Source organism: Pseudomonas sp. HR1 (assembly GCF_030175875.1).
GTDB classification, from domain to species: Bacteria; Pseudomonadota; Gammaproteobacteria; order Pseudomonadales; family Pseudomonadaceae; genus Chryseomonas; species Chryseomonas oryzihabitans.
Map to the genome: position 1 here is coordinate 998,098 of NZ_JASNRF010000001.1, position 111,961 is coordinate 1,110,058.

The 111,961-nt window shown below is 66.0% G+C and carries 107 protein-coding genes and 3 pseudogenes (2 of these 110 running past the window's edge); 64 read left to right on the plus strand and 46 right to left on the minus strand.

The window, feature by feature from the left end; genetic code table 11:
* Together trpA and trpB are read right to left on the minus strand one after the other, a co-directional pair.
* Positions 1–733: the 5' portion of a tryptophan synthase subunit alpha gene (gene trpA, locus QKY98_RS04510; protein ID WP_284670411.1), read on the minus strand. Its footprint begins 74 nt before the window's first position; only the first 733 of its 807 coding nucleotides appear in the window; the start codon lies at positions 731–733; its stop codon lies beyond the left edge, outside the window.
* Positions 730–1,938 (minus strand): tryptophan synthase subunit beta, encoded by a 1,209-nt coding sequence (gene trpB / locus QKY98_RS04515; protein WP_284670412.1) that lies wholly within the window; start codon positions 1,936–1,938, stop codon positions 730–732. Before trpB ends, trpA begins: the two co-directional genes overlap by 4 nt.
* A gap of 92 nt (positions 1,939–2,030) precedes the next feature.
* On the opposite strand from trpB, the gene QKY98_RS04520 reads away from it, so the two are divergent.
* Positions 2,031–2,927, plus strand: coding sequence for a LysR family transcriptional regulator (locus tag QKY98_RS04520; protein WP_284670413.1), 897 nt, complete (start codon positions 2,031–2,033; stop codon positions 2,925–2,927).
* A gap of 40 nt (positions 2,928–2,967) precedes the next feature.
* On the opposite strand, the gene QKY98_RS04525 is transcribed toward QKY98_RS04520, so the two are convergent.
* Positions 2,968–3,291, minus strand: coding sequence for an ElaB/YgaM/YqjD family protein (locus QKY98_RS04525; RefSeq protein ID WP_007160170.1), 324 nt, complete (start codon positions 3,289–3,291; stop codon positions 2,968–2,970).
* A 218-nt stretch (positions 3,292–3,509) separates the two neighbouring features.
* Here QKY98_RS04525 and QKY98_RS04530 point away from each other — a divergent pair, with 218 nt between their 5' ends.
* Together QKY98_RS04530 and QKY98_RS04535 are read left to right on the plus strand one after the other, a co-directional pair.
* Entirely contained in the window at positions 3,510–3,725 is a 216-nt protein-coding gene (locus QKY98_RS04530; RefSeq protein WP_007160169.1) for a dodecin, read from the plus strand.
* 43 nt (positions 3,726–3,768) lie between these two features.
* Positions 3,769–3,996 (plus strand): DUF1161 domain-containing protein, encoded by a 228-nt coding sequence (locus tag QKY98_RS04535; protein WP_108582735.1) that lies wholly within the window; start codon positions 3,769–3,771, stop codon positions 3,994–3,996.
* Positions 3,997–4,084: 88 nt separating this feature from the next.
* Here the strand turns inward: QKY98_RS04535 and hmpA are convergent, their stop codons facing one another.
* Complete coding sequence (gene hmpA / locus QKY98_RS04540) at positions 4,085–5,254, minus strand: NO-inducible flavohemoprotein (RefSeq protein WP_074583313.1); 1,170 nt, start codon at positions 5,252–5,254, stop codon at positions 4,085–4,087.
* A 131-nt stretch (positions 5,255–5,385) separates the two neighbouring features.
* Between hmpA and norR the strand changes: the two genes are divergently transcribed.
* Entirely contained in the window at positions 5,386–6,924 is a 1,539-nt protein-coding gene (gene norR, locus QKY98_RS04545; RefSeq protein ID WP_150340240.1) for a nitric oxide reductase transcriptional regulator NorR, read from the plus strand.
* A 17-nt stretch (positions 6,925–6,941) separates the two neighbouring features.
* Here norR and QKY98_RS04550 read toward each other — a convergent pair whose 3' ends face one another.
* Complete coding sequence (locus QKY98_RS04550; RefSeq protein ID WP_284670414.1) at positions 6,942–7,859, minus strand: choline ABC transporter substrate-binding protein; 918 nt, start codon at positions 7,857–7,859, stop codon at positions 6,942–6,944.
* A gap of 21 nt (positions 7,860–7,880) precedes the next feature.
* Complete coding sequence (gene betC / locus QKY98_RS04555; protein WP_284670588.1) at positions 7,881–9,380, minus strand: choline-sulfatase; 1,500 nt, start codon at positions 9,378–9,380, stop codon at positions 7,881–7,883.
* 117 nt (positions 9,381–9,497) lie between these two features.
* Between betC and QKY98_RS04560 the strand changes: the two genes are divergently transcribed.
* Positions 9,498–10,481: a choline sulfate utilization transcriptional regulator gene (locus tag QKY98_RS04560; RefSeq protein WP_042135007.1), complete on the plus strand. Its 984-nt coding sequence runs from the start codon at positions 9,498–9,500 to the stop codon at positions 10,479–10,481.
* An 8-nt stretch (positions 10,482–10,489) separates the two neighbouring features.
* On the opposite strand, the gene gloA2 is transcribed toward QKY98_RS04560, so the two are convergent.
* From gloA2 to prlC, 5 genes are all read right to left on the minus strand, one after another.
* Positions 10,490–10,879: an SMU1112c/YaeR family gloxylase I-like metalloprotein gene (gene gloA2 / locus QKY98_RS04565; RefSeq protein ID WP_027598748.1), complete on the minus strand. Its 390-nt coding sequence runs from the start codon at positions 10,877–10,879 to the stop codon at positions 10,490–10,492.
* Positions 10,879–12,045 (minus strand): lactonase family protein, encoded by a 1,167-nt coding sequence (locus tag QKY98_RS04570; RefSeq protein ID WP_027600520.1) that lies wholly within the window; start codon positions 12,043–12,045, stop codon positions 10,879–10,881. The genes gloA2 and QKY98_RS04570 overlap by 1 nt, the downstream gene beginning before the upstream one ends.
* Before the next feature lie 262 nt (positions 12,046–12,307).
* A complete protein-coding gene (locus QKY98_RS04575) occupies positions 12,308–12,766 on the minus strand; it encodes an anti-virulence regulator CigR family protein (protein WP_284670415.1) in 459 nt (152 codons plus the stop codon).
* Positions 12,767–13,133: 367 nt separating this feature from the next.
* Positions 13,134–13,406 (minus strand): YheV family putative zinc ribbon protein, encoded by a 273-nt coding sequence (locus QKY98_RS04580; protein ID WP_074583321.1) that lies wholly within the window; start codon positions 13,404–13,406, stop codon positions 13,134–13,136.
* Positions 13,403–15,499, minus strand: coding sequence for an oligopeptidase A (gene prlC, locus QKY98_RS04585; protein ID WP_169886919.1), 2,097 nt, complete (start codon positions 15,497–15,499; stop codon positions 13,403–13,405). Before prlC ends, QKY98_RS04580 begins: the two co-directional genes overlap by 4 nt.
* A 44-nt stretch (positions 15,500–15,543) precedes the next feature.
* Between prlC and QKY98_RS04590 the strand changes: the two genes are divergently transcribed.
* A complete protein-coding gene (locus QKY98_RS04590; RefSeq protein ID WP_074583324.1) occupies positions 15,544–16,095 on the plus strand; it encodes a gamma carbonic anhydrase family protein in 552 nt (183 codons plus the stop codon).
* 380 nt (positions 16,096–16,475) lie between these two features.
* Here QKY98_RS04590 and QKY98_RS04595 read toward each other — a convergent pair whose 3' ends face one another.
* On the minus strand, positions 16,476–16,826 hold the full coding sequence (locus tag QKY98_RS04595; protein WP_284670416.1) for a MerR family transcriptional regulator: 351 nt from the start codon (positions 16,824–16,826) through the stop codon (positions 16,476–16,478).
* Between the two features lie 71 nt (positions 16,827–16,897).
* On the opposite strand from QKY98_RS04595, the gene QKY98_RS04600 reads away from it, so the two are divergent.
* The gene (locus QKY98_RS04600; RefSeq protein ID WP_284670417.1) at positions 16,898–17,323 is read left to right on the plus strand and encodes a hypothetical protein; all 426 of its coding nucleotides are present in this window, start codon (positions 16,898–16,900) and stop codon (positions 17,321–17,323) included.
* Between the two features lie 244 nt (positions 17,324–17,567).
* Here QKY98_RS04600 and aroE read toward each other — a convergent pair whose 3' ends face one another.
* Complete coding sequence (gene aroE / locus QKY98_RS04605) at positions 17,568–18,383, minus strand: shikimate dehydrogenase (protein WP_027600514.1); 816 nt, start codon at positions 18,381–18,383, stop codon at positions 17,568–17,570.
* A 4-nt stretch (positions 18,384–18,387) separates the two neighbouring features.
* Positions 18,388–19,317, minus strand: a complete 930-nt coding sequence (hemF, locus tag QKY98_RS04610; RefSeq protein WP_044341233.1) for an oxygen-dependent coproporphyrinogen oxidase — start codon at positions 19,315–19,317, stop codon at positions 18,388–18,390.
* A 143-nt stretch (positions 19,318–19,460) separates the two neighbouring features.
* On the opposite strand from hemF, the gene QKY98_RS04615 reads away from it, so the two are divergent.
* The 4 genes and pseudogenes from QKY98_RS04615 to QKY98_RS23910 all read left to right on the plus strand — a co-directional run.
* Positions 19,461–20,438, plus strand: coding sequence for an NADPH:quinone reductase (locus QKY98_RS04615; RefSeq protein WP_027598738.1), 978 nt, complete (start codon positions 19,461–19,463; stop codon positions 20,436–20,438).
* Between the two features lie 157 nt (positions 20,439–20,595).
* Positions 20,596–23,079: pseudogene (locus QKY98_RS04620) on the plus strand (PAS domain S-box protein); the annotation flags it as partial.
* 201 nt (positions 23,080–23,280) lie between these two features.
* A pseudogene (locus tag QKY98_RS23905) lies at positions 23,281–23,520 on the plus strand (ATP-binding protein); the annotation flags it as partial.
* Between the two features lie 141 nt (positions 23,521–23,661).
* Positions 23,662–23,979: pseudogene (locus QKY98_RS23910) on the plus strand (response regulator); the annotation flags it as partial.
* Between the two features lies 1 nt (position 23,980).
* Here the strand turns inward: QKY98_RS23910 and tsaC are convergent.
* From tsaC to QKY98_RS04635, 3 genes are all read right to left on the minus strand, one after another.
* Positions 23,981–24,535, minus strand: a complete 555-nt coding sequence (tsaC, locus tag QKY98_RS04625; protein WP_027600512.1) for an L-threonylcarbamoyladenylate synthase type 1 TsaC — start codon at positions 24,533–24,535, stop codon at positions 23,981–23,983.
* A gap of 64 nt (positions 24,536–24,599) precedes the next feature.
* A complete protein-coding gene (dprA, locus tag QKY98_RS04630) occupies positions 24,600–25,685 on the minus strand; it encodes a DNA-processing protein DprA (protein ID WP_284670419.1) in 1,086 nt (361 codons plus the stop codon).
* Between the two features lie 50 nt (positions 25,686–25,735).
* Positions 25,736–26,767, minus strand: coding sequence for a LysM peptidoglycan-binding domain-containing protein (locus QKY98_RS04635; RefSeq protein WP_044341237.1), 1,032 nt, complete (start codon positions 26,765–26,767; stop codon positions 25,736–25,738).
* Positions 26,768–26,998: 231 nt separating this feature from the next.
* On the opposite strand from QKY98_RS04635, the gene def reads away from it, so the two are divergent.
* Genes def through QKY98_RS04655 form a run of 4 tightly spaced genes read left to right on the plus strand, consistent with a single transcriptional unit; the run spans position 26,999 to position 30,135 of the window.
* Positions 26,999–27,505, plus strand: coding sequence for a peptide deformylase (gene def, locus QKY98_RS04640; protein ID WP_007160149.1), 507 nt, complete (start codon positions 26,999–27,001; stop codon positions 27,503–27,505).
* Positions 27,506–27,563: 58 nt separating this feature from the next.
* On the plus strand, positions 27,564–28,508 hold the full coding sequence (gene fmt / locus QKY98_RS04645) for a methionyl-tRNA formyltransferase (RefSeq protein ID WP_284670420.1): 945 nt from the start codon (positions 27,564–27,566) through the stop codon (positions 28,506–28,508).
* Positions 28,505–29,806 (plus strand): 16S rRNA (cytosine(967)-C(5))-methyltransferase RsmB, encoded by a 1,302-nt coding sequence (gene rsmB, locus QKY98_RS04650; RefSeq protein WP_284670421.1) that lies wholly within the window; start codon positions 28,505–28,507, stop codon positions 29,804–29,806. Before fmt ends, rsmB begins: the two co-directional genes overlap by 4 nt.
* A gap of 11 nt (positions 29,807–29,817) precedes the next feature.
* Positions 29,818–30,135: a tetratricopeptide repeat protein gene (locus QKY98_RS04655; protein ID WP_007160146.1), complete on the plus strand. Its 318-nt coding sequence runs from the start codon at positions 29,818–29,820 to the stop codon at positions 30,133–30,135.
* Here the strand turns inward: QKY98_RS04655 and QKY98_RS04660 are convergent.
* The 3 genes from QKY98_RS04660 to QKY98_RS04670 all read right to left on the minus strand — a co-directional run bounded on the left by QKY98_RS04660 (position 30,126) and on the right by QKY98_RS04670 (position 32,132).
* Positions 30,126–30,398, minus strand: coding sequence for a PilZ domain-containing protein (locus QKY98_RS04660; protein WP_007160145.1), 273 nt, complete (start codon positions 30,396–30,398; stop codon positions 30,126–30,128). The genes QKY98_RS04655 and QKY98_RS04660 overlap by 10 nt on opposite strands.
* 171 nt (positions 30,399–30,569) lie before the next feature.
* A complete protein-coding gene (locus QKY98_RS04665) occupies positions 30,570–31,457 on the minus strand; it encodes a lysophospholipid acyltransferase (RefSeq protein WP_077171230.1) in 888 nt (295 codons plus the stop codon).
* A 90-nt stretch (positions 31,458–31,547) separates the two neighbouring features.
* On the minus strand, positions 31,548–32,132 hold the full coding sequence (locus tag QKY98_RS04670) for a DNA-3-methyladenine glycosylase I (RefSeq protein ID WP_284670422.1): 585 nt from the start codon (positions 32,130–32,132) through the stop codon (positions 31,548–31,550).
* A gap of 343 nt (positions 32,133–32,475) precedes the next feature.
* On the opposite strand from QKY98_RS04670, the gene glyQ reads away from it, so the two are divergent.
* Genes glyQ through QKY98_RS04690 form a run of 4 tightly spaced genes read left to right on the plus strand, consistent with a single transcriptional unit; the run spans position 32,476 to position 36,787 of the window.
* Positions 32,476–33,441: a glycine--tRNA ligase subunit alpha gene (gene glyQ, locus QKY98_RS04675; protein ID WP_027598728.1), complete on the plus strand. Its 966-nt coding sequence runs from the start codon at positions 32,476–32,478 to the stop codon at positions 33,439–33,441.
* Entirely contained in the window at positions 33,441–35,498 is a 2,058-nt protein-coding gene (glyS, locus tag QKY98_RS04680) for a glycine--tRNA ligase subunit beta (RefSeq protein ID WP_278388513.1), read from the plus strand. The genes glyQ and glyS overlap by 1 nt, the downstream gene beginning before the upstream one ends.
* Before the next feature lie 3 nt (positions 35,499–35,501).
* Complete coding sequence (gene gmhB / locus QKY98_RS04685; protein WP_027600506.1) at positions 35,502–36,044, plus strand: D-glycero-beta-D-manno-heptose 1,7-bisphosphate 7-phosphatase; 543 nt, start codon at positions 35,502–35,504, stop codon at positions 36,042–36,044.
* Complete coding sequence (locus tag QKY98_RS04690) at positions 36,044–36,787, plus strand: lysophospholipid acyltransferase family protein (protein ID WP_027598725.1); 744 nt, start codon at positions 36,044–36,046, stop codon at positions 36,785–36,787. The genes gmhB and QKY98_RS04690 overlap by 1 nt, the downstream gene beginning before the upstream one ends.
* Before the next feature lie 389 nt (positions 36,788–37,176).
* Here the strand turns inward: QKY98_RS04690 and gyrB are convergent, their stop codons facing one another.
* The 4 genes from gyrB to dnaA are packed head-to-tail and all read right to left on the minus strand — an operon-like array spanning position 37,177 to position 43,315.
* Positions 37,177–39,597 carry a DNA topoisomerase (ATP-hydrolyzing) subunit B gene (gene gyrB, locus QKY98_RS04695; RefSeq protein WP_284670423.1) on the minus strand — a complete coding sequence of 807 codons (2,421 nt, stop codon included), beginning with the start codon at positions 39,595–39,597 and terminating at the stop codon, positions 37,177–37,179.
* Positions 39,594–40,703 carry a DNA replication/repair protein RecF gene (gene recF, locus QKY98_RS04700; protein ID WP_007160137.1) on the minus strand — a complete coding sequence of 370 codons (1,110 nt, stop codon included), beginning with the start codon at positions 40,701–40,703 and terminating at the stop codon, positions 39,594–39,596. Before recF ends, gyrB begins: the two co-directional genes overlap by 4 nt.
* Before the next feature lie 10 nt (positions 40,704–40,713).
* Positions 40,714–41,817 carry a DNA polymerase III subunit beta gene (dnaN, locus tag QKY98_RS04705; protein WP_007160136.1) on the minus strand — a complete coding sequence of 368 codons (1,104 nt, stop codon included), beginning with the start codon at positions 41,815–41,817 and terminating at the stop codon, positions 40,714–40,716.
* Positions 41,818–41,845: 28 nt separating this feature from the next.
* The gene (gene dnaA / locus QKY98_RS04710; RefSeq protein WP_150340264.1) at positions 41,846–43,315 is read right to left on the minus strand and encodes a chromosomal replication initiator protein DnaA; all 1,470 of its coding nucleotides are present in this window, start codon (positions 43,313–43,315) and stop codon (positions 41,846–41,848) included.
* 526 nt (positions 43,316–43,841) lie between these two features.
* On the opposite strand from dnaA, the gene rpmH reads away from it, so the two are divergent.
* The 21 genes from rpmH (at position 43,842) to glmS (ending at position 63,940) form a co-directional block, all read left to right on the plus strand.
* Entirely contained in the window at positions 43,842–43,976 is a 135-nt protein-coding gene (gene rpmH, locus QKY98_RS04715; RefSeq protein WP_007160134.1) for a 50S ribosomal protein L34, read from the plus strand.
* Positions 43,977–43,988: 12 nt separating this feature from the next.
* Positions 43,989–44,390 (plus strand): ribonuclease P protein component, encoded by a 402-nt coding sequence (gene rnpA, locus QKY98_RS04720; protein WP_007160133.1) that lies wholly within the window; start codon positions 43,989–43,991, stop codon positions 44,388–44,390.
* On the plus strand, positions 44,383–44,631 hold the full coding sequence (gene yidD / locus QKY98_RS04725; protein ID WP_007160132.1) for a membrane protein insertion efficiency factor YidD: 249 nt from the start codon (positions 44,383–44,385) through the stop codon (positions 44,629–44,631). Before rnpA ends, yidD begins: the two co-directional genes overlap by 8 nt.
* Before the next feature lie 2 nt (positions 44,632–44,633).
* Positions 44,634–46,349, plus strand: coding sequence for a membrane protein insertase YidC (gene yidC, locus QKY98_RS04730; RefSeq protein WP_027598723.1), 1,716 nt, complete (start codon positions 44,634–44,636; stop codon positions 46,347–46,349).
* A gap of 63 nt (positions 46,350–46,412) precedes the next feature.
* Entirely contained in the window at positions 46,413–47,774 is a 1,362-nt protein-coding gene (gene mnmE / locus QKY98_RS04735) for a tRNA uridine-5-carboxymethylaminomethyl(34) synthesis GTPase MnmE (protein ID WP_042134974.1), read from the plus strand.
* 445 nt (positions 47,775–48,219) lie between these two features.
* Positions 48,220–50,112: a tRNA uridine-5-carboxymethylaminomethyl(34) synthesis enzyme MnmG gene (gene mnmG / locus QKY98_RS04740; RefSeq protein WP_027600505.1), complete on the plus strand. Its 1,893-nt coding sequence runs from the start codon at positions 48,220–48,222 to the stop codon at positions 50,110–50,112.
* A complete protein-coding gene (rsmG, locus tag QKY98_RS04745) occupies positions 50,112–50,756 on the plus strand; it encodes a 16S rRNA (guanine(527)-N(7))-methyltransferase RsmG (protein WP_074583345.1) in 645 nt (214 codons plus the stop codon). The genes mnmG and rsmG overlap by 1 nt, the downstream gene beginning before the upstream one ends.
* A gap of 8 nt (positions 50,757–50,764) precedes the next feature.
* Positions 50,765–51,559 carry a ParA family protein gene (locus QKY98_RS04750; RefSeq protein WP_007160127.1) on the plus strand — a complete coding sequence of 265 codons (795 nt, stop codon included), beginning with the start codon at positions 50,765–50,767 and terminating at the stop codon, positions 51,557–51,559.
* Positions 51,560–51,568: 9 nt separating this feature from the next.
* Positions 51,569–52,441, plus strand: a complete 873-nt coding sequence (locus QKY98_RS04755) for a ParB/RepB/Spo0J family partition protein (protein ID WP_027600502.1) — start codon at positions 51,569–51,571, stop codon at positions 52,439–52,441.
* A 146-nt stretch (positions 52,442–52,587) separates the two neighbouring features.
* Positions 52,588–52,992 (plus strand): F0F1 ATP synthase subunit I, encoded by a 405-nt coding sequence (locus QKY98_RS04760; RefSeq protein ID WP_037006585.1) that lies wholly within the window; start codon positions 52,588–52,590, stop codon positions 52,990–52,992.
* A gap of 16 nt (positions 52,993–53,008) precedes the next feature.
* Positions 53,009–53,872, plus strand: coding sequence for a F0F1 ATP synthase subunit A (gene atpB / locus QKY98_RS04765; protein ID WP_007160124.1), 864 nt, complete (start codon positions 53,009–53,011; stop codon positions 53,870–53,872).
* 139 nt (positions 53,873–54,011) lie between these two features.
* Positions 54,012–54,269 (plus strand): F0F1 ATP synthase subunit C, encoded by a 258-nt coding sequence (gene atpE, locus QKY98_RS04770; protein ID WP_003097235.1) that lies wholly within the window; start codon positions 54,012–54,014, stop codon positions 54,267–54,269.
* Positions 54,270–54,324: 55 nt separating this feature from the next.
* Positions 54,325–54,795, plus strand: coding sequence for a F0F1 ATP synthase subunit B (locus tag QKY98_RS04775; RefSeq protein WP_007160122.1), 471 nt, complete (start codon positions 54,325–54,327; stop codon positions 54,793–54,795).
* Between the two features lie 12 nt (positions 54,796–54,807).
* Entirely contained in the window at positions 54,808–55,344 is a 537-nt protein-coding gene (locus tag QKY98_RS04780) for a F0F1 ATP synthase subunit delta (protein ID WP_027598717.1), read from the plus strand.
* A gap of 18 nt (positions 55,345–55,362) precedes the next feature.
* Positions 55,363–56,907, plus strand: a complete 1,545-nt coding sequence (atpA, locus tag QKY98_RS04785; protein ID WP_007160120.1) for a F0F1 ATP synthase subunit alpha — start codon at positions 55,363–55,365, stop codon at positions 56,905–56,907.
* A 48-nt stretch (positions 56,908–56,955) separates the two neighbouring features.
* Positions 56,956–57,819, plus strand: coding sequence for a F0F1 ATP synthase subunit gamma (atpG, locus tag QKY98_RS04790; RefSeq protein WP_007160119.1), 864 nt, complete (start codon positions 56,956–56,958; stop codon positions 57,817–57,819).
* A gap of 30 nt (positions 57,820–57,849) precedes the next feature.
* Positions 57,850–59,226: a F0F1 ATP synthase subunit beta gene (gene atpD, locus QKY98_RS04795; RefSeq protein WP_007160118.1), complete on the plus strand. Its 1,377-nt coding sequence runs from the start codon at positions 57,850–57,852 to the stop codon at positions 59,224–59,226.
* Positions 59,227–59,264: 38 nt separating this feature from the next.
* Positions 59,265–59,690, plus strand: coding sequence for a F0F1 ATP synthase subunit epsilon (locus QKY98_RS04800; protein WP_007160117.1), 426 nt, complete (start codon positions 59,265–59,267; stop codon positions 59,688–59,690).
* Between the two features lie 154 nt (positions 59,691–59,844).
* Positions 59,845–61,212, plus strand: a complete 1,368-nt coding sequence (glmU, locus tag QKY98_RS04805) for a bifunctional UDP-N-acetylglucosamine diphosphorylase/glucosamine-1-phosphate N-acetyltransferase GlmU (protein ID WP_027598716.1) — start codon at positions 59,845–59,847, stop codon at positions 61,210–61,212.
* Positions 61,213–61,266: 54 nt separating this feature from the next.
* The gene (locus QKY98_RS04810; RefSeq protein ID WP_284670424.1) at positions 61,267–62,037 is read left to right on the plus strand and encodes a DeoR/GlpR family DNA-binding transcription regulator; all 771 of its coding nucleotides are present in this window, start codon (positions 61,267–61,269) and stop codon (positions 62,035–62,037) included.
* Positions 62,038–62,104: 67 nt separating this feature from the next.
* Positions 62,105–63,940 (plus strand): glutamine--fructose-6-phosphate transaminase (isomerizing), encoded by a 1,836-nt coding sequence (gene glmS / locus QKY98_RS04815; RefSeq protein ID WP_042134960.1) that lies wholly within the window; start codon positions 62,105–62,107, stop codon positions 63,938–63,940.
* Positions 63,941–63,958: 18 nt separating this feature from the next.
* Here the strand turns inward: glmS and QKY98_RS04820 are convergent, their stop codons facing one another.
* The gene (locus tag QKY98_RS04820; protein ID WP_223855391.1) at positions 63,959–64,294 is read right to left on the minus strand and encodes an NADH:ubiquinone oxidoreductase; all 336 of its coding nucleotides are present in this window, start codon (positions 64,292–64,294) and stop codon (positions 63,959–63,961) included.
* Positions 64,295–64,361: 67 nt separating this feature from the next.
* Between QKY98_RS04820 and QKY98_RS04825 the strand changes: the two genes are divergently transcribed.
* Together QKY98_RS04825 and QKY98_RS04830 are read left to right on the plus strand one after the other, a co-directional pair.
* Positions 64,362–65,318, plus strand: coding sequence for a CobW-like GTP-binding protein (locus QKY98_RS04825; protein ID WP_284670425.1), 957 nt, complete (start codon positions 64,362–64,364; stop codon positions 65,316–65,318).
* Between the two features lie 185 nt (positions 65,319–65,503).
* Positions 65,504–66,412, plus strand: a complete 909-nt coding sequence (locus QKY98_RS04830; protein WP_235389885.1) for an energy transducer TonB — start codon at positions 65,504–65,506, stop codon at positions 66,410–66,412.
* Between the two features lie 4 nt (positions 66,413–66,416).
* On the opposite strand, the gene ybaL is transcribed toward QKY98_RS04830, so the two are convergent.
* The 5 genes from ybaL to QKY98_RS04855 all read right to left on the minus strand — a co-directional run bounded on the left by ybaL (position 66,417) and on the right by QKY98_RS04855 (position 71,008).
* Positions 66,417–68,123, minus strand: a complete 1,707-nt coding sequence (ybaL, locus tag QKY98_RS04835) for a YbaL family putative K(+) efflux transporter (protein WP_284670426.1) — start codon at positions 68,121–68,123, stop codon at positions 66,417–66,419.
* Between the two features lie 74 nt (positions 68,124–68,197).
* Complete coding sequence (locus QKY98_RS04840) at positions 68,198–68,680, minus strand: acyl-CoA thioesterase (protein ID WP_007160109.1); 483 nt, start codon at positions 68,678–68,680, stop codon at positions 68,198–68,200.
* Positions 68,681–68,740: 60 nt separating this feature from the next.
* Entirely contained in the window at positions 68,741–69,499 is a 759-nt protein-coding gene (locus tag QKY98_RS04845; protein WP_007160108.1) for an SDR family NAD(P)-dependent oxidoreductase, read from the minus strand.
* 69 nt (positions 69,500–69,568) lie between these two features.
* Positions 69,569–69,970, minus strand: coding sequence for an SMI1/KNR4 family protein (locus QKY98_RS04850; protein ID WP_007160107.1), 402 nt, complete (start codon positions 69,968–69,970; stop codon positions 69,569–69,571).
* 180 nt (positions 69,971–70,150) lie between these two features.
* Complete coding sequence (locus QKY98_RS04855) at positions 70,151–71,008, minus strand: Tim44 domain-containing protein (protein ID WP_027600496.1); 858 nt, start codon at positions 71,006–71,008, stop codon at positions 70,151–70,153.
* A 271-nt stretch (positions 71,009–71,279) separates the two neighbouring features.
* On the opposite strand from QKY98_RS04855, the gene QKY98_RS04860 reads away from it, so the two are divergent.
* Entirely contained in the window at positions 71,280–73,040 is a 1,761-nt protein-coding gene (locus tag QKY98_RS04860; protein ID WP_027598708.1) for a cation:proton antiporter, read from the plus strand.
* A gap of 324 nt (positions 73,041–73,364) precedes the next feature.
* On the opposite strand, the gene QKY98_RS04865 is transcribed toward QKY98_RS04860, so the two are convergent.
* The 3 genes from QKY98_RS04865 to QKY98_RS04875 form a co-directional block, all read right to left on the minus strand.
* The gene (locus QKY98_RS04865) at positions 73,365–73,793 is read right to left on the minus strand and encodes an EamA family transporter (RefSeq protein WP_007160104.1); all 429 of its coding nucleotides are present in this window, start codon (positions 73,791–73,793) and stop codon (positions 73,365–73,367) included.
* 2 nt (positions 73,794–73,795) lie between these two features.
* Positions 73,796–75,964: a DNA helicase II gene (gene uvrD, locus QKY98_RS04870; RefSeq protein ID WP_144954713.1), complete on the minus strand. Its 2,169-nt coding sequence runs from the start codon at positions 75,962–75,964 to the stop codon at positions 73,796–73,798.
* Between the two features lie 133 nt (positions 75,965–76,097).
* Positions 76,098–76,616, minus strand: a complete 519-nt coding sequence (locus QKY98_RS04875) for an Hcp family type VI secretion system effector (RefSeq protein ID WP_017639168.1) — start codon at positions 76,614–76,616, stop codon at positions 76,098–76,100.
* Positions 76,617–76,956: 340 nt separating this feature from the next.
* Between QKY98_RS04875 and hexR the strand changes: the two genes are divergently transcribed.
* Positions 76,957–77,826, plus strand: coding sequence for a transcriptional regulator HexR (gene hexR, locus QKY98_RS04880; RefSeq protein WP_007160102.1), 870 nt, complete (start codon positions 76,957–76,959; stop codon positions 77,824–77,826).
* Between the two features lie 74 nt (positions 77,827–77,900).
* On the plus strand, positions 77,901–78,122 hold the full coding sequence (locus QKY98_RS04885) for a PA3496 family putative envelope integrity protein (RefSeq protein WP_074583361.1): 222 nt from the start codon (positions 77,901–77,903) through the stop codon (positions 78,120–78,122).
* On the opposite strand, the gene QKY98_RS04890 is transcribed toward QKY98_RS04885, so the two are convergent.
* The gene (locus QKY98_RS04890) at positions 78,052–79,026 is read right to left on the minus strand and encodes a LysR family transcriptional regulator (RefSeq protein WP_044341311.1); all 975 of its coding nucleotides are present in this window, start codon (positions 79,024–79,026) and stop codon (positions 78,052–78,054) included. The two genes, QKY98_RS04885 and QKY98_RS04890, sit on opposite strands and share 71 nt — an antisense overlap.
* A 138-nt stretch (positions 79,027–79,164) precedes the next feature.
* Between QKY98_RS04890 and QKY98_RS04895 the strand changes: the two genes are divergently transcribed.
* Positions 79,165–80,580 carry an acetyl-CoA carboxylase biotin carboxylase subunit gene (locus QKY98_RS04895; protein WP_027598704.1) on the plus strand — a complete coding sequence of 472 codons (1,416 nt, stop codon included), beginning with the start codon at positions 79,165–79,167 and terminating at the stop codon, positions 80,578–80,580.
* A 13-nt stretch (positions 80,581–80,593) separates the two neighbouring features.
* Positions 80,594–82,399 carry a sodium-extruding oxaloacetate decarboxylase subunit alpha gene (gene oadA / locus QKY98_RS04900; RefSeq protein WP_044341253.1) on the plus strand — a complete coding sequence of 602 codons (1,806 nt, stop codon included), beginning with the start codon at positions 80,594–80,596 and terminating at the stop codon, positions 82,397–82,399.
* A 56-nt stretch (positions 82,400–82,455) separates the two neighbouring features.
* Here oadA and QKY98_RS04905 read toward each other — a convergent pair whose 3' ends face one another.
* Both QKY98_RS04905 and QKY98_RS04910 read right to left on the minus strand, forming a co-directional pair.
* Complete coding sequence (locus QKY98_RS04905; protein ID WP_284670427.1) at positions 82,456–83,322, minus strand: SDR family NAD(P)-dependent oxidoreductase; 867 nt, start codon at positions 83,320–83,322, stop codon at positions 82,456–82,458.
* 12 nt (positions 83,323–83,334) lie between these two features.
* Positions 83,335–84,723 (minus strand): flavin-containing monooxygenase, encoded by a 1,389-nt coding sequence (locus QKY98_RS04910; RefSeq protein ID WP_051399169.1) that lies wholly within the window; start codon positions 84,721–84,723, stop codon positions 83,335–83,337.
* A 171-nt stretch (positions 84,724–84,894) separates the two neighbouring features.
* Between QKY98_RS04910 and QKY98_RS04915 the strand changes: the two genes are divergently transcribed.
* From QKY98_RS04915 to QKY98_RS04950, 8 genes are all read left to right on the plus strand, one after another.
* Positions 84,895–85,944, plus strand: a complete 1,050-nt coding sequence (locus QKY98_RS04915; RefSeq protein WP_181084730.1) for an AraC family transcriptional regulator — start codon at positions 84,895–84,897, stop codon at positions 85,942–85,944.
* 145 nt (positions 85,945–86,089) lie between these two features.
* Positions 86,090–86,221 (plus strand): hypothetical protein, encoded by a 132-nt coding sequence (locus tag QKY98_RS04920; protein WP_255211807.1) that lies wholly within the window; start codon positions 86,090–86,092, stop codon positions 86,219–86,221.
* Between the two features lie 195 nt (positions 86,222–86,416).
* Positions 86,417–87,310 carry a metal ABC transporter substrate-binding protein gene (locus tag QKY98_RS04925; RefSeq protein WP_027600488.1) on the plus strand — a complete coding sequence of 298 codons (894 nt, stop codon included), beginning with the start codon at positions 86,417–86,419 and terminating at the stop codon, positions 87,308–87,310.
* On the plus strand, positions 87,307–88,068 hold the full coding sequence (locus QKY98_RS04930) for a metal ABC transporter ATP-binding protein (RefSeq protein WP_150340284.1): 762 nt from the start codon (positions 87,307–87,309) through the stop codon (positions 88,066–88,068). The genes QKY98_RS04925 and QKY98_RS04930 overlap by 4 nt, the downstream gene beginning before the upstream one ends.
* A complete protein-coding gene (locus QKY98_RS04935; RefSeq protein ID WP_145154304.1) occupies positions 88,068–88,922 on the plus strand; it encodes a metal ABC transporter permease in 855 nt (284 codons plus the stop codon). Before QKY98_RS04930 ends, QKY98_RS04935 begins: the two co-directional genes overlap by 1 nt.
* Complete coding sequence (locus QKY98_RS04940) at positions 88,922–89,767, plus strand: metal ABC transporter permease (RefSeq protein ID WP_037006580.1); 846 nt, start codon at positions 88,922–88,924, stop codon at positions 89,765–89,767. Before QKY98_RS04935 ends, QKY98_RS04940 begins: the two co-directional genes overlap by 1 nt.
* A 66-nt stretch (positions 89,768–89,833) precedes the next feature.
* Positions 89,834–90,268: a CBS domain-containing protein gene (locus tag QKY98_RS04945; RefSeq protein ID WP_007160094.1), complete on the plus strand. Its 435-nt coding sequence runs from the start codon at positions 89,834–89,836 to the stop codon at positions 90,266–90,268.
* Positions 90,269–90,347: 79 nt separating this feature from the next.
* The gene (locus QKY98_RS04950) at positions 90,348–92,291 is read left to right on the plus strand and encodes a TonB-dependent receptor domain-containing protein (protein ID WP_284670428.1); all 1,944 of its coding nucleotides are present in this window, start codon (positions 90,348–90,350) and stop codon (positions 92,289–92,291) included.
* A gap of 266 nt (positions 92,292–92,557) precedes the next feature.
* Here the strand turns inward: QKY98_RS04950 and QKY98_RS04955 are convergent, their stop codons facing one another.
* The 5 genes from QKY98_RS04955 to QKY98_RS04975 all read right to left on the minus strand — a co-directional run bounded on the left by QKY98_RS04955 (position 92,558) and on the right by QKY98_RS04975 (position 96,465).
* A complete protein-coding gene (locus tag QKY98_RS04955) occupies positions 92,558–93,913 on the minus strand; it encodes a HAMP domain-containing sensor histidine kinase (RefSeq protein WP_284670429.1) in 1,356 nt (451 codons plus the stop codon).
* Entirely contained in the window at positions 93,910–94,638 is a 729-nt protein-coding gene (locus QKY98_RS04960; protein WP_108582214.1) for a response regulator transcription factor, read from the minus strand. Before QKY98_RS04960 ends, QKY98_RS04955 begins: the two co-directional genes overlap by 4 nt.
* A gap of 68 nt (positions 94,639–94,706) precedes the next feature.
* Positions 94,707–95,375, minus strand: a complete 669-nt coding sequence (locus tag QKY98_RS04965; protein ID WP_284670589.1) for a GNAT family N-acetyltransferase — start codon at positions 95,373–95,375, stop codon at positions 94,707–94,709.
* Positions 95,369–95,818: a GNAT family N-acetyltransferase gene (locus QKY98_RS04970; protein WP_284670430.1), complete on the minus strand. Its 450-nt coding sequence runs from the start codon at positions 95,816–95,818 to the stop codon at positions 95,369–95,371. Before QKY98_RS04970 ends, QKY98_RS04965 begins: the two co-directional genes overlap by 7 nt.
* A gap of 14 nt (positions 95,819–95,832) precedes the next feature.
* Positions 95,833–96,465: an FMN-binding negative transcriptional regulator gene (locus tag QKY98_RS04975; RefSeq protein WP_044341260.1), complete on the minus strand. Its 633-nt coding sequence runs from the start codon at positions 96,463–96,465 to the stop codon at positions 95,833–95,835.
* Positions 96,466–96,555: 90 nt separating this feature from the next.
* On the opposite strand from QKY98_RS04975, the gene pdxR reads away from it, so the two are divergent.
* The 4 genes from pdxR (at position 96,556) to QKY98_RS04995 (ending at position 102,232) form a co-directional block, all read left to right on the plus strand.
* Positions 96,556–97,974 (plus strand): MocR-like pyridoxine biosynthesis transcription factor PdxR, encoded by a 1,419-nt coding sequence (gene pdxR, locus QKY98_RS04980; RefSeq protein WP_284670431.1) that lies wholly within the window; start codon positions 96,556–96,558, stop codon positions 97,972–97,974.
* Between the two features lie 231 nt (positions 97,975–98,205).
* Positions 98,206–99,675 (plus strand): OmpA family protein, encoded by a 1,470-nt coding sequence (locus tag QKY98_RS04985; RefSeq protein ID WP_145249006.1) that lies wholly within the window; start codon positions 98,206–98,208, stop codon positions 99,673–99,675.
* Between the two features lie 15 nt (positions 99,676–99,690).
* The gene (locus tag QKY98_RS04990; RefSeq protein ID WP_284670432.1) at positions 99,691–101,397 is read left to right on the plus strand and encodes a hypothetical protein; all 1,707 of its coding nucleotides are present in this window, start codon (positions 99,691–99,693) and stop codon (positions 101,395–101,397) included.
* A gap of 1 nt (position 101,398) precedes the next feature.
* Entirely contained in the window at positions 101,399–102,232 is an 834-nt protein-coding gene (locus tag QKY98_RS04995; RefSeq protein ID WP_042134915.1) for a hypothetical protein, read from the plus strand.
* 156 nt (positions 102,233–102,388) lie between these two features.
* On the opposite strand, the gene QKY98_RS05000 is transcribed toward QKY98_RS04995, so the two are convergent.
* From QKY98_RS05000 to QKY98_RS05010, 3 genes are all read right to left on the minus strand, one after another.
* A complete protein-coding gene (locus QKY98_RS05000; protein WP_144954756.1) occupies positions 102,389–102,664 on the minus strand; it encodes a hypothetical protein in 276 nt (91 codons plus the stop codon).
* A 123-nt stretch (positions 102,665–102,787) separates the two neighbouring features.
* On the minus strand, positions 102,788–103,594 hold the full coding sequence (locus QKY98_RS05005) for an amino acid ABC transporter permease (protein WP_027600475.1): 807 nt from the start codon (positions 103,592–103,594) through the stop codon (positions 102,788–102,790).
* Positions 103,591–104,412: a transporter substrate-binding domain-containing protein gene (locus QKY98_RS05010; RefSeq protein ID WP_027598684.1), complete on the minus strand. Its 822-nt coding sequence runs from the start codon at positions 104,410–104,412 to the stop codon at positions 103,591–103,593. The genes QKY98_RS05005 and QKY98_RS05010 overlap by 4 nt, the downstream gene beginning before the upstream one ends.
* 100 nt (positions 104,413–104,512) lie before the next feature.
* On the opposite strand from QKY98_RS05010, the gene QKY98_RS05015 reads away from it, so the two are divergent.
* Positions 104,513–105,415 carry a homocysteine S-methyltransferase family protein gene (locus QKY98_RS05015; protein WP_074583390.1) on the plus strand — a complete coding sequence of 301 codons (903 nt, stop codon included), beginning with the start codon at positions 104,513–104,515 and terminating at the stop codon, positions 105,413–105,415.
* A gap of 76 nt (positions 105,416–105,491) precedes the next feature.
* Here QKY98_RS05015 and QKY98_RS05020 read toward each other — a convergent pair whose 3' ends face one another.
* Positions 105,492–106,244: an SDR family NAD(P)-dependent oxidoreductase gene (locus QKY98_RS05020; protein WP_284670433.1), complete on the minus strand. Its 753-nt coding sequence runs from the start codon at positions 106,242–106,244 to the stop codon at positions 105,492–105,494.
* A gap of 99 nt (positions 106,245–106,343) precedes the next feature.
* On the opposite strand from QKY98_RS05020, the gene QKY98_RS05025 reads away from it, so the two are divergent.
* From QKY98_RS05025 to QKY98_RS05040, 4 genes are all read left to right on the plus strand, one after another.
* A complete protein-coding gene (locus QKY98_RS05025) occupies positions 106,344–107,285 on the plus strand; it encodes a LysR family transcriptional regulator (protein WP_150340302.1) in 942 nt (313 codons plus the stop codon).
* 242 nt (positions 107,286–107,527) lie between these two features.
* Positions 107,528–108,862, plus strand: a complete 1,335-nt coding sequence (locus QKY98_RS05030; RefSeq protein ID WP_027598679.1) for a CitMHS family transporter — start codon at positions 107,528–107,530, stop codon at positions 108,860–108,862.
* Between the two features lie 116 nt (positions 108,863–108,978).
* A complete protein-coding gene (locus tag QKY98_RS05035) occupies positions 108,979–109,731 on the plus strand; it encodes a TerC family protein (protein WP_027598678.1) in 753 nt (250 codons plus the stop codon).
* Between the two features lie 164 nt (positions 109,732–109,895).
* Positions 109,896–111,566, plus strand: coding sequence for a Na/Pi cotransporter family protein (locus QKY98_RS05040; protein ID WP_027600470.1), 1,671 nt, complete (start codon positions 109,896–109,898; stop codon positions 111,564–111,566).
* Positions 111,567–111,893: 327 nt separating this feature from the next.
* Here QKY98_RS05040 and ampC read toward each other — a convergent pair whose 3' ends face one another.
* Positions 111,894–111,961 carry the 3' end of a class C beta-lactamase gene (ampC, locus tag QKY98_RS05045; protein ID WP_284670434.1) on the minus strand. It continues 1,087 nt past the right edge of the window, so 68 of the gene's 1,155 nt are visible here — the last part of the coding sequence; its start codon lies off the right edge, out of view; it ends in the stop codon at positions 111,894–111,896.

A 111,961-nucleotide genomic window follows, 5' to 3' on the forward strand; every position in this document is an offset into this window, starting at 1 on the left:
ACTCGGCCTTGGCGATCTGATCGACGAAGGCCGAGCCCACCACCACACCATCGGCGATGCGAGCGATCACCCGCGCCTGCTCGGGGGTTCGGATACCGAAGCCGACGGCCAGGGGCAGGTCGGTGAAGCGGCGCAGGCGCGCCACGGCGGCCTCGACGTGTTCGGTGGTGGCCGAGCCGGCACCGGTGACGCCAGCGACGGACACGTAGTAGACGAAGCCGGAGCTGGTGTTGAGCACCCGCGGCAAGCGGGCGTCGTCGGTGGTCGGGGTGGTCAGGCGAATGAAGTCGATGCCGGCGGCCTGGGCTGGCAGCGCCAGCTCGGCGTCGTGCTCGGGTGGCAGATCGACCACGATCAGGCCATCCACGCCCGCTTCGGCGGCTTCCGCCAGGAAGCGCTCCACGCCATAGCGATGGATGGGGTTGTAGTAGCCCATCAGCACCAGCGGCGTCTCGCCTTCCCCACGCCGGAAGTCGCGCACCATCTCCAGGGTCTTGGCCAGATTCTGACCCGCCTGCAGGGCGCGCAGGGCAGCGGCCTGGATGGCCGGGCCGTCGGCCATGGGATCGGTGAAGGGCATGCCCAGCTCGATGACGTCGGCACCGGCCGCCGGCAGGCCCTTGAGGATGGCCAGGGCGGTGTCATAGTCCGGATCGCCGGCGGTGGTGTAGGTGACCAGGGCCGCACGGCCCTCGGCCTTCAGCGCGGCGAAGCGGGTATCCAGGCGGCTCATAGCTTGTCTCCCAGGTGACTCATCACGGTCTGCATGTCCTTGTCGCCGCGGCCCGAGAGGCAGATGACCATCAGGTGGTCCTTGGGCAGGTGCGGCGCGCGCTTGAAGGCCTCGGCCAAGGCGTGAGCCGTTTCCAGCGCCGGGATGATGCCTTCCAGGCGGCAGGTCTGGTGGAAGGCCTTGAGCGCCTCGTCGTCGTTGATCGGCACGTATTCCACGCGCTTCACGTCGTGCAGGTGGGCGTGCTCCGGGCCGATGCCGGGGTAGTCCAGGCCGGCGGAAATCGAGTGGGCGTCGATGATCTGGCCATCGTCGTCCTGCAGCAGGAAGGTGCGGTTGCCGTGCAGCACCCCGGGCATCCCGCCGTTGAGGCTGGAGGCGTGCTTGGTGGTGTCGACACCGTGGCCGCCGGCTTCGACGCCGATGATGGCGACGTCAGTGTCATCGAGGAATTCGTGGAACAGGCCCATGGCGTTGGAGCCACCACCGACGCAGGCGATCAGGCTGTCGGGCAGGCGTCCTTCCTTCTCCAGGATCTGGGCGCGGGTCTCCCGACCGATCACGGCCTGGAAATCGCGGACCATGGCCGGATAGGGATGCGGACCGGCCACGGTACCGATCAGATAGAAGGTGTCGGCGACATTGGTCACCCAGTCGCGCAGCGCCTCGTTCATGGCGTCCTTGAGGGTGCCGGTACCGGAGGTGACCGGAATTACCTCGGCGCCCAGCAGCTTCATGCGGAAGACGTTGGCCTGCTGGCGGTCGATGTCGGTGCTGCCCATGTAGATGACGCAGGGCAGGCCGAACCGCGCGGCCACGGTGGCGGTGGCCACGCCGTGCATGCCGGCGCCGGTCTCGGCGATGATGCGGGTCTTGCCCATGCGCTTGGCCAGCAGGATCTGGCCGATGCAGTTGTTGATCTTGTGCGCGCCGGTGTGATTCAGCTCTTCGCGCTTGAGATAGATCTTGGCGCCGCCGAAGTGCTCGGTCAGGCGCTCGGCGAAGTACAGCGGATTGGGCCGACCGACGTAGTCGCGCTGGAAGTAGGCCAGCTGCTCGAGAAACGCCGGATCCTCCATGGCGGTCTCGTATTCGCGCTGCAGATCGAGGATCAGCGGCATCAGGGTTTCGGCGACATAGCGGCCACCGAACTGGCCGAACATGCCTTGAGCGTCGGGGCCCTGGCGATAAGCGGGCTGGGTCATGGGATTCTCCTGCGAAGATGGATCTACCTTACCTGCTTGAGTGCCGCTGATAAATCGATAAGATCGCGATGACCCGTCAGGAAATCTCACAGATGAGCGATCCCCGCGACCTGCCTCCCCTGAATGCCCTGCGCGCCTTCGAAGCCACTGCTCGTCTAGGTGGCATGAGCCGCGCAGGGGACGAGCTGCACGTGACCCATGGCGCCGTAAGTCGCCAGATCCGTGCGCTGGAGGAACAACTGGGGGTGGCGCTGTTTCGCCGCGAAGGCCGTGGTCTGGCGTTGACCGAAGCCGGTCTGCGGCTGCGCGAGGTGAGTGGCGAGGTCTTCGAGCGCCTGCGTGAGGTGTGCGCCGAACTCAAGGCCGGCAGTCGCCAGGGGCCCTTCGTGCTGGGCTGCCCGGGCAGTCTGGTGGCGCGCTGGTTCATTCCGCGGCTGGATCGCCTCAATCGCGATCTGCCGGAGTTGCGCCTGCACCTTTCGACCCGTACCGACGACACCCCGCTGGCCGCCGCTGGCCTGGACGCCAGCCTGCTGTTCACCGAGACGGCGCCGCCACAGGACGTGATGCCCTATCACCTGGCGCCTGAGCGCATCGGTCCGGTGCTGAGCCCCTATTGCCCGGCCTATCTGAGATTGCGGGACGGCGATCTGCAGGCCTTGCTGGCGGAACGCCTGCTGCACACCCTGTCACGGCCCCAGGCCTGGCCACAGTGGTTCGCCATCCAGGGCCTTGAGGCACCGGAGCTGGAGTACGGGCAGGGCTTCGAGCACCTCTATTACCTGCTGGAGGCGGCGCTGTCGGGATTGGGCGTGGCGATCGCGCCGGAGCCACTGGTGGCGGCGGATCTGAAGGCGGGCCGGCTGGTAGCGCCCTGGGGTTTTGCGGCGACCGGTGCGGAGTTGGCGCTGTGGGCGCCGGGTCGGCTGGCGGATGAACGGGTGGAACGATTGGCGGCCTGGCTCAGAAACGAGCTGGCCGAGCGCTAGCGCCCGAGGCACCCCTTGAGGATGCCTCGAACCGCCACGATCAGTGGTCGCCGCGCAGCAGCGCCCAGCCGACCAGGACGGTCACGCCGGCGGCGATGCCGACGGTGGCCCAGGGATGTTCGCGCGCCACGCCGCTGGCGGCGCGACCGTACTGACGGGTCAGGCGACGCACGTCGTCATAGACCTCTTCCAGCGAATCGCCCGAATGGTGCAGGGCTTCGCGAGCGGTGCTCTTGAAGGAATTCAGACTGCTGCGGGATTCGCGTGCAGCGTTCTTCTTCAGCGATGCCAGCGAGTCGAGCAGGCTGTTGATTTCGTTCTCGATGCTGGCGATGGACGCCTGGTAATCGGTGTTACGGGCCATGACAACCTCCTGGGATGGACGGATTCAGGAAATGTGACTACCGAGCCGTTGGAAAGTGCTGCAAAGCCGTGGGCGAGAGCCTGGGCAGTGAACTTATCGGGGCCTTTCGCGGCCTCAAATGGCAGAGGCACCCTTCCCGGCGAGTCGACCGCGACACCGGTCAACGCGTTGCCGGCTAACCGCTGCAGCGCCCGCTATTGCTGACCCAGGAGAGTTTCATGTCCGATCATCACACCTACAAGAAGCTGGAAATCGTTGGCTCTTCCACCACCAGTGTCGAGGACGCCATCAACAACGCCCTCGCCGAGACCGCCAAGTCGGTCAAGAACCTGGAATGGTTCGAGGTGGGTGAAATCCGCGGTCATATCCAGGACGCCAAGGTGGCTCATTATCAGGTCACCCTGAAGATCGGCTTCCGTATCGAAGCCAGCTGAGCAGCATTCCAGACCTCCCTCCCCCCGCAAAAGGACAGGCAAGATGCGTAGAATCGTGATCACCCTCGGTTTGTTGGCCCTGAGCGGCGGCGCCTTTGCCGCCGGCACCTCGTGCGACACGGTCAAGGCCGATATCGATGCCAAGCTGCAGGCCAAGCAAGTGGCGCACTACAGCCTCGAGGTGGTGGACAAGGGCAGTGCCAGCGCCTCCGCCAAGGTGGTGGGCAGCTGCGAAGGCGGTAGCAAGGACATCGTCTACCAGCGTCGCTAGCTCGCTGACAGCAAGGCGCTACCCACAGGTGGCGCCTGGGTTCTCGCGAAGAGACGCCCACTGCCCAACGGCAGTGGGCGTCTTTTTTTCAGAGGTCCGTGGCGGGTCCGAAGAACTCATGGCGGATCTGCTTTTCCGGCACGCCCAGCTCCAGCAGATCACGGCGCACCTGGGCCATGAACGGCTGCGGGCCGAGAAGATAGACGTCCAGGTCGCGATCCCTGGGCAGCCAACGCTGCAGGCGCGCCCGATCCAGGCGCGAGGCATAGGCCTCTTCCGCCACCGGTTCGCTGTAGCAGAAATACAGCTGCAGTTGTGGATGGTGGGCGGCCTGCTCTTCCAGCCAGTGCCCGAAGGCCTGGACCCCGACATGGCGGGTGCAATGGATCAGCTGGATCGGCCGCCCGCTCGGCAGCGCCGCCGACACCATGGGCAGCAGCGGCGTGATGCCGACGCCACCGGCGATCAGCAGCAGCGGCTTGGTCGATTCCTGCAGGACGAACTCGCCGGCCGGCGCGAAGACCTGCAGCACGGTGCCCTCATGGGCGTCGGTATGCAGGTAGCGCGAGACCACCCCACCCGGCTGATGCTTGACGCTGATGCGATAGCCACGGCCTTCGCTGGCGGCCGAGATCGAGTAGTTGCGGCGGTATTCGACCCCGTCCAGCGTCAGGCTCAACCCCAGGTACTGCCCGGGCTGGGCGATGCTGGTCGGCAGCCCGTCCACCGGCTCCAGGTAGAAGGAGCTGATCTCTTCGCTTTCCGGCTCGATCCGCGCGATGCGGAACGCCCGCCCACCACGCCAGCCACCGGGCGCCTCGGCCTGGGCGGCGTAACGCTGCTCCTCGGCACCGATCAGCAGATTGGCCAGCTGGCCATAGGCGGCGGCCCAGGCGTCGATCACCGCATCGGTGGCCACCTCGGCGCCCAGCACCTCGCGGATGCTCTGCAGCAGGGCGATGCCCACCAGCGGATAGTGGTCCGGCTGCACCTGCAGCGAGACGTGCTTGTTGACGATCTGCTCCACCAGCGGCCCCAAGGTATCCAGGCGATCGATGTAGCGGGCGTACATCAGCACCGCGCGCGCCAGCGCCCGGGCCTGGGCACCGCTGGCCTGGTGGGCACCGTTGAACAGCGGGCGGATCTCGGGGTTGTCGCCGAGCAATCTGTCGTAGAAATGCCGGGTCAGGATTTCCCCGCCGGTTTCCAGCAGGGGGACGGTGGCCTTGATGATGGCCTTTTGGTCTGATGACAGCATGGCAGGGATCTCCAAACAGGACTGCCCTGGCCGTATCACGAGTCGTGCCAACCAAAAAACTGCGCCAGATCAGGCTTTTATCCAGGGAGCTTGTCATAATGACCAGGTCCCTATGACTCGCCGAGGTCAAATTGACCCGTACCACCCTGCTCGAAGCCATGGTGCCCCTGGTGGCGGATCTGGCCCGCGACCTGCCCGATCAGCAGCGCTATGCCAGCCTGCTCGATGCCCTGCGCAAGGTCCTGCCCTTCGATGCGGTGGCCCTGTTGCGCCTGGATGGCGATGTCCTGGTTCCCCTGGCGGTAAGGGGTCTCGCGGCCGACACCCTGGGCCGGCGCTTCAAGGTCGGCGAGCACCCGCGCCTGGCGCTGCTGCTGGCAAGTCGCGCGCCGACCCGCTTCGCCGTCGATTGCGACCTGCCCGATCCCTACGATGGCCTGGTGGAGGGCGTGCAGGGCCATCTGGAGGTCCACGACTGCCTGGGCTGTCCGCTCTATGTGCAGGACCAGCTCTGGGGCCTGCTGACCCTGGATTCGCTGCAGGCGCAGAATGCCCAGCCCGAGGATCTCACCATCCTCGCCGCCTTCGCCGGGCTGGCGGCCGCCACCGTGGCCGCCGCAGAGCGCATCGGCCAGCTCTCCGCGCGCATCGTCAGCGAGCATGAGCTGACCGTGGCCTATCAGCAATCGGTGGGGCACCAGCGGCCCCGTGAACTCATCGGCCAGAGTCCGGCCAGCCTGCGCCTGCGGCAGGAGATCGAGACCGTGGCGGCCAGCGACCTGACGGTGCTCATCACCGGCGAGACCGGCGTCGGCAAGGAGCTGGTGGCCGAAGCCGTGCACGCGCGCTCCCTGCGCCAGCAGCGGCCGCTGATCAGCCTCAACTGCGCGGCCCTGCCCGAGGCCCTGGTGGAAAGCGAACTCTTCGGCCATGTGCGCGGGGCCTTTTCCGGCGCGGTGAGCGACCGCCGCGGGCGCTTCGAGCTGGCCGACGGCGGCACCCTGTTTCTCGACGAGGTCGGCGAATTGCCGCTGACGGTGCAGGCCAAGCTGCTGCGGGTGCTGCAGAGTGGCCAGTTGCAGCGGCTGGGCTCGGATCGCGATCTCAAGGTGGACGTGCGCATCATCGCCGCCACCAATCGCGACCTGGCCGAGTGCGTGCGCGCCGGGCGCTTTCGCGCCGACCTCTACCATCGCCTGAGCGTCTATCCGCTGGCCGTGCCGGCCATGCGTGAGCGCGGCCGCGACGTCCTGCTGCTGGCCGGTTTCTACCTGGAGCAGAATCGTGCCCGCCTGGGCCTGCGTGGCCTCCGGCTGACGCCCGCGGCGCAGCGCACCCTGCTGGCCTACGACTGGCCGGGCAATGTGCGCGAACTCTCCCACCTCATCAGCCGGGCCGCGCTCAAGGCCCATGCCGGCAGCGAGGAGCGCGGCGGCATCCTGACCCTGGACGGCGATCAGCTCGGCCTGCCACTGGGCCCCGCGCCCCTGCCCGAGGAGGATGCCGCCCTGCCCTCTGCCTCCCTGCGGGAGGCTACCGATGCCTTCCAGCGCCAGACCATCACCCTGGCGCTGGAACAGCACGGCCAGAACTGGACCCTGGCCGCCGCCGCCCTGGGCCTGGACCGCGCCAACCTCGCGCGCCTGGCGCGGCGGCTCGGTCTCAGGTAGCCCTCAGGCCGTAGCGTTCACAGGGCTTTCTGTACCGCCGGCAAGCCCGGCTGGCCATCGCGGGTGGTGACGCCCTGCAGCCAGGGCTCGAGCACCTGGGGATGGGCCTTGAGCCAGGCCTTGGCGGCGGTGTCGTAGCTGCCGCCCTTGTCCCGCGCGGCGCTCATGACGGCGTTCTCCATGTCCAGGGTGAATTTCATGTTGCTCAGCAGGCGGGCCGGATTGGGGCACTGCTCGGCGTAGCCCTTGCGCGTCAGGGTGTTGACCGTGCCGGCGGTGCCGAAGTACTTGTCGCCGCCGGTCAGGTATTTGATGGGGTAGTCGACGTTCATGGGGTGCGGGGTCCAGCCGAGAAAGACCACCCACTTGTCGCGCTTCACCGCGCGCCCGACCTGGGAGAGCATGGCCTGCTCGCTGGACTCCACCAGTTGCCAGCCACCCAGACCGAATTCGTTGTCCTGGATGATCTTCTGCAGCGACTGGTTGGCCGGCGCGCCGGCGCCGATGCCGTAGATCTTCTTGCCGAACTGGTCGGCATGCTTGGCCAGGTCGTCGAAGCTCTTCACCCCGCCTTCCCAGACATAGGTGGGCACCGCCAGGGTGAATTCGGTCCCGACCAGATTCTGCGCCAGCTCGGTGACCTGCCCGGTCTTCACGAACTGGTCATAGTGCGCCTGCTGCGCCGGCATCCAGTTGCCGAGGAAGGCATCCACCTGCCCGTTGCGCATGCCGCCGTAGATGATCGGCACCGCCAGGGTCTCGACCTTGCCGGTGTAGCCCAGCGCACTCAGGATCGCGCCGGTGAGGGCGTTGGTGGCGGCGATGTCGCTCCAGCCCGGATCGGCCAGGCGAACCGTTGCGCAGGCCTGGTCCTCGGCCTGGGCCGACAGGCTGACCAGGGCCAGCGTGAAGGTAGCGATGATTCCGTGTTTCATGGCCGTGCTCCTGTTAGCGGTTCAGGGTTGAGGGTAGCGGGCGCGACGCTCCAGGTCGTCGAGGTCGATGTGATTGCGCATGTACTGCTGGCTGGCATCAACGAAGGGCTGGTGATCCCAGCTGGTCCGCTCGCCCTGCTCCAGGGCCGCCGCGACGAAGCGCCGCCGCCGCTGGCTGGCCAGCACCTCGGCGTGCAGGCGCGGCAGGTCCCAGCGCTGGCGGACCTCGGCCTGGAAGCTGGCGAGCAACTCGGCGTAGTCGGCGCTGGCGGCCAGATTCTCCCGCTCCAGCGGATCGTTCTGCAGATCGAACAGCAGCGGCGGATCCAGTTCGCAGTGGATGTACTTGTAGGCGCCGCGGCGGATCATCAGCAGCGGGCTGACGGTACCCTCGGCCAGGTATTCGCCGATCACCTCGTCGTGCCCTACCCGGCCTTCGAGGTGCGGCAGCAGCGAGCGGCCATCCAGCGGCAGCTCGTCCGGCAGCTGGCCGCCGGCCAGCTCGACGAAGGTCGGCAGCAGGTCCAGGGTCGACACCGAGGCCTGCACCCGCGCCGGGGCGAAGCGACCGGGCGCATGGATCAGCAGCGGTACCCGCGCGGCCATCTCGAACCAGTGCATCTTGTACCAGAGTCCGCGCTCACCGAGCATGTCGCCGTGGTCGCCGGAAAAGACGATCACGGTGTCGTCGGCCAGACCGCATTCCTCCAGCGTCTTGAGCAGGTGGCCGACCTGGGTGTCGACGTAGCTGCAGGCACCGTAGTAGGCCTGGCGGGCGTCGCGGATCTTGGCCTCGGGCAGCGGCTTGTCCCAGAGGTCGATCACCTTGAGCAGGCGTTGGCTGTGGGGATCCTGCTCGGCCTGGGGGATGGCGCCTTGCGGCAGCGGGATGTCGACCTCGTTGTACAGGTCCCAGAATTCGCGGGGGATGGTGTAGGGATCGTGCGGATGGGTCAGGGACACGGTCAGGCAGAACGGCTGGTCATCGCCGCGACGCACGTGATCGTAGAGGTACTGGCGCGCCTTGAAGACCACCTCTTCGTCGAAATCCAGCTGGTTGGTGCGCACGCAGGGCCCGGCCTGCAGCACCGAGGACATGTTGTGGTACCAGCTCGGGCGCTCGTCCGCCGCGTCCCAGTTCACCGCCCAGCCATAGTCGGCGGGATAGATGTCGCTGGTCAGGCGCTCTTCGTAGCCGTGCAGCTGATCCGGTCCGCAAAAGTGCATCTTGCCCGACAGCGCCGTGCGATAGCCGAGGCGGCGCAGGTGGTGGGCATAGGTGGGAATGTCGGCGGCGAAATCGGCGGCGTTGTCGTAGGCGCCGATCTTCGACGGCAGCTGGCCGCTCACCAGGGTGAAGCGCGAGGGCGCGCACAGCGGGCTGTTGCAGTAGGCAGAGTCGAACACCACGGCCTGTTCGGCCAGGCGTTGCAGGTTCGGCAGCTTGATCGGCGAGGCGGCGTCGTACAGCGGCAGGATAGGCGCCGCCATCTGGTCGGCCATGAGGAAGAGGATGTTCATCGGCTTGGACAAGAGCGCCTCCGCTAGGATCAGGGTTGCTTATGGGTGACCCATCATCCAATGCTGAAAAATCTGCGTGAAGGCCACTGGGGATGATGTTTCGGATAAGCTAGGCTTATGACCAATCGCCATGGAAACATACTTTTGGACGCCGCCCCTGCCGACCGCCCTGCCCTGGCGCTGGACAGCCTGCGCACCTTCGAGGTGGTGGCGCGCCGCCTGAGCTTTACCGCGGCGGCGGGCGAACTGGGGACCACCCAGCCGGCCATCAGCCAGCAGATCAAGCGCCTGGAAGCCCAGTTGCAGGTGCGGCTGTTCGATCGCGTCCATCGCGGCATCCTGCTCACCGAAGCCGGACGGCTGCTGCAGGAATACGTCGAGGCCGGTCTCGCCACCCTGGACGAGGGGGTGCGGCTGGTCACCGCCCGCCCCGCCCACGAGGTGCTGCAGGTGGCCACCGATTTCGCCTTTGCCGCCTACTGGCTGTTGCCGCGCCTGCCACGTTTCCATGCCCGCCATCCGGAGCTGGACGTCAGCCTGGTGACCAGCGACAGGGTGCCCCTGCCCGGTCCGGAGATCGACATCACCCTGGGCTTTGGCGACGGCCGCTTCAAGCATGGCGAAGCCTGGCCGCTATTTCGCGAAGAGGTCTTTCCGGTGTGCAGTCCGCGGCTGCTCCAGGGTCGGCAGCCGCCGCTACCCGTCCTGGAGCTGGGTCAGTGGCCGTTGCTGCACCTCAAGGCGGCGCCCAACAGCCGCTGGTATGACTGGAAGACGCTGTTGCCGGCGCTGGACCTGGCACCCCTGCCCGCGGCGCCGTCCGGTGCGGTGCTGAGCTTCGACAACTACACCCTGGTGATCCAGGCGGCCATCGCCGGCCAGGGCCTGGCGATCGGCTGGCGCCACCTGGTGGACGATCTGCTGCAGCAGGAGCTGCTCTGTCGCCCCTTCGCCGGGCTGGCCACCTCGCGCTATGGCTATTACGCCATCCTGCCCGAGCGCAAGCGGCGCCAGCGACTGGTGCAGCGCTTTCTCGACTGGCTGCTGGAAGAACTGGAACTGCCGCGCGAGTCCCTGGCCGGCGCGCGGCTGGCGACCTGAGCGGCGCGCTAGCGCTCGTAGACTTCCAGCGGCAGATCGTCCGGATCGGCAAAGAAGGTGAATCTCTTGCCGGTCAGTTCGTCGGTGCGGATCGGCTCGGTGACCACGCCATGGCCCTGCAGGTGGGCGACGGTGGCGTCCAGGTCGGCCACGGCAAAGGCCAGGTGGCGCAGGCCCTGGGCTTCCGGGCGCGAGGGCCGCGGCGGGGCATCGGGAAAGGAAAACAGCTCCAGCTGGGCATGCGCGCCCACCGCCAGATCCAGCTTCCAGGAACGCCGGGCCTCGCGATAGGTTTCGGCGATCACCGGCAGCCCGAGGATCTCGGTGTAGAAGTGCCGGGAGCGTTGGTAGTCGGCGCAGATCAGCGCCACGTGGTGCAGACGATCGAAGTGGGTCATCAGGGTACCGCGACGAATTTGAGGTCGGCTGGCGCGCCAACGTCCAGGCTCTGGAGTTCGTCGCCGAGCTTGCCGCTGTCGGGATCCCGGGCGAAGACCTTGAGCTGATTGGATTTCTGGTTGGCCACCAGCAGGAAGCGTCCGGACGGATCGATGGCGAATTCCCGTGGCGACAGGCCGTTGACCGGATGGCGCTCGACAAAGGTCAGGGTGCCGTCGGGATTCACCGCGAATACCGCCAGCTGGTTGTCGGTGCCACGACTGGCGACATAGAGGAAGCGCCCGTCACCGGACAGGTGCAGGGCGCCGGCATCCCGCTCGCCGGTGAATTCCTGGGGCGTCAGGCTGTAGCTCTGCAACTGCCGCAGCATGCCGTCCTGGTGGGCGAAGGCCATCACCTGGCCAGCCAGTTCCAGGGTCAGGTAGGCGTAGCGGCCATCGGCGCTGAACACCAGGTGGCGCGGCCCGCTGCCTTCCGGCACCGGCACGAAGGGTGTCTCGGCGGCCACCAGCGGCCGCTCCGGTTGCTGCGGCAGATAGCGATAGACGAAGACCTTGTCGGCGCCCAGATCCGGGGCGAAGACGAAGCGGCCGTCCGGGGTGGTCACCGCCGCATGCACATGGCTCGACTGCTGGCGCGGGTGCTGTTCGCTGGGCTGGTGGAATTCGATCTGCGCCACCGGACTGAGCACGCCGCCGTCCTGGATCGGCAGCACCGCCAGGGAGCCTTCCGGCAGGCTGGAGTAGTTGGCGACGAACAGGAACTTGCCGTCGGTGCTGAGGCTGGAATGGGTCGGCTCGTCGCCCAGGCTCTTGACCTGGCTGACCTGCTGCAGGCGGCCATTGCCCGGTTCGAAGCGATAGGAGGTGACCCGGCCAATGCTGTCGCCGCTAGAGCCCCGGCCATTCTCGTTGACGGCGAACAGGGTCCGGCCATCGCGAGACAGGGTCAGAAACGAGGGATTGGACGCCTTGACGATGCGCAGCGGGCCATCGATCTGACCATTGCGACTGTTGAAGCGATAGACATACAACCCCTGGCTGCTACCCGCGGTGTAGCTGCCGACCAGCAGATTGAACAGACCGGGTTCGGCGCGGGCCGGGGCATTGTGCCCCACGAGCAGGGCGAACAGGGCCAGCGGCAGCAGACGGGGCAGAGCTCTCATGGGAAATCCTTGGCGAGCGATGGGCGTTGAGACCGATGCGAAGCGGCCCGGTTTCCCTACCGTCTGGAGGCGGAAGGCGGCCGCGCGCGGCGGCTATTCTACTGAAATCCGGGCTGGCACTGTGCCAGAGGGATTTCGCCATTTATCGCCTGCGCCGGCGCACCGGCGGCCCACGCCCGAGCGGCCGGCCCCGGGAGCCCGTGCCAGAGCCTGCGGTGAACTCGGCGGTGCCCGCGGGCTGCCGACAAAAGAATTGCCCGGACTAGTCCAGCACGCCCTGCAGGATGGCGTAGACGAGCCCGGTGCCCACGGCGACCAGCACCATGTCGGTACCCAGGCGCCGCCATTCGTAGCCGGGATAGTCAGGCAACTGGCGGGCGATGCCCGGGGGCAGGGGGCGGCCGTAGCCGGCTGGCAGAGGACGCCCACGCTCCAGACGCAGACCCGGGGGCAGGTCACCCCCACGGCCGATCTGTCCCCGCAGCGCCTTGATGCGCTCCCGCGCCGGTCCCAGATCGGGCGGCCCGCCGGCGGCCGGTCCGGCAGCCGGACGACCCTGATCATGCGCCATGGGACCGGGTCCCTGGCCCTTGGGACCACCCTGTTCCTGCCAGCCCGGCCCGTGCGGCCCCTTGGGCCCGCCAGGTTCGTGATCCGGCGGCGCGGCCAGCGCCAGGTTGCCGGTCAGACAGAAGGCTGCAGCAGCGAGGAGGGTACGCATGGAGGGCTTTCCTCATGGGGGACGAGGGTGTCGGTTATCCCCTTGGAGTCCGATCACGGAAAAAGACTCCCGGGTCATTCACGGATGCACAGCCTGTGGATAAATCGGGGATAAAATCGGTATAACTTCGTGAGAAATCCCTAATCTCAGCCAGGGGCTAAATAAAAAGCCTTTATTATCAATGGATTAAAAAGATGATCGGCTGGCTATCGAATCCGCTTTTTGTGGATAAAACTTGGGACCCCCTGCGCTGAAGCCTGTTTTCATCGCTACAGAAGCCCTATACGGATCGATTTCACTCGACCCAAAAACAGCAAGACCGCGCCCGGGTGATCCCGGGCGCGGTCTTGTCGAAGGTCACCGCTGCCTAATCCGGCTTCTTCAGCTTGGGATTGGGAAAGAACTGCACGGCCTGCACCTTGGGATCGAGCTTCTTGGGCTTGAGCGCACTGATATTGACTCGCGTCGGCAATTCCTTGGGGACCGAATTGCCGCGCTCGTCCAGGGTGTCGCTGTAGCCGCAGGAGACGCACTCGCGATGAGGCGTGCCCTCCTGGGTCCACATCTTCAGGGTGTCCTGCGCCTGGCACGCCGGGCAGACCGCCCCGGCGATGAACCTCTTGCGGATCGGCTCGCTCACGCCGCCTCCTCGCTCAGCCCGGAATGGCGGAGCAGGGCGTCGATGCTGGGCTCGCGACCGCGGAAGTCGACGAACAGCACCATGGGCGCCTGGGAGCCGCCGCGGGCCAGGATGGCTTCGCGGAAGGCCCGCCCGGTTTCCGGATTGAAGACGCCTTCTTCCTCGAACTTGGCGAAGGCATCGGCGGACAGCACCTCGGCCCACTTGTAGCTGTAGTAACCCGCCGCATAACCACCGGCGAAGATGTGCGCGAAGCTGTTGGGGAAGCGGTTGTAGGCCGGCGGACGCACCACCGAGATCTCGTCGCGGATGCCTTCCAGCACCTCGCGCACGCTACGACCGTCGCCATGGGTGGCGTGCAGCTCGAAGTCGAACAGCGAGAATTCCAGCTGGCGCAGCATCATCAGGCCGGACTGGAAGTTCTTGGCCGCCAGCATCTTGTCCAGCAGCTCCTGGGGCAGCGGCTCGCCGGTCTCGTAGTGACCGGAGATCAGCGCCAGGCCTTCGGGCTCCCAGCACCAGTTCTCCATGAACTGGCTGGGCAGCTCCACCGCATCCCAGGCCACGCCGTTGATGCCGGAGACGCTGGCATGCTCGACGCGGGTCAGCAGGTGGTGCAGGCCATGGCCGAATTCGTGGAAGAGGGTGGTCACCTCGTCATGGGTCAGCAGCGCCGGCTTGCCGGGGCTGGCCGGAGTGAAGTTGCAGACCAGGTAGGCCACCGGATCGATCAGCCGACCCTGGGCGTCGCGGCGCTTGTCACGGGCGCCGTCCATCCAGGCGCCGCCACGCTTGTTGGCGCGGGCATAGAGATCGAAATAGAAGCGACCGATGGAGGTGCCGTTTTCCTTGATCTCGAACAGGCGCACGTCCGGATGCCACTTCTCGAAGTCGCGCAACTCGGCGATCTCGATGCCATAGAGCTTCTGCACCGTGGCGAACAGGCCGGACAACACCTTGTCCACCGGGAACCAGGCACGGACCTCTTCCTGGGACAGGGAATAGCGCTGCTGGCGCAGCTTTTCGGCGAAGTAGCCGGTGTCCCAGCTCTGCAGATCCTGCACGCCCTGTTCGGCGGCGAAGGCGCGCAGTTCTTCCAGGTCGCGCTGGGCGAAGGGCTTGGAGCGCACGGCGAGGTCGCGCAGGAAGCCCAGCACCTGGTCGCTGCTCTCGGCCATCTTGGTGGCCAGCGACAGCTCGGCGTAGTTGGCGTAGCCCAGCAGGCGCGCCAGTTCCTGGCGCAGGTCGAGCAATTCCTCCATCACCGGGCCGTTGTCGAACTGGCCGGCGTTGGGACCCTGCTCGGAGGCGCGGGTGGCATAGGCGGCGTAGACCTCTTCACGCAGGGCGCGGTCGTCGGCGTAGGTCATCACCGCGTAGTAGCTGGGGAATTCCAGGGTCACCAGCCAGCCGTCCAGCTCCTTGGCCTGGGCGGCGGCCTGCAGCTGGGCCTTGGCCGACTCGGGCAGGCCGGCGAGGGCGGCTTCGTCGGTGAGGTGCTTGGTCCAGGCCTGCGTCGCGTCGAGCAGCTGGTTGGAGAACTTGCTGCCCAGCTCGGACTTGCGCGCCTGGATGGCGGCATAGCGCTGCTGCTCGGCCGGCGGCAGGTCGATGCCGGACAGGCGGAAGTCGCGCAGGGCGTGTTCCAGGGTGGTCTTCTGACCGACGTCGAAGCCCTTGGCTTCCTCGCTCTCGGCCAGGCGGCTATAGGCCTGGAAGAGGTCCTTGTTCTGGCCGATCTCGGTGGAATAGGCCGACAGCTTGGGCAGGCAGGCCTCGTAGGCGGCGCGCAGCTCGGCGCTGTTGCACACGGCGTTGAGGTGGCCGATGGGGCTCCAGGCCTGGCCCAGCCGATCGTTCAGCTCGTCCATCGCCAGCACCAGGCCGGCCCAGGTGGGGTGTTCCTTCTGGGTCTCCAGCAGCTTGGCCAGGGCGGCACGGTTCTCGGCCAGGATGGTGTCGATGGCCGGCTCGACGTGCTCGGGCTTGATGGCGGAAAAGGGCGGCAGGTCATGGGACTGAAGCAGCGGATTGCTGGCGCTCACGGCGTTCCCCTCGGGGCGATGGCTTTGACAGTTATATATGGAGCCCATCCTAATAGGTCTCAAGACCCTTCCGACGAGAAAAGGTATCTATCGTGACCATAAGGACCTTCCAGGGTAAGACCCCGCAACTGGGCGAACGCGCCTTCGTCGACGCCACCGCGGTGGTGATCGGCGACGTGACCCTCGGCGCAGACAGCTCGATCTGGCCGTTGACGGTGATCCGTGGCGACATGCACCGCATCCAGATCGGCGCCCGCACCAGCATCCAGGACGGCAGCGTGCTGCACATCACCCACGCCGGCCCCTTCAACCCGGACGGCTATCCCCTGCTGATCGGCAACGACGTCACCGTCGGCCACCAGGTGACCCTGCACGGCTGCACGATCGGCGACCGGGTGCTGGTGGGCATGGGCAGCATCGTCATGGACGGCGCGGTGGTGGAGGATGACGTGGTGATCGGCGCCGGCAGCCTGGTCCCGCCGGGCAAGCGGCTGGAAGGCGGCCATCTCTACGTCGGTCGCCCGGTCAAGCAGGTGCGACCGCTGGAGGAAAAGGAACGCGCCTTCTTCACCTACAGCGCCGGCAACTACGTGAAGCTCAAGGACCAACATCTGGCCGAGGGGTATGGGGAGGAGGGGGCGTAAGCGTTGCGATAACTGGTCGGGTTGGGTTGAGTGCAGCACCGTAGCGTGGAAAACGGCGCAGCCTTTTCCACGGATGACTTCATTGCGCAGGTACGCCCTCACCCCAACCCTCTCCCAAGGGGATAGGGGGCTGTCAGAGCAGGCGGCCATCTCCAGCATCTCCGGCCCGATTACGATCAGCCGTTATACCCAGCCCGTAGGAACGGCACCTGGCGCAATAGCACCGTAGCGTGGAAAACGGCGCAGCCTTTTCCACGGGTGACTTCATTGCGCGGGTACGCCCTCACCCAACCCTTTCCCAAGGGGAGAGGGGGCTGTCAGAGCAGGCGGCCATCTCTAGTTGGTAGGTTGGCTTGAGCGCAGCGAAGCCCAACGCTCGGCTACCCCCGCAGCGGACAGGCTTCACCCAAGCGCGAATACAGCACCCCACGCAACGCCTGCAATTCGTCGATGCGCGCCTCGATGACCCTGAGCTTGTCGCGCAGCAGTTCTTGCAGATAGGCATCCGGATCGGCGGCGCGCTCGACGTCCTTAAGGTTGGCGGCGATTTCCTGCAGGCTGAAACCCAGTCGCTGGGCGGTGCGGATATAGCCCAGCCATTCGACGGCTTCGGGCGGATAGTCGCGATAGCCGTTGGCCCGCCGCCGCGCCTGGAGCAGTCCCTGGCGCTCGTAGAATCTCAGGGTGTCGCGATTCAGGCCGGTGGCCTGGGCGAGGGTGCCGATACGCATCCGTTCTCCTTGACCCTGGACCTTGCTCCAGGGTCGACACTGGACTTCCTCTCGCTCAAGGAAGTCCGTCCATGTGGAAGCTTGCGCCCTATCTGCGACTGGTCCGTGCCAGCGCCCTCTATGATCTGCTGGTCACCGCGCCCTTCGCCACCCCCTGGAGTCTCGCCTGGCGGCTACGACAGCTCGACGAGCTCGGCCAGGCACTGGGCCTGGCGCCCCTGGCGGCATTTCCGCCGGAAGCCCTGTTGCTGGGCAATCTGCTCGGCTCTCTGGTGTGCGTCTGGGCCGTGCTGCGCCTGGCCAAGCCTTCGCTGCTGCTGGGACGCTACGATGCCGTCGCCAGGGGCCTGTTCGCCCTCTGGCAGGCCTGGGCGCTGTACCAGGGCGCCAGTCCCTTGCTGGCGGGGTTCCTGGTCTTCGAAATCGGCTTCGGTATAGCCCAAGCTTGGCCGGTGTCTCCTGTATCCCGCGGCGTTCAACCTCAGGTATTGGGCTGACGTCTGTCCGTCGGGCTTCGCCATACCCCACACAGCAAGACTCTCAATCGCGGCCATGGCTGTCCGCCGATACGGCTGCTCCTAACTGCGTGCGCTGCTGTGCTGTCTCATCGCGGCCATGGGCCGCTCCTACAGCGGTTATATATCCCGTAGGAGCGGCCCCATGGCCGCGATTCGAGCCCCTAGCAACGGCGGCCTTGGCATGTCCAGTATGGCCCTCGCCCAACAAGCCACGCCTTGCCCCTCACCCCAGCTGCCGCCTTAACTCCGCCAGCACCGGCGCGCTGTCGGGGCGCACGCCGCGCCAGAGTTCGAAGGCCTCGGCGGCCTGTTCCACCAGCATTCCCAGACCGTCCAGGGTGTGGAAGGCACCCTCGTCCAGGGCCCAGCGGTTGAAGGGGGTGAGGTCCTTGCCGTACATCATGTCGTAGGTCACCGTCTGCGGGCCGATCACCGCTTCCGACAGCGGTGGGCGACCGCCCCCGAGACTGGCCGAGGTGCCGTTGATGATGACGTCGAAGGGCGCTCTCAGGGTGGAGAAAGCCGCCACCTCGATCGTCCCCAGTTCGGCGAATTCCCGCGCCAGTTGCACCGCCTTGAGTTCGGTGCGATTGGCCAGCACCAGTTGCCCGGGATTGCAGGCCAGCAAGGGCTCCAGCACGCCGCGTACGGCGCCGCCGGCGCCCAGCACCAGGACGCGCTGACCGGCCAGCTGCAGACCGGCGTTGACCGTGAGATCCCGCACCAGCCCGGCGCCGTCGGTGTTGTCGCCGAGCAGGCGACCGTTGGCCTGGCGCTTGAGGGTGTTCACCGCCCCGGCGCGGCGCGCACGCGGGGTGAGTTCATCGCACAGCTGGTAGGCCTCTTCCTTGAAGGGCACCGTGACATTGGCGCCCAGGCCGCTCTGGAAGAAGCTGCGGGCGCTTTCGCTGAAGCCGTCCAGCGGCGCCAGCAGCGTCCCGTAGTGCAGGCGCTGGCCGGTCTGGTCGGCGAACAGGCTGTGGATCAGCGGCGACTTGCTGTGGGCGATGGGATTGCCGAAGACGGCGTAGCGATCCATGGGTCTATCCTGCAGGCGTCGGGGCGAGCGCGAGCCAGTCGCGGTCGGTGAGAAAGAAGTCGGTCAGGCGCGCTTCCGGCGAGCCGGGCACGGGTTTCCAGTCATAGCCCCAGCGCACCTCGGGCGGCAGCGACATGAGGATGGACTCGGTGCGCCCGCCGGATTGCAGGCCGAACAGGGTACCGCGGTCATAGACCAGGTTGAATTCCACGTAGCGGCCACGGCGATAGGCCTGGAATTCCCGCTCGGCCTCGCTGTACGGCTGGTGGCGGCGACGCTGGACGATGGGCAGGTAGGCGTCGACGAAGGCATCGCCGATGGCGCGCTGGAAGGCGAAGCAGGTCTCGAAGTCCCACTCGTTCAGGTCATCGAAGAACAGGCCGCCGATGCCGCGCGGCTCGCCACGGTGCTTGAGGTGGAAATAGCGGTCGCACCAGGCCTTGTAGCGCGGATAGACGTCGGCGCCGAAGGGCGCGCAGGCGTCATGGCAGACCTGGTGCCAGTGCACGCAGTCGGCCTCGTTGCCGTAGTAGGGGGTGAGGTCGAGACCGCCGCCGAACCACCAGACCGGCGCCTCGCCGGGCTTTTCGGCCAGGAAGAAGCGCACGTTGGCATGGGCGGTGGGGATATGGGGATTGCGCGGGTGCATCACCAGGGAGACGCCCATGGCCTCGAAGCTGCGCCCGGCCAGTTCCGGGCGATGGGCGCTGGCCGAGGGCGGCAGGCTGTCGCCATGCACATGGGAGAAATTCACGCCGCCCTTTTCCAGCAGGGCGCCCTCGGCGATCACCCGGGTGCGGCCACCACCGCCGGTCGGCCGGGTCCAGGCGTCTTCGACGAAAGCGGCGGCGCCATCCTCGGCTTCCAGTGCGGCGCAGATGCGCTCCTGCAGAGCGAGCAGATAGGCCTTGACGGCCTCCAGGGAGGGATTCATCGCAAGGATTTCCACAACAGGCGGGGAGGGCGGAGAGCATAACACCCGTATCCGACCGGTTGACGCGGCCCGCGGTTGCGGCTTGGATGAAGGCTCACCCCAAGAGAGCCCGGCCAAGGGCTCCAACCAGGAGATACTCAAGCATGGCCCAGCGCATCCAGTTCAGTCGCACCGGTGGTCCCGAAGTACTCGAACTTGTGGATTTCGAACCCGCCGCGCCCGGCCCCGACGAGGTGCAGGTGCGCAACCATGCCATCGGCCTCAACTTCATCGAGACCTACTACCGCAGCGGCCTCTATCCGCCGCCGTCGCTGCCCTCCGGCCTGGGCACCGAGGGCGCCGGGGTGGTGGAAGCGGTCGGCAGTGCGGTCACCCGCTTCAAGGCCGGCGACCGCGTGGCCTATGCCACCGGCCCGCTGGGCGCCTATGCCGAGGTCCATGTGCTGCCCGAGCGGCATCTGGTGCACCTGCCGGAAGCGGTGTCCTTCGAGCAGGGCGCCGCGGTCATGCTCAAGGGGCTGACGGTGCAGTACCTGCTGCGCCAGACCTATCCGCTGCAGGCCGGCGACACCGTGCTGTTCCATGCCGCGGCCGGCGGCGTCGGCTCCCTGGCCTGCCAGTGGGCCAAGGCCCTGGGCGTGCGCCTGATCGGTACCGCCGGCTCGCCGGAAAAGCTGGAAAAAGCCAAGGCGCTGGGCGCCTGGGCGGTGATCGACTATCGCCAGGAAGACGTCCCGGCGCGGGTCCGCGAATTGACCGATGGGGCCAAGGTGCCGGTGGTCTACGACGGCGTCGGCAAGGACACCTGGGAGATGTCGCTGGACTGTCTGGCGCCCCGCGGCCTGATGGTCAGCTTCGGCAACGCCTCCGGCGCGGTCACCGGGGTCAACCTGGGGATCCTCTCGCAGAAAGGCTCGCTCTATGTCACCCGGCCGACCCTGGCCACCTACGCCGCCTCGCCCGAGGCCCTGCAGGACATGGCCGATCAGCTGTTCGAGCTGATCACCGATGGCCGCATCCAGGTGGACATCGGTCGGCGCTATCCACTGGCCGAGGTGCAGGAGGCGCATCGGGCGCTGTCGGGTCGTGAGACCAGCGGCTCGACCATCCTGCTGCCCTGAGGCAAAACGCCCGCACGCCTGGCCGGGAAATCGTGACGGCCATTAAGTTTCCTGCAGCCAGGCGGCACGACGGGGGTAAACGCCGGTCTATGTCGGACAGTCAGGTCGTCACGGCCTTGACGTTCTTTCAAGAATCGGCCGGATCGCTGCCCTTGTCATGCCTATCTCCAGCCCCCTCGCCAGCCTGCTCGACACCGCCACGGACACGGCGCTGATCACCCTGACCGCCGACGGGCGGATCGGGCAGTGGTGCCCGGCCGTCGCCCGGCTGCTGGGCTGGACGGCGCAGGACTGGCTCGGTGAATCCATCGTCGGCCTGCTGCTCCCCGAGCCGCCGGCCGACGGCTGGCTGACTGCCCTCGAACGCTGCCAGACCCAGGGCCTGCGCCACCGCGACGGTCACCTGGTACGCCTCGACCTGCACCTGGTGCCGCTGCGCCGGGCGGATGTCCCCGTGGGCTGGCTGCTGCACGTCTGGCAGGCCCCGGCGAGCCGGGCCCGGTTCGCCGCCCGGCGCAGCGCCGAGCGCGACCTGCCGCAACGCCTGCAGGCGCTCGGCGAATGGTCACGGCGTCTCAGCGGCACCACGGATCTCGCCGCCCTGCGGCTGTGCGCCACCCAGGCCCTGCGCGACCTGGCCGACGATCCCCAGGCGCGGCTGCTGTCCGTGGCCGAGGCCGGCAGTCCGCCGGCGGGTCAGTTGCTCATCCCATTCGGCCCGGCCACTCAGCACCTGGGCTATCTGCAGCTAGGCAGCGCCGTCGAGGCGGACACCCGGCTGCTGCTGGATCAGTTGGCCCTGCTGCTGGGTGCCCTGCTGGTGCGGCAGCAGACCCAGGATCAGGCCCGACACCTCGAACGGCGCCTGTCGCTGGAACAGGGCCTGTTGGCCAGCGTGCTGCAGCAGGCACCCCTGGGCATCTCCATCACCGAGGCCGGCAGCGAAGAAGCGGTGATGCTCAACGACCGGGTCGACATCCTCCTGGGCAAGCGTCCGGCCGGCGAGACGCTGGACGAGCGCTATGGCGCCATCGGCGCCCTGCACGCCAATGGCCAGCCCTATGCGGTGGACGACTATCCCACGGTACGGGTGCTGCGCAGCGGCCAGTCGGTGGCGCCCGAGTTGATGCGCTATCGGCGACCCGACGGCAGCATCCGGCTGCTGGAAGTATCCAGCGCACCGGTCCGCTCGGCCACCGGCGAGGTGATCGCCTCGGTCACCCTGTTCGATGACGTCCAGCAGCGGGTCGATGCGGAAACCGCCCTGCGCGAACACAGCGCGCGCCTGGCCAGCCTGATCAACCAGGCGGCGGTCGGCATCTGCCAGACCGACGCCCGCGGGCGCATCCTGCTCGCCAATCGCCGCTATTGCGAATTGCTCGATCGCAACGAGGTGGGGGTGCTGGAACAGACCCTGCAGGCCCAGACCCATCCCGAGGATCGGGCCGTCCTGGAGCGCCATTTCGATACCCTGCGCGAGCGCGGCGACAGCTTCAAGCTGGACCAGCGTTTCCTGCGCCCCGACGGTTCGGTGGTCTGGGTCAGTCTGCATGGCTCGCCGCTGCAATCGGAAATCGGCCAGGAACTGTCGGTAAGCCTGGTGGTGGTCGATCTCACCCAGCGCAAGCAGGCCGAAGCCGCGCTGCACCTGTCCAACCAGCGCTTCCGCAATGCCGTGGAGGCGGTGCAGGGGGTGGTCTGGACCACCAATGCCCAGGGCCATCTGCTTGGCGAACAACTCGCCTGGAGCACCCTGACCGGGCAGAGCTATGCCCAGTATCAGCAGGACGGCTGGGCCGATGCCCTGCACCCCGAAGATGCACCTCGCACCCTGCGTCGCTGGCGCCTGGCGGTGCAGCAGCAGGTGGACTTCCACGACGAACACCGCCTGCGCTGTCGCGACGGCCAGTGGCGCACCTTCAGCGTGCGCGCCCTGCCGGTGCGGGAGAACGGCGTGGTCTGCGAATGGGTGGGCGTGCACACCGACGTCAGCGAGATCCGCATGGCCGAGCACCGCCTGCGACGCCTGGCCGAATTGCTTGAACAGCGGGTCCACGAGCGCACCGTCGAGCGTGACCGCATGTGGCGCGTGGCCGACGACCTGCTCGGCGTCATCCAGGGACAGCGCTGGCTCAGCCGCAATCCCGCCTGGGGCCGCACCCTGGGATGGGACGACGAGGAATTGCGCCACCAGCCGCCGACCTCGCTGGAGCATCCGGACGATCCACCGGTGTTTCCGCGTCTGGCCGCCCTGCGCCACGGCGAGGTGCTCAGCGATCTGCCCGGGCGCCTGCGCACCCGCGACGGCGCCTGGCGCCACATGATGTGGAAGGCCACCGCCGATCACGACGGACGCATCTATGTCTTCGGCCGCGACGTCACCGTCGAGCACGATGCCGCCCTGGCCCTGCAGAATGCCGAAGCCGCCCTGCGCCAGGCGCAGAAGATGGAAGCCATCGGCCATCTCACCGGTGGCATCGCCCACGACTTCAACAACCTGCTCACCGGTATCAGCGGTTCCCTGGAGTTGCTGCGCCGGCGTCTCGACCAGGGTCGTCACGACAACCTGCAGCGCTACCTGGACACCGCCGAGCAATCCGCCACCCGCGCCGCGGCCCTGACCCATCGGCTGCTGGCCTTCGCGCGCCGGCAGACCCTCGACCCGCGGCCGGTGGACGTCAACGACCTGATCCTGTCCCTGGAAGAACTCTTCCAGCGCACCCTGGGCGAACGCATCAGCCTGCGCAGCAGCCTCGCGCTGCAACTACCGCCGGCGCGCACCGACACCAACCAGCTGGAAAACGCCCTGCTGAATCTGGTGATCAACGCCCGCGACGCCATGCCCGAGGGCGGCCAGCTGACCCTGGAAACCGCCCTCGATCACCTCACCGACCTGGCCGCCGAACACGACCTGCCGCCGGGCGACTATGTGCGTCTGACCATCGCCGACACCGGCAGCGGCATGCCCGCCGAGGTGGTGGACCGCGCCTTCGATCCCTTCTTCACCACCAAGCCCATCGGCCAGGGCACCGGCCTGGGCCTGTCGATGCTCTATGGCTTCATCAAGCAGTCCGGTGGCCACGTGACCCTGGAGAGCGAATTGGGCAGTGGCACCCGGGTAAGTCTCTGGCTACCCTGTGCCCAGCCCGAGCGGCCGGCGGCGAGCGCGACGCCCCAGGCGGCCATCGCCCAGAGTCGGGGCGAACGCCTGCTGCTGGTGGAGGACGATGTCTCGGTGCGGCTGCTGCTGCGCGAGATGCTCACCGAGCTGGGCTATCGCGTGCGCACCGCGGCCAGTGCCTCGGCGGCGCTCACCCTGGTCGACGGCGACCTGCCCTGTGACCTGCTGATCACCGATCTCGGCCTGCCGGATCTCGACGGCGCCGAGCTGGCAGGACGCCTGCGCGAGCGCTGGCCGGAGCTGCCGGTGCTGTTCGTCAGCGGTCACGCCGAGCGCCCGACGCCGAACGGCGAGCCCTCGCTGGCCAAGCCGTTCCAGATCGATGCCCTGGCGCGGTTGCTGCGCCAGCTGCTGGACTGACCTAGGGTCGGAAGACCTTGCCGGTCACCAGGTCGCGAATCACGCTGGGATTTTTGCGCCCGCCCAGTTCACCCGTGAGGATGCCGTCGAGGCCCTTGGGAAAGTATTGCTGAACCCGCAACCGCGTGCGGGCGGCCGGGCGACCGGCGGGATTGGCCGAGGTGGAGATCAGCGGCCCGGTCAGGGCGCAGAGTTCGCCCACCAGGGGATGCTCGGAGACCCGCAGCGCCACGGTGGCGTGGGCGCCGGTCACCCAGCCGGGCAGGCGATTGTGGTGCGGCACCAGCCAGGTGTTGGGCCCCGGCCAGGTGCTGGCCAGCTTGGCCAGGGACTCTTCCGGCAGATCGTGCAGCAGGAAGTCGAACTGGCGGATGTTGTCGGCCACCAGGATCAGACCCTTTTCCATGGGCCGATGCTTGAGCATCAGCAGGCGATAGACCGCGGCCTGATCCCAGGGATCGCAGCCCAGGCCCCAGACGGCCTCGGTGGGGTAGGCCAGGACGCCCCCCTCGCGCACGATTCGCGCCGCCTGCCGCACTCGCCAGCTGTTGTGCATCGCCTTGCCTCCGCCAAATCCCTGAAGTCTACCCGAGCGCGCCGCCGATGCCAGTCATCCCCCGCTAGCCGAGGCGACACCAGCTGCCCTGCTGCGCCACGATCCGGCCTTCCAGCTCCAGTTCGGTCAGCTGGACCAGCACCTCCGGCAGCGACAGCTCGCAGAGCCGCGCCAGTTCTTCGCTGTTGAGCGGTCCGGCGGCCAGCTGACGCAACAGGGGATGCTCCTCGACCGCCGCGGTGGTAGCGAGCGGGGCCAGGCTGCGCCAGCCCTGCAGGGCTTCGAGAATGTGTTCAACGCCCTCCACCAGCTGCGCGCCCTCGCGGATCAGCTGGTGACAGCCGCGGGCCCCGGGATGATGAATGGAGCCGGGCAGGGCGAACACCTCGCGGCCCTGTTCGGCGGCCAGGCGCGCGGTGATCAGCGAACCGCTGGAAGGACTGGCCTCCACCACCAGGGTACCCAGGCTGAGACCGCTGATGATCCGGTTGCGCCGTGGAAAGTTGCCGGCCTGGGGCGTGCAGTCCAGTGGCAACTCCGAGACCAGCACGCCGCCTTCGGCCAGCAGGCGCCGGGCGAGCCCCAGGTGCCAGCGCGGATAGAGCTGCCGCAGACCGGTGCCGAGCACGGCGACCGTGCCGCCGCCGGCCTCCAGGGCGCCCTGGTGCGCCGCGCCATCGATGCCCAGCGCCAGGCCACTGGTGATGCAGAAGCCGGCCGCGGCCAGGCTGTGGGCGAAACGCCGGGCATTGTCCAGCCCCTGGGCGCTGGCCTGACGACTGCCGACCAGGGCCAGTTGCGGTCGTTCGAGCAACCCGACCCGTCCTTCGACGAACAGCAGCGGGGGTGGATCGGCGATCTCGGCGAGCAGCGCCGGATAGCGCTCGTCGCCCAGGCAGAGCAGGTGGCGTTCGGGGCCGTCCAGCCAGGCAAGGGCCTGGTCGACCCGTTCGCGGGTGGCGGGACTGCGGCGGGCCTCCGCGGCCACCGCCGGCAGGCGCAGGGCGCGCCAGGCGGAGGCCGGGGCACTGAGGGCGGCGCTGGCGCTGCCAAAGGCGTCCAGCAGCAGGCGCTGGCGCACGGCGCCGAGTTCGGGGAGTGCGTGCAGGCGCAGCCGAGCGTCCAGCTCGGCAGGGGAGAAGCTGGCCATGGTGTCGTCCTTGAGGGTGGCCGGTCGCCGTCCTGGCGACCCGCGAGGGGTTAGGGGTTGCGCACCTTGTCCATGATCGCCAGCTGGCGGGTGGCGGTCAGGACCAGGCCGTAGCTGATCTTGTCGTAGGTGCGAAAGACCATCAGCAGGCCGGCGCGCTCGTCGGGGATCTTCACCAGCTCGCCGGTGATGCGATCACGCACCGTCTCGCCGGTCTTGTAGACCGCCAGCACGTTGCCCTCGGCCAGGCCGTCACGAGCACCCTTGTTGAGGGTCACCACATCGAACTGGCCGACCTGGGTGACGCCACGCGGCACATCGAGGATCAGGCCGTTGATGTCGCGGGCCGGGGCGCTGGGCATGAAGGTGGAGTTCACCAGCCGCTCCTCGGTGGGGAACAGCCGGTCGCCCAGGCGCACTTCCTGGGTGGTGCGCGTCAGGCGCAGGGTGGCGATGTCGCCCTCCTGGGCGACCAGATCGGCGCTGCCGATGAAGTCGCCGTTGATGCCGAGGAAGGCACCGGTCTTGGGATCGACATAGGTCTTGCCCTGGCGGTAGATGCCATAGGCCGAGACCCCCGGCTGCAGCTTGCCGCGCACATAGATGCGATCGCCGGCGCCGCTCACCACCCGCTCGGCGTTGCCGGCCACCACATAGGGCGCCGCCTGGAACTGTTCGGCCGAATCGATGGCGCGATTCTGCAGCAGAAAGCTATTGACCGCTTCCAGCGGAATGGCCGGGATGGCTTCGGCGATGGGCGTGCTGCGCACCGTGGGCGACAGCTTGACCGTGCCGCGCGAGGCGCCGCGGTTGAGCTGCAGGCGCGGCTGACCGTCGACATAGCTCAGCACCAGGGTGTCGCCGGGATAGATGAGATGGGGATTCTTGATCTGCGGATTGGCCTGCCAGATCTCCGGCCATTCCCAGGGTTTGCTGAGGAATCTGGCGGAGATGTCCCAGAGGGTATCGCCGCGAACCACGGTGTAGCTTTCCGGGTGATCCTGACGCAGGGTGACCGCTGCGTACGCCGACTGCAGGGCGCCCCCTGCAACCAGCAGCAGGGCGAACAAAGATTTCCTCATGCGTCGAATCCCTTTACACTCTTGGCCTTGAAGAACCGTCTTCACGCAAACGTCGGGGAATCGCCCCAGTCGTGCCCTGATCGCCACCTTTGTCGGCACCGGGCAGCGCAGGCGCTCATCCCCGTCGACCGACGTCATCCACCACTCGGGACCAGCCCGAGCCGGGTGGAAACAACGCTGCGGCATCTTAGCAGCGCCCCTTGACTGTATTCCACAAGTGCCCTCAACGCCATGGCGATCCTAGACATCCTCGAATTCCCCGATCCCCGCCTGCGCACCGTCGCCAAGCCCATCGACACGGTGGACGACGCCCTGCGCCAGACCATCGACGACATGTTCGAGACCATGTACGAAGCGCCCGGCATCGGTCTGGCCGCCACCCAGGTCAACGTGCATCGCCGCCTGGTGGTGATCGACGTCAGCGAAGACAAGAGCGAGCCGCTGGTCTTCATCAATCCCGAGGCCGAGCCGCTCACCCAGGAACTGGGCGAGTATCAGGAAGGCTGCCTGTCGATTCCCGGCTTCTACGAAAAGGTCTGCCGCCCCGAGCGCGTCCGGGTCAAGGCCCTGGATCGCGACGGCAAGCCCTTCGAGCTGGAATGCGACGGCCTGCTGGCGGTGTGCATCCAGCACGAGATCGATCACCTCGACGGCAAGCTGTTCGTCGACTACCTGTCGCCGCTCAAGCGCGATCGCATCAAGAAGAAGCTCGAAAAGCAGCAGCGCCACAAGGCCTGATCGCCCTGGCGGACGGCGTCTTCGGCGTCCGCCGCTCGCCCTTTCCGCCAGGTCCGCCATGTCCAGATCCCTTCGCCTCGTCTTCGCCGGAACCCCGGAATTCGCCGCCGTGCACCTGCAGGCGCTGATCGATGCCGGTTATCCCATCGCCGCCGTCTATACCCAGCCGGATCGCCCCGCCGGGCGTGGCCAGAAACTGGCCATGAGTCCGGTCAAGCAGCTGGCGCTGAGCCACGGCATTCCCGTGCAGCAGCCGCCGACCCTGCGCGATCCCGCGGCCCAGGCCACCCTGGCGGCGCTGGAACCCGATCTGCTGGTGGTGGTGGCCTACGGCCTGATCCTGCCCCAGGCGGTGCTCGACATCCCGCGCCTGGGCTGCATCAACAGCCATGCCTCGCTGCTGCCGCGCTGGCGCGGCGCGGCGCCCATCCAGCGCGCCCTGGAGGCCGGCGATGCCGAATCCGGGGTCACCGTGATGCGCATGGAAGCCGGTCTGGATACCGGTCCCATGCTGAGCAAGGTGAGCACACCGCTGACCGCCGACGATACCGGCGGCAGCCTGCACGATCGCCTGGCCAGCCTGGGCGCCGCCGCCGTGGTCCAGGCGCTGCCGGGTCTGGCCGACGGCAGCCTGGCGGGCGAGGTGCAGGACGATGACCTGGCCACCTATGCGCACAAGCTCAACAAGGACGAGGCCCGGCTGGACTGGGGCCGTCCGGCGGTGGAACTGGAGCGCCGTATCCGCGCCTTCGATCCCTGGCCGCTGTGCCACACCGCCCTGGCCGGCGAACCCCTCAAGATCTGGGCCGCGGAGCTGGCCGCAGGGCAGGGCGTTCCCGGCATGGTGCTGGATGCCGATCGCTCCGGCCTGCTGGTCGCCTGCGGCGAAGGCGCCCTGCGCCTGACCCGGCTGCAGCTGCCCGGGGGCAAGCCGCTGGGCTTCGCCGATCTCTACAACGCCCGTCGCGAGCGCTTCGCCCCCGGTCAGGTGCTGGGTCTATGAATCCGCGGCTGGCAGCTACCCGCGCCCTGGCGGCGGTCCTCGCCGGCCGCGCCTCCCTGGGCAGCAGCCTGCCCGAGCAACTGGCCAAGGTCGATCCGCGTGACCGCGCCCTGGCCCAGGATCTCGCCTTCGGCACCGCCCGCTGGCAGCCGCGCCTGTCGCTGCTGGCGGAAAAGCTCCTGCAGAAACCCTTCAAGGCCGGCGACCGCGATCTCGAAGCCCTGCTGCTGATCGGGCTCTACCAGCTGTTCCACACGCGCATCCCCGCCCACGCCGCCATCGGCGAGACGGTGGGCTGCGTCGACAAGCTGAAGAAATCCTCGGCCAAGGGCCTGCTCAATGCCGTGCTGCGCCGCGCCCAGCGCGAATACGACAGCCTGCTGCCGGCCCTGGAGCATGACCCGGCGGCGCGCCTGGCCCATCCGCGCTGGCTGCAGAAAGCCCTCAAGGCGCGCTGGCCGGAGCACTGGGAAGCCATCGCCACGGCCAACAACCTGCACCCGCCGCTGATCCTCAGGGTCAATCGCCGCCAGGGCAGTCGCGATGCCTATCTGGCCGAGCTGGCCGCCGCCGGTATCGAGGCCGTGCCCTGCGCCTTCAGCGCCGATGGCATCCGCCTGCTGCAGCCCCAGGACGTCACCGCCTTGCCGGGTTTTGCCGCGGGTCGCTTGAGCGTGCAGGACGAAGCCGCGCAGCTGGCGGCCGAACTGCTGGAACTGGCGCCCGGCCAGCGGGTGCTGGACGCCTGCGCCGCGCCCGGAGGCAAGACCTGCCATCTGCTGGAACGTGAGTCGGGGCTGGCCGAGGTGGTGGCGCTAGACGCCGATGCCGGCCGCCTGCAGCGGGTCGAGCAGAATCTGGCGCGTCTGGGCCTCACCGCGCGCACCCTGGCTGCCGATGGCCGTGCCGTGGCCGACTGGTGGGACGGCACGCCCTTCCAGCGCATCCTGCTGGACGCCCCCTGCAGCGCCACCGGGGTAATCCGCCGCCATCCGGACATCAAGCTGACCCGCCAGGCCAGCGACATCGCGCCCCTGGTGCAGCTGCAGGGCGAGTTGCTGGACGCCCTCTGGCCGACGCTGGAGGTGGGCGGCATCCTGGTCTACGCCACCTGTTCGGTGCTACCGGAAGAAAACAGCAGCAACCTCGCCGCCTTTCTCGCCCGCACCCCTGGCGCCCGCGAACTGGACATCCCCGCTACCTGGGGCCTTGCCCAGCCCCATGGTCGCCAGCTCCTGCCGCAGCCCGACGGCCATGACGGCTTCTACTACTGCAAGCTGATCAAGATCGCCAAGTAGGAGACCTCGCCATGCTCGAATCCCTGGAGAAGATGCTCGCCCGCGGCCAGGACAACGCCCTGCTCAGATTCGGTCTGGGCAAGGGCTATCTGGATGCCGGAGAACCCGCCCGGGCGATCGAGCACCTGGCGCGCTGCGTCGAATTCGATCCGGCCTATTCGGCGGCCTGGAAACTGCTGGGCAAGGCCCATGAGGGGAGTGGCGACCTGGCCAGCGCCGAGGCGGCCTGGACCCAGGGCCTGCAGGCGGCGCAGGCCAGGGGCGACAAGCAGGCGGAAAAGGAGATGACGGTGTTTCTCAAGCGCCTGGCGCGCCGCGCTCAGTCCTGATCGCGCAGGAATCTGAGGCCCGCGCCGTCACCATCGGTGCGCATGACTTCCATGGTCACCTTGGGCGCTTCGATCGGCAGGTCGAGCACCTGGCCGACCACGCGGGTGCCCTGCGGCAGCCGGGTTAGCTCGGGGTGCACCACATAGACGCCGCCATCGGACAGGTCGCGGGTCTCGCCGACGATCTCGCCATCCGGATAGGCGATCCACAGCCGGCACTTGAGCGGGGTACGGGTATGCTGGCGCTGATCGCGCGAATTCATCGCCTGACTCCCTGGCTTAGGCGCTCCCTTGAGGTCCTGGCAGCTTCCGGCAAAGCCCGGCGCCTGTCAGCCGCGCACCGACCGAACGGTGCTGGCGAAGCGCCGAGCGATAGCTCATGGGACCACCGCTCGAGGTTCAGCGCCCGGGCATGACCCGGGCTGGCAAGCGGCCTAGTACCACTTCTCCTCGCCATCCGGGCGATTCTTGAATCTCTTCATGCTCCACATGTACTGGGTCGGATAGCGCCGCACGTAGCCGGCCAGCACCTCGCTCATGGCGGCCACCGAGACCTCCGGATCCGGGTCGTACATGGCCGCGGGCGCGGCTTCCAGGATCACCTTGTAGCCGCTGCCGTCCGCCAGGCGCACAGCATGGAAGAACACCCCGCGGGCCTTGCCGCGCGCCAGCAGCGAGGGCACGAACTTGCTGGTCAGGGCGGTGGTGCCGAGGAAGGGCACGAAGAGGCCGGCGCTGCGACTCGGCTCGGGATCCGCCGGAATGCCCACGGCGCCGCCGCGCCGGACTTCCTTGATCACGCTGATGATGCCTTCCGGGGTGGAGGGCGCCACCCGATTGCCCAGCTGTACCCGCTGGCGCTTGAGCAGCTCGTCCACCGCCTTGAGCTTGGGCGGCCGGTAGAAGATGATCGGCTTGGCGTGGGAGCAGTAAAAGTGGTTGAGCAACTCCCAGTTGCCCAGGTGGCTGGTGATGCCCACCACGCCATCGCCGGAGGCCAGGGCTTCCTGCAGGACGTCCATCCCTTCCACCTCGCGCACCAGGCGCAAGGAACGCTTCGGCGACCAGATCCAGGCGCAGGCGCTTTCGGTCAGGGTCTTGCCGATGCCGCGCAGGCACTCGCGCGACAGCCGTTCCAGACCGGCGGCATCGAGTTCGGGAAAACAGTGGGCGAGGTTGATGCGGGTGACCTTGCTGGCGCGGGTCGGCAGCTTCCACATGCACCAGCCGATGAATCCACCCAGGCGCTGCACCAGCGGCCAGGGCAGCAGGGCGAAAAGGCGCAGGAAGGCGATCATCAGCGCGCCTTTGAATCTTTCCAAAAGAGGGGCTCCTGTCTGAATGCCCAGACAGTTTACCGTCTACAGACCCCGGAAACGTTAAGAAAGCGTAAGGTTCGCGCCAACTGGCAGCTATACATTCGACTGTTCCTGCAGCTCTGCCGACGCAGACGCCAATTCGCCATGGCGGTCGCAGTCGAGGGTATGGTCCATGACCAGACCCATGGCCTGCATGAAGGCATAGCAGATGGTCGGCCCGACAAAGGTGAAACCGGCCCGCTTGAGCGCCTTGCTCATGGCCTCGGCTTCCGGGGTGATCGCCGGCACCTCGCTACGATCACGGAAACGATTGATGCGCGGAGTACCGCCGACAAAGGACCACAGCCAGCCGGCAGGGTCTTCGAGGCGCAACCAGGCCTGGGCATTCTGACGAGCGGCGCGCAGCTTGGCGCCATTGCGGATGATGCCCGGGTCCTGCATCAGCACCGCGATCTCGGCATCGCTCAGTTGCGCCAGGCGCCTGGGATCGAAGCCATGCAGCACCTGACGATAGCGCTCGCGCTTCTTCAGCACGGTGATCCACGACAGTCCGGCCTGGAAGCCCTCCAGCAGGAGGAATTCGAAGAGCACCGCCGGATCGCGCTGGGGCACGCCCCACTCGTGGTCGTGATACTCGATGTACAACGGATCGGCGGTGCACCAGAAGCAACGCGGCATGGCGAAGACTCGGTCGAGGAGGGAAGGCCTCACCTTAGCGCAATTGCCCGACAGCGGAGGCGAGTCATAACCGCCTCTGGAATGGGTAGCATGGCGAATGCTCTGAACGCACGTTTCTAACAGGCCGCAGGCGCTGCTACCGTAGGAGCAGCTACCTTTATCGCGGCCATGGGCCGCTCCTACAGGCCAACCCGTATTTGTAGGAGCGGCCCATGGCCGCGATAAAGCGCGCAGCCGGCCATCCCCGCCAAATACCGCCGGGCAGCCCTACGAGCCCATGCGGTCCCTCCCGGCTTTCGGCTATACTCCCCGGCTTTTCGTCGCAGCCGAACGGGTATTTTTCGTGAGCCAGTCCAAGCCCACCGTGCGCACCTTCCAAGACTTGATCCTGGCCTTGCAGCAATACTGGGCCGAGCAGGGCTGCGTGGTACTCCAGCCCTATGACATGGAAGTCGGCGCCGGTACCTTCCACACCGCCACCTTCCTGCGCGCCATCGGTCCCGAGACCTGGAACGCCGCCTATGTGCAGCCCAGCCGCCGCCCCACCGACGGCCGCTACGGCGAGAACCCCAATCGCCTGCAGCACTACTACCAGTTCCAGGTGGTCTTGAAGCCCAACCCGGACAACTTCCAGGAGCTCTACCTCGGCTCCCTGGCCGCCATCGGCCTGGATCCGCTGGTGCACGACGTGCGCTTCGTCGAGGACAACTGGGAATCGCCCACCCTGGGCGCCTGGGGTCTGGGCTGGGAAGTCTGGCTCAACGGCATGGAAGTCACCCAGTTCACCTACTTCCAGCAGGCCGGCGGTCTCGAGTGCTATCCGGTGACCGGCGAGATCACCTATGGCCTGGAGCGCCTGGCCATGTACCTGCAGGGCGTGGATTCGGTCTATGACCTGATCTGGGCCGACGGCCCCTTCGGCACCGTGACCTACGGCGACGTCTTCCACCAGAACGAGGTGGAGCAGAGCACCTACAACTTCGAGCACGCCAATGTGCCCAAGCTGTTCGAACTGTTCGACTTCTACGAGTCCGAGGCCAATCGCCTGATCGCCCTGGACCTGCCGCTGCCCACCTACGAGATGGTGCTCAAGGCCTCCCACACCTTCAACCTGCTGGACGCCCGCCGGGCCATCTCGGTGACCGAGCGCCAGCGCTACATCCTGCGCGTGCGCACCCTGGCGCGCAGCGTCGCCCAGGGCTACTTCAAGGCCCGGGCCCGGCTGGGCTTCCCGCTGGCCAGCCCCGCGCTGCGTGACGAGGTCTTGGGTCGCGACGATGTCCAGGCGCTGCTCAAGGAGGGCGAATGATGAGCACCACTCTGGATTTCCTGGTCGAACTGGGTACCGAAGAACTGCCACCCAAGGCGCTCAAGACCCTTGGCGACAGCTTTCTCGCCGGCATCGAGAAGGGCCTCAAGCAGGCCGGTCTCGGCTATGCCGGCGCCCGCGCCTATGCCGCGCCGCGCCGTCTGGCGGTGCTGGTCGAAGCCCTGCAGACCCAGCAGCCCGAGCGTAGCGTCAACCTGGACGGCCCGCCGCTCCAGGCCGCCTTTGGCGCCGATGGCCAGCCGACCCAGGCGGCCCTGGGCTTCGCCCGCAAGTGTGGCGTCGACATCAGCGCCATCGACCGCAGCGGTCCCAAGCTGAGATTCTCCCAGAGCATTCCCGGTCAACCGGCGGCCAGCCTGCTGCCCGGCATCGTCGAAGCCTCCCTGGCCGAGCTGCCGATTCCCAAGCGCATGCGCTGGGCCGCCCGCCGCGAGGAATTCGTGCGTCCCACCCAGTGGCTGGTGATGCTGCTGGGTGACGAGGTGATCGACTGCGAGATCCTGACCCGCCGCGCCGGCCGCGACTCCCGCGGCCACCGCTTCCATCATCCCGAGGCGGTGCGCATCAGCGCCCCGGCCCACTACGCCGCCGACCTGCGCGCCGCCCATGTGCTGGCCGACTTCGCCGAACGGCGTCAGCTGATCGAGTCCCGCGTGGCCGAACTGGCCGCGGCGGAGCAGGGCAGCGCCGTGGTGCCGCTCGCGCTGCTGGACGAGGTGACCGCCCTGGTGGAATGGCCGGTACCGCTGGTCTGCGCCTTCGAGGAACGCTTCCTCGAGGTGCCTCAGGAAGCCCTGATCACCACCATGCAGGACAACCAGAAGTACTTCTGCCTGCTGGACGCCCAGGGCAAGCTCCTGCCGCGCTTCATCACCGTGGCCAACCTGGAGAGCAAGGATCCGGCGCAGATCGTCAGCGGCAACGAGAAGGTGGTCCGCCCCCGTCTCACCGACGCCGAGTTCTTCTTCAAGCAGGACCAGAAGCAGCCGCTGGAAAGCTTCAACGAGCGTCTCAAGAACGTGGTCTTCCAGGCCCAGCTCGGCACCGTCTACGACAAGGCCCAGCGCGTCGCCGCCCTGGCCGCCTTTATCGCCGAACGCATCGGCGGTGATGCCGAGCGCGCCCACCGCGCCGGTGTGCTCGCCAAGTGCGACCTGGCCACCGAGATGGTCGGCGAATTCCCCGAGATGCAGGGCATCGCCGGCTACTACTACGCCAAAAAGGGCGGCGAGGCCGATGATGTGGCCCTGGCGCTCAACGAGCAGTACATGCCGCGCGGCGCCGGCGCCGAATTGCCGCAGACCCTGACCGGGGCCGCCGTGGCCCTGGCCGACAAGCTCGACACCCTGGTCGGCATCTTTGGCATCGGCATGCTGCCCACCGGCAGCAAGGACCCCTTCGCCCTGCGCCGTCAGGCCCTGGGGGTGCTGCGCATCCTCATCGAGAAAGGTCTGGAGCTGGATCTGCCAGCCGCCGTCGCCTTCGCCATCGCCGGTTACGGCGAGCGGGTCAAGGCCGCGGGGCTGCAGGAGCAGGTGCTGGACTTCGTCTTCGACCGCCTGCGTGCCCGCTACGAGGACGAAGGCGTCGACACCGCCGCCTACCTGGCCGTGCGGGCCCTGCGCCCGGCTTCGGCGCTGGACTTCGATCAGCGCGTCCAGGCCGTGCAGGCCTTCCGCCGCCTGCCCGAGGCCGAAGCCCTGGCCGCCGCCAACAAGCGCGTCTCCAACCTGCTGGGCAAGTTCGAGGGCACGGTCGCCACCCAGGCCGATGCCACCCTGTTCGAGACCGACGCCGAGCGCACCCTGGCCGCGGCCATCGCCGATGCCGAGCGGGAAGCCGCGCCCCTGGCCGAAGCTCGCCGTTATCGCGAAGCCCTGGAGCGCCTGGCCAGCCTGCGCGCCCCGGTGGATGCCTTCTTCGACGAGGTATTGGTCAACGCCGAGGACGAGCGCGTCCGCGCCAATCGCTATGCGCTGCTCGCCCACCTGCGTGGCCTGTTCCTGGGCATCGCCGACATCTCGGTGCTGGGCTAGGGCATGAAGCTGATCGTGCTGGATCGCGATGGCGTCATCAATGTCGATTCCGATGACTACGTGCGCAGCGCCGAGCAGTGGCAACCGCTGCCCGGCAGCCTCGCCGCCATAGCTCGCCTGAACCGGGCCGGTTGGCAGGTGGCCGTGGCCACCAACCAGTCCGGCCTGGCCCGCGGCTACTTCACGGAAGACGACCTGACGGCCATGCACGAGAAACTGCAGCGGCTGCTGGCGGAGGAGGGCGGTCGGGTCGACCTGATCCTGCACTGCCCCCATGGCCCGGAAGCGGGCTGCGACTGCCGCAAGCCGCTGCCCGGCCTGTTTCGCGCCATCGCCCACCACTATGGCCGTGCCGACCTGAGCGGCGTGCCGGTGGTGGGCGACAGCCTGCGCGATCTGGAAGCCGGCGTGGCCCTTGGCTGCACACCCTGTCTGGTGCGGACCGGCAAGGGTGAACGCACCCTGGCCAAGCCTTTGCCAGCCGGCACCCGGGTCTTCGCCGACCTGGCCGCGGTGGCTGATCATCTGCTCGAGGAAGCGCCCTGATGCGGCTCTTGCGTACCCTGTTGTTCTATGTGCTGCTGGGAACCAGCGGCATCCTCTGGTCCTGCGTCAGCCTGCTGATCGCGCCCTTCCTGGCCTATCGCGCCCGCTATCGGCTGGTGGTCAAGGCCTGGACCGGTTTCGCCGTCTGGCTGGCCAAGGTCATCTGCGGCATCCGCTACGAGATCGAAGGCCTGGAAAACGTCCCGGCGCAGCCCTGCGTGATCGTGGCCAACCACCAGAGCACCTGGGAAACCTTTTTCCTGTCCGCCCAGTTCGAGCCCACCTCCCAGGTGATCAAGCGCGAATTGCTGCGGATCCCCTTCTTTGGCTGGGCCTTCTCGCTGCTCAAGCCGATCGCCATCGACCGTGACAACGGCAAGCTGGCCCTGCAGCAGCTGACGGAGCAGGGCGGTCGCTACCTGGCCCAGGGTTGCTGGGTGCTGATCTTTCCCCAGGGTACCCGCATCGATCACGGCCAGATGGGCAAGTTCTCTCGCGGTGGCGCCGCCCTGGCCTGCAGCCTGAACGTACCCATCCTGCCCATCGCCCATGACGCCGGTGCCTACTGGCCCAATCGCTCCTGGATCAAGTCGCCGGGGACCATCAAGGTCAGCATCGGTCCGCTGCTCCATCCCCAGGGTCAGGATCCGCGCGCCATCGTCGATCTCAATGCCCGCTGCTTCGCCTTCATCGAACAGGCTCTGGCGACCAAGCCCGACGCCAGTCCCGCCCGCGCTGCGTAGCCTGACCGCCAGGCCGCGAGGCCTGGCTGTTTCCACCCCTTTTCCGCCCTTTTCCCACAGACTTATCCACAGGCCAGATCAAGCCTTCGGTGTGGGCGGATTTTGGCCCGCTACCTCGGATGAGTCTTCATCCACAAGTACCGACAAGCTTATTCCCAGGCTTATCCACAGGATCGTCCGTTATAGCCTGTGTCTCTATGCCGCATGGCACGGCCTCTTTACGCAAATTTTCTGTGGTGATCAAAAGCGGCTGAGGAAAACTATCCACAAAACCTCTGGCTATAAGATGAACGGCGTTCGCTCCCGGGGAACGAAACGCTGCGGCTCTCTAGGCAGAATGTTTTCCACAAAAAAGCCCCGCATGGCGGGGCTTGTGCATAACCGAAGGGTCAGACGTCGAGGTTCGACACGGCCAGGGCATTGCTCTCGATGAAGTCGCGGCGCGGCTCCACCTGATCGCCCATCAGCGTATTGAAGATCTGATCGGCGGCGATGGCGTCCTCGATGGTCACCTGCAGCATGCGGCGCACGTTCGGGTCCATGGTGGTTTCCCACAGCTGATCCGGATTCATCTCGCCCAGGCCCTTGTAGCGCTGGATGTTGAATCTCTTGCTGGTCTCCACCATCAGCCATTCCCAGGCTTCCTTGAAGGTGCTGACCGGGCGCCGGCGTTCGCCGCGCTTGGCGTAGGCGCCTTCCTCCAGCAGGTTGTCCAGCTGGGCGGCCAGCTCGGTCACCAGGCGGTAATCGTTGCTGCCGAAGAAATCCCGGTTGAAGGTGACGTAGCTGGACAGGCCGTGGGCACGGGTCTCGACCTCCGGCAGCCACAGGCCGCGCTCGCGGTCTTCGCGCAGGCTGAGGGTGTAGGTGGTGCCATTGCGCTCGGCAGCCTTCAGGCGCGTCTCCAGGCCGGCCAGCCACTGGCGCATGGCCGCCTCGTCACCCAGCTGCTCCACGCCCACGCGGGGCAGGTACAGCAGGTGTTCGCTGACCTCGGCCGGATAGAGGCGCGACAGGCGCTTGAAGGTCTTCATCACCTGGCGATAGCTGTTCACCAGCTTCTCGAGTTCCACGCCGGACAGGCCCGGGGCGTTCTCGTTGACGTGCAGGCTGGCTTCCTCGAGGGCGGTCTGGGTCAGGTATTCCTCCATCGCCTCGTCGTCCTTGATGTACTGCTCCTGCTTGCCACGCTTCACCTTGTACAGCGGCGGCTGAGCGATGTAGATGTAGCCCCGCTCGATCAGCAGCGGCATCTGGCGGAAGAAGAAGGTCAGCAGCAGGGTACGGATGTGCGAACCGTCGACGTCAGCATCGGTCATGATGATGATGTTGTGGTAGCGCAGCTTGTCGATGTTGAACTCTTCGCGACCGATACCGCAGCCCAGCGCGGTGATCAGGGTGCCCACCTCCTGGGAGGAGAGCATCTTGTCGAAGCGGGCCTTCTCGACGTTGAGGATCTTGCCCTTGAGCGGCAGGATCGCCTGGGTGCGCCGGTTGCGACCCTGCTTGGCCGAACCACCGGCGGAGTCACCCTCCACGATGTAGAGTTCGGACAGCGCCGGGTCCTTTTCCTGGCAGTCCGCCAGCTTGCCGGGCAGACCGGCGATGTCCAGAGCGCCCTTGCGGCGGGTCATCTCTCGCGCCTTGCGCGCCGCTTCCCGGGCCCGGGCCGCGTCGATCATCTTGCCGACCACCGCCTTGGCTTCGTTGGGATTCTCCAGCAGGAAGTCGGAGAAGTACTTGCCCATCTCCTGCTCCACAGCGGTCTTCACCTCGGAGGAGACCAGCTTGTCCTTGGTCTGGGAGGAGAACTTGGGATCCGGCACCTTGACCGAGATGATGGCGGTCAGGCCTTCGCGGGCGTCGTCACCGGTGGTGGCCACCTTGAACTTCTTGGCCAGACCCTCGGCCTCGATGTAGTTGTTCAGATTGCGCGTCAGTGCCGAGCGGAAGCCCGCCAGGTGGGTACCGCCATCGCGCTGGGGAATGTTGTTGGTGAAGCAGAGGATGTTCTCGTTGAAGCTGTCGTTCCACTGCAGGGCCACTTCCACGCCGACGCCATCGTCGTCGCGCTGCACTTGGAAATGGAACACCTCGTTCACCGCGGTCTTGTTGGTGTTGAGGTAGTCGACGAAGGCACGCAGGCCGCCTTCGTACTTGAACAGCTCTTCCTTGCCGCTGCGCTCGTCGCGCAGGACGATGCCGACGCCGGAGTTGAGGAAGGACAGCTCGCGAATCCGCTTGGCCAGGATGTCCCAGCTGAACTGGATGTTGCTGAAGGTCTCGGCGGACGGCTTGAAGTGCACCTGGGTACCGGTGGTGTCGGTCTCGCCGATCACTGCCAGCGGCGCCTGGGGCACGCCATGCACATAGACCTGCTCCCACACCTGGCCGGCGCGGCGAATGGTCAGCCGCAGCTCTTCGGACAGGGCGTTCACCACCGAGACACCCACGCCGTGCAGGCCGCCGGACACCTTGTAGGTGTTGTCGTCGAACTTACCGCCGGCGTGCAGCACGGTCATGATGACCTCGGCCGCGGAAACGCCTTCTTCCTTGTGGATATCCACCGGGATGCCGCGACCGTTGTCGCGCACGGTGATGGATTCGTCCATGTGGATGGTGATGCTGATCTCGCTGCAGAAGCCGGCCAGGGCCTCGTCGATGGAGTTGTCCACCACCTCGAAGACCATGTGGTGCAGGCCGGTGCCGTCATCGGTGTCGCCGATGTACATGCCGGGGCGCTTGCGCACGGCATCCAGTCCCTTCAGCACCTTGATGCTGGAAGAGTCGTAGGTATTGGTCTCGCTCATGCTTGGCTCCCGCTAGTGTGGGTCTGCTTGATATGGCCGTGTTCCACGTGAAACACGCTGACCTCTGTCTCCGGCCGCCAGGCGGCCTGTAGCGTCTCGCGCTCGACACAGGTGATGAAGACTTGGCACTCCAGTGCCTCCAGCAGCCGGCACAAGGCCAGCCGGTGTCCCTCGTCCAGTTCCGAGGGCAGGTCGTCGATGAGATAGACGCACTGGCCCCGCTTGACCTGGTTGACCAGCCGCCCCTGGGCGATGCGCAGTGCGCACACCACCAGCTTCTGCTGGCCGCGCGACAGGATGTCCGCCGCGTTGTGATTGCCGATGCGGATCCGCAGGTCGGCGCGCTGGGGACCGGCCTGGGTATGCCCCAGCTGCAGATCCCGCGGCAGGCTGTCCGCCAGCACCTCGCGCAGATCGCGCTCGCGGTCCCAGCCGCGGTAGTAACTCAGGGTCAGGCCGTCGAGCTGGATCAGCTCGGCCAGCACCGCGGTGAATTCCGGTTTCAGGCGCTGGATATAGGCCTGGCGAAAGCCATCGATCTCGGCACTGGCCAGGGCCAGTTCCTGATCCCAGGCGGCCTGCGCCGCAGGGTCGATTTTACCACGTCTGAGCCAGTGATTTCGCTGCCTGAGCGCCTTTTGCAGGCGTTGCCATAGGGGCAGAAAACGCTGTTCCTCGTGGAACACGCCCCAGTCGAGAAACTGCCGTCTGATCTTGGGACTGCCTTCGAGCAGCCGGAAGCCGTCGGGGTTGATCAGCTGCAGCGGCAGCACCTCGGCCAGCTGCGCCGCACTGCGGGCATTCTCGCCGTTGATGCGGATCTGGTAGTCGCCGCCGCGCTCGCGCTGGATGCCCAGGTTGCAGTCCTGGCCCCCCGGCAGCCGTACCTGGCCGAACACCGTGCAGCTGGCCTGCTCGTGCTGGATGACCGGCGCCAGCTTGGTGCTGCGAAAGGAGCGGGCCAGGCCCAGCAGGTGGATGGCTTCCAGCAGGCTGGTCTTGCCGCTGCCGTTGGCGCCGTGCAGCAGGTTGACCCGGGGCGAGGGCTGAAGCGCGACCGCCTGCAGATTGCGCAGGCGGTCGGCGTTGAAGCGGATCAGCGTCATCGAGCGGCGATCAGAGGCGCATCGGCATCACGACATAGGAGGAATCGTCGTTGCCCGCCTCCTGCAACAGCGCACTGCTGCTGGAATCGGACAGGGTGATGCGCACCTGGTCGGTGGTCATCACGCCGAGCACGTCGAGCAGGTAGCTGACGTTGAAGCCGATCTCCAGGCTGCCGCCGTCGTAGTCGACCTGCAGTTCTTCCTCGGCCTCTTCCTGCTCCGGGTTGTTGGCCTGGATCTTCATGAAGCCGTTTTCCAGCTGCAGGCGGATACCGCGGTACTTCTCGTTGGAGAGAATGGCGGTGCGGCTGAACGCCTCGCGCAGGTGCTGACGTTCGCCCAGCACCAGCTTGTCGCCATGCCGCGGCAGGACGCGCTCATAGTCGGGGAACTTGCCGTCCACCAGCTTGGAGGTAAAGGTGAAGTCCCCGGTGGTGGCGCGGATATGGTGCTGGCCCAGCACCACGTTGACCGGCTCTTCCGGTTCGGTGAGCAGGCGCGACAATTCCAGGATGCCCTTGCGCGGCACGATGACCTGGTGCTTCTCGGCCTGGTCGACGTCGGCTTCCAGCATGCACATGGCCAGGCGGTGACCATCGGTGGCCACGGCGCGCAGGCGCCCGGTGCTGGCTTCGAGCAGCATGCCGTTGAGGTAGTAGCGCACGTCCTGCTGGGCCATGGCGAAGCCGGTGCGCTCGATCAGGCGGCGCAGGCGCCCCTGGGGAATGCTGAACTTCAGCGACCCCGGACCTTCCTCCACGGTGGGGAAGTCGTTGGCCGGCAGGGTGGACAGGGTGAAACGGCTGCGACCGGCGCGGATCAGCAGCTTCTGCTCCTCGGTGCGGATGTCGATCAGCGCATCGGGCTGCAGGCTCTTGCAGATGTCCATCAGCTTGCGCGCCGGAACGGTGATTTCGCCGGCTTCGGCGGCTTCTTCCAGATCGACCCGGCCAACCAGCTCGACTTCCAGATCGGTACCGGTCAGCGACAGCCGCTGGCCTTCCACGACCAGGAGTACGTTGGACAGCACCGGCAGCGTTTGCCGACGTTCCACGACACCGGCCACCAGCTGCAGCGGTTTCAACAGGGCTTCGCGTTGAATGGTGAAATGCATGGTCAGGTCCTTGCCAGGGCCGCGTCCGTCAGGTCGTCAGGGTACGCAGCAGGTTCTTGTAATCCTCGCGGATATCCGCGTCGGATTCCCGAAGTTCGGCGATCTTGCGACAGGCGTGCAACACCGTCGTGTGATCGCGTCCGCCAAAGGCGTCGCCGATTTCCGGCAGGCTGTGGTTGGTCAGCTCCTTGGACAGCGCCATGGCGACCTGCCGCGGCCGGGCCACCGAACGCGAGCGGCGTTTGGACAGCAGATCGGCGATCTTGATCTTGTAGTACTCGGCCGCGGTGCGCTGGATGTTGTCGATGCTGACCAGCTTGTCCTGCAGTGCCAGGAGATCCTTGAGCGATTCGCGGATCAGCTCGATGGTGATTTCGCGGCCCATGAAGTGGGCATGGGCGATCACCCGCTTGAGCGCGCCTTCCAGTTCCCGCACGTTGGAGCGGATGCGCTGGGCGATAAAGAAGGCGGCGTCGTGGGGCAGGTCGACCTTGGCCTGGTCGGCCTTCTTCATCAGGATCGCCACCCGCGTTTCCAGCTCCGGGGGCTCCACCGCCACGGTGAGACCCCAGCCGAAGCGCGACTTGAGGCGCTCTTCCAGGCCGTCGATCTCCTTGGGATAGCGGTCGCTGGTGAGGATCACCTGTTGTCCACCTTCGAGCAGGGCATTAAAGGTGTGGAAAAACTCTTCCTGCGAACGCTCCTTGCGGGCGAAGAACTGGATGTCGTCGATCAGCAGCGCATCCACCGAGCGGTAGAAGCGCTTGAATTCGTTGATGGCGTTGAGCTGCAGCGCCTTGACCATGTCGGCGACGAAGCGCTCCGAATGCAGATAGACGATCTTGGCGTTCGGATTGCGCTTGAGCAGGTGGTTGCCCACCGCGTGCATCAGGTGGGTCTTACCCAGACCCACGCCCCCATAAAGGAAGAGCGGGTTGTAGCCGTGCTTGGGATTGTCCGCCACCTGCCAGGCCGCGGCGCGGGCCAGCTGGTTGGACTTGCCCTCGACGAAGTTCTCGAAGGTGAAGGTGCGATTCAGGTAGCTGGTGTGCTTGAGCGCACCCTCTACCTGCACGGTGCGTTCGGTCTTGACCGCCGGCTCGTCGGCCTCGGCCAGTTCCGCGGTCACGTCTTCCAGGGCGACGCCCGCGGTGACGATGTCCGACTGGATCGGTTGCGGAGCCTGCACGGGAGGAGGCAGCGGGGTGCTCTGGCTGCTTGGCGTCTGCGCCGGACGCGGCTTGTTGCTGCGCTTGCTGCCGATCAACAGGGACAGCACCGGGGCGATGCCGTCGTCGGCATGTTCCTCGAGCAATTCGAGGATGCGGCTCAGGTACTTCTCGTTGACCCAGTCGAGCACGAAGCGATTGGGCGCGAACACCCGCAGCTCATCCCCTTCCGCTTCCACCTGCAGTGGCCGGATCCAGGTATTGAATTGTTGCGAAGGCAGCTCGTCGCGCAGCACATCCACGCAACGTTGCCAGAGTTCGACCGACACAGCGTCTCCCAAGAACTGGAGCGGCCCGGACGGGCCATGAGCAAACGCCCATTGTATCCCTCCCCACCCGGGTTATCCACATGACCGCGCAGTTTCCCAACAGATAGCCGTCACGAAGGCAACGGGCGGACGCACGACCGTCAGCTCTGTGGATAACGCCGTCTGAACTCTCTGGACATCCCGAGGCTTTTCGCTGTGGATAATCCTGCTGTGCGTAACAGCCTTGCTTATCCACAGCCTCTCAGCAGGCAGAGCACCCGAACTGCACCTGTTGAAAACAGACTTTCCGTTCCCGCTCCGGTCAGAGCCCGTCTGGCCTGGCACAATCTATCCACAGAAATCCGCTGCACCATACATATTCACTTCAACAGTCTTTTAAAACCTTCTGACCTGTTGATTTTATTTGCGCGGTCTCCTGTCAGCCGGTGCTGGTTGGAAATTGACCTGTACCGAGGCTTTCTCTAGAATCGCCGGTCTCTTTGCGCGGGGCACTCATGCCTTGCCGCTTTCACCTAGGTAAAAGTCCATGAAACGCACCTTCCAACCCAGCACCCTGAAGCGCGCCCGTGTCCACGGTTTCCGTGCTCGTATGGCAACCAAGAACGGCCGTCAGGTTCTGTCCCGTCGCCGTGCCAAAGGCCGCAAGCGTCTGGCGATCTGATTGCCCGGTCAGGTGGTGAGTCAGGGTTTCGGTCGGGACAGGCGCTTACTGAGCTCCCAACAGTTCCAAGCGGTCTTTGACTCTCCCACCCACAAGGCATCCGGCAAGCACCTGCTGCTGCTCGCCCATGCCAATGGGCTCGACCATTCCCGCCTCGGGCTGGTCATCGGCAAGAAGAGCGTCAAGCTTTCTGTCGAGCGCAATCGCATCAAGCGGGTCATCCGGGATTCCTTCCGTCTGAATCAGGACCGCCTGGGCAGCTTCGATCTGGTCTTCGTCGCCCGCAAGGGACTTGGCGAAGTCGACAATCCCGAATTGCACGATCAGCTGCTGCAACTGTGGAAACGTCTCAATCGCCAGGCGAGCAAGACCGTTGCCCACCCAATCGACAGTCCCGACGGTGCTCATGCGTAAACCGGCCCTGCTGCTGATTCGCTTCTACCGTTACGCCATCAGCCCCATGATGGCCAGTCACTGTCGTTTCTATCCGACCTGTTCCGGTTACGCCCTCGAAGCCATCGAGCGCCACGGGCTGCTGCGTGGTGGCTGGCTGACCACACGGCGACTGTGCCGGTGCCATCCCTGGCACTCAGGCGGATATGATCCCGTTCCTCCCGCAAAGAACCCAGCCCCGACCTCTTCGATGGCCGAGTAAACATGGATATCAAGCGCCCGCTACTCATTGCCGCCTTGGCGATCGTGTCCTACACCCTGGTTTTCCAGTGGAACAAGGATTACGGCCAGGCCGATCTGCCCACGGCCAAGACGCAGACCAGCGTCCTGCCGGGCGATACCCCCAACGTGCCCACCGACGTACCGGCCGATGCCAAGGCCGCGGCGCCAGTGGACAACTCGGCCGCCCAACCGAGCACCGCGCTCATCAAGGTGCGTACCGACGTCCTGGATCTGGCCATCGATCCGCGCGGTGGTGACATCGTCCAGCTCGGACTGGTGCAGTACCCCCGTCGCCAGGACCACCCCGACGTTCCCTTCATGCTGTTCGACAACGGCAACGAGCGTCTCTACCTGGCCCAGAGCGGCCTGACCGGTGCCAACGGACCCGATGCCAACAGCGCCGGTCGTCCGCTGTACACCTCGGCGCAGTCCAGCTACGTGCTCGCCGATGGCCAGCCGCAACTGGTGGTGGATCTCAAGTACCAGGCCAATGGCGTGGACTACACCAAGAGATTCACCTTCCACCGGGGCCTGAAGGTCGATTGTTCGGACGCCGAGAAGGCGCAGAAGAAGATCACCTGCATCAATCCGGACGCCTACCAGATCCAGGTCAGCTACCTGATCGACAACCACAGCGCCAACGCCTGGAACGGCGTGCTCTACGCCCAGCTCAAGCGTGACAAGAGCGGCGATCCCTCGGCCACCACCGCCACCGGCGTGTCCACCTACCTGGGCGCCGCGGTCGGCACCCCGGCCGAGCCCTATCGCAAGGTGTCCATGAGCGACATGGACAAGAACCGCCTGCAGGAATCCGTGCAGGGCGGCTGGGTGGGTTGGCTGCAGCACTACTTCGTCACCGCCTGGGTGCCGAACAAGGATGAGCAGCACCAGATCACCACCCGCAAGGATGCCCAAGGCAACTACATCGTCGGCTTCACCGGTCCGCAGTTCAGCGTGCCGGCGGGTGGCAAGGGCGAGACCTCGCTGACCCTCTATGCCGGTCCGAAGATCCAGGAGCACCTCAAGACCCTGTCCCACGGCCTGGAACTGACGGTCGACTACGGCTTCCTGTGGTTCATCGCCCAGCCGATCTTCTGGCTGCTGCAGCATATCCACAGCATCCTGGGTAACTGGGGCTGGTCGATCATCGTCCTGACCATCATCATCAAGATGCTGTTCTTCCCGCTGTCCGCCGCCAGCTACCGTTCCATGGCGCGCATGCGTGCCGTCGGCCCGCGACTGCAGGCGCTGAAGGAACAGTATGGCGACGATCGCCAGAAGATGTCCCAGGCGATGATGGAGCTGTACCGCAAGGAGAAGATCAATCCCCTGGGTGGCTGCCTGCCCATCGTGGTGCAGATGCCGGTGTTCCTGGCGCTGTACTGGGTGCTGCTGGAAAGCGTCGAGATGCGCCAGTCGCCCTGGATGTTCTGGATCACCGACCTGTCGGCCAAGGATCCCTTCTTCATCCTGCCGATCATCATGGGCGGTACCATGCTGGTGCAGCAGATGCTCAACCCGGCACCGCCGGATCCCATGCAGGCCAAGGTCATGAAGATGATGCCGATCATCTTCACCTTCTTCTTCCTGTGGTTCCCGGCCGGTCTGGTGCTGTACTGGATCGTCAACAACTGCCTGTCGATCCTGCAGCAGTGGTACATTACCCGGAAGATCGAGGCGGCCAGCAAGAAGGCCTGACCCCGCTCACCCTGTCCACACGACGCCCCTTGATTGGGGCGTCGTGCTTTCTGGAGGATCGTCATGTCCCTGCCTTCCGACAGCATCGCCGCCATCGCCACCGCCACTGGGCGCGGCGGCGTCGGCATCGTCCGCGTCTCCGGTCCCCTGGCCGCCCCGCTGGCGCGGGCGATCTGCGGCCGCGAGCTGCCGCCCCGGCATGCCCACTACGGCAACTTCCTCGCCGCCGACGGCAGCGTGCTGGACGCCGGCATCGCGCTGTTCTTTCCCGGTCCCAACTCCTTCACCGGCGAAGACGTGCTGGAACTCCAGGGCCATGGCGGCCCGGTGATCCTCGACCTGCTGCTGCGCCGCACCCTGGAAGAGGGCGCCCGCCTGGCCCGGCCGGGTGAATTCAGCGAACGCGCCTTTCTCAACGACAAGCTCGACCTGGCCCAGGCCGAAGCCATCGCCGACCTCATCGAGGCGAGCACCGAACAGGCGGCGCGCAATGCCCTGCGTTCGCTGCAGGGCGAATTCTCGCGCCGGGTGGAGAGCCTGGTCGAACAGCTGATCCGCCTGCGCATCTATGTCGAGGCGGCCATCGACTTTCCCGAGGAAGAGATCGACTTCCTCGCCGATGGCCGGGTCCAGGGCCTGCTGGAGGGCGTCCAGGCCGAACTGCACGAGGTCCAGCGCGAAGCCAACCGCGGCGCCCTGCTGCGCGACGGCATGACCGTGGTGATCGCCGGTCGTCCCAATGCCGGCAAGTCCAGCCTGCTCAACGCCCTGGCCGGGCGTGAGGCCGCCATCGTCACCGACATCGCCGGCACCACCCGGGATGTCCTGCGCGAACATATCCACCTCGATGGCATGCCGCTGCATGTGGTCGATACCGCCGGCCTGCGCGACACCAGCGACCGGGTCGAGCAGATCGGGGTCCAGCGCGCCCTGGATGCCATTGCCGGCGCCGACCGGGTGCTGCTGGTGGTGGACGCCAGCGCTCCGGAAGCCCGGGATCCCCAGGCGCTCTGGCCGGAACTGCTGAGCACCCGGCCGCCGCTGGACAAGCTGACGGTGATCCGCAACAAGGCCGACCTCACCGGTGAGCCCACCGGGCTGCTGGCGACCGAGCCGGTCGAGATCAGTCTCAGCGCCACCGATGGCGCCGGTATCGAAGCCCTGCGCGAGCATCTCAAGGCCTGCATGGGCTTCGAACAGACCACCGAAGGCGGCTTCAGCGCCCGCCGCCGCCATCTGGATGCCCTGCAGCGGGCTGCCAGCGCCCTGGACCACGGCTATCGCCAACTCACCCTGGCCGGCTCCGGCGAGCTGCTGGCCGAAGACCTGCGCCAGGCCCAGCAGGTGCTTGGCGAGATCACCGGCGCCTTCAGCTCCGACGACCTGCTCGGGCGCATCTTCTCCAGCTTCTGCATCGGCAAATAGCCTCCCTTCCGCCGTTCCCGGCCTGTGCAACGCAGGCCTTGGCTGTCCTCATCTCCCCTTTCCAGAGTCCTGTTGATAACCCTGCCTGAGGTCTGCCCATAAATCGGTTCACGAACTGTCCATGACTGGCGTTGTGGATAAGCGGGCAAAGGGTCCACAGGATGCTGAGAGCTTGTATTCATCCACAGCACAAGACGTACACGGGGTTCAGGTTTTCCCCAGCCCAGCGCTGACGGGGTCTGCATAGGCTTATCCACAGCGAAGGGCCTGCATATACATAAGCTCTATATCAGTCCTTTTAAAACTTTCTTCCCTATTGTTTATATTGGGTGTCTGCCAGGCCGGCTGATCATTTTTTGGCCAGAGCCCCCTTCTGCAAGCGACGTCCAGGCCTTATACTTGCCGGCTTTCCTTTGAATTCCTGCCAACAGGCACGAGGTGCGTGGTGGACTTTCCTTCCCGTTTCGACGTCATCGTGATCGGCGGCGGCCATGCCGGTACCGAAGCGGCCCTGGCGGCCGCTCGCATGGGTGTGCGCACCCTGCTGCTCACGCATAATGTGGAAACTCTCGGCCAGATGAGCTGCAACCCCGCCATCGGCGGCATCGGCAAGAGCCATCTGGTCAAGGAGATCGATGCCCTGGGCGGCGCCATGGCCGCGGCCACGGATCTCGCCGGCATCCAGTTCCGCATTCTCAACAGCCGCAAGGGACCTGCCGTGCGCGCCACTCGCGCCCAGGCCGATCGCGTGCTGTACAAGGCGGCCATCCGCTACACGCTGGAAAATCAGCCGAACCTGTGGATATTCCAGCAGGCCTGCGACGACCTCATCGTCGAAGGCGATCGCGTCGCCGGCGTGATCACCCAGATGGGCCTGAAATTCCATGCCGACAACGTGGTGCTGACCGCCGGGACCTTCCTCGGTGGTCTTATCCACATCGGTCTGCAGAACCACAGCGGTGGACGAGCCGGGGACCCGCCGGCCATCGCCCTGGCCCAGCGCCTGCGTGAACTGCCGCTGCGGGTATCGCGACTGAAGACCGGCACGCCGCCACGCATTGACGGCCGCTCGGTGGACTTCTCGGTGATGACCGAGCAGCCTGGCGACACTCCCTTGCCGGTGATGTCCTTTCTCGGCAATCGCGAGCAGCATCCGGCGCAGGTCAGCTGCTGGATCACCCACACCAATGCCCGCACCCACGACATCATCCGCGCCAACCTGGATCGTTCGCCCATGTACTCCGGCGTGATCGAAGGGGTAGGGCCGCGCTACTGTCCGTCCATCGAAGACAAGATCCACCGCTTCGCCGACAAGGACAGCCATCAGGTCTTTCTCGAGCCCGAGGGTCTGACCACCCATGAGCTCTATCCCAACGGCATCTCCACCTCGCTGCCCTTCGATGTGCAGCTCGAGGTGGTGCGCTCCATGCGCGGCATGGAGAACGCCCACATCCTGCGACCCGGCTACGCCATCGAATACGACTTCTTCGATCCGCGGGATCTCAAGTACAGCCTGGAAACCAAGGTCATCGCCGGCCTGTTCTTCGCCGGCCAGATCAATGGCACCACCGGCTACGAAGAAGCCGGCGCCCAGGGGCTGCTCGCCGGTGCCAACGCCGCGCTGCGCGCCCAGGGCCGCGAGGCCTGGTGTCCGCGCCGCGACGAGGCCTACCTCGGCGTGCTGGTGGACGACCTCATCACCCTGGGCACCCAGGAGCCCTATCGGATGTTTACCTCGCGCGCCGAATACCGGCTGATCCTGCGCGAAGACAACGCCGACCTGCGCCTGACCGAGAAGGGTCGCGAGCTGGGCCTGGTGGACGATCAGCGCTGGGCGCTGTTCGAAGCCAAGCGCGAGGGCATCGCCCTGGAAGAGCAGCGCCTCAAGGCGACCTGGATCCGTCCGGGCACGCCCCAGGGCACGGCGGTGGCCGAACGCTTCGGCACCCCGCTCAACCACGAATACAACCTGCAGAACCTGCTGGCCCGCCCGGAGATCGATTACGCCGGCCTGATGGCCGCGGTGGGCGAAACGCCGGCCGAGACCCAGGTCGCCGAGCAGATCGAGATCAAGACCAAGTACGCCGGCTACATCGATCGCCAGCAGGACGAGATCCAGCGGCTGCGCGCCAGCGACGCCGTGGCGCTGCCCGCCGAGCTGGACTACGCCAGCATCTCCGGCCTGTCCAAGGAGATTCAGCACAAGCTGGCCCAGGCCCGTCCCGAAACCCTCGGTCAGGCCTCGCGCATTCCCGGGGTCACCCCGGCGGCGGTCTCGCTGCTGCTGATCCACCTGAAGAAGCGCAGCGCCGGTCGCAGCCTGGAGCACAGCGCCTGATGGCCAGCGCGATTCAAGCCAACGAACTGCGCCAGGGCGCCGAGACGCTCGGCGTGGCGCTGTCCGCCGCCGTGGAAGAGCGCCTGCTGGGCTACCTGGACCTGCTGGTCAAGTGGAACAAGGCCTACAACCTCACCGCGGTGCGCGATCCCAACGAGATGGTCTCGCGGCACCTGCTGGACAGCCTCAGCATCGTCCCCTACGTGGGCGCCGGGCACTGGCTGGACGTGGGCAGCGGCGGCGGCATGCCGGGCATTCCCCTGGCGATCCTCTTTCCGGAGTCGCGCTTCACCCTGCTCGACAGCAACGGCAAGAAAACGCGCTTCCTGACCCAGGCCAGGATCGAGCTGGGCCTGACCAATCTCGAGGTGGTGCATGCCCGCGTCGAGGCCTATCAGCCCGCCGCGCCTTTCACCGGCATCGTCTCGCGGGCGTTCAGCGCCATCGACGACTTCGCCAACTGGACACGCCACCTGGGCGACAACCAAACACAGTGGCTGGCGATGAAGGGGCTACACCCCGACGACGAGCTGGCCAAGCTACCAGCGGATTTCCGGGTTGCGGCGGCGCACGTCCTCGCGGTTCCCGGTTGCCAAGGCCAGCGGCACTTGCTGATACTGCGCCGCACGAACGGAGAGGGGTAAGGCGGTACATGGCCAAGGTTTACGCGATAGCCAACCAGAAGGGCGGGGTGGGCAAGACCACGACGTGCATCAATCTCGCCGCTTCTCTGGCCGCCACCAACCGGCGCAAGGTGCTGCTGATCGACCTCGATCCCCAGGGTAACGCCACCATGGGCAGCGGGGTGGACAAGCATGCCCTGGAGCATTCGGTGCTGGACGTCCTCACCGGCGCCTGCGGCCTGCTCGACGCCATGCACTTTTCCGAGCACGGCGGCTACCAGCTGCTGCCCTCGAACCGCGACGTCACCGCCGCGGAAGTCGAGCTGCTGGAGATGAGCGGGCGCGAGAGTCGCCTGCGCGATGCCCTGGCCCCGGTGCGGGACAACTACGACTACGTGCTCATCGACTGCCCGCCGTCGCTGTCCATGCTGACCATCAACGGGCTGGTGGCCGCCGATGGCGTGATCATCCCCATGCAGTGCGAATACTTCGCCCTGGAAGGCCTGACCGATCTGATCGGCAGCATCCAGCACATCGCCCAGCGGCTGAATCCGCAGCTGAAGATCGAAGGCCTGCTGCGCACCATGTTCGATCCGCGCATCGGCCTGGCCAACGACGTCGCCGCCCAGCTCAAGCAGCACTTCGGCGACGAGCTCTACGAAACCATCATTCCGCGCAACGTCCGCCTGGCCGAAGCCCCCAGCTACGGCATGCCCGCGCTGGTCTACGACAAGAGCTCCAAGGGGGCCGCGGCCTATCTGGAGCTGGCCAGCGAGCTGGTCAAACGTCAGCGCAAGGCGGCTCGCGTCGCCAAGACTGCCTAAGGAATCCCCATGGCTGTGAAGAAACGAGGTCTGGGCCGCGGTCTCGACGCCCTGCTCGGCGGTGCCAGCGTCAAGGTCCTGCAGGAGCAGGCCGCCGCCACCCCGGTCAGCGAACTGCAATCGCTGCCGGTGGACATCATCCAGCGCGGCAAGTACCAGCCGCGCCGGCACATGGATCCGACCGCTCTGGAAGAGCTGGCCAACTCCATTCGCGTCCAGGGGCTGATGCAGCCCATCGTGGTGCGTGCCATCGGCGAAGGCCGTTACGAGATCATCGCCGGTGAACGCCGCTGGCGCGCCAGCCAGCAGGCCGGCCTGGACCGCATCCCCGCGCTGGTGCGCGATGTGCCCGACCAGGTGGCTATCGCCCTGGCGCTGATCGAGAACATCCAGCGGCAGAACCTCAATCCGCTGGAAGAGGCCATGGCCCTGCAGCGGTTGCAGGACGAATTCGAGCTGACCCAGGCCCAGGTGGCCGAAGCCGTCGGCAAGTCGCGCTCGGGCGTGACCAACCTGCTGCGCCTGCTGGCCCTGGCCGAAGACGCCAAGGACCTGCTGGCCAGGGGCGAGCTGGAGATGGGCCATGCCCGCGCCCTGCTCGGCCTGCCCAAGGCCCGCCAGGCCGAAGGGGCGCGGCACGTTGTCGCACGGGGGCTCACCGTCCGCCAGACCGAAGCCCTGGTGCGCCAGTGGCTCAGCGGCGCGGAGCCGGTCGAGAAGGCGCCTGCGGTGGATCCTGACATCAGCCGGCTGGAGCAGCGTCTGGCCGAACGTTTGGGCGCCAACGTGCAGATCCGCCATGGCGAGAAAGGCAAGGGTCAACTGGTGATCCGTTACACCTCTTTGGACGAACTTCAAGGCGTACTGGCGCACATTCGCTGACACAAATGCCTGCAAGGCTGGGCGGCAATCTGTCCGGGGTGGCTTGAACCACTCCAGACGCGCCCCTATACTTTGCCCGCTTTTTGTCGGCACAAAGCATGCCAGTGAAAACAACTATTATGCCGACACCAGAGGACTTCGAGCCGATGGACCGCCGCACGCCCAAACGCCTGCCCTTCCATCACCAGCCTGCCTTTCGCCTGCTGCTCGTCCAACTGGCTGTCGCGTCGTGTGCCGCCGTTGTCTTGTCTTGCTTCGTCGGTAAGGTCGCCGGTTATTCCGGATTGTTGGGCGGGCTGATTGCCTGGCTGCCCAATCTGTATTTTTCGTTCAAGGCGTTCCGCTATCGCGGCGCCCATGCCGCCCGAGACATCGTCCGTTCTTTCTACTCGGGCGAGGCGGGCAAACTGATTCTCACGGCAGTGCTCTTTGCACTGACGTTTGCCGGGGTAAAACCGCTTTCGGCTCCTGCACTGTTCGGTGTCTACCTGTTGACGCTGATGGTTAATGCCGGCGCGCCCCTGCTACTGAAAAAACCGACTAGACCTTAAGGCATTCGAGGCACACATGGCAGCAGACTCCGCTTCGGGCTACATCCAGCACCACCTGCAGAACCTGACCTATGGTATGCATCCGGTGAACGGCTGGAGCTTCGCCCACACCCCCGCTGAAGCTAAGGAAATGGGCTTCTGGGCCTTCCACGTGGACACCCTCGGCTGGTCGGTCGCCCTCGGCCTGATCTTCCTGGTGCTGTTCCGCAGCATCGCCAAGAAGGCCACCAGCGGTCAGCCCGGCGGCCTGCAGAACTTCGTCGAAGTGCTGGTGGAATTCGTCGACGGCAGCGTCCGTGACACCTTCCATGGCAAGAACGCCCTGATCGCGCCCCTGGCTCTGACCATCTTCGTCTGGATCTTCCTGATGAACCTGATGGACCTGGTGCCGGTGGACTGGCTGCCGTCCGTGGCCGGCATGCTGTTCGGCGAGCACACCTACTTCCGCGTGGTGCCCACCACCGACCCGAACGCCACCCTGGGCATGGCCCTGTCGGTGTTCGGCCTGATCATCTTCTACAGCATCAAGATGAAGGGTCTCGGCGGCTTCTTCGGCGAGCTGACCCTGCACCCGTTCAGCAGCAAGAATCCGCTGCTGCAGATCATCCTGATTCCGATCAACTTCCTGCTCGAATTCGTCACCCTGATCGCCAAGCCGATCTCGCTGGCGCTGCGACTGTTCGGCAACATGTATGCGGGCGAGCTGATCTTCATCCTGATCGCCATCATGTTCGCCAACGGTCTGGCACTGGGCGGTCTGGGTATCGTGCTGCAGTGGGCGTGGGCGGTGTTCCACATCCTCATCATCACCCTGCAGGCCTTCATCTTCATGATGCTGACCATCGTCTACCTGTCGATGGCGCACGAAGAAAGTCACTAAGGAATGGCCCCCGGGCGCTGCTGACGGCGTCCGGAGGCGGTTCTGCCGTGAGTCCCGGCGGGCCCTGTCCGCCGGGTAACTTGGGAAAACTTTTTCGCTTCAACCTTAACCAAGACGACTAAAAAAGTCGGGAGGAAAGATGGAAACTGTAGTTGGTTTGACCGCGATCGCCGTTGCTCTGCTGATTGGCCTGGGCGCTCTGGGTACCGCCATTGGCTTCGGTCTGCTGGGTGGCAAGTTCCTCGAAGGCGCCGCTCGTCAGCCGGAAATGGTTCCGATGCTGCAAGTCAAGATGTTCATCGTCGCCGGTCTGCTCGACGCCGTGACCATGATCGGTGTTGGTATCGCCCTGTTCTTCACCTTCGCTAACCCCTTCGTTGGTCAGATCGCCGGCTGATCACCCTCGCGGGTGTAGGCAGGACTGATGGACAACGAACGAGCGAGGTGTTGGCGTGAACATTAATGCAACCCTGATAGGCCAGTCCGTTGCCTTCTTCATCTTCGTGCTCTTCTGCATGAAGTACGTGTGGCCGCCGATCATCTCGGCGCTGCGTGAGCGTGAGAAGAAGATTGCCGATGGCCTTGACGCTGCCAACCGCGCGGCTCGTGATCTGGAAGTGGCACAGCAGCAAGCCAACCAGAAAGTGAACGAAGCCAAGGGTCAAGCAGCCGAGATCATCGAGCAAGCCAACAAGCGTGCCGCTCAGATCGTCGAGGACGCACAGGCCAAGGCCCGTGCCGAAGGCGACCGGATCAAGGCGCAGGCTCAGGCGGAAATCGAGCAGGAAATCAACACCGCGAAGGACGCTCTGCGTGCTCGCGTCGGCGTGCTGGCCGTGGCCGGCGCCGAGAAGATCCTCGGATCGACCGTTGATGCCAATGCTCATGCCCAGTTGGTCGACCGACTGGCAGCGGAAATCTAAGCGAGGCCACCAATGGCAGAACTGAACACGCTGGCCCGGCCCTATGCCAAGGCGGCTTTCGAGTTCGCACAGTCCCAGCAGCAGTTGACCCAATGGTCGGCCGCGCTAGGGCTGCTCGCCGCGGTATCCCAAGATGGGACCGTGCGCCAGCTGCTTCAGCAGCCGCAGTTGACTGCGGACGCCAAGGCCGGATTGCTCATCGACGTATGTGGCGATCAGCTGGATGCACAGTCCCAGAACTTCGTTCGGACCGTGGCAGAAAACGACCGGATCGACCTGTTCCCGGCCATCGCCGAGATTTACGAGGCGTACAAGGCCGAGCAGGAAAAATCCATTGAGGCGGAAGTCACTAGTGCTTTCGCCTTGAGCGACGAACAGCAAGACAAACTCGCCAAGGCTCTCAGCGCAAGGCTAGGTCGACAAGTGCGACTAAATGCATCCGAGGATGCGAGCCTGATCGGTGGTGTGGTAATCCGCGCCGGCGACTTGGTAATCGATGGCTCCGTTCGCGGCAAGCTCGCGCAACTGGCCGAAGCGTTGAAACCTTGAGTTTGAAGGGGCAGTAGCATGCAGCAACTCAATCCTTCCGAAATTAGTGAAATCATCAAGGGTCGCATCGAGAAACTCGACGTGACCTCGCAAGCCCGCAACGAAGGCACCATCGTCAGCGTGTCCGACGGTATCGTGCGGATCTTCGGTCTGGCCGACGTCATGTACGGCGAAATGATCGAATTCCCCGGCGGCATCTACGGCATGGCGCTGAACCTGGAGCAGGACTCCGTCGGCGCCGTGGTCCTGGGTAGCTACCTGGGTCTGGCCGAAGGCATGAGCGCCAAGTGCACCGGCCGCATCCTGGAAGTCCCGGTTGGTCCGGAACTGCTGGGTCGCGTCGTCGACGCCCTGGGCAACCCCATCGATGGCAAGGGTCCGCTGAACGCCAGCGCCACCGACGCCGTCGAGAAGGTCGCACCGGGCGTGATCTGGCGTCAGTCGGTCGACCAGCCGGTGCAGACCGGCTACAAGGCCGTCGATGCCATGATCCCGGTAGGCCGCGGTCAGCGCGAGCTGATCATCGGTGACCGTCAGATCGGCAAGACCGCCATGGCGATCGATGCCATCATCAACCAGAAGAACAGCGGCATCCGCTGCGTCTACGTCGCCATTGGTCAGAAGCAGTCGACCATCGCCAACGTGGTGCGCAAGCTGGAAGAGAACGGCGCTCTGCACAACACCATCGTGGTGGCAGCCAGTGCGTCCGAATCGGCGGCCCTGCAGTTCCTGGCACCCTACTCGGGTTGCACCATGGGCGAATACTTCCGCGACCGCGGTGAAGACGCCCTGATCGTCTATGACGATCTGTCCAAGCAGGCCGTGGCCTATCGCCAGATCTCCCTGCTGCTGCGTCGTCCGCCGGGCCGTGAAGCCTATCCCGGCGACGTGTTCTATCTCCACAGCCGTCTGCTCGAGCGCGCCTCCCGCGTCTCCGCCGACTATGTCGAGAAGTTCACCAACGGCGCCGTGACCGGCAAGACCGGCTCGCTGACCGCACTGCCGATCATCGAGACCCAGGCCGGCGACGTGTCCGCCTTCGTTCCGACCAACGTGATCTCCATCACCGACGGCCAGATCTTCCTGGAAGCCGGCCTGTTCAACTCGGGCATCCGCCCGGCGGTCAACGCCGGTGTCTCGGTATCCCGTGTGGGTGGTGCGGCCCAGACCAAGATCATCAAGAAGCTGTCCGGCGGTATCCGTACCGCGCTGGCCCAGTACCGTGAACTGGCGGCCTTCGCCCAGTTCGCCTCGGACCTGGACGAAGCCACCCGCAAGCAGCTCGAGCATGGTCAGCGCGTCACCGAGCTGATGAAGCAGAAGCAGTACGCGCCCATGTCCATCGCCGAGATGTCCCTGAGCCTGTACGCCGCCGAGCGTGGTTTCCTGAGCGATGTGTCCCTGGACAAGATCGGTAGCTTCGAGCAGGCCCTGATCGCCTACTTCAACCGCGATCACGCCGACCTGATGGCCAAGATCAACGTGAAGGGCGACTTCAACGACGAGATCGACGCCGGCATCAAGGCGGGAATCGAGAAGTTCAAGGCCACGCAAACCTGGTAAGCCGCGACGGGGGCGCCAGCCCCCGTTTGCCAACCCGATAGGTGTCACATGGCAGGCGCAAAAGAGATTCGCGGCAAGATCGCGAGCATCAAAAGCACACAGAAGATCACCAGCGCCATGGAAAAGGTTGCGGTCAGCAAGATGCGTAAGGCTCAGGCCCGCATGGCTGCCAGCAAGCCTTATGCCGAGCGCATCCGCGCTGTGATCGGCCACCTGGCCAACGCCAACCCCGAGTACCGCCATGCCTTCATGGTGGAACGCGAGGTCAAGCGCGTCGGTTACATCGTGGTCAGCTCCGATCGGGGTCTGGCCGGTGGTCTGAACACCAACCTGTTCAAGGCTCTGGTCCGCGACATGAGCGACCAGCGCGGCAAGGGTGTGGAAATCGATCTGGCGGTGATCGGGGCCAAGGGTGCCTCCTTCTTCCGCAGCTTCGGCGGCAACGTGGTCGCGGCCATCAGCCACCTCGGCGAAGCCCCGGCGATCGGCGATCTGATCGGCAGCATCAAGGTGATGCTGGATGCCTACCTGAACGGCCGTATCGACCGTCTGTACGTGGTGTCCAACGTCTTCGTCAACACCATGACCCAGAAGCCGACCATCCAGCAGCTGGTGCCCCTGGTACCGGCCGAGGGCGGTGAGCTGCAAGGTAAGCATTGGGACTACCTCTACGAGCCCGACGCCAAGACCCTGCTCGACGGTCTGCTGGTGCGCTACGTGGAATCCCAGGTGTACCAGGCCGTGGTCGAGAACGCTGCCAGCGAACAGGCCGCGCGGATGATCGCGATGAAGAACGCCACCGACAACGCCGGCGATCTCATCAAGGAGCTGCAGCTGGTCTACAACAAGGCTCGCCAGGCTGCGATCACCCAAGAAATTTCGGAAATCGTCGGCGGCGCCGCCGCGGTCTGACGGACAGCTTAAACATTCGAGGAACGCGAAATGAGTAGCGGACGTATCGTACAAATCATCGGCGCCGTGATCGACGTGGAATTCCCGCGCGACGCGGTACCGCGCGTCTTTGACGCCCTCAAGGTGCAGGGTGCCGAAACCACCCTGGAAGTCCAGCAGCAGCTGGGCGACGGCGTGGTCCGTACCATCGCCATGGGTAGCACCGAAGGCCTCAAGCGCGGCCTGAACGTGGGCAACACCGGCGAGGCCATCAAGGTCCCGGTCGGCGTCAAGACCCTCGGCCGCATCATGGACGTCCTGGGCAACCCCATCGACGAAGCCGGCCCCATCGGCGAGGAAGAGCGCTGGGAAATCCACCGCAAGGCCCCGTCCTATGCAGAGCAGGCCGGTGGTAACGACCTGCTGGAAACCGGCATCAAGGTCATCGACCTGGTCTGCCCCTTCGCCAAGGGCGGCAAGGTCGGCCTGTTCGGCGGCGCCGGCGTGGGCAAGACCGTCAACATGATGGAGCTCATCCGTAACATCGCCATCGAGCACAGCGGTTATTCCGTGTTCGCCGGCGTGGGCGAGCGTACCCGTGAAGGGAACGACTTCTACCACGAGATGAAGGACTCCAACGTTCTGGACAAGGTCGCCCTGGTCTATGGCCAGATGAACGAGCCGCCGGGCAACCGTCTGCGCGTGGCCCTGACCGGTCTGACCATGGCCGAGAAATTCCGTGACGAAGGCCGTGACGTCCTGCTGTTCGTCGACAACATCTACCGCTACACCCTGGCCGGTACCGAAGTGTCCGCGCTGCTGGGTCGTATGCCGTCCGCGGTGGGCTACCAGCCGACCCTTGCCGAGGAGATGGGTGTCCTGCAGGAGCGCATCACCTCCACCAAGCTGGGTTCGATCACCTCCGTCCAGGCCGTCTACGTCCCTGCGGATGACTTGACCGACCCGTCCCCGGCGACCACCTTCGCCCACCTGGACGCCACCGTGGTTCTGTCCCGTGACATCGCCTCCCTGGGTATCTACCCGGCGGTCGATCCCCTGGACTCCACCTCGCGCCAGCTGGACCCGAACGTGATCGGCCAGGAGCACTACGACACCGCTCGCGGCGTCCAGTACGTGCTGCAGCGCTACAAGGAGCTGAAGGACATCATCGCGATTCTGGGCATGGACGAACTGTCCGAGTCCGACAAGCAGCTGGTATCCCGCGCTCGTAAGATCCAGCGCTTCCTGTCCCAGCCGTTCTTCGTGGCCGAAGTCTTCACCGGTTCGCCCGGCAAGTACGTGTCCCTCAAGGACACCATCGCTGGCTTCTCCGGGATCCTGCGTGGCGACTACGATCACCTGCCCGAGCAGGCGTTCTACATGGTCGGCAGCATCGACGAAGCCATCGAGAAAGCCAAGAAACTGTAACTGCCGCGCCCGGCGACGGGCGCTCTTAGAGGCACGCTATGGCCAAGACAGTCCAATGCGACATCGTCAGCGCGGAAGGGGAAATCTTCTCCGGCGCGGTGGAGATGATCATCGCCCACGGCCACCTGGGTGATCTGGGTATCGCCCCGGGCCATGCGCCGCTGCTCACCGATCTGAAACCGGGCCCCATCCGCCTGGTCAAGGCCGGGGGCGCCGAGGAGGTGTTCTACATCTCCGGCGGTTTTCTGGAAGTGCAGCCGAATGTCGTCGAAGTGCTGGCCGATACCGCCAGCCGCGCCGGTGACATCGACGAAGCTGCCGCTCTGGAAGCCAAGCAGCGCGCCGAGGCAGCACTGAGCGACAAGGGCACGGAGTTCGACTACACCGCTGCCGCCACTCAGCTCGCCGAAGCCGCCGCCCAGCTGCGCACCATCCAGCAGCTCAAGCGGCAGGCCAAGCGCTAAGCGCAAGGTCAGGCTGTAACGACAAGGGTAGCTTCGGCTACCCTTTTCTTTTGTCGCCCGAAAAGTGGGCGAGAAATTTCGCGTGGTCGGACTTGCAAGGCGCCTGTCGCCTTCGGTCGCCGGCTCGTCTCTTCCCTCTGTCTCCGAGGTTCCGATGTCCCTGGAAATCGTCATCCTGGCTGCTGGCCAGGGCACCCGCATGAGATCCGCTCTACCCAAGGTGCTGCATCCCGTGGCCGGTCGCAGCATGCTGGGGCATGTCCTCGACCGCGCCCGCGAATTGCAGCCGGCCGGCATCCACGTCGTCATCGGCCATGGCGCCGACCAGGTCCGCAGCCAGCTGGCCGCCGACGACGTCAGCTTCGTGGTCCAGGCCGAGCAACTCGGTACCGGCCATGCCGTGGCCCAGGCGGCGCCGGCGCTGACGGCGGAGCGGGTATTGATCCTCTATGGCGACGTGCCCCTGATCCAGACCGAGACCCTGCAGCGCCTGCTGCAGCAGGTGGATGACAGCCATCTGGCGCTGCTGACCGTGGAGCTGGACGATCCCACCGGCTATGGCCGCATCCTGCGCGATGAGCAGGGGCGGGTAACCGCCATCGTCGAGCACAAGGACGCCAGCGACGCCCAGCGCGCCATTCGCGAAGGCAATACCGGCATCCTCGCGGTACCCGGTCGGCGGCTGGCGGACTGGCTGGGTCGCCTGTCCAACAGCAACGCCCAGGGCGAGTACTACCTGACCGACGTCATCGCCCTCGCGGTGGCGGACGGCCTGACCATCGCCACCAGCCAGCCGGCGGACGCCATGGAAGTGCAGGGCGCCAACGATCGCCGGCAACTGGCCCAGCTGGAGCGGCACTTCCAGCAGCGCGCCGCCGAGCGCCTGATGCTGCAGGGCGTGACCCTGCTGGATCCCCTGCGTTTCGATCAGCGTGGCCAGGTCGAGGCGGGTCGCGACGTCTCCATCGACGTCAACGTCATTCTCGAAGGCCGGGTGGTGCTGGAAGACGGCGTGAGCATCGGTCCGAATTGCGTGATCAAGGACAGCGTGCTCAAGCGCGGCGCCATCATCAAGGCCAACAGTCATCTGGACGGCGCCGTGGTCGGGGAGGGCGCCGACGTCGGTCCCTTCGCCCGTCTGCGCCCGGGCAGCGAACTGGGCAGCAAGGCCCATGTAGGCAACTTCGTCGAACTCAAGAACGCCCATCTGCAGGACGGCGCCAAGGCCGGTCACCTGACCTATCTGGGCGATGCCAGCATCGGTGCCGGCAGCAACATAGGCGCAGGCACCATCACCTGCAACTATGACGGCGCCAACAAGTTTCGAACCGAAATCGGCGCGGACGTCTTCGTGGGTTCCAACAGCTCGCTGGTGGCGCCGGTCAGCCTGGGCGCCGGCGCGACCACGGCGGCAGGCTCGGTCATCACGGCGGACGTTCCGGCTGATACCCTGGCGCTGGGGCGGGCGCGGCAGGTCAACAAGACCGGCTGGCAGCGACCGAAGAAGGCCCCCAAGGCTTGACGCCGGCCTGCTATTAGGTTTTGATTCGATCCATTATCTTTCGAATCGAAATCTATGACCCGTCGCAACACCGCCCAGCGTCGCCATGCCATCCTTGCCCAGCTCCAGGAGCAGGGCGAGGTCAGCGTGGACGAACTGGCCCGCCAGCTGGAGACCTCCGAGGTCACCATCCGCAAGGACCTGGCCGCCCTCGAGCGCAATGGGCTGCTGCTGCGCCGCTACGGCGGTGCGATGGCCATGCCCCAGGAGCTGCTGACCGAGGCTCCGCCCCAGGCATCGCCCTTCAAGCAGGCCATCGCCAGGGCCGCGGCGCGGCGCCTGCGCGAACATGCACGGATCATCGTCGACTGCGGCAGCACCACGGCAGCGCTGATCCCGCAACTCGATCGCCGTCCCGGGCTGGTGGTCATGACCAATTCCCTGCAGGTGGCCACCGCCCTGCGCGAGTTGGAACAGGAACCCATGCTGCTGATGACCGGCGGCACCTGGGATCCGCACTCGGAATCCTTCCAGGGGCAGGTCGCCGAGCAGGTACTCAGATCCTACGACTTCGACCAGCTGTTCATCGGCGCCGACGGCCTCGATCCGGAGCGCGGCACCACCACCTTCAACGAGCATCTGTCGCTGTCGCGGGTAATGGCCGAGGTGGCGCGCGAGGTGGTGGTCATGGCCGAGGCGAGCAAGCTGGGCAGGCGAATTCCCAATCTGGAACTACCTTGGGAAAGGGTGGACGTGCTCATCACCGATGAGCGACTGCCCGCCGAGGCGGCCCGGGCGATCAAAACCCAGGGGGTGCAGGTCATCTGCGCCCCGGTGGATAACTAGACAATCAGGTCATCCACAGCCGGCCCCGCCGGGTCGTTGTGGATAAGACAGGCAAGGGGAGGTAAGCATGTGTGGAATCGTCGGCGCCATTGCCGAGCGTAACATCACCGCCATTCTGGTCGAGGGTCTCAAGCGCCTGGAATACCGTGGCTACGACAGCGCCGGCCTGGCCCTGCTGGATGCCCAGGGCGAGTTGCAGCGCCTGCGCCGCATCGGCAAGGTCAGCGAACTGGAAGCGGCCCTGTTGGCCGATCCCCTGGCCGGTCGCCTGGGCATCGCCCACACCCGCTGGGCGACCCATGGTGCGCCCACCGAAGCCAATGCCCACCCGCATTTCTCCCAGGGTGACGTGGCGGTGGTGCACAACGGCATCATCGAGAACCACGAGGCCCTGCGCGCCCAGCTCAAGGCCCAGGGCTATGTCTTCACCTCCCAGACCGACACCGAGGTCATCGTCCACCTGCTGCACCTCAAGCTGCAGGACAGCGGCGACCTGACCACGGCGCTGAAGGCGGCGGTCAAGGAGTTGCACGGCGCCTATGGCCTGGCGGCGGTCTGGCGCCAGCAGCCGGATCGCCTGGTGGCGACCCGCAGCGGCAGTCCCCTGGTCATCGGCCTGGGTCTGGGCGAGAACTACCTGGCCTCTGACCAGCTGGCGCTGCGTCAGGTGACCGATCGCTTCGTCTACCTGGAAGAGGGTGACGTGGCCGAGATCCGTCTGGATCAGGTCAAGCTCTGGGACGTGAACGGCGCGCCGGTCCAGCGCGAGACGGTGCAGTACCACGAAGGCAGCGAGGCCGCCGACAAGGGTGCCTATCGCCACTTCATGCTCAAGGAGATCCACGAGCAGCCCAGCGTGGTTCAGCGCACCCTGGAAGGCCGTCTGGGTGACGGTCAGGTCTTGCCCGAGGCCTTCGGTCCGGCGGCGTCAGAGTTGTTCGCCAAGGTCCGCCAGGTCCAGATCGTCGCCTGCGGCACCAGCTTCCATGCCGGTTCGGTGGCGCGCTACTGGATCGAGGAATACGTCGGCATCCCCTGCCAGGTGGAGGTGGCCAGCGAATTCCGCTATCGCCGCGTCGCCGTCAGCCCAGACACCCTGTTCGTCACCATCTCCCAGTCGGGCGAGACCGCCGATACCCTGGCCGCGCTGCGCATGGCCAAGCAATCCGGCTATCTGAGCAGCCTGGCCATCTGCAACGTGGCGACCAGCTCCCTGGTGCGCGAATCCCAGCTGAGCTTCCTGACCCAGGCCGGTCCCGAGATCGGTGTGGCCTCGACCAAGGCCTTTACCACCCAGCTGGTTTCGCTGCTGCTGCTGACCTTGAGTCTAGGTCGCTGCCAGCAGCGTCTGGCTGCCGCCGTCGAAGCCGAGCTGGTGGCCGAATTGCGCCGGCTGCCGGCGCGGCTGGACGAAGCCCTGGCCATGGACAAGACCGTGGAAAAGCTGGCGGAATCCTTTGCTGAGAAGCACCACACCCTGTTCCTGGGGCGTGGCGAGCAGTACCCGGTGGCCATGGAGGGTGCGCTCAAGCTCAAGGAGATCTCCTACATCCACGCCGAGGCCTATCCGGCCGGTGAGCTCAAGCACGGTCCGCTGGCGCTGGTGGATGCCGACATGCCGGTGGTGACGGTGGCGCCCAACAACGAGCTGCTGGAAAAGCTCAAGTCCAACCTGCAGGAAGTGCGCGCCCGTGGCGGTCAGCTGATCGTCTTCGCCGACGAGCGTGCCGGCTTCGAGGAAGGCGAAGGCACCCGCATCGTGCCCATGCCGCACATCCACGATGCGCTGTCGCCGATCCTCTACACCATCCCGCTGCAGCTGCTGTCCTACCACGTCGCCGTGTTCAAGGGCACCGACGTGGACCAGCCACGCAATCTGGCCAAGTCGGTGACCGTGGAATAAAGGGTTCCACGTGGAACCTCAGGGCACGCGCCAGCTGCCCTGATTCTGCTGCCGACAGGCGACGGCCAGGAAGCGGCCGTCGCCGGGCTCGCCGTAGTAGTGGATATCCTGTCGATAGGGCACGCCCGGACTGCGGGCGCCCTGGCAGATGCCGATCTCGCCGACCGGACAGCGGTCGACGAAGCGGACCTCGGTCTGCTGGTCCTTGAGCTGCGGCTGGCAGAAGCCGTCGCGAAACAGCTGGGCGGGGATGTCGATATTGCTCTGGCAGACCTGCACGTCCACACTGCCCTGACGACTGCGGATCACGCAGGCATCGGCGAGCGCCAGTGACGGCAACAGCAGCAGAGGCATCAGCAATCGCCACATTCCAGCCCATCTCCCTGATGAAATCGCCACTCTAGCATTCGACCCTCCCGCCATGCGCCTCGCCGATATCAAGACCCATGTGATCGCTGGCCCTCTGGGCGCCGGCAAGACCACCCTGATCCGCCAGCTGTTCGCCCAGCGCCCCACCCACGAGCGCTGGGCGATCCTGGTCAACGAATTCGGCCAGGTCGGACTCGACGCGGCGCTCATGACCCGGGACGACGACGGCCTGGCGATCGCCGAGGTCCCGGGTGGCTGCCTGTGCTGCGTCCAGGGCGTGCCCCTGCAGGTAGCCCTCACCCGACTGCTCAGACGGGCACGACCGCAGCGGCTGTTCATCGAGCCTTCCGGCCTGGGCCATCCCGCCAGTCTCTATCGGCAACTCCAGGCGCCGCCCTGGACCGGGGTGCTGAGTCTGCAACCGCTGATCTGGGTGGTGGATGCCAGGCAACTGCTGGAGGGCCAGCCCTTGCCGGACGCCCAGCAGCAGGCGCTGGGCCAGGCCGGCCTGATCGTGCTCAACAAGAGCGCGGGCCTGGAGCGGGCAGGCTTGCCGGCGCAGTTGGGCGATCGGCCGCTGTACTGGACCGAAGGCGGGCGGATCGCCCTGCCCGACCTGCCCCTGGCCGACGGTGAAACCTCGAGCGACGGCGAGTTACCCGAGCCCGAGTCGGCGTCCGCTCCGCAGGCGCTGTTGCTGTCCGGACGCCCGCTGCGCTTCAGCCATACCCTGGAGGGCCACCACGCCGTCGGTTGGCGCTGGCATCCCAGCCACAGCTTCGACGGCCCGGCATTGCTGGCGCTGCTGGGCGGTCTCCCCGGGCTGCTCAGGCTGAAGGCGGTGCTGCAGCTGGCGGAGGGCTGGCAGGCCTACAACGGTCTGGCCGGGCAGGGCGCTTGGGAGCCGACCCTGTGGCGACGCGACAACCGGCTGGAGTTGATCCTGGAGGAGAAGCCGGACCTAGAGGCCCTCGAAAAAGCGCTGGGCGGGACCATTCGCGACATTTGAGGTTGCCAAATTTGTTCAGCTAATGATAATGATTATTAAATTTACTTCCTCTGCGTATTGCTCCCATGGCTCCGACGTCTCTTGCCAAGCCTGAACCTCTCGTAGTCGCTGCGCATACCGATGGCGATGAGCTGGAATCCGTCCAGGGACCCGTCAGGGCCGCCCAGGCAAGCGATGTGGAGCCCGTGGCAGGGGTCAATGCCAAGCGTAGCGAACCCTCGGCCACCATTCTGTCGTTCCGCATGCCCGAGCGTAACGAAGAGATCCTGACCCCGGTATTGACCCCGGTCGGCGCTGCGGAACCGGGCGAGCAGCCACCCCGGGGTCGCGGCTGGGGGGCCGCCTCGGCGCTGTCGCTGATCATGCACGCCAGCATGGCCGCGGCGCTGTTCCTGGTGGTCCAGGCGCCACCGGAGCTGAAGATCGCCAAGGGCGACGAACCCATGCAGGTCAGCTTCATCCAGTTGCCCAAGCCGGTACCCGAGCCGCCCGCGCCGACTCCGGCACCGCCCGCGCCACCGCCGCCGCAACCCGAACCGCCGCCACCGGAGCCGCCCAAGCCCGTGGAACCGCCGAAACCGGTGGAGCCGCCCAAGCCGGTGGTGGAAAAGCCCAAACCCAAGCCTAAGCCCAAGCCGGTCGAGCACAGCCAGCAGAAGCCGCTGCCGAAAAAGGTCGAGCCCGCGCCGGAGCCGGTGGCTCAGGCCGCACCGGCGCCGGCCCCCGCGCCTGCGGCCACGGCTGCGCCCAGTCAGCCGGCGCCGGCCGCCGCACCGTCCGGTCCGCCGAAGACCGCCGGCCTGCCCACCGGCAGCATCGACGACGCCGACATCCGACCGATCAAGATGACGCCGCCGGAGTATCCGGAAATGCTGCGTCGTCGTGGTGTGGGTGGCGAGGTGCGGGTGATGTTCACCGTGACCGCCGACGGTCGACTGGCCGACATCCAGGTGCTGGAAGCCTCCAACAAGCAACTGGAGCGCGCGGTGCTCGATGTGCTGGGCGAATGGCGCTTCGCCCCCCGGGTCTCCGGCGGCCAGATCGTCCCCCGCAAGGCCACCAAGACCTTCAACTTCAAGATCCAGCGCCGCTAGGTCGCTAGGCGGCGGAGCCCCTGGGCTCCCCGGGCCGCTCCAGGCCCAGATAGCGGAACATGCCATGGGCGATCTCGCGTTCGCCCATGATCACCTCGTCCACGCCATGACGCTCCAGATGGCGGATCTCGTCTTCGTGATGGGCGCGGGCGAGGATAGGCAGTTCCGGCGCCAGCTCGCGGGCCCGGCGCGCGATCTCGGCGGCCTCGAAGCCGTTGGGAATCGCCAGCAGCAGGGCCCGCGCCTCCTCGAGCTTGGCCCGTGCCAGCACCTTGTCCTGGGTCGCGTTGCCGAGGATCGCCTTGAATCCCTGCTGGCGTAGCGCCGTGACATGTTCCGGTTCGTCCGAGATCACGATCAGCGGCGGATCCTCGCGATCCAGACGATCGCAGAGATAGCGGCCCACCCGTCCATAGCCCACCAGCACCAGGTGACCCCGTTGCGCCACTGGCTCGGGTTCGTCGTCCAGTTCTGGCGCATGCTTGCCCTTGGCATTGATCAGCCGGCGGCCTTCGCGACGCTCCATCCAGGGCTGCAGCAGGTCGATGCCGTGAAACAGCAGCGGATTGAGGATGATGGAAATGATGGCGGCGGCCAGGATGAGGTCGTGAGCGCCCTGGTCGAGCAGTTTCAGCGACAGGCCGAGGCTGGCGAGGATAAAGGAGAATTCGCCGATCTGCGCCAGGCTGGCGGCGATGGTCAGGGCCACGCTCAAGGGGCGACGATAGGCCAGGACGATCAGAGTCGCGGCGATGGACTTGCCAAAGACGATCACCGCCACCGTGGCCAGCACCGCCAGGGGTTGTTCCAGCAGGATCTCCGGATCGAACAGGCAACCCACGGAAAAGAAGAACAGCACGGCGAAGGCTTCGCGCAGGGGTAGCGAATTCTCCGCCGCGTCGTGGCTGAGTTCCGATTCGTTGAGCACCACGCCGGCAAAGAAGGCGCCCAGGGCGAAGGACACCCCGAACAGCGACGCCGAGCCATAGGCGATGCCCATGGCGATGGCCAGGGTCGCCAGGGTGAAGAGTTCGCGCGAACCGGTACGGACCACCCGGGCCAGCAGCCAGGGGATGACGCGCCGGCCCACCAGCAGCATCAGCGCGATGAAGGCGCCAACCTTGAGCGCGGTGAGGCCCAGCTCCAGCCCCAGGCTCTGGCCCGCCTCTTCGCCGCTGTCGCCACCCAGCGGCCCGGCCAGCGCCGGCAGTACCACCAGGGCCAGCACCATCAGCAGGTCTTCCACGATCAGCCAGCCCACGGCGATGCGACCACGTCGGCTTTCCACCATCTGGCGTTCTTCCAGGGCCCGCAGCAACACTACGGTACTGGCCACCGACAGCGACAACCCGAACACCAGGCCGCTACCCAGCCCCCAGCCCAGGAAGTGGCTCACCCCCATGCCCATCAGGGTGGCGGCGGCGATCTGCACGATGGCGCCGGGGATGGCGATGCGTTTGACCGCCAGCAGATCCTTGATGGAGAAGTGCAGACCCACGCCGAACATCAGCAGGATGACGCCGATTTCGGTCAGCTCCTTGGACAGTTCGGGATCGGCGACGAAGCCGGGCGTGAAGGGGCCGGCCGCGACCCCGGCGAGCAGATAGCCAGCGATGGGCGGCAGGCGCAGACGGGTGGCGAGGATGCCGAAGGCAAAGGCCAGGACCAGGCCGATCGCCAGGGTGGATATCAGAGGGGTGTCATGGGACATGCTGGCTCCAAGGATTTGGATTGCCAGATCCTGGAGCCGCTGCCGTCGAACGACGGCGACCTAGCCGGCAAAACTCAAAAGGTTTCCTTGAGTGCCTGATAGCGCTCTTGAAGTTCCCGACGGATCTGCCGGCGCTGCTGGGCCTGCACACAGCGCCGCTTCTCGTCCGCGGTCACGGGTTCCAGCTGGGGCACGGGGCAGGATTTGCCGTTCTCGTCCACCGCCACCATGGTGAAGAAGCAACTGTTGGTGTGGCGCACCGAACGCTGCTGGATGTTCTCGGTGATGACCTTGACGCCGATTTCCATGGAAGTGGTCCCGGTGTAGTTCACCGAGGCGAGAAAGGTCACCAGTTCGCCGACATGCACCGGTTCGCGAAAGATCACCTGATCCACCGAGAGGGTCACCACATAGCGTCCGGCATAGCGGCTGGCGCAGGCGTAGGCCACTTCGTCGAGGTGCTTGAGCAGGGCGCCGCCGTGGACATTGCCGGAAAAGTTGGCCAGGTCCGGGGTCATCAAGATGGTCATGCTCAACTGGTGGTTGCCGGCTTCCATGGGCGAATCCTCGAGGGGGAAATCCTGTAGACGGCGCACCGACGCCGTCTGTCACAGCCGTCAACGGCCGGCGGACAGCCCGAAGTCGATGGGCAGGTCGGCGCCGGAAATGGCCGCCGCCTGGGGCTGGCAGAGGAAGTAGACGAATTCGGCCACCTCTTCCGGCTGGATGAAGCGCGCGGTGTCACCCTGGGGATAGCGATTGAGCAGGTTGCGGCGATACCCGGCCGGATCGCCGCTGCCATAGTGGGCGGCCTGGAAGTCCAGCATGGGGGTGTCGATGTCCCCTGGCGAGACGGCATTGACCCGTACCCCATCGCGCGCCAGCTCCACCGCCAGATTCTGGCTGAAGAAGCGCACCGCGGCCTTGGCCGCGCCATAGGCCGCCGCGCCGGCGATGGGCTGGCGTCCGGCGCCGCTGGCGACGTTGATGATGACGCCGCGATTTTCCTTGAGGAAGGGGATGGCCGCCGAGCACATGAAGAAGGTGGCCTTGAGATTGACCGCCATCACCAGGTCGTAGTCGTCCTCGGTAAAGGTCTCGACCTCGCCTTCGCGCCAGATGCCCGCCGCGTTGATCAGGGCATCCAGGCGCCCGGTACGGGCCATGACCTTGCTGACCAGGGAACGGCAGCCCTCGGCGCTGGAGATATCGGCGGTCACGCTGGAATCCAGGCCGACGATGCCGTTGAGGCCATGCAGGCCCTCGGCATCGCGGTCGGCGGCGGCGACGCGCCAGCGACTCTGGGCGAAGCGTTGCGCCAGGGCGCGGCCGAGGCCGCCCGCGGCACCGGTGATCAGGACGACGGGAGTGCTCATGACGCATCCTCCGTAAGTGATGGCCTTATCCAGACCCATGCGCAGCGGGGTCGTTCAGTAGCGGGCCGGTCAGCTTTCCAGCCAGACGTCGCGCGCCCAGACCCAGACCGAATCCCAGGATTCGTCGGTCAGGTCGCCATCTTCCCACAACAGTACCTCGCCTTCCTGGCTGACGCAGTAGTAGCCGTCGTCGCTGGCGCAGAGGGGGATGTACTCGCGCGGCAGGCCTTCGTCCCAGGCGGTGGCAGCCACTTCCGGCAGGTAGGTATGGGACTGGGGATCGGTGACGGTCACCGGCTCGATGCGGCCATAGACCACGTCGCTGACGGTCAGCAGGAACTCGCGGAATTCCGGCGGCAGGCTGATGAGCAGTTCTTCCTCGATCTCGACCAGCAGGTCTTCGTCGGGCAGCTCCAGGGGTACGGGAACGGGTTCGTTTTCTTCACGCAGGCGTTCGATGACGTCTTCCATAGCAGGCCTCTCTCGAAATGCGCACCGGATAAAGGGAAAAGAGGCGCGCAAGGTTAGCAGTTCAGTCCGGGATAACGGCAGCTTCCGTGCGGACTTGATAGCGGTTTCGAGAGATGTTCGGCAGGCGGCGCCCATGAAAAAGCCCGGCTTAGAGCCGGGCTTTTCGGTGACGCGCCCTTATCAGGCGTTCTGGCGGATACCGGCCAGCAGCCAGGGCTGGTTCTCGCCGGCCATGCGCTCCATGCGCCAGCTTTCGCTGAACGGCTGGCCCTGGTCGAAGCGCGATTCCTTGGATACACCGTTGAAGGTGATGGTGGCGATGGTCTTGCCCTGCAGATCCTCGACACCGTCGAGGGTGGCGTTCAGGTTCTCGATGTAGGTGGACTGGAAGCCCTCGCCCAACGCGGCGCGCTCGTCACGCAGCCACTGCAGCATCTGCGGGGTGACGAACTCGGAGATCTTGTCCATCTCGTTGGCGTCCCAGTGCTGCTGCAGGTTCATGAAGTGCTCGCGACCGGCGGCCACGAAGCGCTCGGCATTGAACCAGCTCGGTGCGTTGATCACCGGCGCGGCGCCAGCGGCGGCACCGCCGAACAGACCGCCATTGTTGGGCTGGTTGGGCATCTCGCGCTGCATCGGCGCATGACCGGCGACGGCGGGCTGCGGACCGGCCTGCTGCTTGCGACGGGCGATCAGGCGGAAGATCACGAAGGCGATGATCGCCAGGATCAGGAAGTCGAAGAACTGGAAGCCTTCGAAGCCGTCACCCATGAACATGGAGGCGAGCAGACCACCGGCGGCAATACCGGCCAGCGGGCCGAGCCAGCGCGAGGCACCACTGGGACGGGCGGCGGCGGCGGCGCCAGCACCGGCGGCGGGCGCGGCCATGCCCGGCTGCTGGGTCGGCGCGGCCTGGCGGGTCTGGTGAATGGGCGCGGCGCCAGCGGACTTGCCGGCGCCCATGCGTTTGGCATTGGCATCCAGGCTGAGCGTGAGGCCCAGGCACAGGATCATGAAGAAGCTCATCAGGCGTTGCATGTGGTGTTCTCTCTGTGAAGAGTCTGGTGTTGAATACATCTTGCGCTGCCCGGTCAAGTACAGCCAGCGTGAATTGTTTCGGTATTTTGCCCTGTCGGCGTTACCTGGAAGCAGGGCGCCAAGTGCTTACGACCGTTGAAAATTTCCAAGCACATCAATCTATTACAGATTTTTGCAAAATCCGTCACAAGAGTTTGCAGATGCTAGTCTTGGACTCCAGTCAGCGCAGGTGTCGGGAGAGTGCCCGGCCCGTCATAGGAGGGCCCGGCCGATGCATGCTCTAGCTTTTATCCAGGACATGGCCGTCATCATGCTGGTGGCCGGCGTGGTGACCATCCTCTTCCACCGCCTCAAGCAGCCCGTGGTCCTGGGCTACATCCTCGCCGGCTTCATCATCGGACCCCACACCCCGCCATTCGGTCTGATCCACGACGAAGAAAGCATCAAGACCCTCGCCGAGGTGGGGGTCATCTTCCTGATGTTCAGCCTCGGCCTGGAATTCTCGCTGCGCAAGCTGTTCCGGGTGGGTGCCACGGCCTTCATCGCCGCCTTCCTCGAGATCAGCCTGATGCTCTGGCTGGGTTACCAAGTGGGCCAGATGTTCGGCTGGTCGCATATGGATTCGCTGTTCCTCGGCGCCATCCTGGCCATCTCCTCGACCACCATCATCGTCAAGGCGCTCAACGAGCTGAAGATGAAGCACGAGCGCTTCGCCCAGCAGATCTTTGGCGTGCTGATCGTCGAGGACATCCTCGGCATCGGCATCATCGCCCTGCTGTCGGGCCTGGCGGTGAGCGGTTCGGTGGAACCGGGCGCGGTGGCCTCGACCCTGGGCAAGCTGAGTCTGTTCATGATCGTGGCGCTGGTCATCGGCATCCTGCTGGTGCCACGCCTGCTGGCCTACGTGGCCAAGTTCGACAGCAACGAGATGCTGCTGATCACGGTGCTGGGGCTGTGCTTCGGCTTCTGCCTGCTGGTGGCCAAGCTTGAATACAGCGTGGTGCTGGGTGCCTTTCTGATCGGCGCCATCATGGCCGAGTCGCGGCAGCTGCTTAAGATCGAGAAGCTGGTGGAACCGCTGCGCGACATGTTCAGCGCCATCTTCTTCGTCGCCATCGGCCTGCTGCTCGATCCCAAGGTGCTGGTGGAATACGCCTGGCCGATCACCGTGATCAGCGTCGCCGTGGTGCTGGGCAAGATCCTCGCCTGCAGCCTGGGGACCCTGATCGCCGGCAACGATGGCCGGACCTCGCTGCGGGTCGGCATGGGCCTGGCGCAGATCGGCGAGTTCTCCTTCATCATCGCCACCCTCGGGATCACCCTGGGCGTCACCAGTCATTTCCTCTATCCGGTGGCGGTGGCCGTGTCGGCGATCACCACGCTGCTGACACCCTATCTGATCAAGGCCGCCGATCCGCTGGCGCTGTGGATCGGCCGCTGGTTGCCGCAGCCCATGCAGCGGGTGCTGGGCATCTATGGCGAATGGCTGCGCAGCATCCAGCCCCAGGGCGAGAAGGCGGTCCTGGCCGGCATGATGAGGCGCATCCTGCTGCAGGTGGGCATCAACCTGTCGCTGGTCATCGCCATCTTCCTTGGCGGCGCCTATTTCGCCGGCGGCCTGGCCGGCTGGCTCAGCACCTGGATCACCGATCCCGATCTGCAGAAGGCCTGTATCTGGGGCGGGGCCCTGCTGCTGTCGCTGCCCTGCCTGATCGCCGCCTATCGCAAGCTCAAGGCCCTGGCCATGCTGATGGCCGAACTCAGCGTGCGGCAGAACCAGGCTGGCCGCTATACGCAGCCGGTACGGCGACTGGTCAGCGAGCTGATCCCGCTGCTGTCGCTGGCCGGCATCCTGGTGCTGCTGGCCGCGCTGAGCAGCAGCATCCTGCCGCGTGGCGAGCTGCTGCTGCTGATCGGCCTGGTCGCGGTGGTGGTGATCGCGGTGCTGTGGCGCTGGTTCATCCGCGTCCATTCGCGGCTGCAGATCGCCTTCATCGAGACCCTGGAACAGGACAAGGGCGGACACCCTTAGGCCGCTTTTGCGGAATCCAGCCATTGCCCACCGGGGATCGACGCGGCAGAATCGCTCTAAGTCGGCCGTTTGAATAAGCGGATCGATGGCAAGGGAATGCGCAATGCAGGAAATGGGCTTGGCCGCTTTCTGCCGTCCGGCAATCTCCCACCGGCGGTCAGGCTCTTTTCCTGCGCCCTTTTAAGAGGCTGTTCAAAGTTTCGCGAGCTAGAGCGAAACAAGGCGGAAAGACCCGAGGAAGCGGAGTTTACGAGTGGTAAATGAGCATTCCGAGGGGCTTTTCAACGCAGTTTGGCCGACGCGCAGCAAACTTTGTATAGGCTCTCAGGGCCGCCAGGCCAGCAGCAGCACGCCCCCGCCGATGGCGGCGATGCCGCACCACTGGCGCAGGTCCAGGCGCTCACCCAGCAGCGCCACGCCAAAGATCGCCACCAGCACCACGCTCAACTTGTCCACTGGCGCCACCAGCGAGGCGGGGCCCAGCTTGAGCGCCCGGTAGTAGCACAGCCAGGACAGGCCGGTGGCCACGCCCGAAAGCAACAGGAACAGATAGCTGCGACCGGCGATGCTGGCCAGGGGTTGCGCCTGCCCGGTGGCCAGGACGATGGCCGCCAGGACCACCACGACCACCAGGGTGCGCAGCAGGGTGGCGAAGTCGGCATTGACGTGTTCCACGCCCAGCTTGCCGAAGATGGCGGTGAGGGCGGCGAACGCCGCCGCCAGGAGCGCCCAGAACAGCCAGGAGGTGGTCATGGCTAGAGCGGTTCGAGCTTGGCGTAGCTCACCATCAGCCACTTGCTGCCTTCGGACTTGAAGTTGACCTGCACCCGGGCATGGGCGCCGGAGCCCTCGTAGTTGAGGATGACACCGTCGCCGAACAGGGCGTGGCGCACCGGCTGACCGAGACTGAAGGTGGTCTCCGGCACCGGGGCCTGGGCGAAGGGACTGGGTCGGCTGCCGGCGAAGGGCTGCTTGACCGCATTGGACAGCCGCACTTCCTGGATCAGGCCGTCCGGTACCTCGCGGACGAAGCGCGAGACCTTGTTGTAGGTCTCGCTGCCATAGAGCCGGCGGGTCTCCGCATAGCTCATCACCAGGCGGCGCATGGCGCGGGTGATGCCCACGTAGGCCAGGCGGCGTTCCTCTTCCAGGCGGCCGGGTTCTTCCAGGCTCATCTTGTGCGGGAACAGGCCTTCTTCCATGCCGGCCAGGAACACCAGGGGGAATTCCAGGCCCTTGGCGCTGTGCAGGGTCATCAGCTGGACACTGTCTTCGTGGCTGTCGGCCTGGGTGTCACCGGATTCCAGGGCGGCGTGGTCGAGGAAGGCCGCCAGGGGCGTCATCTCCTCGTCACCGCTGAAATCGAAGGAGCGCGCGGCGCTGACCAGTTCTTCCAGGTTTTCCACCCGCGCCTGACCCTTCTCGCCCTTTTCTTCCTTGTGGAAGGTGACCAGGCCGGTCTGCTCGATGATTTGCTGCACCAGGCTGTGCAGGGACAGGTCCTCGGCCTTGAGCGCCAGGGTGTCGACCAGCTCGACGAAGGCATTGAGCGCCGAGGCGGCGCGACCCGACACCGCGCGGGCGCCGACCAGGTCGTGCAGCGCCTGCCACAGCGAGGTGTTCTGCGCGCGGGCGGCGCCGCGCAGCGCCTCCACGGTCTTTTCGCCGATGCCGCGCGGCGGCACGTTGATCACCCGCTCCAGGGCGGCATCGTCATGGCGATGCTGGATCAGCCGCAGGTAGGCCATGGCGTTCTTGATCTCGGCGCGCTCGAAGAATCTCAGACCGCCATAGATGCGATAGGGGATCTTTTCGCGCAGCAGCGCCTCTTCCAGCACCCGGGACTGGGCGTTGGAGCGGTAGAGGATGGCCATCTCGCTGCGCCGGGTGCCCTTCTTGAACTCGCTCTCGATGGTCTCGACGATGTAGCGCGCCTCGTCGTGCTCGTTGAAGCCGGCATAGAGGGTGATGGCCTCGCCTTCGCCGGTGTCGGTCCATAGCTCCTTGCCGAGGCGGCCGAAGTTGTGGGCGATCAGGCCGTTGGCGGCCTTGAGGATGGTGTCGGTGGAGCGGTAGTTCTGCTCCAGGCGGATGATCTCGGCCGAGAAGTCCTCGTTGAACTGCTGGATGTTCTCGATCTTGGCGCCGCGCCAGCCATAGATGGACTGGTCATCGTCGCCCACCACCATGAGGCTGGCGCCATTCTGCGCGAGGTGCTTGAGCCAGGCGTACTGGACGGCGTTGGTGTCCTGGAATTCGTCCACCAGCAGGTGCTGGAAGCGCCGCTGGTAGTGTTCCAGCAGGCTGGGATTGTTGCGCCACAGATCCAGGGCGCGCAGCAGCAGCTCGGAGAAGTCGATCACCCCGGCGCGCGCGCAGGCCGCCTCGTAGGCTTCGTAGATGCTGCGCATTGTGCTGAGGAAGAGATCGCCGGCGGCCTGGATGTGCTGCGGTCGCAGGCCTTCGTCCTTCTGGCCGTTGATGAACCACTGCGCCTGGCGTGCCGGCCAGCGCTGCTCGTCGAGGCCCAGTTCGCGGATCACCCGCTTGACGATGCGCTGCTGGTCGTCGCTGTCGAGGATCTGGAAATTCTGCGAAAGCCCCGCTTCCTGCCAGTGCGCCCGCAACAGGCGGTGGGCCAGGCCGTGGAAGGTGCCGACCCACATGCCTTGGGGACTCATGCCGAGCAATTGCTCGATGCGGTGGCGCATCTCCGCGGCGGCCTTGTTGGTGAAGGTCACCGAGAGGATGGAGTGCGGCGAGGCGCGCTCGACCTGGATCAGCCAGGCGATGCGGTGCACCAGCACCCGGGTCTTGCCCGAGCCGGCACCGGCCAGGACCAGTTGGCGACCCAGGGGCGCGGCCACGGCCTGACGCTGGGCATCGTTGAGGGAATTGAGCAGCAGGGAAATGTCGTCGTTCATCGCCGCATTCTACCGATGCGGCAGAAGGAGCGCCAAACCGGACGGATGGGAGGCGAGGCGGGTGGCGCAGGGCAGCGGACCCCCCAGCCAGCGGGGCTGGCGGGGGGGCAGAGTAATGCTTGCAGTCGGCGCCTCAGGCGGCGATCGGCGAGCGCCAGTCGTCGGAACCGGAGGTGCCGGAGACCTCGTGGGTCCAGACGATCTTGCGGTAGGTGAAGTAGACGTCTTCCAGGTGGGTGAAGTGCGCCATGCTCGGGTCCTGGCAGTTGGGCATGCGCGACTGGACGTCGACGATGATGGCGTCCTCGAGTTCGATGGTGAAGTAGTGCTCCTGGGTGCCGGTGGCCGAGGTGCGGTACCACTCCAGGCGGCACTTGCCGAGGCGTTCGCCGGAGGTGAGGGCGTTGAAGATCAGCGGCGAGGCCTTGTCGAACACCTTGGTGATCATCAGCGGCTTGTGCACGCGCTGGCCGGTGGGCTGACCCGACTGGGGATCGCGGGGAATGATCACCTGATGGTTGAAGGCCTGGACCAGGATCTGGTCTTCGTGACCTTCCTGGAAGATGTTGCCGACCGAGTCTTCGGTAAAGGTGCCGGCGGTGATCAGGCCTTGCTTGGTGCCTTCGAGGGACAGGTACGCGGGGGTTGGCATGGTGCTCTCCTTGCCTGGTGATAGGCCTTCATGGCCCGGGTACCAAGAACTAACAAGGGCTATGCCAGAACCGAAAATTCCTTTCTGATCAGTGGGTTGCAAAAGCACTACAGGGGCGGGGCAGAGCAACTGTGCGCCACCGCTCGGGAATCTGCGCAAGGCCTTGCGCAGAGCGGTTCAAAAGCTGCTCGGGCTCAGGTAGTCGGTCGTGCGGATGACTACCAAGTGCCGATACGGGCGCGAAAAAGACCGTGCTGAATCGTAATGACCAAGAGCCTTGGCGACCGTTATGTAGTATAAGTACGACGCACTACATCCGCCCGCTAGACGAGATACGCCTGTGAACCTCATGCAACACATTGCTCAATCCCGCCACCTGCTGCGCAAGTCGGAGCTCAAGGTCGCCGAGCAGGTCATGGTGGATCCGGCTGCCGTCATGCACAGCTCCATGGCCGACCTCGCCCACAACGTCGGCGTCAGCGAGCCCACCATCGTGCGTTTCTGCCGCGCCATCGGCTGCGACGGCTTCCAGGATCTCAAGCTGCGCCTGGCCCAGAGCCTGGCGGCGGGGGCCAGTTTCGGCCAGTTCGCCATCCACGAGAACGATGCGGTGGAAGACTTCAGTCTGAAGATCTTCGACACCACCCTGCATACCCTCATGGACGTGCGCGAGCGCCTGGACATGCGTGCGCTGGAAACGGCGATCGAGGCGATCGCCAAGGCCCAGCGGGTGATGTTCTACGGCTTCGGTGCCTCGGGTTCGGTGGCCAACGACGCCCAGCACAAGTTCTTTCGCCTGCAGCTCAGCGCCACCGCCTATTCCGATCCGCACATGCAGGCGATGTCGGCAGCGACCCTGACGGCCTCCGATGCGGCCATCTGCATCTCCCAGTCGGGCCGCTCCAAGGACCTGCTGATCACCGCCAACCTGGTGCGCGACAACGGCGCGGCCCTGATCACCATCTGCCCGGGGCAGACGCCGCTGGCCGATCTGTCGACGGTCAACATCGCCATCGACGTGCACGAAGACACCGATATCTATGTGCCCCTGACCTCGCGGATCGCCCACCTGGTGGTGATCGATGTGCTGGCCATGGGCGTGGCCATGTCCCGCGGTCCGGCCCTGGTCGAGCACCTCAAGGGTGTGAAGCGCAGCTTGCGCAGCCTGCGGTTGTCATCGAAATCGACCAAGCACAGCGACACCCAATAGTCGTCTTTTTGTCGCCAAATCGTCACCTGTTAGGGTGAAGCTGCCCATTCCGATCCCAGCCCGGAGGAATTGGCATGACCGCTCTCATCCAGGAATCCAGCGTTCGTCTCGACAGCAAGACCCGCAGAAAGCTACAGGATCAACGGCGGATGAAATTCCGCCGCGCCATCGAAGCCCGTGCCGAAGAGCAGCGACTCGCCGTGGAACTCGATGAATTGCTGTTTCTCAATCAGCTGCTGGACGAGCGCCAGGCCCAGCGCCGACAGCAGGCTCCAGGGCAATACCTAACGCATTGATCAGGCTGCGCTGGCTGCGCAGGTAGTCGACGAAGGCCTGAGCCACCGGCGACAGCGGCTTGCCACGTACCTGCACCACGCACCAGGAGCGCCGCAGCGGCAATTCGGCGACGTCCAGCTCGACCAAGCTGCCGGCGGCGAGATCACTGCGAATGGCCTGGCGCGGCAGCAGCGCCAGGCCGAGTCCGGCGCGGACCGCCTCGCGCTGCGCCTCGAAGGCGCCGATCTCCAGCTGTTCGGCGAAGTGCGCGCGCTTCTGCTTGAGATAGTCCTCGCAGGCCTGGCGCGTGCCGGAGCCGACCTCGCGTACCAGCAGCGGATAGGCCGTCAGATCGCGCAGGCTCAGGCCATGGCGGCCGGCCAGGGCATGGCCCGGGCGCGCCACGGCGACGATGGCGTTGTCCAGCAAGGGCAGGAAATCCAGGTCCGAGCCACTGGGCACCCCGGACATCAGCGCCACGTCCTCGCGATTCTCCGTCAGCCGACGCAGCACCCGGGCATGGTTGCCCACGGTCAGCGCCAGATCGACCTGGGGATGGCTGCTGCGGAACTGGCTGAACAGGTGCGGCGCCAGGTACTGGGCGCTGCTTTCCACCCCCAGTCGCAGCTGGCCGTGCAGGGCGCCGCGCAGATCTGACAGCTGCATATCCAGGCTGCCCAGGCGGGCGAAGAGATCGCGCCCGGTCTGGCGCAGGGCCTCGCCGGCTTCGGTGAGGTAGAGGGTGCGATTGACGTAGTTGAACAGCGGGGCGCCCACCACCTCTTCGAGCTGACGGACCTGCAGGCTCACCGCCGGCTGGGTCAGCGCCATGATGTCGGCCGCGCGGCTGTAGGAGCGGGCCTCGCACACGGCCTCGAATACCTGCAATTGGCGAAAGGTGAGCCGCATCAGGGGCTTGCGCATGGGCATCTCAGAGATCCATAAGGGATGACTTATGGAGTATCCAACAATTATTTATTTTCCATAAGAGAGACCCTGGCGTAGCTTCAGGTCACCGGCAATAACAAGCGGCTGCAGGCTGCAGCAGACAAGGAGCCAGGTGTGATCAAGAAGATACTTATCGCCAATCGGGGCGAGATCGCCGTGCGCATCGTGCGTGCCTGTGCCGAGATGGGCATTCGCTCGGTGGCGGTCTACTCCGATGCGGATCGCCAAGCGCTCCACGTGAAACGTGCCGACGAAGCCCATGGCATCGGCAGCGATCCGCTGGAGGGTTATCTCAACCCGCGCAAACTGGTTAACCTGGCCGTGGAGACCGGTTGCGACGCCCTGCATCCCGGCTATGGCTTCCTTTCCGAAAACGCCGAGCTGGCGGAAATCTGCGCCCAGCGCGGGATCCGCTTCATCGGGCCGTCCGCCGAGGTCATCCGCCGCATGGGTGACAAGACCGAGGCCCGGCGCAGCATGATCGCCGCTGGCGTGCCCTGCACCCCGGGCACCGAGGGCAACGTGGCGGACATCGCCGAGGCCCTGCGCGAAGGCGATCGCCTCGGTTATCCGGTGATGCTCAAGGCCACCTCCGGCGGCGGCGGTCGCGGTATCCGCCGCTGCAACTCCCGCGAGGAACTGGAGCAGGCCTATCCGCGGGTGATCTCCGAGGCGACCAAGGCCTTCGGCTCGGCCGAGGTGTTTCTCGAGAAGTGCATCGTCAATCCCAAGCACATCGAGGCGCAGATCCTCGCCGACAGCCACGGCAACACCGTGCACCTGTTCGAGCGCGACTGCTCCATCCAGCGGCGCAACCAGAAGCTGATCGAGATCGCGCCCAGCCCCCAGCTGACCCCCGAGCAGCGCGCCTACATCGGCGACCTGGCGGTGCGCGCGGCCAAGGCAGTGGGTTACGAGAACGCCGGTACCGTGGAATTCCTGCTCGCCGAGGGCGAGGTGTATTTCATGGAGATGAATACCCGGGTGCAGGTGGAGCACACCATCACCGAGGAAATCACCGGCATCGACATCGTTCGCGAGCAGATCCGCATCGCCTCGGGCCTACCGCTGTCCTTTGCCCAGGAAGACGTCCAGCACCGCGGCTTCGCCCTGCAGTTCCGCATCAATGCCGAGGACCCGAAGAACAACTTCCTGCCGAGCTTCGGCAAGATCACTCGCTACTACGCACCGGGCGGACCGGGGGTGCGAACCGACACCGCCATCTACACCGGCTACGTGATCCCGCCGTACTACGACTCCATGTGCCTCAAGCTGATCGTCTGGGCGCTGACCTGGGAAGAGGCCATGGATCGTGGCCTGCGCGCCCTGGACGACATGCGCGTGCAGGGGGTGAAGACCACCGCGCCCTATTACGGTGCCATCCTGCGCGATCCCGAATTCCGCAGCGGGCGCTTCAACACCAGCTTCGTGGAAAGCCATCCGGAGCTGACCCAGTACTCGATCAAGCGCAACCCGACGCACCTGGCCATCGCCATCGCCGCCGCCATCGCCGCCCACGCCGGTCTGTAAGGACGACAGAACAATGAAAAGCATCCAGATCACCGACACCATCCTGCGCGACGCCCACCAATCGCTGCTGGCGACCCGCATGCGCACCGAAGACATGCTGCCGATCTGCGCCAAGCTCGACCAGGTCGGCTACTGGTCGCTGGAAGTCTGGGGCGGCGCCACCTTCGACGCCTGCGTGCGCTTCCTCAAGGAAGATCCCTGGGAGCGTCTGCGCCAGCTGCGCAAGGCGCTGCCCAATACCCGGCTGCAGATGCTCCTGCGCGGCCAGAATCTGCTCGGCTACCGGCACTACAGCGATGACGTGGTGGAGGCCTTCGTCGAGCGCGCCGCCGCCAATGGCACCGACGTCTTCCGCATCTTCGATGCCATGAACGACGTGCGTAACCTGGAAACCGCCATCCGCGCGGTCAAGGCCAGCGGCAAGCATGCCCAGGGCACCCTCTGCTACACCACCAGCCCGGTGCACACCGTCGCGGCCTTCGTCGACCAGGCGCGGCGCATGGCCGACCTGGGCGTGGACTCCATCGCCATCAAGGACATGGCCGGCCTGCTGACGCCCTATGCCACCGGCGAGCTGGTCAAGGCGCTCAAGGAGGCCCTGACCCTGGACGTGGTGGTGCACTCCCACGACACCGCCGGGGTGGCCGCCATGTGCCAGCTCAAGGCGGTGGAGAACGGCGCCGATCGCATCGACACGGCGATCTCCAGCATGGCCTGGGGCACCAGCCACCCGGGGACCGAATCCATGGTCGCGGCCCTGCGCGACACGCCCTATGACACCGGTCTGGACCTGGAGCTGCTGCAGGAGATCGGCCTGTATTTCCATGCGGTGCGCAAGAAGTACCACCAGTTCGAGAGCGAATTTACCGGGGTCGACACCCGGGTGCAGGTCAACCAGGTGCCGGGCGGCATGATCTCCAACCTGGCCAACCAGTTGCGCGAGCAGGGCGCCCTCAATCGCATGAACGAGGTGCTGGAAGAGATCCCGCGGGTACGCAAGGACCTGGGCTATCCACCCCTGGTGACCCCGACCTCGCAGATCGTCGGCACCCAGGCCTTCTTCAACGTGCTGGCCGGCGAGCGCTACAAGACCATCACCAACGAGGTGAAGCTCTATCTGCAGGGCCGCTACGGCAAGGCGCCGGGCGCCATCTGCGAGCAGCTGCGCAAGCAGGCCATTGGCCAGGAGGAGGTCATCGAGGTGCGTCCGGCCGATCTGCTCAGTCCCGAGCTGGCCCGGCTGCGCGCCGAGATCGGCGACCTGGCCAAGAGCGAAGAAGACGTGATGACCTTTGCCATGTTCCCCGACATCGGGCGCAAGTTCCTCGAGGAACGCGCCGCCGGGACCCTGGTGCCGGAAGCCCTGCTGCCCATGCCGTCGGCCGATGGCGTGGCCGCGGTGGGCGGCCAGGGCGTGCCGACCGCCTTCAGCGTCGACGTGCACGGCGAGACCTACCAGGTGGACATCACCGGCATCGGCCTCAAGAGCGAAGGCAAGCGGCACTTCTACCTGTCCATCGACGGGGTGCCGGAAGAGGTGGTGTTCGAAGCCAGTGGCGACTTCGTCGCCGAGGGCGGTCAGCGGCGGCGCCAGGCGGAGCGTCCGGGCGACGTCAGCACCACCATGCCGGGCAACATCGTCGAGGTGCTGGTCAAGGAGGGTGACCAGGTCAGGGCCGGGCAGGGCGTGCTGGTCACCGAAGCCATGAAGATGGAAACCGAGATCCAGGCGCCCATCGCCGGCACCGTCACCGCGGTGCGGGTGGCCAAGGGCGACCGGGTCAATCCGGGCGAGGTGTTGATCGAAATCGAAGGCTGAGATCACTTCGATTTCCCTTGGGGCCTGCGGGCCCCTTTTTTGTTTCCGAAAGAAGGCTAGTCGGGTCGGTCGTCCGGGCGCAGGCGCCAGGTGCCTTCGTGGCGTTCGGCCAGGCCGCGTTGCTCCAGGTCGCTGAGATAGCGACGCAGGCCGCGTTCACCGCGGCGCTGAAAGAACGGCAATAGGCGCGGCAGCAGGTCGGGCACCAGCATCGCCAGCCGGCTCAGCCAGAGTTCGCCGGCGCGCGGCGCGCTTTCCAGGCGCGGTCGATCCAGCACCCGCACCAGCAGCCGCGCCACCGTATCGGGTGACTGGGGCGGATCCATGAATTGCAGGGCGTTGCCGCCGGCGATGGCCTCGTGGCGCAGCATCGGGGTGTCGGTGGCCGACGGCAGGACGCAGCAGACGCGGATGCCCTGGGGCGCGAGATCCTGGGCTAGGGCGAGCATGGCGCCGCGCAGGCCGAACTTGCTGGCGCAATAGATGGGGCTCTCCGGGGTGGGAAAGATGCCCGCCAGGGAGACGGTGGTGACCAGCCGGGCATTGGTCGAGCGCCGGAGCAGGGGAATGGCCAGCCGCGTGAGCAGCAGGGGCGCCAGCAGGTTGATGTCGAGCTCCTGGCGAATGCTCGCCGGAGAGCGTTCGGTGAGGGGGCCGACGCGGACGATGGCGGCGTTGTTGACCAGGGCATCGAGGCGACCGCAGCGCTGCTGGACGAAGTCGATCAGGGCGGCGAGCTGGTCTTCGTTGCAGAGATCGGCGGCGTAGGTCAGGGTGGTTTCGCCCAACTCGGCGCGCAGGGCGGCCAGGCCTCTGGCGTCGCGATCCACCAGGACCAGCTGGACCGGTCGGCGGCTGAGTTGCCGCGCCAGGCATTGACCGATGCCGCCGGCGGCACCGGTGATCAGGATGACGTCGCTCATGGGCAGGCTCGCTCAGGACGGGGTGGGCAGGCTGGCCGGAAGCGGCTCGGGCGCCTGGCGCAGGGGATCGAAATAACCCGGGGTCAGGTCGCTCCAGCCCAGCCGGCGGCGCAGCTGGCGCAGATGGTTCTGCAGGGCGTGCACCTCCAGGTAGACGGCGTGGCGGGGCGAGTCGACGAAGCGGATGCCGCCGGAGAGGTCCGGGTCGTCCTGCTGGATCAGTGCCTGGAATTCGCGGGCCTGGTGCGGGCGCTGGAGCTGGTCGGCCAGGTGGCAGGCGATCAGGTGGGCTTCCTGATCGAACAGCTTGTAGGCACTGGAGTTGGTCTCCAGATAGCCGATGCCGAACAGGTTGCGGTGTTCACGACTGAAGATGGACAGATAGAGCTGCGGCCGGCCGTGCTGCCAGCTGAAGTAGTCGGCGGCGTAGCGGCAACTCCAGCGATAGCCGGTGGCATAGAGCACCAGGTCGAGACCTTCCCGGCTGCCATCGCGAAACACCACCTGGTCGCCCTCGAAGTGCGAGACGTCCGGCCGTGCCTGGATGTTGCCGTGCTGCAGGTGGTGCAGCAGCTGGCTGTTGAGCAGCGGATGGCTTTCGAACAGGCGATGGTCCGGCTTCGGCAGGCCGAAGCGGGTCAGGTCGCCTTGCAGCAGGCGCAGCAGACCCTGGAACAGCGGCCGTTCCAGCCACAGCGGCAGGCGCGGACCGCGTTCGCCGAAGACGTCCGCCGGCACGCCGAAGAGGTGCTTGGGGATGAAGTGATAGCCGCGCCTCAGGCTGATGAAGGCGCGCTCGGCGTTGGCGGCGGCGTCGCAGGCGATGTCGGCCCCGGAATTGCCGGCGCCGACGATGAGCACCCGCTTGCCCTGGAATTCCGCCGCACGCCGGTAGCTGACCGCGTGGCGGATCTCGCCGCTGAAGTGCCCCGGGATCTCCGGCAGGTTGGGGTCCCAGTTGCAGCCGGTGGCGCAGATCAGCGCCCGGTAGCGGCGGCGTTCACCGCTGTCGAGGGTGACGATCCAGCGGCCATCCGCATCCTTGTCGACCCGTTCGACGGCGGTGTTGAAGCGGGCCTGGGCGTAGAGCCCGAAGGTGCGGGCGAAGGCGCGCAGGTAGTCGAGGATCTGGCGATTGCCGGGATAGTCGGGAAAGGCGCGGGGCATCGGATAGTCGAGAAAGCCCGAGAGGTCTCGCGACGAGATGAAGTGGGCGGATTCGTACATGGGCGTGCCGGGGTTATCCAGGTCCCAGACGCCGCCGAAGTCGCTGTGGCGCTCGAATTGCTCGTAGTCCAGGCCGCGGCGCTTGAGGGCGCGGGCCATGCACAGGCCGCCGGGGCCGCCGCCGACGATGCAGATGCGCTCGCCGCAGTCCTGGTAGGAGAGGTCGTCGTTCATGCAGGTCTCCACGCGTGGGTGTCGAGGCAACCTTAGCGGCGGGTCGAGGGGCCACGGCAGGGTGGCGGCGGCCAGGGAAGGGGGCCGAAACGGACAGCCGTTGCCAAGGGATTTTCGCCCGGTCGCCACTGGGTTAACGTCCAGCCAGGTTGTCGCCCGAGGAGCGTCGTCATGCCGGACCCCGTCGATCCGCGCTTTTCCCGTGCCTCGGCGCCGCCCCAGGTGTCGCGGCTGCTGCTGCGCGTGGCGGCCGACCGCAACGCCGACGTGGAGCGACTCTGCCGCGGCCTGGGCTTCACGGCGGCCGACGTGCAGCGGCCGGGCTTTCGCCTGTCGCACCGGCAGGGCTATCTGCTGGTCAGGCGCTGCCTGGCGCATTTGGGCGACGACGGCCTGGGCCTGGCGGTCGGCGCCCGGCAGACCAGCGTCTCGCTCGGCCTGGTCGGTCTCGGCATGCAGGCCTGCGCCACCCTGGGCGCGGCCCTGGAGCTGGGGTTGCACTATCAGCGGCAGGCCGGTGCCATGCTCGACTATGGCCTGGAGCAGGGGGCGGCGGCGGTGCGGCTGGTGCTGACGCCACGCTTCCACGAGCCGGCGGTGACCGCCTTCTACATGGAGGAGGGGCTGGCCAGCGTGCTAGGCGTCGCCCGCCATCTGGCCGGGACACGGTTGCCGCCGCGGGCGCTGAGCCTGGATTATCCCGCTCCACCGCATGGCGAGCGCTATGCGGCCTTGTTCGAGTGCCCGGTGCGTTTCGCCGCGCCGGTGACCGCCATCGAATTCGATCCTGCCTGGCTGCACATGCCCCTCGCCACCCACGACGACGCCGTGGCCGCCGAGGTGATCGAATTGCTGGGCGCGACGGCTGGCTACGATCCGCTGCGAACGGATCTGGTCGAGGGCCTGCAGCGCGAGATCCGCAAGCGACTGGATGCGCCGCCGACCCTGGCGCAACTGGCCGCGCCGCTCAATCTCAGCGAACGGACCCTGCGGCGCCGTCTCGAGGCGGCGGGTACCCACTATCAGGCACTGGTCGACGAAGCGCGTCGTGATCGCGCCCTGACGCTGCTCGGCCGGGCCGACCTGGCGCTGGCCGAGGTGGCCTTTCAGACCGGCTTTGGCGATCTGCGCAATTTCCGCCGGGCTTTCCGGCGCTGGACCGGCCTGGCGCCGCAGGAAGCCCGTCGCCGCCTGAGGACGCGGGTGGAGGAGGGTGACTAGGCATCGCTCCCGGCTCGTCCGGTCGCTCTAGCCCGAGAGGTTTAGGGCGCCTCTATTTATCCGATTGAGAAAAAGCACTAACACCTCTCGATAGGGTCTGCTATTTAATATAGCCAAGGCTATAACGATCCCGGGAGGATTCGCGATGCTGAAAGAACTCAAGAAACGCGCCCTGCGCGGTCTGCTGGACAAGCTGCTCGACGGACACGCCGAACGTCGTCCGTTGGAGACCCAGCCCGAGCGCTCGCGCGGCATGACGGCCCACGCCGCGCACTGATCCCTGCCAATCAGGCCGGTCCCGCCGGCCTCTGCAGCCCTCATCAGCGCCTCCGCCCTGTCCTGAGCGAGGCGCCTTGCCCTGTTCGTCCCTGTCCCTTATCCCTCTCATCCCAGGTTACAAAGTCTTCCTGCACCTCTGATAGGTTGTGCTATCTAATTTAGCCAAGGCTATAACCACCGAGAGGCGGGCCGGATGCTGGAGAAGACGAGACGCTGGACCCTGGCGGGTCTGCTGGGATTGCTGCTGGGCAACGTCGCTCAGGCGGCGGAGCCGTTCAAGGTGGTCACCACCTTCACGGTGATCGCCGACATGGCGCGTAATGTGGCGGGCGACGCCGCGCGGGTGGAATCCATCACCAAGCCCGGCGCCGAGATCCACAACTACCAACCCACTCCGGGCGATCTGCTGAAGACGCGCGACGCCCAGCTGGTGCTGTGGAACGGCCTCAATCTGGAGCTCTGGTTCGAGCGCTTCTTCAGTCGCATGAAGGACGTGCCCAGCGCCGTGGTCTCGCGGGGTGTCGAGCCCATCGCCATCGCCCAGGGTCCCTATGCCGGCAAGCCCAATCCCCATGCCTGGATGTCACCCCAGGCAGCGCTGATCTACGTCGACAACATCCGCGATGCCCTGGTGCAGCACGACCCGGCCCAGGCCGAGACCTATCGTCGCAACGCCGAAGCCTACAAGGCGCGCATCACCGCCACCCTCGAACCCCTGCGCCAGCAGCTGCAGGCGATTCCCGAACAGCGGCGCTGGCTGGTGTCCAGCGAGGGCGCCTTCAGCTACCTGGCGCGCGACCTGGGGCTCAGGGAGCTCTATCTCTGGCCGATCAACGCCGACGCCCAGGGCACGCCGCAGCAGGTCCGCCGGGTGATCGAGACGGTGCGCGCCGAGCGGATTCCGGCGGTGTTCAGCGAAAGCACGGTTTCCGCCGCACCGGCCGAGCAGGTGGCACGGGAGAGCGGCGCTCGCTATGGCGGGGTGCTTTATGTCGACTCCCTGAGCGCCGCCGAGGGACCGGTGCCCACCTATCTCGACCTGCTGCGGGTCACCACCGAAACCCTGGTGAAGGGGCTGGCGCCATGATCGCGCTCGAGGGGGTCAGCGTGACCTATCGCAATGGCCATACCGCCCTGCGCGACGCCAGTCTGGTGGTACCCGGCGGCTCCATCACCGCCCTGGTGGGCGTCAATGGCAGCGGCAAGTCGACGCTGTTCAAGGCGATCATGGGCTTCGTGCCGGTCCGTTCCGGCCAGGTAAGGGTCGATGACCTGCCGGTGGCCCAGGCGCTCAAGCGCAACCTCGTCGCCTACGTCCCCCAGAGCGAAGACGTCGACTGGGACTTTCCGGTGCGGGTGGAGGACGTGGTGCTCATGGGCCGCTATGGGCGGATGAATTTCCTGCGCCTGGCCCGCGCCGCCGATCACCAGGCGGTGGACGCCGCCCTGGCCCGGGTGGGGCTGACCGCGTTGCGCAAGCGGCAGATCGGCGAACTCTCCGGTGGCCAGAAGAAGCGCGTCTTCCTCGCCCGCGCCCTGGCCCAGGACAGCCGGGTGATCCTCCTGGACGAACCCTTCACCGGGGTGGACGCCACCTCCGAGCGCGCCATCATCGAATTGCTCCAGGCGCTGCGCGCCGAAGGTCGCTCCATGCTGGTGTCGACCCACGACCTGGCCAGCATCGAACGCTTCTGCGACCGCACCGTGTTGCTCGATCGCACCGTGCTGGCCCAGGGGCCGACGGCCGAGGTCTTTACCCGGGAGAATCTGGAACGCACCTTTGGCGGCGCCCTGCGGCTGTTCGAGGCTGGCCAGGCGGAGCCGCGGCGGCGGGAGCGTGCCTGATGGAAGGGCTGCTGGAACCCCTGGCCTACGGCTACATGAGAAATGCCCTGGGTGCGGCGGCGCTGGTGGGCGGGCTGTGCGCCTTTCTCTCCGCCTACCTGATGCTCAAGGGCTGGTCGCTGATCGGCGATGCCCTGTCCCATGCCGTGGTGCCCGGTGTGGCCGGCGCCTATCTGCTCGGCCTGCCGCTGGCCCTGGGCGCCTTTCTCGCCGGCGGCGCGGCGGCTGGCGCCATGCTCGGGCTGCGGCACTACACCCGACTCAAGGAAGACGTCATCATCGGGCTGATCTTCAGCGCCTTCTTTGGTGGCGGGCTGTTCCTGGTCTCGCTGGCGCCGGTGGCGGTGGACATCCAGACCATCGTCTTCGGCAACATCCTGGCCATCACCCCCGAGGCCAGTCGCCAGTTGCTGACTATCGCCGCCATTTCCCTGCTGGTGCTGCTGCTCAAGTGGCGCGACCTGCTGCTGGTATTCTTCGACGAAGGCCAGGCGCGCGCCTGCGGTCTCAATCCCACCCTGTACCGGCTGCTGTTCTTTACCCTGCTGGCGCTGAGCACCGTGGCGGCGATGCAGACGGTGGGCGCCTTCCTGGTCATCGCCCTGGTGGTGACGCCGGGGGCGACGGCCTATCTGCTCAGTGATCGCTTCTCGCGGGTGGTGCTGATCAGCGTCGCCATCGGCGTTGGCAGCGGGCTCTTGGGCACCTATCTCAGCTATTTCCTCGACGGCGCCACCGGGGGCTGCGTAGTGGTCTTGCAGACCCTGATCTTTCTGCTGGCCTTCGTCCTGGCGCCGCGTCACGGCCTGCTGGCCAACCGGCGCCGGGCGCGGCAGACGGCGGAGGCGGGCTGATGGACTGGCTGCTGCTGACCCTCGAGGTCGACTTCCTGCGCCAGGCATTGCTGATGGCCGTGCTGGTGGCGGTGCCCACGGCGCTGCTGTCCTGTTTCCTGGTGCTCAAGGGCTGGGCGTTGCTGGGCGATGCCATCGCCCACGCGGTCTTTCCCGGCCTGGTGCTGGCCTCGGCGCTGGGGGCACCGCTGGTGGCGGGCGCCTTCGTCGCGGGGCTGGGTTGCGCCCTGGCCACCGGCTATCTCAAGCGCCACAGCCGGGTAAAGCAGGACACCCTGATGGGCGTGGTCTTTTCCGGCATGTTCGGCCTGGGCCTGGTGCTGCACGCCAGGCTGCCCACCGAGCTGCACCTGGACCACATCCTGCTCGGCGACCTGCTGGGGGTGTCCCCGGCGGCCTTCTGGCAGATGGCGGTGATCACCGGCCTGGTGGTGCTGGCGCTGGCCTGCCGCTGGCGCGACCTGCTGGTGCTGGCCTTCGACGCGGCCCAGGCCCGGGCCCTGGGGCTGCGGGTAGGGCTGCTGCACTACGGCCTGCTCGGTCTGATCGCCCTGACCGTGGTCGGCGCCCTGCAGGCGGTGGGCATGGTGCCGGTGGTGGCGCTGCTGATCGCCCCCGGTGCCACGGCCTTTCTGCTGACCCGTTCCTTTGGCTGGATGCTGCTGCTGGCCACCACCCTGGCCGTGATGGCGGCCCTGGGCGGGGTGCTGCTGAGCCTGGTCTGGGACAGCGCCCCGGCGCCCACCCTGGTGATGCTGCTGACGGCCGGTTTTCTGCTGGCCCTGGCATGGCGCCTGTGGCGGGATCGACGTCGTTCGGGCGACAAGGGCGTTCAGGTGGCCTGATGTAATCGACTGACCGGCCCTGCCAGGCACCTCCGGTCACGCTCGCCTCACCTCAGGAGAACTACAATGAAAACCGTCGCCCAGTTGCTTGCCCTGAAGACCCAGCAGGACGTCTACACCATCGCCCCCGACGCCTGGGTGCTCGACGCCCTGCGCCTGATGGCGGAAAAGAACGTCGGGGCCCTGCCGGTGATGCGCGACGGCGAACTGGTGGGCATCGTCAGCGAGCGCGACTATGCGCGCAAGGTGGCCTTGCAGGGGCGCTCCTCCTATGCGACCCCGGTCAGCGAGATCATGACCGAGGCGGTCATCATCGTGCTGCCGCAGCAGACCGTGGGCGACTGCATGCAGATGATGACCGACCACCACCTGCGCCACCTGCCGGTGATGGGCAACGGCAAGCTGATCGGGCTGCTGTCCATCGGCGACCTGGTCAAGGCGACCACCGTCCAGCAGGCGGAGCTGATCCGCCATCTGGAAGGCTATATCCGCGGCGAGTGAATGCCGCTGTCTCAACCTGTCCCAATTTCCGTAACGTCAATCATTACCATCCATGCCCTTTTACCGGAGGGCATGGCTCATGGCCAGGTTGCAACGTTTCATCGCTACGCCGCTGGCGCTCGGCCTGGCCGCCGCCAGCCTGGCGGTCCAAGCCGAAGAGATCACCGATCTCGACACCACGGTGGTCACCGCCGCCGGCTTCGAACAGCGTCTGGAGAACGCACCCGCTTCAGTCACCGTGATCGACGCCGAGACCCTGCGCAAGCGCCCGATCCGCGATCTGGGCGACGCCCTGCGCGACGTCGAGGGCGTGGTGGTCAACGGTGCGGCCAATGAAACCGATATCTCCATCCGGGGCATGCCGGGGGACTACACCCTGATCCTGGTGGACGGTAAGCGGCAGAGCGCGCGGGAGTCGCGGGTCAACGGCAATCGCGGCTACGAGCAGAGCTTCATTCCGCCGGCGGCGGCCATCGAGCGGATCGAGGTGGTACGCGGGCCCATGTCCTCGCTGTATGGCTCCGACGCCATCGGCGGGGTGATCAACATCATCACCAAGAAGAACGCCGCCACCTGGCACGGCTCCCTGACCACCGACTACATCGCCCAGCAGCACCGCGACCAGGGCAATTCGCGCCAGGGCCAATTCTTTCTGAGCGGACCGCTGCACACCGACCTGCTCGGTCTGCAGCTCTGGGGCCGCTACCTTGATCGCCAGGCCGACGACGACATCGAGCGGACCCAGGGCTTCAGCAAGGCGCGTCATCGCGATCTGACTGGGCGCCTGGCCCTTACCCCTAACGAGAATCACGAATTCCTGCTGGAAGCCGGGCAGACGCGCCTGCGCAACGGCGACGGCCTGAGCGACAACTGGGCGACCCGCCAGCAGGACAACGACCGCGATCACTGGTCGCTGAGTCACACCGGCCACTGGACCGGCGGGCTGCGTTCGGACGTGTCGCTGCTGCACGAGGAGACCTCTCGCGAAGGCCTTGCCACGCCGGAGCAGACCGATGTCTATGGGCGCAAGCCCCAGGTCGAGAACACCGTGTTCGATGCCAAGCTGGTGACGCCCCTGGATGACCACCTGCTCACCACCGGTCTGCAATACAACCGTGGCGAGGTACAGGATTGGAACCAGGGGCTGAACGATCGCCGCCAGTATTCCTTTGCGGTGACCCAGCAGGCGCTGTTCGCCGAGGACGAGTGGGCCATTACCGACAGCTTCGCGCTCACCGGCGGGCTGCGCCTGGATCACCACGAGCTGTACGGCAATCACTGGAGTCCGCGGCTCTACGGGGTCTGGCATGCCACTCCCGAGTGGACCTTCAAGGGCGGCGTCTCACGCGGCTTCAAGGCGCCGGAAATTCGCGCCGTGGCGCCGGGTTACGCCTATCTGCGGCGCAACCGCTTCGTCATGCTCGGCAATCCGGATCTCAAGCCGGAGACCAGTACCAACTACGAGGTGGCGGCGCTCTGGTCCAACCGGCGCAATCTGGAAGCGGCGGCGACGCTGTTCTACAACGACTTTCAGGACAAGCTGTCCACGGTCACCACCACCGAGCGCTGGAATGGCTACATCCGCATGGACCGCATCAACGTCGACGAGGCGGTAATCCGCGGCGTGGAGCTCAGCGGTGGCTGGGACATCACCGAGGCCCTGCGCCTGGGCGGCAACTTCACCTATCTCGACTCGGAGCAGCGCAGCGGTCCCAACCAGGGTGCGCCCCTGGCCCTGACCCCGGAGCGCAAGGCCAACGTCCGCCTGGACTGGACCCTGTCGGACCGGCTCAATCTGTGGACGGCGCTGGATTACTACGGTGAGGAATACGACGCCACCCTGACCGGCGAAGCGGCGCCGGCCTATACCACCTGGGACGTGGGCGGCGGCTTCGTGGCGACGCGCAACCTGAGCTTCAATGCCGCTATCCGCAACCTGAACGATCGGCGCCTGGACGACGAGACCTATGGCACGGTGAACTACGGCCGGCATCTCTGGGTGAGTGCGACTCTGAGCTTCTAAGGGAGCCAGATGCTCCACGTGGAACCTCCACTGCGTTGGTGCTGGAACCGTAGCGTGGAAAACGGAGGAGCCTTTTCCACCAGGGAATCCGCTGTGAGGCACGCCCCGGAGGGAGAAGGCGCTATTCGAGCAGGCGTTCATCTCCAGCATCAGCCAGATCCTGATCGATCAAGGTGGCGCTACCCTGGGAGCCATTGTCCTGGCGCGACAAGGTCTTTTGTTTGGACGATCGCGGCCATGGGCCGCTCCTACGGGATATCTGGCTGCTAGGAGGTCGACGGCAGCAGGATCCGGGCGCAGAGGCCGCCTTGCGGGCGATTGCGCAGCTGCAGCTCGCCGCCGTGGGCGAGGATACAGGCCCGGGCGATGGCCAGGCCGAGACCGAGGCCACGAGCGCTGTCCTGGCCCGGAGGCCGGTAGAAGGGTTCGAAGACCCGTTCCAGCTGGTTTTCCGGCAGGCCGGGGCCGTCGTCGAGGATGTCCAGGCGGAGCAGCTGTGGCGCGGGGCGCGACAGCTCCAGTGTGGCGCTGCCACCGTGCTGCAGGGCGTTGTCGAGCAGATTGCCCAGGGCGCGCTTGAGCGCCAGTGGGCGACCGCGGAGCAGTGCCGCGCCGGTGCCCGACCAGGTCACCGTCTGGCCCAATGCCTGATAGCGATCCTGCAATGCCTGCAGCAGGGCGACGAGGTCGACATCCTGGTGGCTTTCGGTCCGGCGCTCGCCACGGATGAAGTCGAGGGTTTCCTGCACCATGGCGTCCAGTTCGGCCAGGCTTTCTTCCATGTCGTCGCGCTCGACCGACGGCTCCAGCAGGGCCAATTGCACCCGCAGCGCAGCCAGTGGAGTGTTGAAGTCGTGGCTGATGGCGGCCAGCATGCGCACCCGATCATCCAGGTGGCGCAGCAGCCGTTCCTGCATCAGCTCGAAGGCCGCTGCCAGCTCCCTGGCCTCGCGTGGGCCCTGACGGACCTCCAGGCGACTGCGCTCGCCCCGGCTGAGTCCCTCCGCGGCGCGGGTGAGTCGTTGCAGCGGCCGTACCAGTTGGCCGATCAGCAGCCAGGCCAGCAGCAGCACCGGCAGGGCGCCCAGCAGCAGCGACCAGCCCAGGGCGGTCAGCCAGCCGTGGCCGCGTGCCGGATACTGCACGGCATTGAGCCAGCGACCGTCCGAAAGGCGCACGCTGCTGCGCAAGCGCAGGGGTGCCCAGCCGGCTGAGGTCAGCGGCGAGGCGCGGGCGGCGTCGCCGGCGAGGCCTTCCAGCTGCATCACCAGACCCTCTTCGGCCTGTCCAAGGCGCCGCGCCAGATCCCGGGTCAGGCGGCGTTCTTCCGCGAGCATGGGGAAGGGCGCCACCTCCGGCGTCGTGGCTATCCAGACCTGTGCCGGTGACTCGGCCAGCACCCGCAGCAGGGCTTGCGCCTGCGCCGTCGGCAGGCGCTCGACCGCAGTACGGGCCACCGCCAGGCGCTCCAAGGCCTGGCCATAGGACAACGGATGGACCAGCGCGCCGGTCTGGTGCAGGACCAGCGCCGCGGCCGCGTGCGCCAGCAGCAAGGCCGCGCAGAACAGCAGGCAGAGGCGGGGGGTGATGCCCTGCAGCCAGCTATGCCAGGGCGCGATCATGGGCCGTCCAGGGCCTCCACCGGGCAGTCCAGCAGATAGCCGCGGCCCCAGACGGTCCGCAGCGGCGATTCGCCTGCCGGATCGGCCAACCGCAGGCGCAGGCGACTGACCTGGCGATCCAGGCTGCGGTCTTCCAGCGCGCGATCGGGCGGCTGTACCTGGTGCAGCAATAGATCACGATGCAGCACGGTCTGGGGCCGACACAGGAAGGCCAGCAGCAGGCGCGCCTCCGCCTGACCCAGGCGGCGGGTGCTGCCGTCCGGGTAGTGCAGGCGCTGACTGACGGCGGCGTAGTGCCAGCCCGCGAAACGATAGATCGCCGCCGGTACAGGCTCGCTCGGAGACGTCGGAGCGGTCGCCTGGTAGCGACGATGCAGGGTGCGAATCCGTGCCACCAGTTCGCGCGGTTCGAAGGGCTTGGTCAGGTAGTCGTCGGCGCCCTGTTCCAGGCCAAGCACCCGGTCATCCACCTCGCCCCGGGCGGTGAGCAGGATGATCGGCGTCGTGTCGCGCTGGCGTAGCTCACGGCAGAGACTGAAGCCGTCGCCATCCGGCAGCATCACGTCGAGGACGATGACATCGAAGCGCTGCTGCGCGAGCAGCGCCTTCATCCGCGTGGCATCGGCTGCGGTGGTGGCTTCGAGCCCCTGGCGACGCAGGTAGATCGCCAGGGGCTCACGCAGCTTGCGGTGGTCGTCGACGAGTAGGACGTGGATGGCGGTCACGGCGAAGGGAGATTGGTGGTAGCAACCTCTCTAGGATAACGCTTTGCCTGCTCCGTTGGTATTGCTTCTCATTTGCTGGGCGCGACAGCCAGGGCGCTGAGCTGGCGTCCTTCGGCATCGAAATTCTCCGCCGCCAGCCAGCGCCGGAAGCCGGCGTCGACCGTGGGCCATTCGTGATCCAGCAGGCTGAACCAGGCGGTGTCGCGATTGCGGCCCTTGACCACCCGGTGCTGGCGGAACAGCCCCTCAGGGCGCATGCCCAGGCGTTCGGCGGCGCGTTTCGAGCGGGTATTGGCGTTGTCGCACTTCCACTCCAGGCGCCGATAGCCGAGGGCGAAGGCCTCCTGCATCAGCAGATAGAAGGCCTCGGTAGCCAGGGGCGTGCGCTGCAGGCGCCCGCCGAAGGCGACATGGCCGATCTCGATGCTGCCGTGTTCGGGGACGATGCTCATCAGGCTGAGTTGCCCCAGGGCGCGACCGTCGCGGGGGTCCACTACCGCATAGAAAAGCGGATCGCGCCCCTGGGCCAGGCCGGCCAGCCAGCCGTCGAAGGCGGCCCGCTCGGTGAAGGGGCCATAGGGCAGATAGTCCCACAGGGCCGGGTCCCGGTCGTGCAGGGCTTCCCAGAGATCGTCGCCATGACGCGGCGGGTCCAGGGGTTCCAGGCGTACATGGTGACCCTGCAGCAAGCGGGGCTGGGGCACATGGGCCGGGGTCCAGTCGAGCGGGGTCATGATCTGTCTCCCAGCAGGTGACGGTACTGGATGAAGCCGGAGCGGGTTGCGATGCGATCGTAGAGCTGGCGTCCCGGGTAGTTGGTCTCCTGGGTCAGCCAGTGCACCCGGTCGCAGCCGTCCGCTTCGGCGCGGGCATAGACGTGCTCGATCAGGGCGCGGCCCAGGCCGCCGCCGCGGTGGTCCTGGGCGACATAGAGATCCTGCAGGTAGCAGTAATCGCTCTCGGTCCAGCAGGAGGGGTGATAGATGAAGTGCACCAGGCCCAGGGGCCGCTCGCCGTCCCAGGCCAGGGCGCCATGCAGGGGCTGGGCGGGATCGAGCAGGCGCTGCCAGGTGCGGGCATAGGTGGCCTCCGGCAGGACGGTCTCGTAGAAGGCCAGGTAGGCCTGCCAGAGGTCGTGCCAGACGGCGTGATCGGCTTCGCTCAGGGGGCGGATGGTCATGGGTGGCTCCAGGGTCAGGCGGGAGAGGGGATCAGGGCGGCCAGGGCCTGGTCGCCGGGTACCGGGCTGGCGGCCAGACCCTGGCGGACGCCTTCGCGATCGGCGGCGTTGCGATTCTGGCTGAGCTTGGCGAGGCCCTGGAGGCTGTCGAGGGGCAGGCGCAGGCCGCGGATGGCGCGCAGCATGCCCTGGACATAATCCGCGGGCGCATCCGCGACCTGCCAGGGCCGGGCACGCCCGGCTTCGTGCTGGTCGGTGAGGCGCTCCAGCAGCTGCAGCAGGCGCTCGGGGTCATCGAACACCTCGACGCTGCCACGGGCATGCACCGCCTGGTAGTTCCAGGTCGGCACCACCCGCCCATGTTCGGCCTTGCCGGGATAGAAGGCCGGGCTGACATAGGCCTGGGGACCCTGGAACACCGCCAGCGCGACAGGGGCCCCGACCAGTGCCTGGGCCTGGGGATTGCTGCGTGCCAGATGGCCATAGAGGGTGCCATAGGGACCCTCGTCGGGCGCCAGCCAGAGCGGCAGATGACTCACCAGCGGACCGGCCTCGGTCTGGCTGACCAGCAGCGCCAGGGCGTGATCGCGCAGGTGCTGGTGCAGCCTGGGCAGGTCGTCGAGACAGAAGGCGGGATTGGGATACATGGATAGGAACTCCAGCGATGTCCGACCATGCTAAGGTCGCCTTTGGCTCCCTGTAAGAGCCAATTTCCATGACTTTCAGGGTGCCAATCCATGCTGGGATTCGAGCCGTCGGGGCTGTTGCTGGAGCCGGGTCGGAGGCTGGCGCGCCAGCTCTACCAGGGCCTGCGCGAGCGCATCCTGGCCGGTGAGCTGGCCGCCGGGGTACGGCTGCCGGCCAGTCGCGAACTGGCGCGGCTGCTGGGGATCTCGCGCAATACCGTGACCGCCGCCTACGAGCAGCTGCTGGCCGAAGGTTTTCTCGACAGCCGCCCGGGCGACGGCACCTATGTCGCGCCCGTGACCCGTGCGCTGGCCGCTCCCGAAGCCACAACCAGGGCCGCCCCCTTGCCCCTGGCCAGCGTGCCGCCCGGCGCGCCGTGCGCCTTTCGGGTCGGCCTGCCGGCGGTGGATCTGTTTCCCTTCGCCACCTGGGCGCGGCTGCAGCAGCGTTTCTGGCGCCAGCCGGAGCCGGCGCTGCTGGGCTATCGCGAACCCGGCGGCGAACCGCGACTGCGCCGCCTGCTCTGCGCCTACCTGCGCCAGGCGCGGGGCCTGGTCTGCGCACCCGAGCAGATCCTCATCACCAGCGGCGCCCAGCAGGCCATCGAACTCTGCGCCCGGCTGCTGCTGGCGCCCGGCGCCCCGGCGGCCATGGAGGATCCCGGCTATCGCGCCGCGGGCCTGGCCTTGCAGAGTGGCGGGGCGCGGCTGCAGGGAATCCCGGTGGATACGGCAGGGCTGGTGGTAGAGCAACTGGCTGGCCAGCGGGACTGCCGACTGGTCTATGTCACCCCTTCGCACCAGTATCCCACCGGCGCCGTGCTCTCCCTGCCGCGCCGCCTGGCGCTCTTGGACTGGGCACGGCAGACGGACGCCTGGATCGTCGAGGACGACTACGACGGCGAATACCGCTACCAGGGCGCGCCGCTGGCGCCCCTGGCCGCGCTGGATCGCCACGGTCGGGTGCTCTATGTCGGCACCTTTTCCAAGATCGCCTTTCCCGGCCTGCGCCTGGGCTATCTGGTGGCCCCGCCCGCGCTGGTGCCGGCGCTGCTGGAGCTGCAACGGGCCGGCATCCGCCATCTCGACAGCGCCACCCAGACGGTCATGGCCGATTTCATCGAGCAGGGTCATTTCCAGCGCCATATCCGGCGCATGAGACGGGCCGCGCGCAATCGCCGTGATGCCCTGCTGGCCGGCTGGCCAGAGGTCGCCGGCTGCGCCCCGCCGGGTGTGCCAGTGGCCGGCCTGCATCTGTGCCTGCCGGTCACCCAGCTGGCCCGCGAAGCCGAGCTGGTAGCGCGGGCGGCCGCGGTCGGGGTGGAACTCAACGCGCTGTCGCGCTACTGGCTGCCCGAGGGCCCGACCCCGCCCGACGCCCGCGCCGGATTGGTGCTGGGCTTCGCGGCGGTGCCGGAGGTGCGGATCGAGGAGGCGCTGGCCAGGCTGCGGGAGGCCTGGAGTGAGTAGTTATGAAGGCAATAACGTTAGTTATGATATTGCCTTGAGATTATTAGGCTGACGCTAGTTTGGCTGTCATTGCAATTGAACCTACTTGTGCTTCACTTGCCATCCCCGATATCGGGATATAATCCAGGCTTCTATCCTGCTAGATAGAGCACCCGCCGTTTTCATGGATGAAACATCATAGGTCGTTTCATCCTGGTTATCCGTTATCTCCAGTAACCAGGAGTCACTTACGTGAGTCAGGCTTCTTTGCTTCCTTCCCGGCCAGTTCGCCTTGCTGCGCTGGCCGTAGCCATTTCCCTGGGCGTTACCGGCTGCGCCACCGTCGATAATTTTTCCAGCGGCCAAAGTCGTACCGTCAACTGTCTGGCTGGCGGTTTCCTCGGCGCCGCTACAGGCGTAGCCGCGGCTGCGCTGGCCAAGGGCGATGGTGCGACCCTGATCGCCGGGGCCGTGGTCGGCGCCTCGGTTGGCTGTGGCGCCGCCCTGGCCTACAAGAATCGTCTCGAGCGACTCAAGCAGATCGCTGAGCAGGAGAAGATCCCGCTTCAGGTGGAAACGTTGCAGACTGCCGCCGCTACGCCTTCGGCTGCGCCCCAAGAAGCGGGGCTGGTGGCTCAGATCGCCGATGAAGGCATGTTCCCGACAGGGAGTGCCCAGCTCAACGACGAAGGTCGCCGCAAGCTCGCCAAGCTTGCCAGTGCCTATGTTGGCAAGGAAGCCACACCCATTCTTATCGTTGGCCATACCGACGCTACCGGCACACCGGCCATCAACCAGGCGCTGTCGGAACAGCGCGCACGGGCGGTAGCAAGCATTCTGGTCGAGCAGGGCATTTCGCGAGATCGCATGTACTTCCAGGGTGCCGGCGCCTCACGCCCCATCGCCGACAATAGCGATCCGCTCGAGCGTGGCAAGAACCGTCGCGTCGAGATCGTCGAGTTGAACGACAAGGCGATGCTGGTCAAGCGTATCAACGCGGAAAAGAACAACGCCAAGTATCTGGCCCATGGCACCGCCACGGAGTCCGTGGCCAAGCCCGAGAGTAAAAAACCGGCTGTTGCCACGGCTTCGTCGAAAACCGTCAAGACGGCTGATGCCGAGGCGCCTCGGCAGGCGAAGCCGAGCGTGGCGAAAATCGATTTCGGCGGTCAGCCGGTTGCCAGCGGTGCCTGGAAGCTGGGTCAGGCCCTGCGTCCGAAAAGCGGTGGATTCACGCTGATCTCCACTGCCTACGCCCAGGTGCCCATGAGCAGCTGTCAGCAGGACGCCCCGCGCGTCAGTGGCGAGGTCAAAAGCTTCGCCACCGGCGCTGCGCTATCTGACCATGCCACGCGCGAATACCTGCCAGGCATGAACGGACGCGCCTGGGCCGGCTTGGTCAATGGGCATCTGGTGACCCTGTCGCCGGTTGCCGTGCTGCGTGATAACGCTGCGCTGGTGAAGGATCCGAAAGTCTTCGTCACCCAGAACTATGAAAAAAACAAAGGCGGACCCAGCGATGCCTATACGGCCGTCGCCAATACCTATGAAGGTGAAGACGCCATTCTCTATCGGGTCTTCTTGGAACAACCCGAGCAGGCACCGGTAAGTTGTATTGATGTAGTGATTAAAAAGACCGGCGACAAAAGTATCGACGGCGACTTGTTTTACGACAATGGCACCAAGCCTTACATAGCGACTTACGCGCCTGTGCGCGGCTGATTCCGGGGACGAAACATGGAACTTTTCGAGACGTTGACGACAGCGCTGGCGGCTTATCGCTACGTGATATGGCCGCTGATCAGTCTGTTGGTGCTGGTCGTGGTAATCATCCGCTGGTGGGAGGAGGTCAAGTACTTCTTCCTCAATCTGGGCGTCAGCTTTCCGGTGGTGGGCTTTATCGCCAAGGCGTCCAAGCGCGATCTCATGCAGGATCGCGAGGAAGGAGGGACGGCCTGGTACAAGGCTGAGCGCGAACTGTGCGCGAAATACCATCGTTATTACGAGCGCGTGAACAAGGACGCAGCCTTCTACGACAAATGCGCAAACTATCTGAACAAGGTGGAAGAGCGCGGCCGCAAACCCACGGGATTGCCACTGTGGATTGGCAGCATCTTTCTAGTGATCCTCGAGGCGTTCATCTTCGCCCTGGTACTGGCGCCTTTCATTGCCAACAACATTTCCGCCAATCAGGCGGAATTCTCGGCCATCGTCATCTCTCTGCTGATCGGTACGATTCTGGTTCCTGCTACCCACCTCATGGGCGCCGAGATTCACCGTAACGGCCTTATCAGCAAGGCTCGCGAATGGCATCGGCAGGCTCGGCGCAACAACAATGCCAAGGATCTTCAGGCCGATGCCAACGTCGATCTGGACCGTACCGGTCTCGATGATAAAGAGCCCAAGTACCTGCATATCATCAATCGGGTAAAGCACAACGCCACGGTCTCCCCAACCTGGTGGACCACCATCATTGCTACGGCGCTTATCCTGACGCTGGCCATTGGTGCCTACTTCATCCGAGCCTCCACCATCAACGAACTGGAAACCCAGCAGGTAAACGGTTCGCCCTATGCTTCGGGTAGCGGTTCGGCGCTTACGCCAGACGCCTCGCCTTTCCAACTGCCCAGCGAAGCCACTGCCGATGGGCAGGCGGCTGACCAGCGTGCGGCCAGTGAGGTCGCGGGAGATCGGATCTTCGCCTACAAACTCACCTTCTTCATCCTGTCGGTCATTTTCATCGGCGTGCAGATCATCGGCATCCTGATCGGCGTTTTCCGTTCGTTCGCAGGCACCCAGTCACGGGAAGCAGCGGGCTATATCTCCGGCTTCAGCAGTGCCAGTGAATTCGCGGCCTATCAGCAGAGTCAGCGTGATCGAGTCGCCCGAGATGCCGAGGCCAAGCTCAGCAGCCTGCAAGAGCGGATCGAGCATCGTCATTCTCTAGGCGGTAGTGCTGACCGTGGTCCGCGTCGGAGCTTTGCGCTCTATGCCAACGAGAAGGAGCGGCAGAACAGCGAAAATCAGCAGCAGAAAAAAGCGCGTGCGGCCGCCAACGAGTTGGAAGAAATGCGCAAGGCGCTCGATACCGCCAGGGAAAAGCAGGCCTTGCAACGTGAATTGGCTGCGCTCAACAACGCGGCGGCTAGTGCTGAAGTCTCAGCTCCTGAGCGCTCGTCGAGCGCGACCGTTGAAGCACCAGCACCAGCACCAGCACCAGCACCAGCACCAGCACCAGTATCTGTACCAGCACCGGTATCGGCACCGGAGCCCACGGCTGCCTTGGACCAGAACGCCTTGATCGCCAATCTGGGCGATCTCACGGTCTATTCGCCCGAAGAACTGACCGCTATTGGCGAAGAGTTGGGTATCGACAACGCCGCGCTGCTGAGCAAGCAGAAAGTGCAGGTGGCGATAAAACGCGCCAAGAAAGAGGGTGCCTGAAATGCGTCTGACCGTAACCCTGGCAATCGCGGGCCTGTTGTTGGCGCCTGCGGCAATGGCGGCTGAACGTAACGATCTGCCGAGCTGCTACAGCTATGCGCAATTGGCCAGCGAACAGCCAGCCGCGTCGGGGCGAGCGTTGACGGTGGTCATCGATGAAACGGTCAATATGCCCCAGGCGCTGAAAAGCAGTGCCTGGGAGCACACCCTGAGATACCTGCAGCCCGGCGACAGCATCAAGCTCTATCAATTTTCGGCGCTGTTGCAGAACAACTACATGAAGTTGCAGTTCGCCGGCGTCCTGGAAAAACCGTTGGTTGGCAAGGTGCGTAACCATATCGGCAATGCCAGTCTCAAGAAACTCGATACCTGTCTGCAACAGCAGGCCGCCTTTTTCCAGAAGACATTCGGCAAGCAATTCGTCGAGAGTTTCGGCAAGCCGAACGAGGAGATATCGCGCAGCGAAATCTTCGCCAGCCTCAAGAAAATTGGTGAAGACCTAGGCCAGGAGCCCAGCGCGGATCAGGTCATTCTGCTGGTATCCGACATGCTGGAAAACAGCGACTTCGGCAGCTTCTATCAAGCTAACCGCATTCGTGGAATCGACCCTGCAGCCGAGCTGGCCAAGGTAGAGAAGAAGGAGCTGTTCGCCCAACTGCACGGCGCCCGGGTTTATGTGATGGGCGCGGGGCTGATCGGTGACGATGCCAAAGGCGCCTATCGTTCAGGCAAGGTACTGCAGAGTCTCGAACGTTTCTGGCAGGGCTATTTCGAACGCTCCAATGCCACGCTCGTCAGCTTCGGTACGCCAGAGCTGACCACCGATCTCAAGTAACCGCTGGATCCTGCTGCCTTAACTGCAACTTCAAAGGATCACTCCTCCTATAGCGGGTGTGATCCTTTGAAGAGCAGCCTTTTCAACGCTGGCTTCAGCAAATTCGGTCGGCATTCATCCCGGTTGGCGCTCGGTCGATCGGCTTGTACCAGGATCCTATCTCTCTGCCTGCTGCATAGCGGCTTTTGCCTGGGGACCATAGGTGGCTATGGCGTCCTCGATCTGTCTTCGATTGTCGAAGTCCAGACCGTTACGAAGTCTGCGGTATTCGCGCCGCCTGGCCCTCAGATGATCGACACATGCCTGATCCGGCTCTGGTTTTGCCTCTTCTGCATAGATCAGCCGAGAACAGTTGGCCATCAGTGATTCAAGTGCAAAGCGCGCCGTTTCAAAGCGGGCCAGCTTTTGAGTAGTGGTTTCTGTCTCAGTCATATGGCCTCCGGTTCTGCTCACAACAGCAAGGACCAGCGAGTAGTTGGTGGCAAGAAGACTCTATCAAGCGCGCTGCCGACGTCGATCGGGCATCGTCCTTTGTCTCCGCCCGACCAAGCGACTCTAACGCCCCCGATACGCCTTCCCGTAGTGCCGCTCCAGGCGCGACTGCAGGAACTCCATGGCCAGGGACATCAGCCAGTAGAGCACCGCGGCGGTGGTCAGCATTTCCAGATAGCGATAGCTGGAGCGGCCATAGGACTGGGCGAGGAACATCACCTCCCAGACACCCATCACCGAGACCAGGGAGGAGTCCTTGAGCATGGAGATGAACTGGCTGGTGGTGGGCGGGATGATGCTGCGCATGGCCTGGGGCAGGGTGACGCGCCAGAAGATCACCCGCGGCGCCAGGCCCAGGGCCAGGGCCGCCTCGCGCTGACCGGCGGGGACGCCGAGCAGGCCGGCGCGAAAGATCTCGCTGAGGTAGGCGCCATAGTTCAGCGACAGGGCGAGGATGCCGGCGCTGATGGCGCCGGGCACCACGCCGATCTGCGGCAGGCCCAGGTAGATCAGCAGGATCTGGATCAGCAGCGGGGTGCCGCGAAAGAAGGAGGCGTAGAAGGTCGCCACGCCATAGGCCAGGGCGCTGGACGACAGCCGGCCCAGGGCCGCGGCGAAGCCCAGCAGCACCGACACCAGGATGGAGCTGAGGCTGAGGAACAGCGTCAGGGCCGCGCCCTGCAGGAAGCCGTTGGGGCCCAGGCGCCAACCCACCAGGTTGGGCAGGCGCGGCCAGACGCTGGCGAACTTGAGGTCGAAGCCGAGCACGAAGACCACGCCCCCGGCCAGCAGCGCCAGCCAGGTCAGCCAGACACGGGTACGAAAACTCAGCAGGGGGCGGCGCTGGTCTGGGGGCGGTAGCGGACTCATTGGCTGATGTCGGCACCGATCCACTTGTCGGAGATCCGCTTCAAGGTGCCGTCCTGGCGTAGCCCTTCGATGATCTCGCGCAGCGTGGCGGCGAATTCCGGATCACCCTTCTCGATGGCCACGGCGTTGGGCTCGGCATAGAGCGGCGCGCCGGCCAGTTTGAACTTGCTGTCCTGGGCCAGGCGCGGCTGGGCCGTCACCAGGTTGGTCAGCACCGCGTCCAGGCGCTTGCCGGCGCCCAGGCCGAGGTCCTGGAAGGCGACGTTGTCGTCGGGGAAGGGCACCACCTGGACATCGTCGAAGGGATAGCTCAGCGGCTTGTCCTCCTGGCCCTCAATGGTCAGGTCCTTGTTCAGGTAGCTCTCGTAGGAAGAGGCGCTGGTGACGCCGACCTTCTTGCCAGAGAGGTCCTTGGCGCCGTGGATGCGGTCGTCACCGGCGTTGACCACGATCACCGCCGGCGAGGCGTAGTAGTTGACCGGGAAATCGAACACCTGAGCGCGCGCCTGGCTCGGCGTCATGGAGCAGATGCAGACGTCGTAGCGACCGCTCCAGCGACCAGCGGCGATCACGTCCCAGGAAGGTGTTTCCAGGCGCAGCTTGACGCCGAGCTTGTCGGCCACGGCCTTGGCCACGTCCACGTCGAAGCCTTCCAGCTGGTTCTGGGCATTGAGCTGGGAGAAGGGCGGATAGCTCTCCATGAGCACATTGACCAGCTCGCCCTTGGCCTTGACGCGATCCAGGGTGGCCCCGGCCGAGGCCGAGGTGGCGACCAGCGCCAGGGTCAGGCCGAGGGCCGATAGCAGAGCGGTTCTCATGGGGGCGTCCTTTGCAAAGGGTAAGAGGGCCTGGTATTAGAGAGATATGAGAACCGATATTGAAATCTGTTTTGGTTATAAGGAAAAGTGAAATAGCTATATGGCCAACATGAATCTTGTGCTTCTCGACGGTGGCATGGGCCGCGAGCTACAGCGTCGCGGCGCGCCCTTCCGTCAGCCGGAATGGTCGGCCCTGGCCCTGAGCGAGGCGCCGGAGCAGGTGGAGGCGGTGCACCGCGCCTATATCGAGGCCGGCGCCCAGGTAATCACCAGCAACAGCTATGCGGTGGTGCCCTTCCATATCGGCGAGGCGCGCTTCGCCGCCGAAGGCGAGGCCCTGGCCGCGCGGGCCGGCCAGCTGGCACGGCAGGCGGTGGTGGCCAGCGGTCAGCCGGTACGGGTGGCGGGGTCGCTGCCGCCGCTGTTCGGCTCCTATCGCCCCGATCTGTTCGAGCCGGCGCGGGTGGACGAGGTGCTGCAGCCGCTGATCCGCGGCCTGGCGCCCCATGTCGATCTCTGGCTGGCGGAAACCCAGAGCTCCCTGGCCGAGGTGCGCGCCATCGCCGCCGGGCTGCCAGGGGACGGCAAGCCGCTGTGGCTGTCCTTCACCCTCAAGGACGAAGACGTCGACGAGACCCCACGGCTGAGATCCGGCGAGCCGGTGGCCGCGGCCGCACAGCTGGCGGTGGAGCTGGGCGCTGGTGCCCTGCTGTTCAATTGCAGCCAGCCCGAGGTGATGGCCGCGGCGCTGGATACCGCGCGGGCGACCTTTGCCGCGGCGGGTGTCGAGATTCCCTTTGGCGCCTATGCCAACGCCTTCCCGCCCCAGCCGGAAGAGGCCACCGCCAATGATGGCCTCGACCCCCTGCGTCCTGACCTGGATCCGCCCGGCTACCTGAGCTTCGCCCAGGACTGGCAGGCGCGTGGTGCGAGTCTGATCGGCGGCTGCTGCGGCATCGGTCCGGAGCATATCGCCGTACTCAACACGCGATTGCGCGGCTGACGCCCGCATTCAGTTGGTAAAAAAAGCGGACAGCGCCCCGGGCGCTGTCCGCTTTTTTCTGGCCGCCAGACGCCGTTCAGACCTGCGTCTGGCCACCATCGGCGAAGAGTTCGGCGCCGTTGACGAAGCTGGAATCGCTGGAGGCCAGGAACAGGGCGACCCTGGCGATCTCCTCGGGCTCACCGACGCGACCCAAGGGGATCTGGCTGGCCAGGTGGTCCAGCAGGCCCTGCTGCTGAGCGGCATCCGGACCGGCCAGCTCCACCAGGCCCGGGGTGCGGGTGGCGCCCGGACTCAGGGTGTTGATGCGGATGCCGCGGCCCTGCAGCTCCAGGATCCAGTTGCGGGCGAAGGCGCGCACGGCGGCCTTGGAGGCGCCATAGACGCTGAAGGCCGGGGTGCCGGTACTGGCGGCGGTGGAGCCGGCGAGGATCACCGAGGCATGGTCCGCCAGCAGCGGCAGAGCCTTCTGCACGGTAAACAGCACCCCCTTCACGTTGCGATCGAAGGTGTCGTCGTAGTGGGCCTCGGTCACCTCGGCGAGGGGCAGCATGCTGCCGCCCCCGGCGTTGACGTAGAGCACATCAAGGCGTCCGTGCTCGCGGCGGATGCGCTCATAGAGGGCATCGAGCTGGTCCAGGCGGGACGAGTCCACGGCGATGCCGGTGGCATTGCCGACCTGGGCGACCGCGGCGTCCAGTTCCGCCTGCCGCCGACCGGTGAGGATGACGTGGGCGCCCTGCTGGGCGAAGAGTTTGGCAGCGGCCAGGCCGATGCCGCTGGTGGCGCCGGTGACGAGGGCGATCTTGTCTGCGAGCTTGAGGGTCATGGCGGGAACTCCGAGGGTTGTGATCAGGTGGAGTCAGCCTATCGACCCTGGCTTCCTTGCAAAATAGAATGATTGGCAAGTCATCGTTGCAGAAATGAAATGAGCAGATTGCCGGATTTCGAAGGGTTGGCGATGTTCGCCAAGGTCGCCGAAGAGGGCTCCTTCGCCGCCGCGGCGCGGGTGCTGGGCGTGTCGGTGGCCACCGTCTCGCGGGCGGTGACGCGCCTGGAGGAACGCCTCGGTGGGCGGCTGTTCAATCGCACCTCGCGGCAGCTGGCGCTGACCGAATTCGGCCGCGAGCTGGCCGCTCAGGCCGGTGATCTCTATCGCCAGGCGGAGGCGACCGAAAGCGCTGCCCAGGCCCGCGCCGTGCAGCCCCGTGGCCAGGTGCGGCTGGCGGTGCCCATGGCCTTCGGCCTGCGCTGGGTGGCGCCGCTGCTGCCCGAGCTGCTGCGCCGCTATCCCCAGCTGTCGGTGGATCTGCACCTGTCCGATGCCACCGTGGATCTGGTGGCGGAGGGTTTCGACGCCGCCCTGCGCATCGCCGCCTTGCCGGACTCCTCGCTGGTCGCCCGGCGGCTCTGCGCGGTGAGCCAGCTGCTGGTGGCGGCGCCGGCCTATGTCGAGCGCCACGGCTGGCCAAGCCATCCGCAGGAACTGACCGACCATGCCTGCCTGAGCTATGCCTATCGGGCACGCAGCCAGGTGTGGCGCTTCAGCGGGGACGACGGTCGCGAAGAAAGCGTGCTACCGCGTGGCCCACTACGCGTCACCAATTCCGAAGCCCTGCTGCCGGTGTTGCTGGAAGGCCTCGCCATCGCCGAGTTGCCGGACTTCATCGCCGCCGACTACCTGGCCGATAGCCGGCTGGTGCAGCTGCTGCCGGACTGGCAGCTGACCCGTGGCGGCCTCTACTTCGTGACCCCCTCGGCGCGCAGCCGACCCACCAAGATCCAGGTGCTGCTCGATTTCTTCGTCGAGCACCTGAGTGCTCCCGTCTGGCAGCGAGGCGAACAGCACCTGTCCCTGTCGGCTTCGTGACATCCGGCAACATCCACTCGCCACCACGCAAGGCTGGCGAAAGGTTGACCTCTTAGGATCCCCTCAAGACCCGCCCCCGTGAGCGGGCGACGTGCCTACAAAAATAACCAGGATTCTTGCCATGTCGTATCTGTCCTTCCAGGCGTCCCCGCGCGCCCCTCTCCCCTGGATTTTCGCCCTCTCCGCGCCCCTGCGCCGCGGCTGAACCCTCCTTCTCTTCGCGAAAATTCAGAGGTATTCCCATGCTGACTTTCCTCGGCTTCGCCATGGTCATGACCTTCATGTACCTGATCATGACCAAGCGCCTGTCTCCGCTGATCGCCCTGACCATGGTGCCGATCGCCTTCGCCGTGCTGGCCTGGGCGCTGTCCAGCGAATTCGCCAGCCTCGGCCACGTCAAGCTCGACGCCCTCGGCCCGATGATGCTCGACGGCATCCGCAAACTGGCGCCCACCGGCGTGATGCTGTTGTTCGCGATCCTCTACTTCGCGGTGATGATCGACACCGGCCTGTTCGATCCGGCGGTGCGCTGGATCCTCAAGCTGGTCAAGGGCGATCCGCTCAAGGTGGCCATGGGCACCGTCTTCCTGACCCTGGTGGTCTCCCTGGACGGTGACGGCTCGACCACCTACATGATCTGCGTGGCGGCCATGTTCCCGCTGTACCGGCGCCTGGGCATGAATCCGCTGATCATGACCTGCCTGATGCTGCTCTCCAGTGGCGTGATGAACCTGACCCCCTGGGGTGGTCCGACCGCGCGCGCCGCCAGTGCCCTGCACGTGGATCCGGCCGACGTCTTCGTGCCCATGATCGCGCCCATGCTGCTGGCCATCGCCTGGCTGTTCTTCCTGGCCTACCTATATGGCCGCAGCGAGCGCGCGCGCCTGGGCATCCTGCAGATCGGCGAGACCGAAGGCGCCGACGTCACCGTCTCCCAGTGCGCCGAGGCCCGCCGCCCGCACCTGCGCTGGTTCAACGGCCTGCTGACCCTGGCGCTGATGGCCGCGCTGATCATGGGCGTGCTGCCGATGCCGGTGCTGTTCATGATCGCCTTCGGCATCGCCATGACCGTCAACTACCGTTGCCTGAACATGCAGAAGCAGCGCATCGCCGCCCATGCCGAAAACGTCCTGGCGGTGGTCTCGCTGATCTTCGCCGCGGGCATCTTCACCGGCATCCTCTCGGGTACCGGCATGGTCGACGCCATGTCCAAGGGCCTGCTGGCGGTGATCCCGGACGCCCTGGGCCCGTACATGGCGGTGATCACCGCCCTGGTCAGCCTGCCGTTCACCTTCTTCATCTCCAACGACGCCTTCTACTTCGGCGTGCTGCCGGTGCTGGCCGAGGCCGCCGCGGCCTATGGCATCAGTCCGGTGGAGATCGCCCGGGCCTCCATCGTCGGTCAGCCCGTGCACCTGCTCAGCCCGCTGGTGCCCTCGACCTACCTGCTGGTAGGCCTGGCCAAGGTGGAATTCGGCGACCATCAGCGCTTCACCCTGAAGTGGGCCACCGTGACCTGCATGTTCCTGCTGGTCGGCGCTTTGTTACTGGGTGTGTTTCCGCTGTACAGCCGCTAGAGTTTTGCCAGAGCTACGACTAGCCTTGCCGGCTGTTCGAAAACGGCGCGTCGCCCGATGCGCCTTTTCCATTAGAGCGCGCGCCCGAGCGCGCCTTGGCTACGAGAGGATTTGCAATGGACTGGTTGACCAACCCGGAAATCTGGGTCGCCTTCTTTACCCTGACGGCCCTGGAGATCGTCCTCGGCATCGACAACATCATCATGATCTCCATCCTGGTCAGCCGCATGCCCAAGCACATGCAGGCGCGGACCCGGTTCTTCGGCCTGGCCCTGGCCATGGTCACCCGCATCCTGCTGCTGCTGTCCATCACCTGGGTGATGCGCCTCACCGCCGACCTGTTCTTTGTATTCGGCCAAGGCATCTCCGGCCGTGACCTCATCCTCTTCTTCGGCGGCCTGTTCCTCCTGTGGAAGAGCAGCGCCGAGATCTACCACGGCCTGGAAGGCGAGGAAGAGCAGGACGAAGACGCGCCCACGAAGAAGGGCAGCGGCTTCATCGGCACCATCATCCAGATCGCCATCATCGACATCGTCTTCTCGCTGGACTCGGTGATCACCGCGGTCGGCATGGTCAGCCACGTGCCGGTCATGGTCGCGGCGATCATCGTCGCGGTGCTGGTGATGATGCTGGCGGCCGGCGCCATCAGCACTTTCATCGACAAGCACCCGAGTCTGAAGATGCTGGCGCTGTCCTTCCTGATCGTGGTCGGCACCGTGCTCATCGCCGAGGCCTTCGAGGTCCACGTGCCCAAGGGCTATGTCTACTTCGCCATGGCCTTCTCGCTGGCGGTGGAAGCCATCAACATCCGCCTGCGCGGCAAGGCCAAGGCCCGCGAAGCGGTCAAGCTGCGCAAAGAGCAGATCTGAGCCCAGCGGCGGAACCCACCCGGCTCTCCGCCGCCTAATCCAGCAAGTCCCCACGAGCCCGAAGGTGCCCTGCCTTCGGGCTCGTGCGTCTGTGCAGAACGGTCATTACGATTTTGTGACAAGCTCGCCAGGAGCTCTTGGACACGCGCCGGGAGGGCGCCACGATGCTGACACTGCTCAATCTGCTATCCGCTGTGGCCCTGCTGGTGTGGGGCACCCATATCGTGCGCACCGGCATCCTGCGGGTATACGGTGCCAGTCTGCGCCGGGTGCTCAGCCGCAGCATGCAGCGCATGCCGCTGGCCTTTCTTTCCGGTATCGCCGTCACCGCCCTGGTGCAGAGCAGCAACGCCACGGCGCTGCTGGTGACCTCCTTCGTCGCCCAGGGCCTGGTACCGCTCACCCCGGCGCTGGCCATCATGCTCGGCGCCGACGTGGGCACCGCGCTGATGGCGCGGGTGCTGACCTTCGACCTGTCCTGGCTGTCGCCGCTGCTGATCTTTCTGGGCGTGGTGTTCTTTCTCGGTCGCAAGCAGACCCGCGCCGGCCAGCTCGGCCGGGTCGCCATCGGCCTGGGGCTGATCATCCTGGCGCTGCAGCTGATCGTCGAAGCCGCCTCGCCGATGACCCACGCGGCCGGGGTCAAGGTGCTGTTCTCCTCGCTGACCGGCGACCAGCTGCTCGACGCCCTGACCGGCGCGGTCTTCGCCATGGTCTCCTATTCCAGCCTGGCGGCGGTGCTGCTGACCGCCACCCTGGCCGGCTCCGGGGTCATCTCGCTCAAGGTGGCGCTGTGCCTGGTGGTGGGCGCCAACCTGGGCAGCGGCGTGCTGGCGCTGATGGGCGCGGCCAAGCAGGGCGTGGAGGCACGGCGGGTGGCGGTGGGCAGCCTGCTGTTCAAGCTCGCCGGCTGCATCCTGGTGCTGCCCTGGATCGGCCTCTTGGCCGACTGGCTGCAGGGCTACGACTTCAACGACGCCGAGGTGGTGATCGGCTTCCACGTCGCCTACAACCTGGTGCGCTGCCTGCTGTTCCTGCCGCTGACCGGGCCCCTGGCGCGCTTCTGCACCGCCATGCTGCCGGCCAAGGACAGCGCCGAGACGATCCTGCGGCCGCGGCACCTGGACACCGCCGCCCTCGACACCCCGGCCCTGGCGCTGACCAACGCCTCCCGCGAGCTCCTGCGCATGGGCGACGTCATCGAGCAGATGCTGCAGCACCTGCTGGTGCTGATCAACGCCGGCGACAAGCAGCTGGCGCGCGAGGTGCGCCGTCTCGACGACGACGTCGACGCCCTCTACACGGCGATCAAGCTGTACCTGGCGCGCATGCCGCGCGACGACCTGGACGAGCGCGACAGCCGGCGCTGGGCCGAGACCATCGAACTGGCGATCAACCTGGAGCAGGCCGGCGACCTGATCGAGCGCATGGCCAGCGACGTCGACAGCAAGAAGATCGCCGCCCGCCGTTCCTTCTCGGCTTCCGGGGTGGACGAACTTTCCGCCCTGCACCGGCTGCTGGTCGACAGCCTCAAGCTGTGCCTGTCGGTCTATCTCTCCGGCGACCTGGACGCGGCGCGCCGCCTGCGCCGGCTCAAGCAGCGCTTCCGCCTGCTGGAGCGGCGCTATGCCCATGCCCACGTCGAGCGGCTGCACCAGCAGGTGGTTGAGAGCTTCGAGACCAGCTCCCTGCACCTGGGCCTGCTCAGCGACATGCGCCGGGTCAATTCGCTGTTCTGCAGCATCGCCCATGGCGTGCTGGAGGCGGCCGACGCCGGCTACGCCACCGAGCACGAACTGCCGGTGGAAGGGCGCGAGGAGTCGGGTGGGGCCTGAGGTTGGGTTTTGTGGATGAGGCTGCACCGTCATCCACGCGACTGCTCTGATCTTGTCAGCGCCAATGAAGTTGAGCGCCACTTCGGATGGCCCTCTCTCCCCTGGGGAGAGGGCTGGGGTGGGGGAGCCCCCTGCTGCGAACTCCCAGTGGAAAAGGCTGCGCCGTTTTCCACGCTACGGGGCTTCAATGATTTATCGCGGCCATGGAGGTCCGCCGAGGCGGCCGCTCCTACAGATGACTGTCTGCTCGCATTATCGCGGCCATGGGCCGCTCCTACAGAAGCATCACACCCTGTAGGAGCGGCCCATGGCCGCGATTGAGGTACCTCACTGCACCCGGCTATCGAGCTTCTGCAAGATCCGCCACGCCGTCTCGATCCGCGCCGGGATCGGAT

Excerpts from the sequence above, each read along its gene's own strand:
- QKY98_RS04920 (WP_255211807.1), top strand. The coding sequence starts at position 86,090 with ATGCTGAAAGAACTCAAGAAACGCGCCCTGCGCGGTCTGCTGGACAAG.
- QKY98_RS04635 (WP_044341237.1), bottom strand. The coding sequence starts at position 26,767 with ATGAGGAAATCTTTGTTCGCCCTGCTGCTGGTTGCAGGGGGCGCCCTG.
- mnmE (WP_042134974.1), top strand. The coding sequence starts at position 46,413 with ATGTCCCTGCCTTCCGACAGCATCGCCGCCATCGCCACCGCCACTGGG.
- gmhB (WP_027600506.1), top strand. The coding sequence starts at position 35,502 with ATGAAGCTGATCGTGCTGGATCGCGATGGCGTCATCAATGTCGATTCC.
- atpB (WP_007160124.1), top strand. The coding sequence starts at position 53,009 with ATGGCAGCAGACTCCGCTTCGGGCTACATCCAGCACCACCTGCAGAAC.
- QKY98_RS04990 (WP_284670432.1), top strand. The coding sequence starts at position 99,691 with ATGGAACTTTTCGAGACGTTGACGACAGCGCTGGCGGCTTATCGCTAC.
- recF (WP_007160137.1), bottom strand. The coding sequence starts at position 40,703 with ATGACGCTGATCCGCTTCAACGCCGACCGCCTGCGCAATCTGCAGGCG.
- oadA (WP_044341253.1), top strand. The coding sequence starts at position 80,594 with ATGAAAAGCATCCAGATCACCGACACCATCCTGCGCGACGCCCACCAA.
- QKY98_RS04530 (WP_007160169.1), top strand. The coding sequence starts at position 3,510 with ATGTCCGATCATCACACCTACAAGAAGCTGGAAATCGTTGGCTCTTCC.
- QKY98_RS05005 (WP_027600475.1), bottom strand. The coding sequence starts at position 103,594 with ATGAGTCCGCTACCGCCCCCAGACCAGCGCCGCCCCCTGCTGAGTTTT.
- QKY98_RS04950 (WP_284670428.1), top strand. The coding sequence starts at position 90,348 with ATGGCCAGGTTGCAACGTTTCATCGCTACGCCGCTGGCGCTCGGCCTG.
- QKY98_RS04660 (WP_007160145.1), bottom strand. The coding sequence starts at position 30,398 with ATGAATTCGCGCGATCAGCGCCAGCATACCCGTACCCCGCTCAAGTGC.
- pdxR (WP_284670431.1), top strand. The coding sequence starts at position 96,556 with ATGCTGGGATTCGAGCCGTCGGGGCTGTTGCTGGAGCCGGGTCGGAGG.
- betC (WP_284670588.1), bottom strand. The coding sequence starts at position 9,380 with ATGAACATCCTCTTCCTCATGGCCGACCAGATGGCGGCGCCTATCCTG.
- QKY98_RS04930 (WP_150340284.1), top strand. The coding sequence starts at position 87,307 with ATGATCGCGCTCGAGGGGGTCAGCGTGACCTATCGCAATGGCCATACC.
- QKY98_RS04820 (WP_223855391.1), bottom strand. The coding sequence starts at position 64,294 with ATGCCTCTGCTGCTGTTGCCGTCACTGGCGCTCGCCGATGCCTGCGTG.
- QKY98_RS04655 (WP_007160146.1), top strand. The coding sequence starts at position 29,818 with ATGCTCGAATCCCTGGAGAAGATGCTCGCCCGCGGCCAGGACAACGCC.
- QKY98_RS04595 (WP_284670416.1), bottom strand. The coding sequence starts at position 16,826 with ATGCGTATCGGCACCCTCGCCCAGGCCACCGGCCTGAATCGCGACACC.
- QKY98_RS05000 (WP_144954756.1), bottom strand. The coding sequence starts at position 102,664 with ATGACTGAGACAGAAACCACTACTCAAAAGCTGGCCCGCTTTGAAACG.
- QKY98_RS04845 (WP_007160108.1), bottom strand. The coding sequence starts at position 69,499 with ATGAGCACTCCCGTCGTCCTGATCACCGGTGCCGCGGGCGGCCTCGGC.
- QKY98_RS04860 (WP_027598708.1), top strand. The coding sequence starts at position 71,280 with ATGCATGCTCTAGCTTTTATCCAGGACATGGCCGTCATCATGCTGGTG.
- QKY98_RS04810 (WP_284670424.1), top strand. The coding sequence starts at position 61,267 with ATGACCCGTCGCAACACCGCCCAGCGTCGCCATGCCATCCTTGCCCAG.
- QKY98_RS04955 (WP_284670429.1), bottom strand. The coding sequence starts at position 93,913 with ATGATCGCGCCCTGGCATAGCTGGCTGCAGGGCATCACCCCCCGCCTC.
- QKY98_RS04535 (WP_108582735.1), top strand. The coding sequence starts at position 3,769 with ATGCGTAGAATCGTGATCACCCTCGGTTTGTTGGCCCTGAGCGGCGGC.
- QKY98_RS04560 (WP_042135007.1), top strand. The coding sequence starts at position 9,498 with ATGACCAATCGCCATGGAAACATACTTTTGGACGCCGCCCCTGCCGAC.
- QKY98_RS05025 (WP_150340302.1), top strand. The coding sequence starts at position 106,344 with ATGAGCAGATTGCCGGATTTCGAAGGGTTGGCGATGTTCGCCAAGGTC.
- QKY98_RS04995 (WP_042134915.1), top strand. The coding sequence starts at position 101,399 with ATGCGTCTGACCGTAACCCTGGCAATCGCGGGCCTGTTGTTGGCGCCT.
- QKY98_RS04750 (WP_007160127.1), top strand. The coding sequence starts at position 50,765 with ATGGCCAAGGTTTACGCGATAGCCAACCAGAAGGGCGGGGTGGGCAAG.
- uvrD (WP_144954713.1), bottom strand. The coding sequence starts at position 75,964 with ATGAACGACGACATTTCCCTGCTGCTCAATTCCCTCAACGATGCCCAG.
- atpE (WP_003097235.1), top strand. The coding sequence starts at position 54,012 with ATGGAAACTGTAGTTGGTTTGACCGCGATCGCCGTTGCTCTGCTGATT.
- aroE (WP_027600514.1), bottom strand. The coding sequence starts at position 18,383 with ATGGATCGCTACGCCGTCTTCGGCAATCCCATCGCCCACAGCAAGTCG.
- QKY98_RS04890 (WP_044341311.1), bottom strand. The coding sequence starts at position 79,026 with ATGCGCAAGCCCCTGATGCGGCTCACCTTTCGCCAATTGCAGGTATTC.
- ybaL (WP_284670426.1), bottom strand. The coding sequence starts at position 68,123 with ATGTCCCATGACACCCCTCTGATATCCACCCTGGCGATCGGCCTGGTC.
- QKY98_RS04575 (WP_284670415.1), bottom strand. The coding sequence starts at position 12,766 with ATGCGTACCCTCCTCGCTGCTGCAGCCTTCTGTCTGACCGGCAACCTG.
- atpD (WP_007160118.1), top strand. The coding sequence starts at position 57,850 with ATGAGTAGCGGACGTATCGTACAAATCATCGGCGCCGTGATCGACGTG.
- QKY98_RS04840 (WP_007160109.1), bottom strand. The coding sequence starts at position 68,680 with ATGGAAGCCGGCAACCACCAGTTGAGCATGACCATCTTGATGACCCCG.
- QKY98_RS04885 (WP_074583361.1), top strand. The coding sequence starts at position 77,901 with ATGACCGCTCTCATCCAGGAATCCAGCGTTCGTCTCGACAGCAAGACC.
- QKY98_RS04690 (WP_027598725.1), top strand. The coding sequence starts at position 36,044 with ATGCGGCTCTTGCGTACCCTGTTGTTCTATGTGCTGCTGGGAACCAGC.
- QKY98_RS04670 (WP_284670422.1), bottom strand. The coding sequence starts at position 32,132 with ATGCCGCGTTGCTTCTGGTGCACCGCCGATCCGTTGTACATCGAGTAT.
- QKY98_RS04855 (WP_027600496.1), bottom strand. The coding sequence starts at position 71,008 with ATGCAACGCCTGATGAGCTTCTTCATGATCCTGTGCCTGGGCCTCACG.
- QKY98_RS04925 (WP_027600488.1), top strand. The coding sequence starts at position 86,417 with ATGCTGGAGAAGACGAGACGCTGGACCCTGGCGGGTCTGCTGGGATTG.
- hemF (WP_044341233.1), bottom strand. The coding sequence starts at position 19,317 with ATGAATCCCTCCCTGGAGGCCGTCAAGGCCTATCTGCTCGCTCTGCAG.
- QKY98_RS04915 (WP_181084730.1), top strand. The coding sequence starts at position 84,895 with ATGCCGGACCCCGTCGATCCGCGCTTTTCCCGTGCCTCGGCGCCGCCC.
- yidC (WP_027598723.1), top strand. The coding sequence starts at position 44,634 with ATGGATATCAAGCGCCCGCTACTCATTGCCGCCTTGGCGATCGTGTCC.
- QKY98_RS05020 (WP_284670433.1), bottom strand. The coding sequence starts at position 106,244 with ATGACCCTCAAGCTCGCAGACAAGATCGCCCTCGTCACCGGCGCCACC.
- QKY98_RS04615 (WP_027598738.1), top strand. The coding sequence starts at position 19,461 with ATGGCCCAGCGCATCCAGTTCAGTCGCACCGGTGGTCCCGAAGTACTC.
- yidD (WP_007160132.1), top strand. The coding sequence starts at position 44,383 with ATGCGTAAACCGGCCCTGCTGCTGATTCGCTTCTACCGTTACGCCATC.
- QKY98_RS04865 (WP_007160104.1), bottom strand. The coding sequence starts at position 73,793 with ATGACCACCTCCTGGCTGTTCTGGGCGCTCCTGGCGGCGGCGTTCGCC.
- glmS (WP_042134960.1), top strand. The coding sequence starts at position 62,105 with ATGTGTGGAATCGTCGGCGCCATTGCCGAGCGTAACATCACCGCCATT.
- QKY98_RS04600 (WP_284670417.1), top strand. The coding sequence starts at position 16,898 with ATGTGGAAGCTTGCGCCCTATCTGCGACTGGTCCGTGCCAGCGCCCTC.
- QKY98_RS04975 (WP_044341260.1), bottom strand. The coding sequence starts at position 96,465 with ATGTATCCCAATCCCGCCTTCTGTCTCGACGACCTGCCCAGGCTGCAC.
- QKY98_RS05015 (WP_074583390.1), top strand. The coding sequence starts at position 104,513 with ATGGCCAACATGAATCTTGTGCTTCTCGACGGTGGCATGGGCCGCGAG.
- QKY98_RS04875 (WP_017639168.1), bottom strand. The coding sequence starts at position 76,616 with ATGCCAACCCCCGCGTACCTGTCCCTCGAAGGCACCAAGCAAGGCCTG.
- QKY98_RS04850 (WP_007160107.1), bottom strand. The coding sequence starts at position 69,970 with ATGGAAGACGTCATCGAACGCCTGCGTGAAGAAAACGAACCCGTTCCC.
- QKY98_RS04800 (WP_007160117.1), top strand. The coding sequence starts at position 59,265 with ATGGCCAAGACAGTCCAATGCGACATCGTCAGCGCGGAAGGGGAAATC.
- QKY98_RS04525 (WP_007160170.1), bottom strand. The coding sequence starts at position 3,291 with ATGGCCCGTAACACCGATTACCAGGCGTCCATCGCCAGCATCGAGAAC.
- atpG (WP_007160119.1), top strand. The coding sequence starts at position 56,956 with ATGGCAGGCGCAAAAGAGATTCGCGGCAAGATCGCGAGCATCAAAAGC.
- QKY98_RS05010 (WP_027598684.1), bottom strand. The coding sequence starts at position 104,412 with ATGAGAACCGCTCTGCTATCGGCCCTCGGCCTGACCCTGGCGCTGGTC.
- QKY98_RS05030 (WP_027598679.1), top strand. The coding sequence starts at position 107,528 with ATGCTGACTTTCCTCGGCTTCGCCATGGTCATGACCTTCATGTACCTG.
- prlC (WP_169886919.1), bottom strand. The coding sequence starts at position 15,499 with ATGGGCTCCATATATAACTGTCAAAGCCATCGCCCCGAGGGGAACGCC.
- QKY98_RS04910 (WP_051399169.1), bottom strand. The coding sequence starts at position 84,723 with ATGAACGACGACCTCTCCTACCAGGACTGCGGCGAGCGCATCTGCATC.
- QKY98_RS04940 (WP_037006580.1), top strand. The coding sequence starts at position 88,922 with ATGGACTGGCTGCTGCTGACCCTCGAGGTCGACTTCCTGCGCCAGGCA.
- trpB (WP_284670412.1), bottom strand. The coding sequence starts at position 1,938 with ATGACCCAGCCCGCTTATCGCCAGGGCCCCGACGCTCAAGGCATGTTC.
- QKY98_RS04780 (WP_027598717.1), top strand. The coding sequence starts at position 54,808 with ATGGCAGAACTGAACACGCTGGCCCGGCCCTATGCCAAGGCGGCTTTC.
- glyS (WP_278388513.1), top strand. The coding sequence starts at position 33,441 with ATGAGCACCACTCTGGATTTCCTGGTCGAACTGGGTACCGAAGAACTG.
- QKY98_RS05035 (WP_027598678.1), top strand. The coding sequence starts at position 108,979 with ATGGACTGGTTGACCAACCCGGAAATCTGGGTCGCCTTCTTTACCCTG.
- QKY98_RS04905 (WP_284670427.1), bottom strand. The coding sequence starts at position 83,322 with ATGAGCGACGTCATCCTGATCACCGGTGCCGCCGGCGGCATCGGTCAA.
- def (WP_007160149.1), top strand. The coding sequence starts at position 26,999 with ATGGCGATCCTAGACATCCTCGAATTCCCCGATCCCCGCCTGCGCACC.
- glmU (WP_027598716.1), top strand. The coding sequence starts at position 59,845 with ATGTCCCTGGAAATCGTCATCCTGGCTGCTGGCCAGGGCACCCGCATG.
- hmpA (WP_074583313.1), bottom strand. The coding sequence starts at position 5,254 with ATGCTGTCATCAGACCAAAAGGCCATCATCAAGGCCACCGTCCCCCTG.
- tsaC (WP_027600512.1), bottom strand. The coding sequence starts at position 24,535 with ATGCACAACAGCTGGCGAGTGCGGCAGGCGGCGCGAATCGTGCGCGAG.
- QKY98_RS04550 (WP_284670414.1), bottom strand. The coding sequence starts at position 7,859 with ATGAAACACGGAATCATCGCTACCTTCACGCTGGCCCTGGTCAGCCTG.
- gyrB (WP_284670423.1), bottom strand. The coding sequence starts at position 39,597 with ATGAGCGAGACCAATACCTACGACTCTTCCAGCATCAAGGTGCTGAAG.
- gloA2 (WP_027598748.1), bottom strand. The coding sequence starts at position 10,879 with ATGACCCACTTCGATCGTCTGCACCACGTGGCGCTGATCTGCGCCGAC.
- rsmB (WP_284670421.1), top strand. The coding sequence starts at position 28,505 with ATGAATCCGCGGCTGGCAGCTACCCGCGCCCTGGCGGCGGTCCTCGCC.
- QKY98_RS04945 (WP_007160094.1), top strand. The coding sequence starts at position 89,834 with ATGAAAACCGTCGCCCAGTTGCTTGCCCTGAAGACCCAGCAGGACGTC.
- atpA (WP_007160120.1), top strand. The coding sequence starts at position 55,363 with ATGCAGCAACTCAATCCTTCCGAAATTAGTGAAATCATCAAGGGTCGC.
- dprA (WP_284670419.1), bottom strand. The coding sequence starts at position 25,685 with ATGGCCAGCTTCTCCCCTGCCGAGCTGGACGCTCGGCTGCGCCTGCAC.
- rsmG (WP_074583345.1), top strand. The coding sequence starts at position 50,112 with ATGGCCAGCGCGATTCAAGCCAACGAACTGCGCCAGGGCGCCGAGACG.
- rpmH (WP_007160134.1), top strand. The coding sequence starts at position 43,842 with ATGAAACGCACCTTCCAACCCAGCACCCTGAAGCGCGCCCGTGTCCAC.
- QKY98_RS04755 (WP_027600502.1), top strand. The coding sequence starts at position 51,569 with ATGGCTGTGAAGAAACGAGGTCTGGGCCGCGGTCTCGACGCCCTGCTC.
- QKY98_RS04570 (WP_027600520.1), bottom strand. The coding sequence starts at position 12,045 with ATGAGAGCTCTGCCCCGTCTGCTGCCGCTGGCCCTGTTCGCCCTGCTC.
- QKY98_RS04520 (WP_284670413.1), top strand. The coding sequence starts at position 2,031 with ATGAGCGATCCCCGCGACCTGCCTCCCCTGAATGCCCTGCGCGCCTTC.
- QKY98_RS04935 (WP_145154304.1), top strand. The coding sequence starts at position 88,068 with ATGGAAGGGCTGCTGGAACCCCTGGCCTACGGCTACATGAGAAATGCC.
- dnaN (WP_007160136.1), bottom strand. The coding sequence starts at position 41,817 with ATGCATTTCACCATTCAACGCGAAGCCCTGTTGAAACCGCTGCAGCTG.
- QKY98_RS05040 (WP_027600470.1), top strand. The coding sequence starts at position 109,896 with ATGCTGACACTGCTCAATCTGCTATCCGCTGTGGCCCTGCTGGTGTGG.
- QKY98_RS04970 (WP_284670430.1), bottom strand. The coding sequence starts at position 95,818 with ATGACCATCCGCCCCCTGAGCGAAGCCGATCACGCCGTCTGGCACGAC.
- fmt (WP_284670420.1), top strand. The coding sequence starts at position 27,564 with ATGTCCAGATCCCTTCGCCTCGTCTTCGCCGGAACCCCGGAATTCGCC.
- QKY98_RS04825 (WP_284670425.1), top strand. The coding sequence starts at position 64,362 with ATGCGCCTCGCCGATATCAAGACCCATGTGATCGCTGGCCCTCTGGGC.
- QKY98_RS04760 (WP_037006585.1), top strand. The coding sequence starts at position 52,588 with ATGGACCGCCGCACGCCCAAACGCCTGCCCTTCCATCACCAGCCTGCC.